This is a genomic window from Pseudomonas sp. PA-5-4B (assembly GCF_021606215.1).
Taxonomy (GTDB): Bacteria; Pseudomonadota; Gammaproteobacteria; order Pseudomonadales; family Pseudomonadaceae; genus Aquipseudomonas; species Aquipseudomonas edaphica.
Genome location: NZ_WKDB01000026.1, coordinates 1 through 81,687 on the forward strand (window position 1 = coordinate 1; position 81,687 = coordinate 81,687).

Consider the following 81,687-nt stretch of genomic DNA (forward strand, 5'->3'; position numbering starts at 1 on the left):
AGGTAGGCCCATAGCCCAAAGACCCAGCCGCTGGCACCGACGTGTACGCCGGTAAACCCGAACAGCCAGACCAGCGAACCGCCCAGCAGGATAATAATCGCGCTGACGGTTATGAAACGGTTGAGCCCTTCAGCCATGACCAGGGTGCCCAGCACTACAAACGCAATCAGGTTTGCGCCCAGGTGGGCAAAGGAGGCGTGCAGAAACGGTGAGGTGAGGATGCCGAACAGGCCCTGCACGGTCCTCGGGATCAGACCGAATGCCATGAGGCTGTAACCGGTGGCGACATTGAGCAGTTGCAGCGCGACCATGAACACGGCCAGGCCTGCGATTGTCTTGAAACCCTTCAGGGCGTCCATCCTGACCTCGACGTAAAAAGGGCACAGTCAATGCCCGCCCGCTTAGAAAGAACACGGTCACTGTGGCGAGGGAGCTTGCTCCCGCTGGGCTGCGCAGCGGCCCTAAAAATGGGACTGCTACGCAGTCCAGCGGGAGCAAGCTCCCTCGCCACGGGTCGGGCAGTGGAAGCGCTACTCGGCCGACTTTTGCTTCAGACGCTCCAGAATCGCATTAGCGCTGCCGGTGTCCGGGGTGATGCCGGCTTCGCGCAGTTTGCGTTCCAGGTCAGTACCGGTCGATGCCTCGGCCAGTTCATCCTGGGCTTGCAGCTCAGCGGCACGTTGCTGCTGCTTGGCTTGCAGGCGGTTAAGCGTACCCACCGCAGTCTCCAGCTTGCCGTTGGCGCCGCCGCTGGCGACGGACGCGCTGACCTGGGCCTTTTGCACGCTTTCGCGGGCCTTGGCCATGTCCACTTGCTGGCGCAGGCTTTTGATCCGGCTTTCGGCCTTGGTGATGTCCTTGCGCATGCTGTCGGCGTAGCCACCGAACTCGGCGGTCTGCTTTTGCTCGGCGTCGCGTTCGTTGGTCAGGGTCGAAATGGCTTCGGCCACTTCCAGGGCCAGGTCTTCACGGTTGGCCTGGATAGCGGCCATCGCCTTGGATTCCAGGTCTTTGATCTTGGCGTCGTACTCGCCTACGCGATCCGCTGCCAGCTTGTGCTTGGCCATGATGCTCACCAGCTCACGCTTGGCGTTGGCCAATGCTGTGTCGGCGTCGCGAATTTCTTGATCAAGGATGCGCAGGGCCTGTTGGTCGACGATCGATTCGCCGACTTCGCTGGCACCGCCACGCAGCGCGGTGAACAATTTGCTCCAGATGGACTGAGTCATTGGATACTCCCGAATACTTAATTGAAGAAACGTTCGAAGGCTTCGCTGGCGCGCTGCACGTTATCGACCAGGGTTTTCACCTCGGTCACGATGTTGGTCAGGCTGGAGTCGGAACTCAGCGCACCAAACATGTTGTAAACAACCTGCCCGTTCGGCATGGACTCGATACCGATCGACGACAACGGGAACATCTCCCGGCTGCGCAGCACGGCGTCATTGAAGGCGGTTACGTCGTTGATGGACTCGACGTCGACCAGCACGGTATCGACGATGATCTGCTCGCCCACCACCGCGATGTAAATCGGCAAGCCCCCGAAGTCGTTCATTTCCAGTTTGATGCTGGACTCGGAACCTTGAACCAGAGAAAGCGTAATGTCTTTGGCGACCACTTCGTCCAGGGCTTGCAGCGCGCTGAAGAGGCGGTCGATGTTCCAGTTGGTACCTGCGCTCATGAAATTCTCCGACATGAATGAGCCAGCCAGAATCGGTTGGCGAAGCTGTTTCTCCATTTGCTTGAGCAGGCTTCGGTTTTCGGGAAGCACCCAAGTCTCGTGTTTCACATAACCGGCGGCCGCCAGCCCCGCGCGCATCTGCTTCATGTAAAAGCTCGACGGCTTTTTAACCGGCGGTTTCAAGCGCTCTCCCTTGCGGCTTGCTGAATCGGTATCGGGCTCTGCGGGCGGGCTCGATGGAGAGCTGCTTTTCATGGTACTGGCCTCGTTGTGAAAATCTCACGCGTGAGAAAATCTACAGGCAATTTTTGCAATGCTCAATAGCTCACGCGTGAGATTTTTTGTCTCACTTTTTCCCGCACCACCCAGCAGCGCCCATCGCTCAAGGCTGAGGCTCGATTGTTCCAACCTGATGAACGGTTAAATGCCGTTGTTGGCGCGCCCACACTTGCCTCGCCACGCTCTAGCGCAAGCGCACCGTGCCCACCGGGCTTTTTTTCGGGCACGGGCCTTACTGCATAAATGTTCCGAAATCACCTTGGCGTTGTGAATTGTTGTGAAGGCGTTGCGAATCAGCCAAAACTCCGTGCTAAGTTCCGTAACGTAGTTCCGTGACGTTGCGATTCACAGCATTCATACACAGCGGCCACCCAACTAAGGCCGCCCTCTTGTTATCAAATAAACAGCCTCGGGTAGTTAACCAGGAAGTTGTACGGCCCTGCGCGCCTTAAAAATAGCCGGGCCACACTTACATCAGGAGAATAACCATGGTAGCGAAGGTAGAAACGACCCCAAAGGACGCCGCGGTCACTAATAAGAGCTCTGTCGCTGCCTGGGAAAAGTCCGTCAAAAAAGCCGCCGCCGCGCCCAAAGATGAGTTGGGCAAAGGCCAGAAACGCCCCGAAGGTGACACCCGCTCGGCCCAGCAAATCATCGATGACACGCCCCTGCTTGCCCAACTGGGCAATCAAAGCGGGGTGAAGGACAACCTTAAAAAACAGGTCGGTGATTTTGATAAAGATGCGGATGCCGCCTATCGCGCCTCCAAGGTGCTGGAGCACGTGGAATACATCGACGAAGACGGCAAGCTCACCGATGGCAAGGAGGTCGGCAACCACAGCATCGACGGTTTCACCAAGGACGGCGAAGCCCGGCATGGCACCGAGGCGGGCCGTTTGCAGGACTTTGGCAAGTATGGGTATTCGAGCCTGCGCGGCGAAGTGGTCAAGTCGGACCTGGGCGACAAGCAGAAACGCCCCGACGGTGACACGCGTTCGGCCAAGGAGATTATCGACGCCACGCCCCTGCTGAAAAACCTCGGCAACCAGAGCGATGTGAAGGACAACCTCAAGAAGCAAGTGGGCGACTTCGAGAACGACGCCGACGCCGCGTACCGCGCTACCCAAGTGCTGGAACATGTGGTCAGCATCGATGAAAACGGCAAGTTGCTGACCGGTTATGACGCGCGCAATAAAGACAACGACAGCATTGATGGCTTCACCAAAGACAAAGAGGCCCGGCACGGTACCGAGGCCGGCCGCTTGCAAGATTTCGGCAAGTACGGCTACTCAAGCCTCAAGGGCGACCTGATGCACGTCAAGGACGCGACCCATACCGACAAGGCCGCGCCACCCGATGAGCCACAGGACGTGCAGGCCCTGCGCGACAAATACAACATCCCCACCTTCGGCGCCGAAGGGCTGATGGACATGGAGCTGCCCAACGACAAAACCGTGGGCGGCCAGACGGCCGAGAACTTTGTGCAGGGCATCCGCGATGACATCAAGAGCGGCAAGCTGACCGAGGACTCGGATGAAGCCAAGATCGTCAAGCTGATGGACGCCCAGGCCGCACTCGACAGTGGCTATGACCTGTACGGCTACGCCGAGAGTATCAACCTGGGCAGCGGCACTTACCGTGAAACGGATAAGACCCCGACTAAGTTGAACGGCAAGGACGTCAAGGAGATGGTCGACGAGGACAAACTCGCCAAAGAAATCTCCACACTCATGGGCAAAGAAGGCATTAAAGACCGTTACGATTCAGAACTTAAGAAAAGTGTCGGCAGCTTGTCGGAAGATCGTTTGAATGAAGTTCGCGAGCAAGTGTTCCCGGCATTGTTCAAAGACGGCACGCGTGATGCCAACTTGAACTTCGAAGACTATGTAATTGCCATGAATGACTCGGGCGACCCAAAGAAATCCGAAATGGCCGAGTTAGACGTAGACCGTTATTTTGAATCGCTGCGCATCCTCGAACCGGACAGTTACACCGCACGCCGTCAGACATTTGACCAGAACATGATGACGCACCAGCTCAACACCTACATGGAGAACCCCGACAAGGTTTCGCCGGAAAATGCCGAAAGTGGGTTGAAAGCCTCGTTCACGATGATCAAGGGCGGTATCAACGCCGTCCTCGGTGGCCTGGACAAGGGCGACAAAACCTACGACATGTACAAAAAGATGAAGGATGAGATCGACATCCTCGACGGCCATATCAAAGGGCTGACGCCGGCCGAAAACAAACAGATCGCAGCGGCCATTCGTCTCGCAGCCGCCAGCGGCGACCCGAAAGCCATCGACAAGGTGGTCGACACCCAGTTGAAGGGCTTGGGCGACAAACGCGAGGCGGCCGCCGGCTCCCTGAAGACAGTGTTGCACACCGCCAGTTCCACCGGCGGGCTGAGTGCCATGGCGGGCACCATGAACCTGGTCAGCGGCGCCCTGCAGCTCGCCAATGGCGGCGGCAACATGACCGACGACCAGAAAATCGCCGCCGCCAAAGACCTGGTCGCCGGCTTGAGCTTTACTAACGACTTCCTCAAGTTCGGTTCGAACATTGTGGAAACCCTGGGAGGCACTAAACCCTATGAACCTGACGTGGATAAAGACGGCAAAGGCCCGGCAAAAATCAAAGCCACTGAATGGCTGGGGCTGATCGACGAGAACCTGCCGGATATCTGGGGCAAGAAAGCCACCGAAAAATCCGACGCACTGGCTGCCTCCATCAGCACCCAGGTTAAAGAGTCGTCCGAAACCCTCAAGAAACTCGACGTGGGCAACCTGTCGGCCGATGAGGTCAAGGAGTACGACAACGCCGCCAAGTCCCTTGGCGAACACATGGGCGTCAAGGACATTCCCGGCAAAGGTTCTCCGGCGTCAAAATCCGAGATTGCGATCGCCTCCGGGCGCTCGTTCCTGCGCTTTATGGGCGGTGCCGGCCTGGATTTGACCGGCGGGGTGATGGACATCGTTTCCGGCGCACGCAAACTCAAAAATGCCAAGACCGCACTGGAAAAAACCGACGCAGCCTTCACCCTGGGCGGGGGTGCATCCGGTACCGGTATGGCCATTGCCAATACCATCGCGATGTTCGCCCCCAAAGGCGCTCACCTGGCTGGCAAACTGGCCGGTGATGTTGCCGCCACCGTGGTACGCGGGCTCGCCATCGGCGCCCGTATTGCTGGCCCGGTTTTCGCCGTGGCCGGTGTGATCTTCGGGGTGGCAGGCACCTTGATCGCAGAGGCGGTCGAGCATGCCAAAATGCAAAAGCTCACCGACTCCCAAGGCAAGTTCTTCAAAGACCTCGCCGCTGCCGGCGTGACCAGGGACGACTGGGGCGACAAGCTCGAATACGCGCGTTATGCCACCTATATGTACGGCGGTCGCGACACGCCGGACGACAAATCGATGTTCGAGTACCAGTCGGACGAATGGAAACACTTCAAGGAAACCGAAGACAAAAAAGGCAGCTCCCTGACGCGGCTGGCGCCCTACCTGCACAAGGACAGCGACCCCGACAGCAAGAACTTGTGGGAAAAATTCCTGGCCGGCGGCACCAGCTCCAGCGGCCCCCATGGCAGTGAACGGCATACCGATGACTGGCGGCCCTGGGGTAGCACGGACATGGACGCGGGCAAGCAGGAAAGGGCCTGACTTTATCCATTCAACGGTTGCAGCCTGCCTGATCGGCAGGCTGTAACGGTTAAACGCACCTAACCCGCCAGCTCCCGCTCAATCTGCTCAATGCTTGGCAAACTGGTTTGTAGCTCTGCCGGTAAAGATTCCACCAACTGATACTCCGCCACGCCGATCGGCCGGTTGTTGTCGCGCAATGCGTATTCAGCCACCACTTCATTTTTGCTCTTGCACAACAACAGGCCGATGGTGGGCCCGTCCTGCGGGTGTTTAAGCTGAGCATCCACTGCCGACAGGTAAAAACTCAGCTTGCCGAGGTGTTCGGGCTTGAACTTGCCTGTCTTGAGTTCGATCACTACGTAGCAGCGCAGCTTCAGGTGATAGAACAACAGGTCGACGAAAAACTCATCACCGCCTACATCCAGCAACACCTGCTGCCCAACAAAGGCGAAGCCGGCGCCCAGTTCAAGCAGGAAGTCGGTGACGTGCTTGATTAACGCGTTTTCTATATCGCGCTCCTGCGCATCCAAAGCCAGGCTGAGGAAGTCGAAGCGATAAGGATCCTTGAGCGATTCGCGCGCCAGGTCGGATTGGGGCTTGGGCAAATGGTGTTCAAAATTGCTGACGGCCTTGCCACTGCGCTCCAGCAGGCGATGCTCGATTTGCATCACGAGCGTGCTACGTGACCAGTTGTGTTCAATTGCCTGGGCGATGTACCACCGGCGCGTTTCGGGGCCGGGTGGTTTGTCTAGAAGCACCACATTGTGGCCCCACGGCAATTGTGCAGCAGCCTGTTGCACAAATTCGGCATTCGGCCACGCCTCGGCAAAAGCGCGCATATATTTGAGGTTGCGCGGCGAAAAGCCCTTCATCTTGGGGAAGGCCGCGCGCAAGTCTTGGGCAAGGCGATCAACCACCTTGCTGCCCCAACCCTGCGCGGCCTGGCGGGTCAGAATATCGTGGCCGATCTGCCAGTAAAGCAGCACCAGTTCGCGGTTCACCGCCAGCGTTGCTCGCTGCTGGGCCGTATGGATGCGCAGTTTAAGGTCGCTCAACCAGTCGCTGTAGCCCACAGGAGGCGTGATCAAGCCGATGGAGGTTTCGCTCATGCCCGTTTCACTCTTGACTGGAGAGGCACAGGCTAGTCAGTGGTTTTTACCGTCACAAGGGGCCGCGAGCGCTTCAGGAAGGGCCTTGCACAGATCACAGAAACGTCCTGCTGGCCTTTGCAAATCGACGCATTGCTGGGCCGTGCCTTGACTCTCCCCTATACAGCACACCCTACCCTGAAAGGCCCACTTTCAGGCTTCGGCACCATGACTCAGCGCATCCTGCTCATTCTCGGCCACCCCTCCAGCACCAGTTTCTGCTCAGCCGTCGCTGATACCTACATCCACGCGGCTACAATCGCCGGCCACGAGGTACGCGTCCTACGGCTAGGCGAACTGGCTTTCGACCCGGTCCTGCATAACGGCTATGCCCTGCCCCAAGCCTTGGAACCCGATTTGCTCAGCGCCCAAGCCGATATCCTCTGGGCGACTCATCTGGCGTGGGTTTTCCCGATCTGGTGGGGCGGCATCCCGGCATTGATGAAAGGCTTCATCGACCGTATTTTCCTACCCGGCTTTGCCTTCAAATACCGTAAGGGCAAGGCTTTCCCGGATAAGCTGCTGCAGGGCCGCACCGCCCATTTGTTGGTGACCCTGGACACGCCGCCGTGGTATTACCGCTGGGTCTATCGCATGCCGGGCATTCATCAGATGCGCAGCACGACCCTGGCCTTTTGCGGCATCAAGCCGACCAAGACGCTGATGTTCGGACCTGTACTGGGATCAACCGCAACGCAGCGCGACACGTGGCTCAAACAGGTCGGCGCACTATTTGAAAAAAGGAGTTTTCATGTACATCGGCAAAGCCGCGCAGTTGTCGGGCACGACCATCAAGGCGATTCGTCATTATGAAGCGATTGACCTGCTGCCAGCGCCACAGCGTGCAGGGCGTTATCGGGTTTACTCGGCGCAGAGTGTCGAGTTGCTGACGCTGATCAAATGCGCCCAGCAGTTGGGGTTCAAGCTCAAGGAGTTGCAGGGGATTTTGCACGGGCACGAGGGCGATGCGTTGCCTTGGGAAAGGGCAGACCAGGCCATCGCCAGCAAGAAGTGCGAACTGGCCGGGCAGATTGCCGGGCTGCAGAAAATGCAGGCCGGGTTGATGGCATTTGAAGCGCAGCTCAAGGACGCACAGGGGCAATACTGCGGTATGCGCTGAGCCGAATAAAATGCCTAATCGGCTCACGAAATGAGCCGAATAAGCATTTTATTCGGCTCAACGGCAGACCAGTGACAGCCCCGCTCATTTGCCCAGAATCCCCATGTCTGCTAGTGTCGCGCCGGTTTACCGTCTACCGGATTAGCCGCCATGGCCCGCAAAAAAGTTGCACTCGATTTCGAACAATCCCTCGCCGACCTGCAAACCCTGGTTGAGCGTCTGGAGAACGGCGAGTTGTCGCTGGAAGACTCGTTGACGGCGTTTGAGCAAGGCATCGGCCTGACGCGCGACTGCCAGAGCGCGTTGGCGCAGGCAGAGCAGAAGGTGCAGGTGTTGCTGGAGCGCGACGGGGAGTTGGCCGAAGAACCTTTCGATGCGGAACAGCCCGAATGATCGATGCGTATCAGGCCAGCAGCCAGGCCCGGGTCAATGCGGCGCTCGAACCTTTGTTCGTAGCGCCAGGCCCGGAGATGAAGCGCTTGTATGAAGCCATGCGCTACAGCGTGATGAACGGCGGCAAACGTGTGCGCCCGCTGCTGGCGTATGCGGCCTGTGAAGCCCTGGGTGCGCCGGCCGAGCACGCCAATGGCGCGGCGTGTGCGGTTGAGCTGATTCATGCCTATTCCCTGGTGCATGACGATTTACCGGCCATGGACGATGACGATCTGCGCCGCGGCCAGCCCACCACCCATAAAGCCTTTGACGAAGCCTACGCGATCCTCGCCGGTGACGGCTTGCAGAGCCTGGCGTTCAGCGCCTTGCTGGACCCGCGCCTGAACAGCGTGAATGCCGAGATCAGCCTGCGCATGGTCACGGCCCTGGCCTTGGCCGCAGGCCCGGCCGGTATGGTCGGCGGGCAGGCCATCGACATGGGTTCGGTCAGCCTCAAGCTCGACCAAAAAGCCCTCGAACATATGCACCGTCACAAGACCGGCGCGCTGATCGAAGCCGCCGTACACTTGGGCGCCCTGGCCAGTGGCCGCGCCGAAGCTGCGCAATTGGCGGCCCTGCAGACTTACTCCCGGGCCATCGGCCTGGCGTTTCAGGTGCAGGACGACATTCTCGACGTGGAAAGTGACACTGCCACCCTGGGCAAACGCCAAGGCGCGGATATCGCCCGGGACAAACCGACTTATCCAGCATTGCTGGGCCTTGATGCCGCCAAGGCTTACGCCCTGGAACTGCGCGACCAGGCCCTGGACGCCCTGCGACCTTTCGACGCGGCGGCCGAGCCACTGCGCGACCTGGCGCGGTATATCGTCGAACGCCGCCACTGATAACCGCGGCCTTTCGCGCCGCATATCGGCCAAGTTCGGCGCCCTGCGTGGGCAGTTTGCACCGCTTGAGGTAAACTGCCGCCTCTTCTATACCTATAACGATTCGCCTGATGCCCACGACGTTTCAAGAGATTCCCCGCAAGCGCCCGTCCACGCCCCTGCTCGACCGTGCTGTCACGCCGGTTGGCCTGCGTCGACTGGGTGAAGCCGAGCTGGAAACCCTGGCCGATGAGTTGCGCCTGGAATTGCTCTACACGGTCGGCCAGACCGGTGGGCATTTCGGTGCCGGGCTGGGCGTCATCGAGCTGACCATCGCCCTGCACTACGTGTTCGACACCCCGGACGACCGGCTGGTGTGGGACGTGGGCCATCAGGCGTATCCGCATAAAATCCTAACAGGCCGCCGCGAGCGCATGGGCAGCCTGCGCCAGAAGGACGGCCTGGCCGCCTTCCCGCGCCGCTCCGAAAGCGAGTACGACACCTTTGGCGTCGGCCACTCCAGCACCTCCATCAGCGCCGCGCTGGGCATGGCAATTGCCGCCCGCCTGCAAGGCAGCGATCGCAAGGCGATTGCGGTGATTGGTGATGGCGCGCTGACCGCCGGCATGGCCTTTGAAGCACTGAACCACGCGCCGGAAGTGGACGCCAACATGTTGGTGATCCTCAACGACAACGACATGTCGATTTCGCGCAATGTGGGTGGCCTGTCCAATTACCTGGCAAAAATCCTTTCGAGCCGCACCTACGCCAGCATGCGCGAAGGCAGCAAGAAGGTGCTCTCGCGCCTGCCCGGCGCGTGGGAAATTGCCCGGCGTACCGAAGAATATGCCAAGGGCATGCTGGTGCCCGGCACCCTGTTTGAAGAGCTGGGCTGGAATTACATCGGCCCGATCGACGGCCATGACCTGCCGACCCTGATCGCCACGCTGCGCAATATGCGTGACCTCAAGGGCCCGCAGTTCCTGCATATCGTCACCAAAAAAGGCAAAGGCTTCGCTCCGGCAGAAGTCGACCCGATTGGTTACCACGCCATCACCAAGCTCGAACCCCTGGATGCGCCCGCCGCTGCGCCGAAAAAAGCCAGCGGGCCGAAGTATTCCGGCGTGTTTGGCGAATGGCTGTGCGACATGGCCGCCGCCGACCCGCGCCTGGTGGGCATCACCCCAGCGATGAAGGAAGGCTCCGACCTGGTGGCATTCAGCGAGCGTTTCCCGCTGCGCTACTTCGATGTGGCAATTGCCGAGCAACACGCGGTGACCTTCGCCGCCGGCATGGCCTGTGAAGGCGCCAAGCCGGTGGTCGCGATCTACTCCACCTTCCTGCAACGCGGCTATGACCAACTTGTTCACGATGTGGCGGTGCAGAACCTCGACGTGCTGTTCGCCATCGACCGCGCAGGTTTGGTCGGCGAAGACGGCCCGACTCACGCCGGCAGCTTCGACTTGTCCTACCTGCGCTGCATCCCCGGCATGCTGGTGATGACCCCGAGCGACGAAAACGAACTGCGCAAGATGCTCAGCACCGGCCACCTGTACAACGGCCCGGCTGCCGTGCGCTACCCGCGCGGCAACGGCCCGAATGCGGTAATCGAGAAAAACCTCGAGCCGATCGAGATTGGCAAAGGCATCGTGCGCCGCCAGGGCAGCAAGGTCGCGTTTCTGGTGTTCGGCGTGCAAGTGGCCGAAGCCCTGAAGGTCGCCGAGAAAATCGACGCCACCGTGGTCGACATGCGCTTCGTCAAACCGCTGGATGAGACCTTAGTGCGTGAAATCGCCGCCAGCCATGAACTGCTGGTGACCGTCGAAGAAAACGCCATCATGGGTGGCGCCGGTGCGGCAGTCAGTGAGTTCCTGGCGCGGGAGAACATCCTCAAGTCGGTGCTGCACCTGGGCTTGCCGGATGTGTATGTGGAACACGCCAAACCGGCGCAGATGCTGGCCGAATGTGGCCTGGATGAGGCCGGGATCGAGGCTTCGGTGCGCGCGCGCATGGCGCTGCTGGGCCTGTAAAACACTCATAACATGTGGGAGCTGGCTTGCCAGCGATAGCATCACCTCGGTCTTACTGAAAAACCGTGGTGACCGCATCGCAGGCAAGCCAGCTCCCACATTGTTTTTGTATTGCTGCTCAATGCTATGGACAGCCCATGAATCGCCTTCGCTTTGCCCTGCCCCTGCTGTTGCTCCCCGCCACTGCCGTGCTGGCCGACAGCTTCGAGCGCGACGACGCCCTCAAACTCCCCAACGTGGTGATCAGCGCCAACCGCCAGGTGCAGGCGCGTAACGACAGCAGCGCCGCCAACAGCGTGTTTACCCGCGACGACATCGACCGCTTGCAGCCCACCAGCGTGAGCGACTTGCTCAGCCGTGTGCCCGGTGTGCAGGTGGCGCAAAGTGGTGGCCGTGGCAGCGTGACCAACGTGTATGTGCGCGGCACGTCCACCGCCCAGAGCCTGGTGTTGGTGGATGGCCAGCGCATCAGCAGCTCCACCACCGGCACCAGCAACCTGCAATACCTCAACATCGACCAGATCGAACGCGTAGAAGTGCTGCGCGGCTCGCGCTCGGCGATCTACGGCAGCGATGCGATTGGCGGGGTGATTCAGATCTTCACCCGGCGCAACACCGAGTCGGGCCTGCAACCGCGCCTGCACGTGGGCTTTGGCAGCAATCAGACGTGGGAGCGCAGCCTGGGACTGTCCGGCGGCGACCAGCAAACCCGCTTCAGCCTTGGCGCCAGCCTGGATGACACGGCGGGGATCAACCGCACACGCACGTCGTACCCGAGCGATGGCGACCACGATGCTTATCGCAACAAAGCCATCAGTTTCAGCCTGAGCCATGCCTTCACCGATGACATCGACGCTGGCGTGAATGTGCTGGATAACCGTGGCAAAAGCGAATTCGACAACCCTTTTGGTCGCTATGACTCGCTCACCTACCAGAGCTTCCAGCAAAAACCCTATACAGACTTCACCGTCAGCAGCGTCAGCAGCTATGTCGACGCGCGCATCAACGATGCGTGGAAGTCTCGCCTGGAGCTGGGTCACAGCGAAAACCGCGAAAAAACCCTGGATAAACTCAGCGACGACCGCAGTGTGTTCAACACCTACCGCGACTCGCTGACCTGGCAGAACGACTTGACCCTCAATGATCAGAACAGCCTGATCCTGGGCGGCGACTGGTACGAAGACCGGGTCAACAGCAGTACGGTGCTCGCCGAAGACAGCCGCTGGAACCGCGCCGCGTTTATCCAGCACCGCTTTGAAACACAGTATTTTTCCACCGAGCTGGGCCTGCGCCGCGACCAGAACCAGCAATTCGGCGGTCACACCAGCTGGAGCGGCACCCTGACCCTGCCGGTGAACCCGGATAACGACCTGTTGTTCAGTTACAGCGAAGGCTTCCGCGCACCGACCTTCAACGACCTTTATTACCCGGACGAATACGGCTTCAAAAACGCCAACCCAAACCTGAAACCCGAAACCTCCAAAAGCTATGAACTGCAATGGCGCAGCCAGCTCAGCGACACCAGCCGCCTGGAGGCGTCGCTGTACCGCACCGATATTCAGGACGCCATCGTGTTCGGCAGCGACGGCCCACAAAACGTCAGCTCGGCCCGCATCAATGGCTTCGAAGCAGCGCTCAAGCAAGAACTGTTCGGCTGGCAAGGCAGCCTTGGGCTGGCGATGATTGACCCACACGACCGCGACACTGGCCGCACATTGGCCCGCCGCGCCAGACGCACGGTGAGCCTGGACCTGGATCGCCAATTCGATCAGTTTGGCGTCGGCGCCAGCTGGCAAGCGGTAAGCAGCAGCTACGATGATCCGAAAAACCAGCAACGGTTGGGTGGTTACGGGTTGCTGGGGCTTCGCGCCAGTTGGGCGGTGAACCGTGAAGTAACATTGAACATGAAGGTCGATAACCTGCTGAACAAAGACTACAGCCGGGCGCTGTATCAGTATCAAGGCCAACAATACGGCTACCGGGAAGAAGGCCGGGCGCTGTTGTTCGGAGTGACCTGGACGCCGGAACTGTAACGCCAGCGCGCACTATCAATGGTCAGTACTGCCTCTTGATCCGCTCGTTAGACGTCAGGCCGCCTGCTGCCACCTGCTTGCTGCACGTTGAGTAGCCCCAGGCATTTGCCCAACCCTGGGAGGTGAACGAGACGAAATAGTCGGCTCTTTTACCATCGCGCTCCAACGCGTAATCAAAGCACTGGGAGGTGCCGCCACGGATCGAGGTGATTTTCGCAGGTTTCTGGATAGTGAGGAGGTCTTGCTGGGTGCTGTCCACCGTTGCGGTCCTGTCCACCACAGGGTGATTACCAAAGGTCCTCAGTTCGGAAATTCTTTGGGAAATATCGCACCCGCTTATAAGCGCCAATGCGAAAGCGGCGCCGGCCATCGCCAATAGATAACGCATGATGTGTCCTTGATCAGCTCGAATGGGAGAGCCGCGAAACTAGCACTCCTAGGCGGGTAGATCGCCAGGCAAAATCCGATGGTTTTGACAGACTAATCGCACCGCAGCAGACGAAAACACAGCGACTCTCAGCGCTGGGCAGCCATTGCCTGACAGAGCTTCGCGATGGCCTCAACCATCTGCCCGCTGGGCCGCTCCAGCCCCTTGTCGGGCACGACCTGCAAACGACCTTCAGCCACCGCCGCGATCTGAGGCCAGGCCTTCCACTCGTCGAGTTGCGCCTGATCACCCGCCAGGATCAGCTGGGGATTGCGCTGCAACACTGACTCGACGCTGACCTGCGGCGCGGGCAGCTTGAGGTCGGCAAACACGTTGCGTGCGCCACATACCTCCAAGGCATCACTGATGATCTGCCCGCCGCCCACGGTGTACAGCGGCTGGTTCCACACCTGGTAAAACACGCGCAACGGTTCGGCGCGCTGATAGCGTTGGCGCAGTTCGGCCAAGCGTTGGCGTAACTGCGCGGCCAGCGTGCGCCCCGCCGCTTCGCGGCCCAATTGTTGAGCGATGGCTTGTACCTGGGCCGTCAGCTGTTCAAGGCTATGGGGTTCAGCCACATAAACCGGGATATTCAGGCACTGCAATTGCTCGCGCTGGGCCGGGCCAACACTGCCGGGCCAGAGCAGAATGAGGTCGGGCTTGAGGCTGAGCAAGCGCTCCATATTCAGTTGGCCGTATTGCCCAACCGACGGCACTTGGGCCAATGCCGCCGGGCGCTCGCCGCCATCGAGCACGCCCACCAGCAGGTCGGCGGCGCCCAGTTCAACCACGATTTCGGAGAGAGACGGCGCCAGGCTGACGACGCGTTCAACCGCAATCGCCTGGGCACTGAATGCCAGCACCAGAAGCGACAGCCAAACACGCATCATCCCAGCTGACGCGGGATGCGATAGAGATAGAACAGCACCAGTGTCGACAGCGCCAGCAGGCACAGCGGCACCGCTTCCAGGCCGACGAACACGGCCAACGCGCCGATCCAGGCCGGCAGTGCGGCGACCAACAAAGCCGCACGCCGACGGGCCGCGAGGGTAATCCACGCAGCCGGTTCTTCGGGCGTATCGAGAGCTTTGGAAGTGGCGATCAGTGCGTGTTTATAGCCATGAAAATAACGCAGGCTCAGAAACATCGAGGCCACGCCGGCAATAAAGAGCGGCATGGCCAACACAGGAAGCAGGGATTGGGCTTGCCCGAACACCAGGTTAAGCACGAACAGCGGGAGCACTGCCAGGGCCAGGTACTGCCACCAGTTGAAGGACAGTCGGCGTTTTACCTGGCCACGGGTCACGCGCGGTCGACCTCGCCTTGATGCTCGTTACCCATCATGTGGTCGAGCTTGCTGGCTTTGGTGGCCAGGTAGAGCTTGTTGTGCGGGTTTTGCCCGGTGTGCAGCGGCACGCGCTCGGCCACGGTGATGCCCATCTCGGTCAAGGCTTTGACTTTGCGCGGGTTGTTGGTCATCAGGCGCAGGGATTTGACGCCCAAATGCTCCAGCATCGGCAGGCAGATCGCGTAGTCGCGCTGGTCGGCGGCAAAACCCAGGCGCTCGTTGGCTTCGACGGTATCGGCGCCACCATCTTGCAGCTCGTAGGCGCGAATCTTGTTCATCAGGCCAATGCCACGGCCTTCCTGGCGCAAGTACAGCAGCACACCACGGCCTTCACGGGCAATGGCGCGCATGGCCGCTTCCAGTTGCGAGCCGCAGTCGCAGCGCTGGCTGAACAAGGCGTCGCCGGTCAGGCATTCGGAATGCACGCGGCCGAGCACCGGCGCGCCGTCGGCGATGTCACCCAGGCTGAGCACGACGTGCTCGCGGCCAGTGGCCTCTTCGAGAAAGCCGTTCATGGTGAACGTGGCAAAAGGGGTAGGCAGCTTGGAAGCGGCGACGAAAACGACGGGCACCGTGTGCTCCTGATTTCAGATTTCACAGAGGGCGTCATTGTAACAGCAGGTTCCTACAGACGCTTAAGCTGAATTATCGCTGATAAAGATCAATAGGTTCGATTGGCCTTCGTCCTGGTTCTATGCAGGTCAGAACGGGTACGGTTGTTTCCAGTGCTCGAAAATCGCTTTCAACTCGCCGCTCTTCACCAGCGTGGCCATGCGTTGCTCATAAACCCCCATCAATGCCCGCCCACGCTCGGTGTCGGCAAAGCCTATGTAGAGCGGCAGTTCGGCTATATGAGTGAGCTTGAATTGCGCCGGGTCATCCGACTGGCTGAGCACGTATTTGGCTTCAGTGAGGGCATCAATATAGAAGTCGGCGCGGCCGTGTTGCAGCATCGGCAGGATGCCACTCCGACGTTCTATCGGGTTGAAGCGGCGCACATTCGGCAGGTATTCCTCGTACTTGTAGCCGCGCACCCAGGCCAAACGATAATTGCCCAACGTGGCGATGCTCGGTGCAGGTGTGGCTGCCAGCCCTAGGGCGTAGATGTGGTCGGAGTCGAAATTCCAGTGCGGGTACAACACGCCACTGGCTTCGTCGCGATAGGAACCGACCCAGCCATCCACCTCGCCACGCTGGGCCAAGCCGACCGAACGGGTATAGGGCACGCTGCGGGTTTGCACGGTAATGCCCACCGGCTCGAAGATCTTTCGCAACACATCCCAGGCCAGGCCGCTGCCATCTTTGTTGGTGTAGTCGTTCCACTGCTCACTGGCCAGCATGATCTTGCCAGGGACAGGTGCTTCATCGGCGAGAATCTGGGTTGCGAGAGCGCACAACACTATCAGCAGCCAACGGCGCACACCCATGGTGACTACCTCCTGTACAGGGATAACCGTATAGAGGGTAGCGCAGGTCTGTCGCTTAAGGCGTGTCGCGAAAATGCTGATAGCCGCGCACGGCTGGCGTGATGTCTTGCCCGGCGGCGTCAATCAGCGTCACGCCTTGCCCCGCCGCGACCCGGCCGATCACGTGAATCGGCCAGCCGTCCGCCAACAGCGGCGCCAGCTCGGCCGGTGGCAGGGTGAACGCCAACACATAGTCGTCGCCCCCGCTCAACGCGGCCACACGGGCATCGTCATCGCCAACAAACGCCAGCAACGCCTGGGATAACGGCAGTTTCTCACGCTCAATGACCAGCCTGACAGCCGATGCCTTGGCGATATGCCCACAATCGGCCAGCAGGCCGTCGGAGATGTCCATCGCAGACGTGGCCTTACCCCGAAGCGCGAGGCCCAGCGCCAACTGCGGTTGCGGCGACCAGTAATGGGCGAGCAGCGGATCAGCGATAGCTGCGTCCGCCGTGCGTTGCCCCAATACCAGCGGCAAAGCGCCGGCAGCGTTACCCAGCTCACCACCCACACACAGCAAATCACCCGGCTGCGCACCGCTGCGAACCAACGCCTGCCCGGCCGGCACACGGCCAAACACGGTCAGGGTCAGGCTCAGCGGCCCGCGCGTGGTATCGCCGCCCACCAACCCCACGCCGCAGCTTTGCGCCATGGCGTTCAAACCCTGGGCGTAGCGTTGCAGCCAATCGGCATCGACGGTGGGTGTGGTGAGAGCGAGGGTGAAGGCCAGAGGATGGGCGCCCATGGCGGCCAGGTCGCTGACTGCCACGGCCAACGAGCGCTGGCCGAGCAGGAACGGGTCACAGGGGTCGGCGAAGTGCACGCCAGCCACCAGCGTATCGGTGGAGATTGCCAACTGCTCCCCGGCAGGGAGCGCCAGCAGGGCGCAGTCGTCGCCGATCCCCAAGGCAATGCCTTCACCGCCCTGCGCACAAGGCGCGGCAGCGAAGTAATTGCGGATCAGCTCGAACTCACCCATTCAGGACTCAAGCGACTTAGCGCTTGTGTTCCTTCACTTCAGCTTCGCGCAGGCGCGGGGCCAGCTTGTCGAGCACGCCGTTGACGAACTTGTGGCCGTCGGTCGAGCCGTAGACTTTCGCCAGCTCGATACCTTCGTTGATCACCACGCGGTAAGGCACGTCGACGCGCTTGAGCAACTCCCAGGTGGACAGGCGCATCACGCACAGTTCAACCGGGTCGAGTTCTTCAATGGTCAGGTCCAGGCATGGCGCCAGAGCCGTGTCGATCTCGGTCAGGTTGGCATGTACACCGTGCAGGATATCGTGGAAGTAGCTCTGGTCGGCAAACGTGAAGTCGTTGTCGACGCGAAACTGCGCTTCGATTTCGTTCAGCGAGGCTCCGGCCATCAGGCGCTGGTACAGCGCCTGGGTCGCGAGTTGACGCGCCTTACGGCGCTTCTCGCTTTTGGATGGCTTGCCGGCATCGGCTGGACGCGGATCCTGTGGGTTGAACTGATCGCTCTCGTCGGAAATCACTTGGCCTCCAACTGCGACAGCAGGCTAACCATTTCCAGTGCGGACAAGGCAGCTTCTGCGCCCTTGTTACCGGCCTTGGTGCCGGAGCGCTCGATGGCTTGCTCGATGGAATCTACGGTCAGTACGCCGAAAGCGACTGGCACGCCGAACTCCATGGACACCTGGGCCAGGCCCTTGGTGCATTCGCCAGCCACGTATTCGAAGTGCGGAGTACCGCCCCGAATGACCGCGCCCAGGGCGATGATCGCCGCGTATTCACCCTGCTGTGCAACTTTTTGCGCAACCAGTGGAATTTCGAAGGCGCCAGGGGCGCGGATGATAGTGATGTCGCTCTCGCTCACACCGTGGCGAACCAGGGCATCCACGGCACCGCTTACCAGGCTTTCAACCACGAAGCTGTTGAAGCGGCCAACCACCAGGGCATAGCGGCCTTTGGGGGCGATGAAGGTACCTTCGATGGTCTTCAGGGTCATTCGACAAATCTCTTAAAGAGCCGGGACGCGAAAAGTGCGTCCCTCAGTGATGATTTAACCGCGAACAAGGGGCAGAAAACGCCAGCCTTTATTCGGAGGGCACGTATTCTACAACTTCCAGGTCGAATCCGGATATCGCATTAAATTTCATCGGTGCGCTCATCAGGCGCATTTTGCGCACACCGAGGTCACGCAGAATCTGCGAACCGGCACCGACGATGCTGTAGGTGGTCGGTGTTTTGACCTGGGTGTGCTCGGCGGTTTCACGAATATGCGCGAGCAATACGTCGCCATCCACCGGGTTGCCCAGCAGCAGCACCACACCGCTGCCTGCCTCGGAAACCGCGGCCATGGCGGCGCGCAGGCTCCAGCGGCCCGGCTGCTTGACCATCAGCAGGTCGCGCAGCGGGTCCATGTTATGCACGCGCACCAGGGTCGGTTCTTCAGCGCAAATGCTCCCCAAGGTGAGGGCCATGTGCACATCGCCTTCGACTGAATCACGGTAGGTCACCAGGTTGAACTGGCCCAGTTCGCTGTCCAGCGGCTGCTCGGCAATCCGCTGAACGGTACGTTCGTGGATCATGCGGTAGTGAATCAGGTCGGCAATGGTGCCGATCTTGATGCCGTGTTCGGCAGCAAACGCCTCAAGTTCGGCGCGACGGGCCATGGTGCCGTCGTCGTTCATCACTTCGCAGATCACGCCGCTTGGCTCGAAACCGGCCATGCGCGCCAGGTCACAGGCCGCCTCGGTGTGGCCGGCGCGAGCGAGGGTGCCGCCCGGTTGGGCCATCAGCGGGAAAATGTGGCCAGGGCTCACAATGTCTTCGGCCTTGGCGTCTTTGGCCGCAGCGGCTTGCACCGTGCGGGCGCGGTCGGCGGCGGAAATGCCGGTGGTGACGCCGGTGGTCGCTTCAATCGATACGGTGAACTTGGTACCAAAACCCGAGCCATTGCGCGGCGCCATCAACGGCAGCTTGAGCAGCTCGCAGCGCTCGCGACTCATGGGCATGCAGATCAGCCCACGGGCGTGCTTGGCCATAAAGTTGATGTGCTCGGGCTTGCACGCCTCGGCGGCCATGATGATATCGCCTTCGTTCTCGCGATCTTCGTCATCCATCAGGATGACCATCTTGCCTTGGCGGATGTCTTCAACCAGTTCTTCGATGCTATTGAGCGCCACGCGGCACCCCCTTGGTCAGGATTTCAGGTAGCCGTTAGCGGCCAGAAAGCTTTCAGTGATGTTCCCGGATGCTGGCTCTGCGGCCTTATCGCCCATCAGCAGGCGCTCCAGGTAACGGGCAAGCAAGTCGACTTCCAGGTTCACCCGGCGACCTGGCTGGTACGACGCCATGATGGTTTCGCTCAGGGTGTGCGGGATGATGGTCAGTTCGAATTCGGCGCCATTCACGGCGTTCACGGTCAGGCTGGTGCCGTCGACGGTGATCGAGCCTTTGTGGGCGATGTACTTGGCCAGCTCTTTCGGCGCGCGGATACGGAATTCCACGGCGCGCGCGTTTTCGCTGCGTGCAACCACCTCGCCGACGCCGTCGACGTGGCCGCTGACCAGGTGGCCGCCCAAACGGGTGGTCGGGGTCAGGGCTTTTTCCAGGTTGACCGGGCTGCCGGCTTTGAGGTCATTCATCGCGGTGCAGTCCAGGGTTTCCCGGCTGACGTCGGCGGCAAAGCCGTTACCCGGCAACTCGATGACGGTCAGGCACACGCCGCTGACAGCGATGCTGTCGCCCAGCTTGACGTCGCCGAGGTCGAGCTTGCCGGTTTCAACCAGCAGGCGTACGTCGCCGCCCTTTGGGGTCATGGCGCGGATGCTGCCGATGGATTCGATAATGCCGGTGAACATGGCCTTCTCCTGGAAAACGGGACGGGCGCTGGAGCGCCCGGTCGGAATTATACGCTCGCTGGTGGTAGCGGGATGGCAGTGACTCGCCAGTCGTCGCCTACAGCGCGCATTTCAGTGATCTTGAGTTGGGGGGCGTCGGCCAGTTTCTCAAGCGGCCAGTCGAGCAAAGGCCGGGCGGCGGAGCCCAGGAACTTGCCGGCGACGAAAATCACGTATTCGTCGACCAGGCCTTGCTGGGCAAACGCGCCCGCCAGGCTTGGGCCGGCTTCCACCAGCACTTCGTTGACGCCACGGGCTGCCAGCGCCAGTAGCGCCGAACGCAGGTCGACCTGACCTTCAACGCCCGGCACCACCAGGCATTCCGGGCCACGCGGGAACTGGTTTTCCGCGGTGACGCAGGTGATGACCAGCGCCGGGCCGGCCTTGAAGAACGGCGCGTTGAGCGGCACCCGCAGGCGACCGTCGATCAACACGCGCAATGGCGGGCGCGACATGGCCAGAGCGGTGGTTTCTTCGTCCAGACCAAGCTCAGCGGCGCGCACAGTAAGGCGCGCACCGTCGGCCAGCACCGTATCGGCGCCGGTCAGCACTACACTGGCCTCGGCGCGCAGGCGCTGCACGGCGGCGCGGGCAGCCGGCCCGGTAATCCATTGGCTTTCGCCGCTGGCCATCGCAGTACGGCCGTCCAGGCTCATCGCCAGCTTGACCCGCACAAACGGCAGGCCGTGTTCCATACGCTTGAGGAAGCCGGGGTTCAGCGCGCGCGCTTGTTGTTCGAGTACGCCGCTGTGGGTTTCGATGCCGGCTTGAGCCAAGCGCTGCAGGCCGCGCCCGGCCACTTCCGGGTTCGGGTCCTGCATCCCGGCCACTACGCGTGCCACACCGGCGGTCACCAGCGCATCGGCGCAAGGCGGCGTGCGCCCATGGTGGCTGCACGGCTCGAGGGTCACGTACACCGTGGCGCCACGGGCCTTGTCGCCGGCGGCGCGCAGGGCGTTCGGCTCGGCATGGGGCTCGCCGGTGCGCTCATGCCAGCCTTCGCCGACAATCTGCCCATCCCGCACAATCACGCAGCCCACTCGTGGGTTAGGGTGGGTGGTGTACAGGCCTTTGCGCGCCAATTCGAGGGCGCGGGCCATGTAATGGGCGTCGAGGACGGCTTGTTCGGCAGACGGTGGGTTCATTCTTTGGCAGGCTCACGGGCCAGGCGGTCGATCTCTTCGCGGAACTCATTGAGGTCCTGGAAGCGTCGATACACGGAGGCGAAACGGATATAGGCGACTTCGTCGAGCTTTTGCAGCTCGCCCATCACCAGTTCTCCAACCACCAGGCTCTTGACCTCGCGCTCGCCGGTGGCGCGCAGCTTGTGCTTGATATGCACCAGCGCCGCCTCCAGTCGCTCGACACTCACCGGGCGTTTTTCCAGGGCGCGCTGCATACCGGCGCGCAGTTTTTCTTCGTCGAAAGGCTGGCGGCTGCCGTCGGACTTGATCAGACGTGGCAACACCAGTTCGGCGGTTTCGAAGGTGGTGAAACGTTCACCGCAGCCAGAGGCCAGGCATTCGCGCCGGCGGCGTACTTGATCGCCCTCGGCGACCAGACGCGAGTCAATGACCTTGGTGTCGTTGGCACCGCAGAAGGGACAGTGCATGGTTGGCAGGCAACAAAAAATGGGAGGGCCATGGTAGCGCATCCCCGTGGCAAGACAAGCCATAGCCTTTACGGTATATAGGCTGACTATTATGTTTCATATTTTTTAAGCCACGGATTTTGTCCTTTCTGGAGCCGTACATGCAGTTACGACCACTTGTTTTACTCGCCCTGTTCAGTTTTCTGGTCGCCTGTAGCAGCGAAGCCCCAAAACCGTCGACACCACAACCCGCGCCTACCCAAGAGAAAAAAGTCCCCGGCATTGAAGACCTCGGCCCCTTGCCGGCTTACCAACGGGAAATCAACGGCACTCTGAATGGCGTGCCAGCCAATGCCGAAGTCGAACTGGCCCTGCTGGTAATCGATGAGCGCAACCGCCCGCAACAACTGCTCGCCAGCAGCGTACTCACCGGCAACGGCAAGCCCCTGGCCTTCCGCTTGCGTTTTAACCCAGAGGCTTTCCCAGCCGGTGCACGGGTTGAACTGCGCGGTCGCGCCAGCCAGTCCGGCCAGTTGATCCTGCACCTGCCTGCGGTGCGTATCACCCAGGCGATCACCCAGACCACCGGCCCTCTGCAACTCGTCCGGGCACCATGACGCCACCGCTGGGCCTGCAACGCGCCCTGAGCGAACTGATCGGCGACGCACAACTGGTGCCCTGCCCGCTGCCGGGCACCGAACTGTCGTTGTGGCTGCTGGACGCAGGCAACATGGACCGTGCCTTCAGCCAGGAAGAGACCCGGCGCATCCTGCATGAACCGCCGTACTGGAGTTTTTGCTGGGCCAGCGGTTTGGCACTGACGCGCTACCTGGCAGCGAATCCCGAGTGGGTGGCGGGCAAACGCGTGCTGGATTTTGGCGCAGGTTCCGGTGTGGCTGCGATTGCTGCGGTTAAAGCGGGCGCGCTGGAAGTGGTGGCCTGCGACCTCGACCCGCTGGCTTTGGCCGCTTGCCGGGCAAACGCCGAACTCAATGGTGTAGCGCTGAGTTATTCAGCCGACTTTTTTGCCGAGGCCGACCGCTTCGACCTGATCCTGGTGGCCGACGTGCTCTACGACCGCGCCAACCTGCCGCTGCTCGACCACTTCCTGACGCGTGGCCATGAAGCGCTGGTGGCCGACTCCCGGGTGCGCGACTTCCAGCACCCGGCGTATCAGCGCCTGGACATCCTCGATGCGCTGACGCTGCCGGACCTGGCCGAGCCTTGGGAGTTTCGCAAAGTGAGCCTGTACCATTCGCGGCGCGCTTGAGGCCATCGCGGCATAGGTATCTACACAACCGGTTAACACGAAGTCTGTTGTAAGTGGGCTGTTGTGGCGAGCAGGCTTGTCGAATCGTCGCACCGCCTGCGTTGGGCTGCGAAGCGGCCCCAGTAAAGGCACTGCATTTTTCCTGAAAGTACTCAGCGACTGGGTTTGGGGCTGCTTCGCAGCCCAACGCAGGGCAAGCCTGCTCGCCACAGTGGAGCGCATTCTCCAGTAGGGGCTGGCTTGAACTCATCATGCTTTCAGCCAACCTCGCCAGCCCTTATAGTTGCCCCATTCCCGCTTTATTCGAGACGCCCCATGAGTGAGCCCACGCCGTACATCTTCGACGCCACCACTGCTACGTTCGACCAGGCAGTGATTCAGAACTCATTCGAAAAACCCGTGCTGGTGGATTTCTGGGCCGAGTGGTGCGCGCCGTGCAAGGCATTGATGCCGATGCTGGCGAAAATCGCCGAGAGTTATCAGGGCGAGTTGCTGCTGGCCAAGGTCGATTGCGAGGCCGAGCAGGACATCGTCGCGCGTTTTGGCATTCAAAGCCTGCCCACGGTGGTGCTGTTCAAGGACGGCCAGCCGGTGGACGGGTTTGCCGGGGCACAACCGGAGTCAGCCGTGCGAGCGATGCTGGAACCCCACGTAAAGATGCCGCCACCGAAGGCGGCTGACCCGCTGGAACAGGCCCAGGCGTTGTTTGCCGAAGGCCGTATCAGCGATGCAGAGGCCGTGCTGATGGCGCTGCTGGGCGAGGACAACACCAACGCCGCCGCGCTGATTCTGTATGCACGTTGCCTGGCCGAACGCGGTGAATTGGGCGAAGCTCAGGCTGTACTCGACGCGGTGAAAAGCGACGATCACAAAGCCGCCCTCGCCGGCGCCAAGGCGCAAATCACCTTCCTGCGCCAGGCCGCCGACCTGCCGGATGCCGCCGACTTGAAAAGCCGCCTGGCGCAAGACCCGCAGGACGATGAAGCAGCCTATCAACTGGCGATTCAGCAACTGGCGCGCCAGCAATACGACGCCGCGCTGGAAGGCCTGCTCAAGCTGTTTATCCGCAACCGCAGCTACAGCGAAGGCCTGCCGCACAAGACGTTGCTGCAGGTGTTCGAACTGCTGGGCAATGACCACCCGCTGGTCACGGTGTACCGTCGCAAGTTGTTCGCCGCGCTGTATTAATCGCCGATCCAGCTGTACAGCGGCGTATCCCCGCCGCTGGCCACTTTCACACTGGCACTGTGGCGCAGCCGTACCAGCAGGCGTTTGCCTGAGGCTGCATCACCGGCCAAGCCTTCAAGCTGATCAAGCAACTCAAGCCCATTAAGTTGCCCGGCCTTGCGCAACAGATCCTGGGCGTTCTGCCACAAATCATCGTTGTGTTTGACCGGCGCAACAGCCGGCGCGCTCGGCGCCGGTGTTGCCTGCAAGTGCTCGCCCAGGCGCGCCCAATCGCCGTCATCGAGTTCCAGGGTCAAATCCACCGGCAAGTCACCGACGGTTCCACGAATTCGCAACATCGCTCTTACTCCCGCAGTTTTCCGACCCGCATGCTCCCACGCGACTTGCGCAACGCCAAGCGGGCGTTCAAACTGGCGCGAATATTGTTATAAGATCACATAACAAAACTTTCATCTTATGGAGCTTTCTCATGCGCCGTCTGCTGCTTGCCTTGCCGTTTGCCCTGCTGCCCCTGGCCATCGCCCACGCCGCCGATGAACACGATCATGAGCATGAACACGGCAGCCTCGGTGCCCACGAACATGGTGTCGGCCGCCTCAATGCGGTACTCGACGGCCAGGCGCTTGAGCTGGAATTCGACAGCCCGGCCATGAACCTTGTGGGCTTTGAACATAAGGCCACCACGCCTGCCGACAAAGCCAAGGTCGCCGCCGCACGCAAGCAGCTGGAAAACCCACAGGCGCTGTTCAAGCTGCCCAAATCTGCCGGTTGTGTGATCAGCACCCAGGAACTCAACAGCCCGTTGTTTGGCGATAAGCCTGAAGCCGACCATGATGAGGACGATGACGACCACGCCACCGACGGCAAAGGCGCTGCCGCCCACGAACATCATCACGACCACAGCGAAATCCACGCGCACTACCAGTTCACCTGCGCCACGCCGACCGCGCTGAGCAACCTCGACCTGACCCAAGTGTTCAAGACCTTCCCTGCCACCCAGAAGATTCAGGTACAACTGATCGGCCCAAGCGGCCAGCAAGGTGTTGAAGCGACGGCCACGACCGCCACTCTTAAATTCTGATTTGAAACACGGTCAATGTGGGAGCTGGCTTGCCTGCGATAGCGGTATAACAGACACATCGATATTGAATGTGCCGCCGTCATCGCAGGCAAGCCAGCTCCCACATTGGATCGGCGCCACGCTCTACAACCAGGCGATATTGATTTCACATGACCCAAGCACTGATCGAACTGTCTGACCTGGGCTTCAACTGGCCCGGCCACCCGCAGTTGCTGGATATCCCCGCGTTCCGCCTGGAAGCGGGGGAAACTTTGTTTCTCAAAGGCCCGAGCGGCAGTGGCAAAACCACCTTGCTCGGGCTGTTGGGCGGCGTACAGAAACCCAGCCGTGGCAGCATTCGCCTGCTCGGCCAGGAGCTGACCGAACTCTCGGCCGGTGCCCGCGACCGCTTCCGCGTCGATCACACCGGCTATATTTTTCAGCAATTCAACCTGCTGCCGTTTCTCTCAGTGCGCGAGAACGTCGAACTGCCGTGTCACTTTTCCAAACTGCGTGCGCAGCGGGCAACTCAGCGTCACGGCAGCGTCGACCAGGCCGCCGCGACCTTGCTGGCGCATTTGGGCTTGAAGGACAAAGACCTGCTGGAACGCCGTGCCGACTCGCTGTCCATCGGCCAGCAACAACGCGTTGCCGCCGCCCGCGCCTTGATCGGCCAACCGGAACTGGTGATCGCCGACGAACCCACCTCAGCCCTCGATTACGACGCCCGCGAAGCGTTCATTCAGCTGCTGTTCGCCGAATGCCGCGAAGCAGGCGCCAGTCTGTTATTCGTCAGCCATGACCAGAGCCTCGCGCCGCTGTTCGACCGCCACCTGTCGCTGGCCGAACTCAATCGCGCCGCCACGCCCGCAGAGGTTTGAGATGTATTTGTTCCGTCTAGCCATGGCCAGCCTGGCTAACCGCCGCTTTACCGCGATCCTCACCGCCTTCGCCATCGCGCTTTCGGTGTGCCTGTTGCTCGCCGTGGAACGCGTGCGTGTGGAAGCGCGCAACAGTTTCGCCAGCACCATCAGCGGCACTGACCTGATCGTCGGCGCCCGTTCCGGCTCGGTCAACTTGCTGCTGTACTCGGTATTCCGCATCGGCAACGCCACCAATAACATCCGTTGGGACAGCTTCGAGCACTTCGCCGCCAGCCCGCAGGTGAAATGGGCGATCCCGATTTCCCTCGGCGACTCGCACCGTGGCTATCGGGTGATGGGCACCAACGCGTCCTACTTCGAGCATTACCAATATGGCCGCAAGCAGAACCTCGAACTGGCCAGCGGCCGTGCTTTCGCCACTGACCCATTCGAAGTGGTGCTCGGCGCCGAAGTGGCGGATGCGCTGCACTACAAGCTCGGCGACAAGCTGGTGCTGGCCCACGGTGTAGCAGTGGTTAGCCTGGTCAAACACGACGATAAACCGTTTACCGTGGTCGGCATTCTCAAGCGCACCGGCACGCCGGTGGACCGCACGCTGCACATCAGCCTCGGCGGTATGGAGGCGATCCATATCGACTGGCACAACGGCGTGCCGGCCCAGGGCAAAGGCCGTATCAGTGCCGACCAGGCACGCAACATGGACCTCACGCCGCAAGCGATCACTGCGTTTATGCTCGGCCTGAACAACAAGATTTCCACCTTCGCGCTGCAACGCGAGATCAATGAATTCCGAGGCGAGCCGATGCTGGCGATCCTGCCGGGCGTGGCGCTGCAAGAGCTGTGGAGCATGATGGGCACCGCCGAAAAAGCGCTGTTCGTGATCTCGCTGTTCGTGGTACTGACGGGCTTGATCGGTATGCTTACGGCGATCCTCACCAGCCTCAATGAACGCCGCCGCGAGATGGCGATTTTGCGCTCGGTGGGCGCACGGCCGTGGCACATTGCGACACTGCTGATCTTCGAAGCCTTCGCGCTGGCTTTGTCGGGCGTCGTGGCGGGCGTGGGTCTGCTGTACGTGTGCATCGCCGCGTCGCGCGGGTATTTGCAGGCCAACTACGGCCTGGACCTGCCGATGTCGTGGCCGAGTGAATATGAATGGACCTTGCTCGCCGGTATCCTGGCCGCCGCGCTGTTGATGGGCAGCGTGCCCGCGTGGCGCGCCTATCGGCAATCGTTGGCCGATGGCCTGTCCATACGTTTATGAGGAAGCAGTCGATGCGTCGTGCCCTGTTTGCGCTGTTGCTGCTGGTGGTGGTGCCCGCCTGGGCCGACGAGCAGCCCAAGGACCTGTCGTGGCAGGAAATGATTCCACCGGACGCGCCGCCGGAAATCCCCAATATGAAACCGCTGCACGACCTGTCGAACATGGCTGATGCGCTCTCGGTGGAAGCGGCGCCTGCGGCCAAACAGGAACTGCCCAACGCGCCGGTGGTGCAGAGCCTGAACGGCAAGCACATCCGTTTGCCGGGCTATATCGTGCCGCTGGAAGTCAGCGAAGAAGGCCGCACCACCGAGTTTTTGCTGGTGCCGTATTTCGGCGCGTGCATCCACGTACCGCCGCCGCCGTCGAACCAGATCGTGCATGTAAAAAGCGAAGTCGGCGTGAAGCTTGATGAGCTGTATCAGCCGTATTGGATCGAAGGTGCGATGCAGGTCAAGCCGTCTTCCAGTGAGCTGGCCGACGCCGGTTACCAGATGGATGCCGAGAAGATTTACGTCTACGAACTGCAGGAGTAACGCTGATCGAGCTTTCATTGAGCTGAGTCAAAAGATCGAACGGAACGATCTTTACCATTGGACGTACAACTTTTAAACGTCCTTTTGGAGCTCCCATGAACAAGTCTCTGCTCGGCGCGTCCCTCTTCGCGCTTGCCCTCGCCGCCCCTGTCGCACACGCTCACGAAGCGGGTGACATTCTGATTCGTGCCGGTGCAATCACCGTGAACCCGAAAGCAGACAGTGGCCATGTGAAGGTTGACCAGGGGCCATTGGCCGGCACCAACCTGGGCGGCAAGGCGACCATGAGCAGCGACACCCAACTGGGCCTCAACTTCGCCTACATGATCACCAACCACATCGGTATCGAACTGCTGGCCGCCACGCCGTTCGAGCATGACGTGAAGATCAAGAACACCGCCCTGGGCGCCGCCAACGGCAAGCTCGGTACGCTCAAGCACCTGCCGCCGACCTTGAGCGTCGTGTACTACCCGCTGGACAACAAGTCCGCGTTCCAGCCGTATGTAGGCGCCGGTATCAACTACACCTGGATCTACGACGAGCACGTTGGCAGCCGCGCCGAACAAGCTGGCTTCAGCAACTTCAAGGCTGAAAACTCCTGGGGCTGGGCCGCGCAGATCGGCGCCGACTACATGATCAACGACAAGTGGATGATCAACGCCCAGGCGCGTTACATCGACATCAGCACCAAGGCGACTGTGGATAACAATGCGCTGGGCCAAGGCACACGCGCCAAGGTCAATGTGGATGTTGACCCGATGGTTTACATGGTGGGTATTGGTTACAAGTTCTAAACAACACGGCATATGCCAATGTGGGAGCTGGGCTTGTGTGGGAGTCGGGCTTGCCCGCGATACAGGCACCTCGGTGTATCAGTGATACCGCGGTGATGCTATCGCAGGCAAGCCAGCTCCCACACAAGCCCAGCTCCCACATTTTTTTGTGTTGCCTTCAGCTATGTCGGTAGAACCGATCCAGCAACGCCGGCAACCCCGCCCGCCACGCCCGTGGCTTGATGCCGAAGGTGTGGAGGATTTTCTTGCAGGCCAGCACCGCGTGCTGCGGCTCGTCCGCCGCATCCGGCCGGGCCGCGTGGGCCTGGGCGGTGGGCGACTCGATCGCCAGCGGATGAAAATTGCGCGCTTCAGTAAGGATCGCCTGCCCCAGCGCCAACGGCGTGGTCGCTTCGTGGCCGGCGTAATGATAGGTGCCCCACAGCGGCGCCGCGCAATCGAGCTGTTTAAGCACTGAAATGATCACCCGCGCCGCATCGTCCACCGGCGTCGGGTTGCCGCGCCGGTCATCGGCCATCAGCAATTCATCCGGCTTTTCGGCACGGGCCAGGAAGCGCCCGAGGGTGCCATCGACACTGTCATCCAGCAGCCAGCCAAAGCGCAGCAGCACATGTTGCGGGCAGGTGGCGCGCACGCTCTGCTCGATCCGCCATAACGCCTGGCCGCGCAAGCCCAGGGGCACCGGTTCGTCTTTTTCGCTGTAGGCGGTGGCACGAGAGCCATCGAACACGCGGTAGCTGGACGGTTGCAGCAAGGTGATGTTGTGGTGCTGGCACAGTTCGGCCAGGCGTTCGATGGCGAACTCCTGCGCGGCCAAACGCGTTTCGCTGACCGCTTCGGCCTGGAACCAGTCGAAATAGTAGGCGAGGTTGATCAGCGCATCGGGACGGGTGTCGTCGAGCAATTGGGTGAGGCTCGCGGCATCCCAGCCGTCTTGGGGCGGTTTAGGTGCGAGGAAACCGATGTCTTCCTCTGCACCGAGGCGAATCAGCGCCTGCCCGAGGGCATTCCCGCCGCCCAGTAACATAAGGCGCATTCGCATAGATTGAGCAGGCCCGGTCTGTTTGGAACGATGGTTATTATCGGCAGGCGTGTGCGCCTTGCCGTAGGTTGTTGCCAGAATCGTTGCATTTTGCGGGTTTGTAGCGCAACCGTCACGGACAAAGTACCTGATTGCAACTTGTTGGCATGGGCAGTATCAATCAATAGATGAACCTTCCTGAATCAACCGACACGGTATTGGACGGCTTCCACCCCGCCGTCAGTGCCTGGTTTGGCAACACCTTTCCCTCGGTGACCGGCGCCCAGGCCCAGGCGTGGCCGCTGATCCGTCAACGCCGCTCAACCTTGATCGCCGCGCCCACAGGCTCCGGCAAGACCCTGACTGCGTTCCTGGCGGTGCTCGATGACCTGGTGCATCAAGGCTTGGCCAACGGTGGGCAACTGCCGGACGAAACGCTGGTGGTGTACGTGTCGCCGCTCAAGGCGCTGTCCAACGATATCCAGATCAACCTGCAAAACCCGCTGGCCGGCATCACCGCGCAATTACAGGCGCAGGGCTTGCCGCCGCTGACTATTCGCACCGCCGTGCGCACCGGCGACACCCCGCAAAAAGACCGCGCACAAATGCGCAAACGGCCGCCGCATATCCTCGTCACCACGCCGGAATCGCTCTACGTGCTGCTGGGCTCGGACTCCGGTCGGCAGATGCTGGCCAGCACGCGCACGGTGATCGTCGACGAAATCCACGCCATCGCCGCCGGCAAGCGCGGCAGCCACCTGGCCCTGAGCCTGGAGCGCCTGCAAGGGTTATGCAGCGAGCCGTTGACCCGCGTCGGCCTGTCGGCCACGCAAAAGCCTATCGAGGCGGTGTCACGCTTTTTGGTCGGCAGCGGGCGTGAGTGCGCCATCGTCGATATCGGCCACGCACGCCCCCGCGACCTGGATATCGAAGTACCACCGGTGCCGCTCTCGGCGGTGATGGCCAACGATGTGTGGGAATTGGTCTACGACCGCCTCGCCACGCTGGCCCGCAAGCACCGCACTACGCTGGTGTTCGTCAACACCCGGCGCCTGGCCGAACGCTTGGCCCGGCACTTGAGCGAGCGTTTGGGCAAGACCGCTGTGGCCGCGCACCACGGCAGCCTGGCCAAAGAGCTGCGCCTGGACGCCGAGCAACGGCTCAAGGCCGGTGAACTGCAAGTGCTGATCGCCACCGCGTCGCTGGAGTTGGGGATTGATATCGGTGAGGTCGACCTGGTGTGCCAGATCGGCTCGCCCGGCTCCATCAACGGTTTTCTGCAAAGGGTCGGGCGTTCCGGTCACCAGGTCGGCGGCACGCCCAAGGGGCGACTGTTCGCCACCACCCGTGATGATTTGATCGAATGCGCCGCCCTGCTCGACTGCGTGCGGCGCGGCGAACTGGACACCTTGCACATCCCCATCGCCCCGCTGGACGTGCTGGCCCAACAAATCATCGCCGAAGTCAGCGCCCGCGAATGGCCGGAACAGGCATTGCTGGACCTCATCCGTCGCGCCTCGCCCTACGCCGCACTCGATGAACGCCACTACCAGGCACTGCTGCACATGCTCGCCGACGGCTATAACGGCCGCCAGGGCATCCGCAGTGCCTACCTGCACCGTGACGCCGTGACCCACACCCTGCGCGCCCGCCGTGGCGCCAAACTCACCGCCGTGACCAGCGGTGGCACCATCCCCGACAACGCCGACTACAGCGTATTGCTGGAGCCTCAGAGCCTGAACATCGGCAGCGTCAACGAAGACTTCGCGGTGGAGAGCATCGCCGGGGATATCTTCCAGCTCGGTAATACGTCCTACAGAATCCTGCGGGTAGAAAGCGGCAAGGTACGTGTCGAAGATGCCCACGGCCAGCCGCCGACCATCCCCTTCTGGCTGGGTGAAGCACCGGGGCGCAGCAACGAGTTGTCGTCGGCAGTCGCACGTTTTCAGGGGCAGTTGGACGCTCTGCTCAGCACCACGCCCGGTGACCTGCAACCCGCGCAAGACTGGCTCACCGCCAGCCTTGGCCTGAACCGCGCCAGCGCCGAGCAGATCCTTGATTACCTGGCCCGTGCGCGCCTGGCGCTGAGCGCATTACCGTCCCAGGACACATTGATCATGGAACGGTTTTTCGATGAGTCCGGCGGCACTCAGTTGATCATCCACACGCCGTTCGGCAGCCGCATCAACCGTGCGTGGGGCCTGGCGCTGCGCAAGCGTTTTTGCCGCACGTTCAACTTTGAATTGCAGGCAGCCGCCAGTGAGAATGCAATCGTGCTGTCGCTGTCCACCAGCCACAGTTTTGAGCTGGATGAAGTGTGGCGCTATGTGAACAGCAACAGCGCCGAACACCTGCTGATTCAGGCCGTATTGGATGCACCGCTGTTTGGCGTGCGCTGGCGCTGGAATGCCGGTGTGGCCCTGGCGTTGCCGCGCTACACCGGCGGGCGCAAGGTGGCGCCGCAGATCCAGCGCATGAAAAGCGAAGACCTGATCGCCAGCGTGTTTCCCGACCAGATTGCCTGCCTGGAAAACCTCGCCGGCGAGCGCGAAGTCCCCGAACACCCGCTGGTTGAGCAAACCCTCGACGACTGCCTGCACGAAGCCATGGACAGCGAAGGTTGGCTGACGCTGTTGCGGCGCATGGAGCGCGGCGAAGTGCGCCTGATCAGCCGCGACCTGCCTGCGCCCTCGCCCATGGCCGCCGAAATTCTCAGCGCGCGGCCCTACACTTTTCTCGACGACGCACCGCTGGAGGAACGCCGCACCCAGGCCGTGCTCAACCGTCGCTGGAGCGACCCTCGCAGTACCGACGACCTCGGCGCGCTGGACGCCGAGGCCATTGCCGGCGTGCGTGAAGAAGCCTGGCCCGCGCCCAATGGCCTGGATGAAATGCATGAAGCGCTGATGAGCCTGGCCTGTATCGCCGACAACGAAGTCACGCCGCAATGGGCCGAGTGGTTGCATGCCTTGGCCAAGGGCGGGCGCGCCCATCAACTGGACAATGGCCTGTGGGTAGCGGTAGAGCGCTTGAGTTGCCTGCAAGCGATCTATCCGAATGACTTGCCGTTGTTGCCGGGCTTCGATGAGCCCTGGACCTTTGACGATGCACTGGCCGAAGTGCTGCGCGCGCGCCTCGGCGGTTTCGGCCCATTGAGTCTGGTCGAGATCGCCACGCCGTTGGCGCTGCCGGTCGCGGATATCAGCCAGGCACTTGCGCGCCTGGAGCAGGAAGGCTATGTGCTGCGCGGCCGTTTCAGCCCCGGCGCCACCCAGGAACAATGGTGCGAGCGGCATTTGCTCGCGCGTATCCATCGCTACACAGTCAAGCGCCTGCGCCGGGAAATCGAGCCGGTGGCGCTGCAGGATTTCATGCGCTTTCTGTTCGATTGGCAGCACCTGTCCGACGGTACTCGCGGCCAGGGCAGCGCAATGTTGCCGCAGATTGTCGGGCAGTTCGAAGGTTACGCCGCCGCCACCTCGGCCTGGGACAGCGACTTGCTCAGTGCGCGGCTCAAGGACTATTCCTCCACCTGGCTCGACGACCTGTGCCGCAGCGGCAAACTGGTATGGACGCGCCTGAGCCACAAGGCCGGCGCCCTGGCACTGCGCAGTACGCCGGTGGTGTTGCTGCCGCGCAGCCAAGTGCCGTTGTGGAGCGGGCTGACCGAACCGACCGACAGCACCACGCTGTCGCCCAAGGCGCAAAAAGTCCACCTGGCGCTGCGTGAACACGGCGCGCTGTTTTTCGACGAACTGGTGCATGAAGCCCACCTGCTGCGCAGCGAACTGGAAACCGCCTTGCAGGAACTGGTGGGCGCGGGGCTGGTGAATGCCGACAGCTTTGCCGGGCTGCGGGCCTTGACCACGCCCGCCAGCAAACGCCAGGCACGCAGCAGCCGGCGTGGGCGCGGGGCGTTTATTGGCGGCATGGACGACGCCGGGCGCTGGGCCTTGTTGCGCCGCTCGCCCAGCGCCGCCGGCCCGCATTCGGCCGAGACCCTGGAGCATGTGGCGATGACCCTGCTGCGCCGTTATGGCGTGGTGTTCTGGCGGTTGCTGGAGCGGGAGGCCGACTGGCTGCCAAGCTGGCGCGAATTGCTGCGCACCTTCCATCGCCTGGAAGCGCGGGGTGAGATTCGCGGCGGGCGGTTTGTGAGTGGTTTGGCCGGGGAACAGTTTGCGCTGCCGGAAGCGATTCCACTGTTACGCGAGGTACGCCGTCGCCCACATGACGGCAGTTTGATCGCGGTGTGCGGGGCGGACCCATTGAACCTGGTGGGCACCTTGTTGCCAGGCAGCAAAGTGCCGGCGGTGAGCGGCAATCGGATTGTGTATCGCGATGGCTTGCCGGCGGCGGTGATGGTCGCGGGTAAGCAGCAGGTGTTGCTGGAGGAGGACTTGCAGGCGGTGCAGGAGAGGTTGATCAGGCGCTGATACCTGTATGGACCTTGCCGGCCTCATCGCGGGCAAGCCCGGCTCCCACAGGGGAATGCATTCCAACGGTGGGAGCTGGCTTGCCTGCGATGAGGCCGGAACAGTCATTACATCATTGAGGCCTGTGCTGCTCGGTCACCACCACCGCACCCGGCACCTCCTCACCCGCCTCATCCACATGCGCCGAACGCTTGGGCAGCCAAACCTGCTGTGGATAAGTTTGCGCGAAGTGCACCTCATCACAGTTATCCACAAGTTTTTTCAGGCGCTGGTTAAACGCCCGGCTCACAGCATATTGCCCGCCCGACACGGTACGGAACTGCGCCGTCAGCACCACGCCGTTGAGGTCCATCTTGTCGACCCCAAACACTTCCAGCGGACCTTGCAGGTTGTACTTGAGGAACACATCGTCGCGGATCGACTGCCCCGCCTCACGGATCAGCTCCACAGCCTTGTCCACGTCGGTGTCGTAGGTGAACTGCACCGAGAAGAACGCATAGGCAAACTGCCGCGACTGGTTGGTGACCGCCTTGATCTGCCCGAACGGCACCGAGTGCACAAACCCCTTGCCGTCTCGCAGGCGCAGGGTGCGGATGGTCAGGCCTTCCACGGTGCCGGCATGGCCGGAGTCGAGCACTACCCAATCGCCGATCGACAGCGTGTCTTCAATGATGATGAACAGGCCGGTGATCACGTCCTGCACCAACTGCTGGGAGCCAAAACCGATGGCCAGGCCGACCACACCGGCACCGGCCAGCAGAGGTGCGACATTGATGCCCAGGTTAGCCATGGTGGTGATCGCGCAGATCACCACCAGCACGATCTTCACCGCATTGCGCAACAACGGCAGGATGGTTTTGACCCGTGTACTCGGCTGGCGACTGGAGCGCTTGTTGACCGGCGGCTTCAAGGCTTCCTGGATCGCCGTGTCGAGCACCACCCAGAACAGCCAGGTCACCAGTAGGATCAGGCCGATGCTACTGAGAGAATCGCTGATCGCCCGGCCTACCGAGTTACGCTGGGCAAATTCGAACAGCGACACCCCCCAGATACGCCCAAGGACTTCGATAAACGCGATGGCCATGGCGATGCGCAGTATTGCGTGCAGCAGGCTGAGGAAGCGCTCTTTGTAGGCGCTGCTGCGCTGGATCGCCACCTGGCTGCGGGACTTGAACAGGTGTTGCAACACCGTGCTGAGAAACACTGTGCCGATCAACAGAATCGTGGTGAACAGCGCGCAACGCAAAGCTTTCTGGTTATCGTCGCCGGCGCCGATCAGGTTGATCGCCGAGACCAGCACCATCAACAGAATCGGCCAATACCACAGCCCGGAAAACACTCGCAGCGATTGCTGCAGCGCCGGGTGTTTGAGGCGCTGGGCCAGCGGCCGATTGCGGATCAGGTGCGCGACCGGACGGCGCAGGCGCACCACCAGCACGCCGAAAATCACCGCTGCAAACAGGCCGGTAAACACTGCGATGCTGCTGGTGATATTGCCGCCCAACTGGCGCGCGATCTGCGGGCTGGTCAGGGCATCGCTGAGAGCGGCGAGAAAGCCGATCAGGAACAGCGGCTTGGGGCAATAGTTGCGAATAATCTGCACAGCCGGGCGTTTGTGGCCGACGTTGAACATGACGATGACGCACAACAGCATCGACGTGGAGAAGATGCCGCTGCTGGTGGCATAGGCAAAACACAGCGCCAGCGCACGGCCTATGGAGCTGGGTAAAAAGTGGCTGACGTAAAGCGTCAGCGGCAGGCAGATCAGGGCTGGAATCGTGTAGGGCACCACGTAGCCAAGAACGCCCTGCAGACGCTCGCGCTGTGCAACGAAACGCCGCCGACCGAGGCGTTGCACGCTAAAGCGCCCGAGCAGCGTGAGTGCCGCAAAGGCGCCGACCCACACCCCGGACAGCAGCAGGAAGTCACCGGCCACGCTCCACGGCGAGCGTTGGGCGGTTTGATCGACCAGCCGCCCGACTTCATCCGCCGCACGGTCGGCGCGCAGGCGCCAGGCGTCGATGAGGTTCTGGTTGAGGTCGAGTTTGTCTTGCACATCGTCAATGCTGGAGCTGATGGCGCCGAGCAGGCCACCTTCGACCAGCAACTCCGGCTTGGCTGGAGCCTCAGCTGCCGCAGGGGCCGCGGCCGCGGCTTGCAGCGCGCCATTGCCACACACCAACAGCGCGACGAGCAGTAATGCAGTCTTTAGATTCAGCAAAACACCGGGCTCCTTCAGCAGGGTCTGTAAGGAACTGACGGGTTTGAGCGCTGATCGTTCCCACGCTCTGCGTCCATGGGACGCGGAGCGTCCCGGGCTGCGTTACCACGCGGGGCGTGGGAACGATCGGTTAACAGCACCGCCTGTAGGTCACTCGAAACTTTCCGTCAACACCCGCAGTCAGCCAATAACATCAGCCAATAACACAGGCTTCACCCTTTACTTATCCACAGGAGCGATCATGGCTGCGATTGCCGACTGGGTGCCCGTTACGCCCAGCACCGCCATCACCCGCTTCACCGTGCTGACGGTGAATATCCATAAGGGTTTCACCGCGTTGAACCGACGCTTCATCCTGCCCGAGTTGCGTGAGGCGGTGCGCAGCGTGGGCGCCGACATGGTGTTCCTGCAGGAAATCCACGGCACCCATGAGCGGCACCCGCAGCGTTACAGCGACTGGCCGAAGATGCCGCAGTATGAGTTCCTCGCCGACAGCATCTGGCCGCAGTTCGCCTACGGCCGCAACGCGGTCTACCCGCATGGCGACCACGGCAACGCGCTGCTGTCCAAATTCCAGATCATCCGCTACGACAACCTCGACATCTCCCAGAGCGGCCATGAAAGCCGTGGCCTGCTGCATTGCGTGCTGCGCTTGCCGGGCAGCGGCCAAGAGGTGCATGCGATCTGCATGCACCTGGGCCTGCGCGAGGTGCATCGCCAGCAGCAATTGCGTTTGCTGGAGCAGCGCATTGCCGAGATTCCGGCTGACGCGGCGCTGATCGTCGCCGGTGATTTCAATGACTGGCGCCACAAGGCCGACCTGAGCCAAAGCGGGCTCAGGGAAGTGTTTATCGAAGCCCATGGCAAACCGGCGCGCACCTTTCCGGCGCGCCTGCCATTGCTGCCTTTGGATCGCATCTATGTGCGTAACCTGAAGGTGCATAACCCCAGGGCGCTGACGACGCGGCCCTGGTCTCACCTGTCAGACCACGTGCCGCTGTCGGTGGAGATCGAACTATGAATGTCGCCGTGGAACACATTGCCACCGACCAGCCACCGGATGATGCCAAGGCCCGCGACCTGGATTACGGCTGGCAACCGGGCAACCGCATTGAGCTGCTGGAGAACGGCGAGGCGTACTTTCCCGCCGTCTTCGAGGCCATGCGCCGGGCGCAGCGGGAGATCTTGCTGGAGACCTTTATTCTGTTCGAAGACAAGGTTGGCCATGAGCTGCAAGGCATCCTGATTGAGGCGGCGCAGCGTGGCGTAAAGGTCATCGTCAGCCTCGACGGCTTTGGCTGCGGCGAACTGAGCCCTGCCTTTCTCGGTGAGCTGGCCGAGGCCGGGGTGACGGTGCAAATGTTTGACCCGGCAGCGAAGATAGTGGGCATTCGCACCAACTGGTTCCGTCGCCTGCACCGCAAGATTGTGGTGGTGGACGCCGCCGTGGCGTTTATCGGCGGGATCAATTTTTCTGCCGACCACTTGGGTGATTTCGGCCCCGAAGCCAAGCAGGATTATGCCGTGCAGGTAAGCGGCCCGGCCGTGGCGGACCTGCATCATTTCGCCCTCGCCCAAAGTGGCCGCCAGGTGCGCACGCGACGCGGCTGGCGACGGCGCCAGCAACGGCCATCGCTGTGGCCGACGCACACCGACGACGGCCTGGTGCGCCTGATTTATCGCGATAACCTGCAACACCGTGATGATATCGAAGAGGCCTATATACACGCCTTGAGCAAGGCGCAAAAACGCGTGGTGATTGCCAACGCCTACTTCTTCCCAGGCTATCGCCTGCTGCGTGAAATCCGCAATGCCGCGCGACGTGGCGTACAGGTGCAACTGATTATGCAGGGCCAACCCGATGTGCTGCTGGCCAAGCTTGCCGCGCGCATGCTGTATGACTATTTGCTCAAGGATGGCGTAGTGATTCACGAGTATTGCCAACGCCCGTTGCATGGCAAAGTGGCCTTGATGGATGACGACTGGAGCACTGTGGGTTCGAGCAACCTGGACCCATTGAGCCTGTCGCTGAACCTGGAAGCCAACGTGCTGATTCGTGATCGCGCGTTCAATCAACAGCTGTACGAAAGCCTGGAAACACTGGCGCGCAATCATTGCCGGACCATGCCGGAAAAGCGCAAGCCGCGCCTGTGGTTATGGCGATTGACCGTGGGCTTTTTGGTGTTCCATGTCATGCGGCACTTCCCCGCGCTGACGGGCTGGCTGCCAGCACACAAACCGCGCCTCAAGCCTTTCGAGAGCCACACCCATGAGCACTGAAAGCGGCGGCTCGCGGTTCAAGCGCTGGAAGAAACCGCTGACGATCGCGTTTTTTCTGCTGCTGATTGTGCTGTTCACCCTGCTCGCGCGGCGCATCGACTGGAGCGAAGTGCTGCAAACGCTGGCGGCCTTCAAGCTGCGCACGCTGCTGATCGCCGGTGGGCTGACGCTCTGCAGCTTTCTTGTCTACGCCAGCTTCGACCTGATCGGCCGCACCTACATTCGCCAGGATTTGCGTTGGAAGCAGATCCTGCCGGTCGGGATCATCAGCTACGCCTTCAACCTCAACTTGAGCGCGTGGGTCGGCGGCATTGCCATGCGCTATCGGCTGTATTCGCGGCTCGGGGTGAGCACCAGCAATATCGCCAAGATTCTTGGGCTGAGCCTGGCCACCAACTGGTTTGGCTATATGGCCGTGGCCGGAGGGGTATTCAGCAGTGGGCTGGTGACAATGCCGCCGGGCTGGAAGGTCAGCAGCGACGCGTTGCAAGGCATTGGCGTGCTGCTGGTGCTGGCCAGCCTGGGTTACTTGGCGGCGTGCCAGTTTGCAAAGAAACGCGCGTGGTCGATCAAGGGCATCGAGATCAACTTGCCGTCGTTGCGCATGGCCTGTTTGCAACTGGCACTCGGTGCGTTGAATTGGTCGTTGATGGCGGCGGTGATCTTTACGTTGCTGCCCGCCAAGCTGGACTACCCGCTGGTATTGGGCGTGCTGCTTATCAGCGCGATTGCCGGGGTGATCACCCATATCCCGGCCGGGCTCGGTGTGCTGGAAGCAGTGTTTATCGGGCTGATGCAGCATGAGGCGTCGCGGGGCAGTTTGCTTGCAGGGCTGATTGCCTACCGGGCGATCTATTTTATTTTGCCGCTGTTGGTGGCGGTGGTGATGTACCTGGCGGTGGAGGCCAAGGCCAAGGCGTTGCGGGTCAAGAAAACACCGGCGTGAACGGTGTCGGCAGTTCGATCGCAATCGCGGGCAAGCCCGCTCCCACACTTGGTATGCATTCCAACCTGTGGGAGCGGGCTTGCCCGCGATGAGGCCCTAAAGGGCACCCCACTATCGTGACTGAATAATGCTCAACCGCTCCCCCACCACCATCTCGGTAATCCAGTCCACCAGGATCGAGGTGTAGGCCTGCTGCGACACCGGGTCGCTCAACGAATGATCGGCGCCATCGATGATCCGATGGGTCAGCGAATGGGTGTTCTGGCAGGCCGCGCGGTAACTCATGATGGTGGCATGGGGCACGTGGTCGTCGGTTTCCGACTCGACGATCAACACATCACCGCTGAACTTGGCGCAGGCATGCAGGGCGCGATTGGTCTCGGCGTGTACCAGGGTGCTGCGGTAATCCATCAGGTCGGCCTTATCCAGGTCGCGCTTGGGCTTGAGCCACTCCTGGTCGCGGTACAGCGCCGGCACGCGCAGCGCCAACCAGCGTACCGGCCGCAATGAAGTGAGAATCGCCGCCAGATAGCCGCCATAACTGGTGCCCACCACGGCCACGGCCGAGGTGTCGATGGCGGGGTGTGAGAGCAGCCGATCATAGGCCGCCAGCAAATCGCACAGGTTGTCTTCACGGGTGACGCGGGACAAGGGAATGCCGGTGCCGGCGTGGCCGCGCAGGTCGAAAGTCAGGCACACGCAGCCTAAGCCCGCGATGCCTTTGGCGCGCTCCAGGTCGCGTTCCTGGCTGCCGCCCCAGCCGTGCACAAACAAAACGCCGGGGACTTTGGATTTTGGGCTCAGGAAGGTGCCGCTCATCTGTTCGTCGTCAATATCGATCGCAATGCTTTCGCTTCTAGCCGTCATAAGATTTAACCGTCACATACTTGAGAAGAAAGTCGCTGTTTTCGGCCGGGCCGCGATACACCTCAATAGCGTGCGCCGGCAGCGGTTGGTCCACATAGGTCTCTACCGAGGACACATGAATCGCCCGCAGGCCGGGGTTATTGATTAAGCTTTGCAGCGCCGCGACTTCCGCGCTGCTGGCCCCACCCATGCGCCAGGATTGTTCGAGCACGCCACTACGGCGTTGGCCGTCACTGTCCAGGCCTTGGGCAATGTCGTAATTGCGCCGCGAGGCATAGAAACCAGGGTAGGCCTCATCGGCGGCACTGTCGAAGACCTGGGCTTGTTGGATGGCTTCGCGCACATCGTCGGGCAAATCGAGCTCAAGCAGATCTTCATAGCCACCGGGCACCACCAGCAAGGTCGAGCCGCCGTAAACCTCTTCGCCGTGCCCGTCCTGGGTGAGAAATTGCTCGCCGCAGTAGCTGATCACGTGATCGCCGATAAAGCTCTGGCCCACACTGTGGGTGGTGACGTCGTGCAGATCCTGCTCCAGCACTACGCCGTCGTTGAACAGCTGCGCCGCTTCGGGTCGCGCCAGCAAAGCCTCGAATGCGTCGAGGCTGTGGATAACTTCCTGGCCGCGTCCGGCACAGGCATGCACCGGTTTCATGCGAATCGGCCCGCTGTAGAGCAAGCGCGTGGCGGCAGGCAATGCGTCTTCAAGGGCAAACACGCTGAGCCCGTCGAGAACAACCGTGCGCACACGCTCACAGAACGCTGGCGACCAGCCTTCAGGCGCCGTGGCGTCAGGACTTAGCAGGCCGTGGGTGATCGCTTTGGTACAGATGAATGCGTGATCGACATAACCGCCCCACAGATCTTCCGGCCCTCTGATATTAAGCGGTCGCGCTTGAGCGGGGCCGACCAGGGTTTGGGTGGGTAACACATACAAGTCGAGACCGGCGTGTAACTGCGGGTCATAGCTGCCGCCGAATTTAAGCCCAAGGATCTGCGCCAGCCAGCGCGCGAGGGCGCGATTGGTTTCGACTTCATGCTGCGGCGCCCCTTCTCTTGTGGAGTGGGCGACTACGCGTTTTTTGCGTTGAATCGGGGTCATGCGTCCCCCTTGGCGATCCTGCCATGTGTGTGCGAGGAAGGTTGCATGGATCACGCCAAGGCAAGGCTGGGGAGGATGGCCGTTAAATCAAACAGTTACTGACACAGCGATGGCACTAGGCCTGTTTTATTCTGCACGACAGGGGTTTAAACGGACGGTGTTCTGCACGACGCCTCCATCAAAGCAGCTGCGTGGATGGCGACGGGCCAGCTAAGATGCAAGGCACTGCCAACCATCATAAGGACACCCATGGCCAAGCAAGCGCTCATCCTCATCGATATCCAGAACGATTACTTCCCCGAGGGCAAGTGGCCGCTCGATGGCGTGGAAGCCGCGGCGGACAAGGCCGCGCAGGTGCTGCAGGCGTTTCGCCAGGCGGGCAACGCCGTTGTCCATGTGCGCCATGAGTTCACCAGCGAAGACGCGCCCTTCTTCACGCCAGGCTCCGAGGGCGCGCACCTGCATGCCAAGGTACTCAACGAGGGTAATGAGCCGGTGGTACTTAAACACTTTGTGAACGCGTTTCGCGGGACAAACCTGCGCACCGTGCTGGAACAACGCGCCATCACTGACGTGGTGGTGGTCGGCAACATGAGCCATATGTGCATCGACGCCGTGGTGCGGGCTGCGGCAGACCTGGGCTACCAGGTCACGCTGATTCATGACGCCTGCGCGACCCGCGACCAGGTATTCAATGGCCAGGTGATTGCGGCGGCGCAGGTGCATGGCGCTTATATGGCATCGCTGGCCTTTGGGTACGCCAGCGTGGTGTCGACGGATGAATACTTGAAGGCGCAAGCGGCGGCGCAATGACCACCGCTTGTTTGCGGCCCTCAGCGGGTTGCGATGATGAACAGACGCGGAAAAGGCAGTAATACAGTGCCGTCAGCCAGAGCCGGGTAAGCCTGGGTAATACGCGCCTGGTATTGCTGTAGGAATGCGGCTTTTTCGCTATCGGTCAACGGTGCAAGAAACGGCCGCAATGCAGAAGCCTTGAACCACTCCACCACCGCCCCGTGATCGGCCAGCGGGTGTTGATAGGTGGTGCGCCACACGTCGACGGTGCTGCAATGTTTGCTCAGCAGCTCGTAGTAGTAACTGGCGGTGTGCCGCTCATTGTGTTTGACCGCTCCGATCTTTGCCGCCCACGGGCCATCTGCCGCCACTTCGCGGGCCAGCCGGTGGGCAGGTTCGTCGAGGTTGTCCGGGGTTTGTACGGCGAGGGTGCCGCCGGGTGTCAGTTGGTCGAGCAGATGCGGATAAAGCGTGGCGTGGTCAGGTAACCATTGCAGGGACGCGTTGGCGAGGATCACATCGAACTTCTGGCCTGGGCTCCAGGCGCCGATGTCTGCCAGCTCGAAATTCAGTTGCGGCAGGCGCTTGCGGGCGTCGACCAGCATGTCGTCGGAGCTGTCCATGCCCGTAACGTGCGCCTGCGGGAAACGCTCGGCCAACACTTCAGTGGAATTGCCAGGGCCGCACCCCAGGTCGACGGCGCTACGCACATCGGTATTGGGAATGGCCGCGACCAAGTCACGGACCGGGCGGGTGCGTTGCTGTTCAAACATCGTGTATTGCTTGGCAGACCAGGTCATCGCGGCTTTCCTTCTTTGTTAGCGGTGACCACAGCCTAAGTCTTGTGAGCCATGAGAACAAATGCCAGGATTGGCAAACTCCCATACCTTGAAAGTATCCTTATGTTGGAGCTTCGCCAGCTTAAAGCCTTCGTGGCTATTGCCGAGGAAGGCTACATCACCCGCGCCGCAGAACGCCTGGGCATGCAGCAACCGCCGTTGACACGCTTGCTGCAGAGTCTTGAAACGCAATTGGGTGTGGTGTTGATGGAGCGCCTGCCCCGCGGCGTGCGCCCAACCACTGCCGGCCTCGCGTTGCTGGACGAGGCGCGTGACATCCTGGCGCGGGCCGAGGGTGTGGCCGACGTGGTGCGCCGTGCCGCCCGGGGTGAACGGGGCCGACTCGCTATCGGCTTTACCAGCTCGGCGGCGTTGCACCCGTTTGTGCCCAGCGTGCTGCGGCGGTTTCGCGAGGCCTTTGTGGGGGTCTCGGTGGTACTGGAGGAAGCGGGAACCGGCGAACTGCTGGACGCGGTGGTGCAGGAAAAACTGGATGCCGCGTTTATCCGCTCACCGCTCAGTGGCACGCAACAGTTGCAGGACGAACCGATCCTGGTGGAGCCGATGCTGCTGGCGCTGCCGACCGATCACCCGCTGGCACTCGACGCTGGAGGCCCCCTACCCTTGGCGGCGCTGGCGGATGAAGCCTTCGTGCTCTATCGCCGTCGCGTGGGGCTGGGTTTGTATGACGCCATTCTGGTGGCCTGCCGTGAAGCGGGGTTCAGCCCGCAAGTGGTGCAGGAGGCGCCACGCATGACAGCGACCTTGAGCCTTGTGGCTGCGGGGCTTGGCGTCTCCATCGTGCCCGCCTCCATGCAGCGGCTGCGCGGCGATGGCATTATTTATCGCGAGCTGATCGAGTGCCAGAGCCTGGTGGCGCCGTTGCATTTGGCCACGCGTATTGGCGACAGCTCAGCGGTATTGCGCAGGTTCAAGGAGATGGTGGTCACAGCGGCCGCGACAGAGGCTTGATCACAGGCATTAAAAAACCCCCGAGACTTTCGCCTGCGGGGGTTTTGCACGTTCCGGGCCTGGGACCTTAGAACGGGATATCGTCATCAAAGCTGTCGAAATCCGGAGCCGGCTGTGGCGCGGCCTGCTGTGGAGGCGGTGCCTGGCGCGACTGTTGCGGAGCCGACTGCTGCGGGCGCGGAGCCTGCTGGCGTGGGGTCGGAGCGGACTGCTGGTAGTTATTGCCCCCGCCCTGTTGATCGCCCTGCTGTGGACGGCCGCCCAGCAGTTGCATGGTGCCTTGCATGTCCACCACGATTTCGGTGGTGTAACGCTTGATGCCGTCTTTTTCCCACTCGCGGGTTTGCAGTTTGCCTTCGATGTAGACCTGCGAACCTTTGCGCAGGTATTCACCGGCGATTTCTGCCACCTTGCCGAACATCGACACACGGTGCCATTCGGTTTTCTCGACCTTCTGGCCAGTCTGCTTGTCGGTCCACTGTTCGCTGGTCGCCAGACTCAAGTTGGTCACGGCGTTACCGTTAGGCAAGTAGCGAACTTCGGGATCCTGGCCGCATGTACCGACCAATATGACTTTGTTAACCCCACGGGCCATAACGTTCTCCTAGGCTGGGCGCGCTGTCGGCACTGGGTTGACCAGTTGCTCGAGCGTCGCGCGATCCAATAATTCGGTGTCTAATTTGATGTAGATGGCGGCTTCTTCTGCAATAACCACGGCATCTGTAACCCCGGTAACGGCCTTGAGGCGCTCAACCAGACCGGCTTCGCGGATCGCTTCTGGCGATAACGGCAAACGCAGGCTCGTCACATAGGGAGGTTCGCGCATGGTAACAGCAAAGGCCAACCAAAGTGCAGCCAGCCCGGCGCATCCGAGGAACACAACCGACAAACCGCCATGCTGGAACATCCAGCCGCCCATGATGCCGCCAAGCGCGGAGCCGAGGAACTGGCTGGTGGAATACACCCCCATCGCCGTGCCCTTGCCACCGGCCGGTGAAACTTTACTGATCAGCGAAGGCAGCGAAGCCTCCAGCAGGTTGAACGCGGTGAAGAACACCACCGTGCCGATTACCAGCGCCCGCAGGCTGTCGCCGAACTTCCAGAAGAATAGCTCAGTGAGCATCAGCGTCGCGACGGCGCCGAGCAAAACTCGTTTCATTTTGCGTTTCTTCTCGCCGTAGATGATGAACGGGATCATGGCGAAGAACGAAATCAGCAGTGCGGTGAGGTACACCCACCAGTGCTGTTCCTTGGGCAAACCGGCTTTTTCGACCAGGGCCAAGGGCAAAGCAACGAAGCTGCACATCAGCATTGCGTGCAACACGAAGATACCTAAATCCAGACGCAGCAGGTCCGGGTGCTTGAGCGTCGGCAACAATGCCTTGCGTGCGACGCCGGACTCACGGTGCTGCAAGGTGCCGGTGGAGCGCGGCACCATGAAGGCCACGATCACGATGCCGAACAACGCCATGCCGCCGGTGGCGAGGAACAGCCCGTGCAAACCGAAGGCACGGGTCAGCAAGGGGCCGACGACCATCGCAACGGCGAATGAAAGGCCGATGGTCATGCCGATCATGGCCATGGCCTTGGTGCGGTGTTGTTCGCGGGTCAGGTCCGAGAGCAGCGCCATCACCGCCGCGGAAATCGCCCCGGCGCCCTGTAGGACGCGCCCGGCAATCACCCCCCAAATAGAATCGGATTGGGCCGCGACCACACTGCCGAGGGCGAACACGATCAGCCCCAGGTAGATGATGGGACGACGGCCGATACGGTCGGAAATGATCCCGAACGGGATCTGAAAAAGCGCCTGGGTCAGGCCATAGGCGCCAATCGCCAGGCCGATCAGTGCGGGGGTCGCTCCTGCGAGATCCATTCCATAGGTCGCCAGCACCGGCAACACCATAAACATGCCTAGCATACGGAACGCGAACACCAGGGCCAGACCGCTTGCTGCTCGGGTCTCGCCGCTACTCATGCGTTCGCTGTGGGGATCGTGCATGGAAAAACCTCGTGTGAACCGGCGGCGATTCTACCAGTCCCATCGATTGAGAGGGTATATGCGGCGCTTTGCCGCGCAGCTTTCATGTAAGGCTGCACCCGGCACTTTGGCAGTGTATATTCATCCAGTCTTTAGCCGTATACTCCTGCATTATTTACGCCCGCCGTGCGAGGCCATCTTGGACAAGATCCTGATTCGTGGGGCTAGAACCCACAACCTGAAGAACATCGACCTGACCCTGCCCCGGGACAAACTGATCGTCATCACCGGCTTGTCCGGCTCGGGCAAATCGTCACTGGCGTTTGACACGCTGTATGCCGAGGGCCAGCGCCGCTATGTGGAATCGCTGTCGGCCTATGCGCGACAGTTCCTGTCAATGATGGAAAAACCCGACGTCGACACCATTGAAGGCCTGTCGCCGGCGATTTCCATCGAACAGAAGTCGACCTCCCATAACCCGCGTTCCACCGTGGGCACCATCACTGAAATCTACGACTACCTGCGCCTGCTGTATGCGCGCGTAGGTATTCCACGTTGCCCGGACCACGACATTCCGCTGGAAGCCCAGACCGTCAGCCAGATGGTCGACCTGGTGCTGGCCCAGCCGGAAGGCGCCAAGCTGATGCTGCTGGCGCCGGTGATTCGCGAGCGCAAGGGTGAGCACCTGTCGGTGTTCGAAGAGCTGCGTGCCCAGGGCTTTGTGCGGGCGCGCATCAACGGCAAGCTGTATGAGCTGGACGAAGCGCCGAAGCTCGACAAGCAGAAGAAGCATTCGATTGATGTGGTCGTCGACCGCTTCAAGGTACGCGCCGACTTGCAGCAGCGTTTGGCGGAATCGTTCGAGACCGCGCTGAAGCTGGCCGATGGTATTGCCCTGGTCGCACCGATGGATGACGAACCGGGCGAAGAGATCATCTTCTCCGCACGTTTTGCCTGCCCGATCTGCGGCCATGCGATCAGCGAGCTGGAACCCAAGCTGTTTTCCTTCAACAACCCGGCCGGGGCCTGCCCGACGTGCGATGGCCTGGGGGTGAAGCAGTTCTTCGACATCAAGCGCCTGGTCAACGGTGACCTGACCTTGGCGGAAGGTGCCATACGCGGCTGGGACAGGCGCAACGTCTATTACTTCCAGATGCTGGGGTCGCTGGCGTCGCACTATAAATTCAGCCTGGAAGTGCCGTTCAACCAACTGCCAGCCGAGCAGCAGAAAGTCATCCTGCACGGTAGCGGCTCGCAGAATGTCGATTTCAAATACCTGAACGACCGCGGCGATATCGTCAAACGCTCGCACCCGTTTGAGGGCATCGTACCCAACCTGGAGCGGCGCTACCGCGAGACCGAATCGGCGAGCGTACGCGAAGAGCTGGCGAAATTCCTCAGCACCCAACCGTGCCCCGACTGCCGCGGCACGCGCCTGCGTCGTGAGGCGCGGCACGTATGGGTAGGCGAGAAGACGTTGCCGGCAGTAACCAACCTGCCGATCGGCGATGCCTGTGAATACTTCGGTGTACTCAAGCTGACCGGCCGCCGTGGGGAAATTGCCGACAAGATTCTCAAGGAAATTCGCGAGCGCTTGCAGTTCCTGGTCAACGTCGGCCTGGACTACCTGTCGCTGGATCGCAGCGCGGATACCTTGTCCGGTGGTGAGGCCCAGCGGATTCGCCTGGCCAGCCAGATTGGTGCCGGCCTGGTGGGCGTTCTGTACATCCTCGACGAGCCGTCGATCGGCCTGCACCAACGTGACAATGATCGCCTGCTGGGTACGCTGAAACACCTGCGCGATATCGGCAACACGGTGATCGTGGTTGAGCACGACGAAGACGCGATTCGCCTGGCCGATTATGTGGTCGACATTGGTCCTGGTGCGGGTGTGCATGGCGGGCATATTGTCGCCGAGGGCACGCCTGCCGAAGTGATGGCTCACCCGGACTCGTTGACCGGCAAGTACCTGTCCGGTCGCGTGAAAATCGAAGTGCCAGCCAAGCGCACGCCGCGTAACAAAAAAATGGCGCTGCACCTCAAGGGCGCGCGCGGAAATAACCTGCGCAATGTCGACCTGGAGATTCCGCTGGGCTTGCTGACCTGCGTGACCGGTGTTTCCGGCTCGGGCAAATCGACGCTGATCAACAACACGCTGTTCCCACTGAGCGCCACCGCCCTGAACGGCGCGACTACCCTGGAAGCAGCTGCACACGACAGCATCAAGGGCCTGGAGCACTTGGACAAGGTGGTCGATATCGACCAAAGCCCGATTGGCCGCACACCCCGCTCGAACCCTGCGACCTATACCGGGTTGTTCACGCCGATACGCGAACTGTTTGCCGGCGTGCCAGAGTCGCGCTCACGGGGCTATGGGCCTGGCCGGTTCTCGTTCAACGTCAAGGGTGGCCGCTGCGAAGCTTGCCAGGGCGATGGCCTGATCAAAGTGGAAATGCACTTCCTGCCGGACATCTACGTGCCGTGCGATGTGTGCAAGAGCAAGCGCTACAACCGCGAAACCCTGGAGATCAAGTACAAGGGCAAGAGCATCCACGAAACCCTCGAGATGACCATCGAGGAAGCGCGGGTGTTCTTCGACGCAGTTCCAGCATTGGCGCGCAAGCTGCAGACGCTGATGGATGTGGGCCTGTCGTACATCAAGCTGGGGCAGTCAGCGACCACGCTGTCGGGTGGCGAGGCGCAACGGGTGAAGTTGTCTCGTGAGCTGTCCAAACGCGACACGGGCAAGACCCTGTATATCCTCGATGAGCCAACCACGGGCCTGCACTTCGCGGACATTCAGCAATTGCTCGACGTTTTGCACCGCTTGCGCGACCACGGCAACACGGTGGTAGTCATCGAACACAACCTGGATGTGATCAAAACGGCCGACTGGCTGGTGGACCTCGGACCGGAAGGCGGTTCCAAGGGTGGCCAGATCATTGCGGTGGGCACGCCGGAGCAGGTCTCCGAGATGCCACAGTCGCATACTGGTTACTACTTGAAGCCACTGCTGGCACGCGACAGAGCCTGATTTATCGGGCTCATGAAAAAGCCCCTGTCACTTTGCGGTGACAGGGGCTTTTTTGCAGCCGCAAATCAGAACTGCGATTGCAGGTAATTCTCCAGACCGACCAACTTGATCAGCCCCAACTGCTTTTCAAGCCAGTAGGTGTGATCTTCTTCGGTGTCATTCAACTGCACGCGCAGAATTTCGCGAGTGACATAGTCGTTGTGCTGTTCACAGAGCTCGATGCCCTTGCAGAGCGCGGCACGCACCTTGTACTCGAGGCGAAGGTCGGCAGCGAGCATGTCAGGTACCGTGGTGCCCACGTCCAGGTCGTCGGGACGCATGCGCGGCGTGCCTTCGAGCATCAGGATACGGCGCATCAGCGCGTCGGCGTGCTGTGCCTCTTCTTCCATTTCGTGGTTGATACGCTCGTAGAGCTCGGTAAAGCCCCAGTCTTCGTACATACGCGAATGGATGAAATATTGGTCACGAGCTGCCAGTTCGCCCGTCAGCAACGTGTTGAGGTAATCGATTACGTCGGGGTGACCTTGCATCGCCCTACATCTCCCTGCTTGAAAGTCTGTAGTTTGAACCATGCTGACTCGAAGGTCACGGGACAAACGGCAGAAAAGCGAAGATATTCAGAGAAAAGTGGCGGAAATAACGCAAAAACCGCCCGAATGAGGGCGGTTCTGCTTCTCGTTTAGAGTCAGCTAAGCGTTACGCCCAATGCAGTTGCAATGCCCTGGCCGTAAGCTGGGTCAGCCTTGAAAAAGTGCTGAAGCTGGCGCTGAACCACATCACTGCTGACGCCAGCCATCGCGCCGGCGATGTTGTTAATCAGCAGCGCTTTCTGAGCGTCGTCTTGCAGGCGGAACAACGCACCGGCATGGCTGTAGTAGTCCGTGTCTTCACGTTGATCATAACGGTCAGCAGCACCGTTCAGCGCCAGAGGCGGCTCAGCGTACTGTGGCGCCTGCTTTGGTGTATCCGCCACGCTGTTGGGCTCATAGTTAGGAGACGCACCACCGTAACCAAAGGACATGGAACCATCGCGCTGGTTGTTATTGACCGGACTCAATGGGGAGTTGATCGGCAACTGCTGATGGTTGGTGCCGACGCGATAGCGGTGGGCGTCCGCATAAGCGAAAACACGGCCTTGAAGCATACGGTCTGGCGACAGACCAACACCCGGAACCATATTGCTTGGGCCGAAGCATGCCTGCTCGACTTCAGCAAAGTAATTCACTGGATTACGGTTCAGCTCCAGCTCACCCACCTCGATCAACGGAAACTCCTGCTGCGACCAGGTCTTAGTCACGTCGAACGGGTTTTCATAGTGAGCAGCGGCCTGAGCCTCGGTCATGATCTGGATGTTGACGCTCCACTTCGGAAAGTCACCGCGCTCAATCGCATCAAACAGGTCACGCTGCGCGTAATCAGGATCGGTACCGGCGATACGTGTCGCCTCCTCGGGTGTCAGGTTTTTGATCCCTTGCTTGGTTTTATAGTGCCACTTGACCCAATGGCGCTCGCCTTTAGCGTTGATAAGGCTGTAGGTATGGCTCCCGAAGCCGTGCATGTGACGATAGCCGTCTGGAGTGCCACGATCCGAGAACAGAATGGTGATCTGGTGCAGCGCCTCTGGGGACAATGACCAGAAGTCCCAGACCATCTGTGCACTTTTGAGGTTGGTTTGCGGCAACCGTTTCTGGGTGTGGATAAAATCTGGAAACTTGAGCGGGTCGCGAATGAAGAACACCGGGGTGTTGTTACCAACGATGTCCCAGTTACCTTCCTCGGTGTAAAACTTCAAGGCAAAGCCGCGCGGGTCACGCGCAGTATCTGCCGAGCCACGCTCACCACCCACCGTGGAAAAACGCAGAAACGTTGGAGTCTGCTTGCCTACCGACTCAAACAGCTTGGCGCGGGTGTATTGGGTGATGTCCCGAGTGACGGTAAACGTACCGTGTGCACCTGAGCCTTTGGCGTGCACCCGACGCTCAGGAATGTTCTCACGGTTGAAGTGCGCAAGCTTCTCGATGAGATGAAAATCATCGAGGAGCAGTGGCCCACGCGAGCCGGCAGTGCGGGAGTTCTGGTTATCTGCGACGGGAGCGCCGCTGGCGGTGGTCAGAATTGTACTCATGCTCAATCTTCCTCAGGTCAGGCTTAGAACTGCCGGCTAATCGGCTGGAGGGAGTATTGACCATCAAGATGACACCATCAAATGCATTAAATTATGGACTTTGATAGAAAATAACTAATAACCCGTCAGGGCGAATAGAGTTTGGATTAATAAGGGAACCGGCAGCGACTTGAGGAATATAGACGACTTTCCTATCGCCCACAAAAAACCGGGCACTAGGCCCGGTTCTTCGTTGCAGCGTGTCGTCTTACTCGGCGCTTACAGCTTCGCCGGCAGTAGCACGATCAACCAACTCGACATACGCCATAGGCGCGTTGTCGCCAGTGCGGAAGCCGCACTTGAGGATGCGCAGGTAGCCACCCTCACGGGTAGCGTAACGCTTGCCCAGGTCGTTGAAGAGCTTACCAACGATAGCTTTCGAACGAGTACGGTCGAAAACCAAACGGCGGTTAGCCAGGCTGTCTGTCTTGGCCAAAGTGATCAGCGGCTCAGCAACGCGACGCAGTTCTTTAGCTTTCGGCAGGGTAGTTTTGATCAGCTCGTGCTCGAACAGCGACACCGCCATGTTTTGAAACATGGCCTTGCGGTGCGAGCTGGTACGGCTCAGGTGACGACCACTTTTACGATGACGCATGGTTCATTCCTTACCAAACTCACGTTCGGTGATTACGACGATCAGGCAGTCGCCTTGTCGTCCTTCTTAAGACTTGCAGGCGGCCAGTTGTCGAGGCGCATGCCGAGGGACAGACCGCGGGAGGCCAGAACGTCCTTGATTTCAGTCAAGGATTTCTTGCCCAGGTTCGGAGTCTTCAACAGTTCTACTTCGGTACGCTGAATCAGGTCGCCGATGTAGTAAATGTTTTCCGCCTTAAGGCAGTTAGCCGAACGTACAGTCAGTTCCAGATCGTCAACCGGGCGAAGCAGGATCGGATCGATCTCGTCTTCCTGCTCGATTACCACTGGTTCGCTGTCACCTTTGAGGTCGACGAACGCAGCCAACTGCTGTTGCAGAATGGTTGCAGCGCGGCGGATAGCCTCTTCAGGATCCAGAGTACCGTTGGTTTCCAGATCAATAACCAGCTTGTCCAGGTTAGTACGCTGCTCGACACGGGCGTTTTCCACCACGTATGCGATACGGCGAACCGGGCTGAACGAAGAGTCAAGCTGCAAGCGACCAATGCTGCGGCTTTCGTCTTCATCGCTCTGACGCGAGTCGGCCGGTTCATAACCACGACCACGAGCTACAGTGAGCTTCATGTTCAGGGCGCCGTTAGACGCCAGGTTAGCGATTACGTGATCGGGATTAACGATCTCGACATCATGATCCAGCTGAATATCGGCAGCGGTAACCACCCCCGAACCCTTCTTCGACAAGGTCAGCGTAACTTCGTCACGGCCGTGCAGCTTGATAGCCAGACCTTTAAGGTTCAACAGGATTTCAATTACGTCTTCCTGTACACCTTCGATGGCGCTGTACTCGTGGAGCACACCGTCAATCTCGGCCTCGACTACTGCACAGCCGGGCATTGAGGACAACAGGATGCGGCGCAGCGCGTTGCCCAGGGTGTGGCCAAAACCACGCTCGAGAGGCTCGAGAGTGATCTTGGCGCGGGTTGGACTGACAACCTGCACATCAATGTGGCGGGGTGTCAGGAACTCATTTACCGAAATCTGCATGGATGCACCTATTTTCTAGCCCTTACTTGGAGTAGAGCTCGACAATCAGGCTTTCGTTGATGTCGGCGGACAGATCACTGCGAGCAGGAACGTTCTTGAAAACGCCCGACTTCTTCTCAGTGTCTACTTCTACCCATTCTACGCGGCCACGTTGGGCACACAGATCGAGAGCTTGGACAATGCGAAGTTGGTTTTTTGCTTTCTCGCGAATCGCGACCACGTCACCAGCACGAACCTGGTAGGACGGAACGTTAACGGTTTGGCCGTTTACGCTGACGGATTTGTGCGATACCAGCTGACGGGATTCGGCACGAGTCGAACCAAAGCCCATACGGTATACAACGTTGTCCAGACGGCATTCGAGCAGTTGCAGCAGGTTTTCACCGGTTGCACCTTTCTTGCCAGCAGCTTCTTTGTAGTAGCCGCTGAACTGACGCTCGAGAACGCCGTAAATACGACGGACCTTCTGCTTTTCACGCAGTTGGGTGCCGTAATCGGACTGGCGACCGCGGCGTTGGCCGTGGATACCAGGTGCTGCTTCAATGTTGCACTTCGATTCGATCGCGCGCACGCCGCTCTTCAAGAAGAGATCGGTGCCTTCGCGACGAGCGAGTTTGCATTTTGGACCAATGTAACGAGCCATTCTTTACAATCTCCTGGATTACACGCGGCGCTTCTTCGGCGGACGGCACCCGTTGTGCGGGATTGGCGTCACGTCGGTGATGCTGGCGATCTTATAGCCACAGCCGTTCAAAGCACGGACAGCAGACTCACGACCTGGACCTGGACCTTTGACGTTAACGTCGAGGTTTTTCAGGCCGTATTCCAGCGCAGCTTGACCAGCACGTTCAGCAGCTACTTGAGCAGCAAACGGGGTGGACTTGCGGGAACCGCGGAAACCCGAACCACCAGAGGTAGCCCAAGACAGCGCGTTACCTTGACGGTCGGTGATGGTCACGATGGTGTTGTTAAAAGATGCATGGATGTGGGCGATGCCATCAACCACTGTCTTTTTAACTTTTTTACGAGGACGAGCAGCAGGTTTTGCCATGATAATTTTCCTGTCGATTCGCGTGGGCGATTACTTGCGGATCGGCTTACGCGGACCTTTACGGGTACGCGCGTTAGTCTTGGTACGCTGACCGCGTACTGGAAGACCACGACGATGACGCAGACCACGGTAGCAACCGAGGTCCATCAAACGCTTGATTTTCATGTTGATTTCGCGACGCAGGTCACCTTCAGTGGTGAACTTCGCCACTTCGCCACGCAACAGCTCAATCTGCTCGTCGCTCAGATCTTTGATCTTTGCGGCTGGGTTTACCCCAGTGTCTGCGCAAATTTTCTGCGCAGTAGTGCGACCAACACCATAGATGTAGGTCAGCGAGATAACAGTGTGCTTGTTATCTGGAATGTTAACGCCTGCAATACGGGCCATTCAGTGGGACTCCAATTGACAGCTACCTACGCCCCGGAAGCCAAGAAATAGGGCGCGAGATAATATCGCTGTAATAACAAATAATCAACCCGGCAGCGCACTAGCTGCCGGGCTTCAAGCGGATCACACTCAGCCTTGGCGCTGTTTGTGACGCGGTTCCGCGCTGCAAATTACTCGAACAACACCTTCGCGGCGAATAATCTTGCAGTTACGGCACAGCTTTTTCACCGATGCACGAACTTTCATCACCAACTCCTCGAACCTTATGGGGTACTCAGCGCAACATGCCGCTGCCGTAGCCCTTCAGGTTGGCTTTCTTCATCAGGGATTCGTACTGGTGCGAAACGAGGTGCGATTGTACTTGGGACATGAAGTCCATCACAACCACGACCACGATCAGCAACGAGGTCCCGCCAAGGTAGAACGGAACGTTTGCTGCAACCACCAGGAACTGGGGAAGCAAGCACACGGCCGTCATATATAGAGCACCGAACAGGGTCAAACGAGTCAGAACGCCATCAATGTAGCGTGCCGACTGCTCACCTGGACGGATACCCGGAATAAAGGCACCGGACTTCTTCAGGTTTTCCGCTACGTCTTTCGGATTGAACATCAACGCCGTATAGAAGAAGCAGAAGAAAATAATCCCTGCACTAAACAGCAGAATATTCAACGGCTGACCAGGAGCGATCGACTGAGAGAGGTCCTGCAGCCAGCCCATATTTTCAGACTGACCAAACCAGGTACCCAACGAAGCCGGAAACAGCAAAATGCTGCTCGCGAAAATTGCCGGAATAACACCGGCCATATTCACTTTCAGCGGCAAGTGGCTGGTCTGCGCAGCAAAGACCTTACGGCCCTGCTGACGCTTGGCGTAGTGAACAGCAATACGACGCTGGCCACGCTCAATGAACACCACAAAACCGATAATCGCTACTGCCAGCACACCGATGGCAACCAGGGCGAAGATATTGATATCACCCTGACGTGCAGACTCGAAAGACTGCCCGATTGCTCTCGGAAGACCGGCGACGATACCTGCGAAAATCAACATCGAGATACCGTTGCCAACACCACGCTCAGTAATCTGCTCACCCAGCCACATCATGAACATCGCGCCAGCCACAAACGTGGATACCGCGACGAAATAGAAGCCAAAGTCACCAGTGAACGCAACGCCCTGCCCCGCCAGGCCAACGGACATGCCGATAGCTTGAACCAGGGCGAGAACGACAGTGCCGTAGCGGGTGTACTGGCTAATCTTGCGACGGCCAGCTTCACCTTCCTTCTTCAACTGCTCCAGCTGCGGGCTCACGGCGGTCATCAACTGCATGATGATCGATGCCGAAATGTACGGCATGATCCCCAATGCAAAGATGCTCATCCGCTCCAGCGCGCCGCCGGAAAACATGTTGAACAAGCTAAGAATGGTCCCCTCATTCTGTCGAAACAGGTCTGCGAGTCGGTCCGGGTTGATACCTGGAACCGGGATGTGTGCGCCTATTCGGTAGACGATAATCGCCAGGAACAGAAAACGCAGACGAGCCCAAAGTTCAGACATACCGCCTTTGCCGAGCGCTGAGAGAGCACCTTGCTTAGCCATTTATTCCTCGAACTTGCCGCCAGCTGCTTCGATAGCCGAACGCGCACCTTTGGTGGCGCCGATTCCCTTGCCGATAGTGACAGCGCGAGTCACTTCACCGGACAACATGATTTTCACACGTTGTACGTTGACGTTGATCACGTTGGCATCTTTCAGGGTCTGCACAGTAACGATGTCGCCTTCCACTTTAGCCAGCTCGGACAGACGCACTTCTGCGCGATCCATGGCTTTCAGGGATACGAAACCGAACTTAGGCAGGCGACGATGCAGCGGCTGTTGACCGCCTTCAAAGCCAGGAGCAATGGTGCCACCGGAGCGGGAGGTTTGACCTTTGTGGCCACGGCCACCAGTCTTACCCAAACCGCTACCGATACCACGGCCCGGACGATGCTTTTCGCGACGGGAACCCGGCGCTGGACTCAGATCATTGAGTTTCATCGATTAACCCTCTACACGCAGCATGTAGTAAGCCTTGTTGATCATCCCGCGATTCTCGGGAGTATCCTGGACTTCTACAGTGTGACCGATGCGACGCAGACCCAAACCTTTAACACACAGTTTGTGGTTAGGGATGCGGCCGGTCATGCTTTTGATCAGCGTTACTTTAACGGTAGCCATGATCAGAAGATCTCCTTGACAGTCAGACCACGCTTGGCAGCGATGGACTCAGGAGATTGCATAGCTTTCAAACCCTTGAAAGTGGCGTGAACCACGTTTACCGGGTTAGTCGAGCCGTAGCACTTGGCCAGAACGTTCTGAACGCCAGCAACCTCGAGGACAGCACGCATAGCGCCGCCAGCGATGATACCGGTACCTTCAGAAGCAGGCTGCATGTACACCTTCGAAGCGCCGTGAGCGGACTTCATTGCGTACTGCAGCGTGGTGCCGTTCAGATCAACTTGGATCATGTTGCGACGAGCAGCTTCCATTGCCTTCTGGATCGCGGCAGGCACTTCACGTGACTTGCCACGGCCGAAGCCAACACGCCCTTTACCATCACCTACCACCGTCAACGCGGTGAAAGTGAAGATACGGCCGCCTTTAACGGTTTTGGCTACGCGGTTAACTTGAACCAGCTTCTCAATGTAGCCTTCGTCGCGCTTTTGGTCGTTATTTGACATAACTTAGAACTCCAGCCCAGCTTCACGAGCAGCATCAGCCAGCGCTTTCACGCGACCGTGGTACTTGAAGCCAGAGCGGTCGAAAGCCACTTGCGAGACGCCCACGGCCTTAGCACGTGTAGCGACCAGCTGGCCAACCTTTGTGGCCGCGTCGATGTTGCCGGTGGCACCATCACGCAGTTCTTTATCCAAAGTCGAGGCGCTGGCCAGGACTTTGTTGCCGTCGGCCGAGATGACCTGGGCGTAGATGTGCTGCGACGAGCGGTACACGCAGAGACGCACGACTTCGAGTTCGTGCATTTTCAGGCGTGCTTTGCGAGCGCGACGCAGTCGAGTAACTTTTTTGTCGGTCATTTGCTATGCCCTACTTCTTCTTGGCTTCTTTACGACGGACGACTTCGTCCGCGTAGCGCACACCTTTGCCTTTGTACGGCTCTGGTGGACGGAAGTCGCGGATCTCAGCGGCCACCTGACCTACCAGCTGCTTATCAATACCCTTGATCAGGATATCGGTTTGGCTAGGGGTCTCAGCGGTGATGCCTTCCGGCAGTTCGTAATCCACTGGGTGCGAGAAGCCAAGGGCCAGGTTCAAAACCGTGCCTTTTGCTTGCGCTTTGTAACCAACACCGACCAGCTGGAGCTTACGCTCGAAGCCTTGGCTTACGCCTTGGACCATGTTGTTTACCAACGCACGCGTGGTACCGGCCATTGCGCGAGTTTGTTGATCGCCATTGCGAGCAGCGAAACGCAGCTCACCAGCTTCTTCAACGATCTCAACGGACGAATGGATGTTCAGTTCAAGAGTGCCCTTGGCACCCTTCACCGAAAGCTGTTGGCCTGCGAATTTTACTTCGACACCGGCTGGCAGCTTAACGGGGTTCTTAGCGACGCGAGACATGCTTATCCCCCCTTAGAACACAGTGCAAAGAACTTCGCCGCCGACACCGGCAGCGCGCGCAGCACGATCCGTCATCACACCTTTGTTGGTGGAGACGATAGACACGCCCAGACCGCCACGAACTTTCGGCAGATCTTCAGCGGACTTGTACTGACGCAGGCCTGGACGGCTAACGCGCTTCACTTCTTCAATGACCGAACGGCCTTCGAAGTACTTCAGCTCGATGGACAGCAGTGGCTTGGTTTCGCTGCTGATCTGATAACCCGCAATGTAGCCTTCGTCTTTCAGGACTTTGGCAACAGCTACCTTCAACTTGGAAGATGGCATGCTTACGACGGACTTTTCAGCCATCTGGGCATTACGGATACGAGTTAGCATGTCCGCTAACGGGTCCTGCATACTCATGGGCTAGACGCTCCTAATACAAAAAAATTAGCCTTGCGGCTACATATGTCGCCGAGAATCTCCGGCCATAAAAAACACGGGCTCAGGCGAGCCGCGTATTTTAGACATACTCCGGAAATGAAACAAGCCCCAAAAGGGGCTTGATCCAGATTCAAGGTCACCGGCGGTCAGTATCTTGCGATTCTGCCCACCTGGACGCTGAAAGTACTTACCAGCTGGCTTTAACCAGACCTGGTACGTCACCACGCATTGCCGCTTCACGCAGTTTGTTACGGCCGAGGCCGAACTTGCGGTAAACGCCGTGTGGACGACCGGTCAGGCGGCAGCGGTTACGCATGCGCGAAGCGCTTGCGTCACGTGGCTGCTTCTGCAGAGCAACTGTAGCTTCCCAGCGCGCTTCTGGACTTGCGTTCAGATCAACGATGATTGCTTTCAGTGCTGCACGCTTCTTGGCGTACTTGGCAACCGTGAGCTGACGCTTCAGCTCGCGGTTTTTCATGCTCATCTTGGCCATGGTCCTACTCCAATCAGTTGCGGAACGGGAATTTGAAAGCACGCAACAGGGCGCGACCTTCATCATCGTTCTTGGCAGTGGTGGTCAGGGTGATGTCCAGACCGCGGAGAGCATCGATCTTGTCGTAGTCGATTTCCGGGAAGATGATCTGCTCTTTCACGCCCATGCTGTAGTTACCACGACCATCGAAGGACTTGGCATTCAGGCCGCGGAAGTCGCGAACCCGAGGCAGGGAGATCGACAGCAGACGATCCAGGAATTCATACATACGCTCACGGCGCAGAGTCACTTTGACGCCGATCGGCCAACCTTCACGGACTTTAAAGCCAGCGATGGATTTCCGAGCGTAAGTCACAACGACTTTTTGACCGGTGATCTTTTCCAGGTCAGCAACAGCGTGCTCGATGACTTTTTTGTCACCGACCGCTTCGCCCAGACCCATGTTCAGGGTGATTTTGGTAACGCGTGGAACTTCCATCACGTTCGAAAGCTTAAGTTCTTCCTTAAGTTTCGGTGCGATTTCTTTCCAGTAAATCTCTTTTAGTCGTGCCATGGTCTTCTACCTAGCAGTGTTCAAGCATCAACCGCTTTTTGGGTCGACTTGAAGACACGAATTTTCTTGCCGTCTTCTACTTTGAAACCAACGCGGTCAGCCTTGTTGGTTTCGCCGTTGAAAATGGCGACGTTAGAAGCGTCCAGTGGAGCTTCTTTTTCGACGATACCGCCTTGTACGCCCGACATCGGGTTAGGCTTGGTATGACGCTTAACCAGGTTCAGACCGCCGATAACCAGACGGTTATTAGCGAGAACCTTAAGCACCTTACCGCGCTTACCTTTGTCTTTGCCGGCGATCACGATGATCTCGTCGTCACGACGAATCTTTTGCATGTCGGATCTCCTTACAGCACTTCTGGGGCGAGCGAGACGATCTTCATGAACTTCTCAGTACGAAGTTCACGGGTCACTGGCCCAAAGATACGGGTGCCGATCGGCTCTTGCTTGTTGTTCAGAAGAACAGCAGCGTTGCCATCAAAGCGGATAATGGAGCCATCAGCACGGCGTACGCCGTGACGAGTGCGGACTACAACAGCAGTCATCACTTGGCCTTTTTTCACTTTACCGCGAGGAATTGCTTCCTTCACGGTAACTTTGATGATGTCACCGATACCAGCGTAACGACGATGGGAGCCACCCAGCACCTTGATGCACATAACACGGCGAGCGCCGCTGTTATCGGCCACATCGAGCATGGATTGAGTCTGAATCATATAATTTCTCCGACCCCTAGTCCTTAGACTTCCACAGCGCGTTCGAGAACATCAACCAGTGCCCAAGACTTGGTCTTGGCCAGCGGACGAGTTTCACGAATAGTGACTTTGTCGCCGATGTGGCACTGGTTGGTTTCGTCGTGCGCGTGCAGCTTAGTCGAACGCTTAACATATTTACCGTAGATCGGGTGCTTAACGCGACGCTCGATCAGTACGGTGATGGTTTTGTCCATCTTGTCGCTGACAACACGGCCAGTCAGCGTACGGACAGTCTTTTCGGCTTCAGCCATGATCACTTACCTGCCTGCTGGTTGAGCACAGTCTTCACGCGAGCGATGTCACGCTTAACTTGCGAGAGCAGATGAGACTGCCCCAACTGGCCAGTTGCTTTCTGCATACGCAGATTGAACTGGTCGCGCAGCAGGCCGAGCAGTTGCTCGTTCAGCTGCTGTGCGGATTTTTCACGAAGTTCATTCGCTTTCATCACATCACCGTCCGTTTAACAAAGGCGGTGGCGAGCGGCAGCTTTGCAGCAGCCAGGGCAAAAGCCTCACGCGCCAGCTCTTCAGTTACACCCTCGATTTCATACAGGACTTTGCCTGGCTGAATCTGGGCTACCCAGTATTCCACGTTACCCTTACCTTTACCCATCCGAACCTCGAGAGGCTTTTTGGAGATCGGCTTGTCCGGGAATACACGGATCCAGATCTTGCCGCCACGTTTTACGTGACGGGTCAGTGCACGACGCGCTGACTCGATCTGACGAGCGGTGAGACGACCACGAGCTACAGACTTCAGCGCGAACTCGCCGAAGCTGACTTTGCTACCGCGCTGAGCCAGACCACGGTTGTGGCCTGTCATCTGCTTGCGGAACTTCGTACGCTTAGGTTGCAACATTTGGCGTACCCCTTACTTAGCAGCTTTTTTACGAGGCGCTGGTGCTTGTGGTTTCAGTTCTTCTTGGCGACCACCAATTACTTCGCCCTTGAAGATCCAAACCTTTACACCGATCACACCGTAAGTGGTGTGAGCTTCGTAGTTGGCATAGTCGATGTCGGCACGCAGGGTGTGCAGTGGCACACGACCTTCGCGATACCATTCAGTACGTGCGATTTCAGCACCGCCGAGACGACCGCTCACTTGGATTTTGATGCCTTTGGCACCAATGCGCATGGCGTTCTGTACAGCGCGCTTCATAGCGCGACGGAACATTACACGACGCTCCAGCTGCTGAGCTACGCTCTGCGCAACCAGCATACCGTCGAGCTCCGGCTTACGGATCTCTTCGATATTGATGTGCACAGGCACACCCATTTGCTTGGTCAGGTCCTGACGCAGTTTCTCAACATCTTCACCTTTCTTCCCGATAACGATACCTGGACGAGCGGTGTGGATGGTGATACGTGCAGTTTGTGCCGGACGATGGATATCGATACGGCTTACGGACGCGCTTTTTAGTTTGTCTTGGAGATACTCACGCACCTTCAGATCAGCGAACAAATAGTCCGCATAAGTCCGACCGTCTGCGTACCAGACGGAGGTGTGCTCCTTGACGATTCCCAGGCGAATGCCAATGGGATGTACTTTCTGACCCATCTCTTCGACTCCGTTACTTGTCAGCAACCTTGACAGTGATATGGCAAGACCGCTTGACGATGCGATCAGCACGGCCTTTGGCACGTGGCATGATGCGCTTCAGCGAACGCCCTTCGTTGACGAAAACGGTGCTGACCTTCAGGTCATCAACGTCTGCGCCTTCGTTATGCTCGGCGTTGGCTACGGCCGACTCCAGCACTTTCTTCATGATCTCGGCGGCTTTCTTACTGCTGAAAGCCAACAGGTTGAGCGCTTCGCCCACCTTCTTCCCGCGGATCTGGTCGGCGACCAAGCGGGCTTTCTGGGCGGAGATTCGAGCGCCCGACAACTTAGCGGCTACTTCCATTTCCTAACCCCTTAACGCTTGGCTTTCTTGTCTGCCACGTGCCCACGATAAGTGCGGGTACCGGCAAACTCGCCCAGTTTGTGGCCGACCATGTCTTCGTTAACGAGAACTGGGACGTGTTGGCGACCGTTGTGTACTGCGATGGTCAGACCGACCATTTGTGGCAGGATCATCGAACGACGCGACCAGGTCTTAACTGGTTTGCGATCGTTCTTTTCCGCCGCCACTTCGATCTTCTTCAGTAGGTGAAGATCAATAAAAGGACCTTTTTTCAGAGAACGTGGCACTGTCGTATCCCTCTATTTACTTGCGACGACGGACGATCATTTTGTCGGTACGCTTATTACCACGAGTCTTCGCGCCCTTAGTCGGGAAGCCCCATGGCGATACCGGATGACGACCACCAGAGGTACGACCTTCACCACCACCGTGTGGGTGGTCAACCGGGTTCATGGCAACACCACGAACGGTTGGGCGAACGCCACGCCAGCGTTTGGCACCAGCTTTACCCAGCGAACGCAGGCTGTGCTCGGAGTTCGAGACTTCGCCCAAGGTCGCGCGGCATTCAGCCAGCACTTTACGCATCTCACCAGAACGCAGACGCAGGGTCACGTAGACACCTTCACGAGCGATCAGCTGAGCCGAAGCACCAGCGGAACGAGCGATTTGCGCGCCTTTACCTGGCTTCAATTCGATGCCGTGTACGGTGCTACCAACTGGAATGTTACGCAGTTGCAGAGCGTTGCCCGGCTTGATCGGTGCCAAAGCACCTGCGATCAGCTGGTCACCAGCACTCACGCCTTTAGGGGCGATGATGTAGCGACGCTCGCCATCTGCGTACAGCAGCAGAGCGATGTGAGCAGTACGGTTTGGATCGTATTCGATACGCTCGACAGTGGCAGAGATGCCATCTTTGTCGTTGCGACGGAAATCGACCAGACGATAATGCTGCTTATGGCCACCACCGATGTGACGAGTGGTAATACGACCATTGTTGTTACGACCACCAGTCTTCGATTTTTTCTCGAGCAGCGGTGCGTGAGGAGCGCCTTTATGCAGCTCCTGGTTGACCACCTTGACCACAAAACGGCGGCCAGGGGAAGTCGGTTTGCATTTAACGATTGCCATGATGCACCCCTTCCTTACTCAGCACTGCTGCTGAAATCGAGATCTTGGCCTGGCTGAAGGGAGATAACTGCCTTCTTCCAGTCATTACGCTTGCCCAGACCGCGAGCAGTGCGCTTGCTCTTACCCAGAACATTCAGGGTAGTAACACGCTCTACTTTCACGCTGAACAGGCTTTCGACGGCCTTCTTGATTTCCAGCTTGGTTGCGTCAGTTGCAACCTTGAAAACGAACTGGCCTTTCTTGTCAGCCAGAACCGTAGCCTTTTCGGAAACGTGCGGGCCAAGCAGAACTTTAAATACGCGTTCCTGGTTCATCCCAGCAGCTCCTCGAATTTCTTCACGGCCGACACGGTGATCAACACCTTGTCGTATGCGATCAGACTAACTGGATCGGAACCTTGCACGTCACGTACATCAACGTGTGGCAGGTTGCGAGCAGCCAGGTACAGGTTCTGATCAACAGCTTCCGACACGATCAAAACGTCGGTCAGGCTCATGTTGTTCAGTTTGCCCAGCAGATCTTTGGTTTTTGGACTTTCAACAGCGAAGTCTTGAACCACGACCAGACGATCAGTACGCACGAGTTCAGCAAGGATGGAGCGCAGTGCTGCGCGATACATCTTCTTGTTGAGCTTCTGAGTGTGATCCTGTGGACGAGCTGCGAAAGTGGTACCGCCGCCACGCCAGATTGGGCTACGGATAGTACCGGCACGAGCACGGCCAGTACCTTTCTGACGCCAAGGGCGCTTACCGCCACCACGTACGTCGGAACGGGTCTTTTGCTGCTTGCTACCTTGACGGCCGCCGGCCATGTAGGCCACGACTGCTTGGTGAACCAGCGTCTCGTTGAATTCGCCGCCAAATGTCAGTTCGGAAACTTCGATCGCTTGAGCGTCATTTACATTTAATTGCATGTCAGCTTCCCCTTAACCGCGAGCCTTGGCCGCTGGACGTACAACCAGGTTGCCGCCAGTAGCGCCAGGAACAGCACCCTTGACCAACAACAGATTGCGTTCAGCGTCGACGCGCACTACTTCGAGGGACTGCACGGTCACGCGCTCAGCGCCCATATGACCGGACATTTTTTTGCCCTTGAATACACGACCAGGAGTCTGGCACTGGCCAATAGAGCCCGGGACGCGGTGGGAAACGGAGTTACCGTGAGTGTTGTCTTGGCCACGGAAATTCCAACGCTTGATCGTACCCTGGAAGCCTTTACCCTTGGACTGACCGGTTACATCAACCAGTTGACCAGCGGCGAAGATTTCAGCGTTGATCAGATCGCCAGCCTGGTAGTCGCCGTCTTCGAGACGGAACTCCATAACAGTGCGACCAGCTGCAACGTTTGCTTTAGCGAAGTGACCTGCTTGAGCAGCAGTCACGCGCGAAGCACGACGCTCGCCGACAGTGACTTGCACTGCACGATAGCCATCGGTTTCTTCAGTTTTGAACTGGGTGACGCGATTCGGCTCGATCTCAATGACCGTGACCGGAATGGAGACACCTTCTTCGGTGAAAATACGGGTCATACCGCATTTACGACCGACTACACCAATAGTCATGTTGTAAACCTCATGAGTGTACGGGGCTTTCACCCGCTATGGCCGCCCATTTCAGAGCGTTACACGACTAAGACCCAAGTCTTAGCCGAGGCTGATCTGTACTTCCACACCGGCCGCCAGATCAAGCTTCATAAGTGCATCAACGGTTTTATCCGTTGGCTGGACGATGTCCAGTACGCGCTTATGAGTACGGATCTCGTACTGGTCACGCGCGTCTTTGTTGACGTGCGGGGAGACCAGAACGGTGAACCGCTCTTTACGGGTAGGCAGTGGAATTGGACCACGCACTTGAGCACCAGTACGTTTCGCGGTTTCCACGATTTCCTGGGTGGATTGGTCGATCAGGCGATGGTCAAAAGCCTTCAACCTGATACGGATTTGCTGATTTTGCATTGGATTTCAGACTCCGGCTGCTATTCCCAGCGAGCGCAATACGCCCGTTAAAAGGAGGCGCAATTCTATAGACGGCCCTGATAGGTGTCAACCCAATAAAAAAGGCCCCCGCTGAGCGGGGGCCTTTTCAAAACATCAGAGCTATCTCAGAAGAGATAATTACTCGATGATTTTAGCTACAACGCCAGCACCAACGGTACGGCCGCCTTCACGGATTGCGAAACGCAGGCCGTCTTCCATAGCGATGGTTTTGATCAGGGTGACAACCATTTTGATGTTGTCGCCTGGCATTACCATTTCTACGCCTTCCGGCAGTTCGCAGTTACCGGTTACGTCGGTAGTACGGAAGTAGAACTGTGGACGGTAGCCTTTGAAGAACGGAGTGTGACGGCCGCCTTCTTCTTTGCTCAGCACGTACACTTCAGCTTCGAACTTGGTGTGCGGCTTAACCGAACCTGGCTTAACCAGAACCTGGCCACGCTCAACGTCGTCACGCTTGGTACCACGCAGCAGAACGCCGCAGTTCTCGCCAGCACGACCTTCGTCGAGCAGTTTACGGAACATTTCAACACCGGTGCAGGTGGTGACGGTAGTGTCACGCAGACCAACGATTTCCAGTGGATCTTGAACCTTGACGATACCGCGCTCGATACGACCAGTTACAACAGTACCGCGACCGGAGATCGAGAATACGTCTTCGATTGGCATCAGGAACGGCTTGTCGATAACACGAACTGGATCTGGGATGTAGCTGTCCAGAGTCTCAACCAGTTTACGAACGGACGTGGTGCCCATTTCGTTGTCGTCTTTGCCTTCCAGAGCCATACGAGCAGAACCGATGATGATCGGAGTGTCGTCGCCTGGGAAGTCGTAAGTGCTCAGCAGATCGCGCACTTCCATCTCAACCAGTTCCAGCAGCTCAGCGTCGTCTACCAGGTCGGCCTTGTTCAGGTAAACCACGATGTACGGAACGCCTACCTGACGGGACAGCAGGATGTGCTCACGGGTTTGTGGCATCGGACCATCAGCGGCCGAGCAAACCAGGATCGCGCCGTCCATCTGGGCAGCACCGGTGATCATGTTCTTCACATAGTCAGCGTGACCTGGGCAGTCAACGTGAGCGTAGTGACGGATCAGCGAGTTGTATTCAACGTGCGCGGTGTTGATGGTGATACCACGAGCTTTTTCTTCTGGCGCGCTGTCGATTTTATCGAAATCAACGATTGCGGAACCGAATACTTCGGAGCAAACGCGAGTCAGAGCAGCAGTCAGAGTGGTTTTACCGTGGTCAACGTGACCGATGGTGCCAACGTTGACGTGCGGTAGGGAACGATCAAATTTTTCTTTAGCCACGACAATTAACTCCTTGCCTAAAGGACTGAATCAGCCTTGTTTTTTGGATACAGTTTCAGCGATGTGCGCCGGAGCTGTGTTGTATTTTTTGAATTCCATAGAGTAGCTTGCGCGACCCTGGGACATGGAGCGAACGTCGGTCGCATAACCGAACATCTCACCCAACGGAACCTCGGCGCGAATCACTTTGCCGGAAACCGTGTCTTCCATACCCAAGATCATGCCGCGACGACGGTTAAGGTCGCCCATGACATCACCCATATAGTCTTCAGGTGTAACAACTTCTACCGCCATGATTGGCTCAAGCAACTCACCACCGCCCTTCTGGGCCAGTTGCTTGGTTGCCATGGAAGCAGCCACCTTAAACGCCATCTCGTTGGAGTCGACGTCGTGGTAAGAACCGTCAAAAACGGTTGCTTTCAGGCCGATCAGCGGATAGCCGGCAACAACACCGTTCTTCATCTGCTCTTCGATACCCTTCTGGATAGCAGGGATGTATTCCTTAGGAACAACACCACCCACTACTTCGTTCACGAATTGCAGACCTTCCTGACCTTCGTCAGCAGGAGCAAAACGGATCCAGCAGTGACCGAACTGACCACGACCGCCGGACTGACGAACGAACTTGCCTTCGATTTCACAGTTCTTCGTGATGCGCTCACGATAGGAAACCTGAGGCTTACCGATGTTGGCTTCGACGTTGAACTCACGGCGCATCCGGTCAACCAGGATGTCCAGGTGCAGCTCGCCCATGCCGGAGATGATCGTTTGACCAGTCTCTTCATCAGTCTTGACGCGGAAAGATGGATCTTCCTGAGCAAGTTTGCCCAAAGCGATACCCATTTTTTCCTGGTCATCCTTGGTCTTAGGCTCTACGGCAACCGAAATAACCGGCTCCGGGAAGTCCATGCGAACCAGGATGATTGGCTTGGCAGCGTCGCACAAAGTCTCACCAGTGGTGACGTCCTTCATGCCGATCAGGGCCGCGATGTCACCAGCGCGTACTTCCTTGATCTCTTCACGGGCGTTTGCGTGCATTTGCACCATACGACCCACGCGCTCTTTCTTGCCTTTAACCGAGTTGATCACGCCGTCGCCGGATGCCAACACGCCCGAGTAAACACGGACGAAGGTCAAAGTACCCACGAATGGGTCGGTAGCGATCTTGAACGCCAGGGCCGAGAACGGCTCGCTGTCGTCTGCATGACGCTCCATTTCTTCTTCCTCGTTATCAGGGTTGGTACCCTTGATAGCAGGAATATCGGTTGGAGCAGGCAGGTAGTCGATCACAGCATCGAGAACCAGGGGAACGCCCTTGTTCTTGAACGAGGAACCGCAAACAGCCAAGACGATCTCACCAGCGATAGTACGCTGACGCAGAGCGGCCTTGATTTCCACGTTGGTGAGTTCTTCACCCTCGAGGTACTTGTTCATCAGCTCTTCGCTGGCTTCGGCCGCAGCCTCAACCATGTTGTTGCGCCACTCGTCAGCCAGTTCCTGCAGTTCTGCAGGGATAGGCTTACGAACAGGAACCATACCTTTGTCGGAGTCATTCCAGTAAACAGCTTCCATGTTGATCAGATCGATCTGACCCTGGAAGTTGTCTTCGGAACCGATTGCCAATTGAATTGGCACCGGAGTGTGACCCAGGCGCTGTTTGATCTGACCGATCACGCGCAGGAAGTTGGCACCAGCACGGTCCATCTTGTTTACGTAAACAAGACGTGGAACGCCGTACTTGTTGGCTTGACGCCATACGGTTTCCGACTGAGGCTCAACACCCGAGGTACCGCAGAACACAACGACAGCGCCGTCGAGTACGCGCAGGGAACGCTCAACTTCAATGGTGAAGTCTACGTGGCCTGGTGTATCGATTACGTTGAAGCGATGCTCGTCTTTGTACTGCTTCTCGGAACCCTTCCAGAAGGCGGTAATAGCAGCAGAAGTAATGGTAATACCACGCTCCTGCTCCTGAACCATCCAGTCTGTGGTCGCGGCGCCGTCATGCACCTCGCCCATTTTGTGACTTTTGCCGGTGTAAAACAGTACGCGCTCGGTGGTGGTGGTTTTACCAGCATCCACGTGAGCAACGATACCGATGTTACGGTAGCGGCTAATCGGAGTAGTACGAGCCATAAAGCCCTCGCAAAATTAGTGAAGCTAAGATTAGAAGCGGTAGTGCGAGAAAGCTTTGTTAGCTTCAGCCATACGGTGCACGTCTTCACGCTTCTTAACAGCAGCACCTTTACCTTCAGCGGCGTCCAACAGCTCGCCGGCCAAACGCAGAGCCATAGACTTCTCGCCGCGCTTACGGGCGAAGTCTACCAACCAGCGCATTGCCAGAGCGTTACGACGGGACGGACGAACTTCGACCGGAACCTGGTAAGTAGCACCGCCTACACGGCGCGACTTCACTTCGACCAGCGGAGCGATGGCGTCGAGAGCTTTCTCGAAGATTTCCAGGGGGTCGCTGTTCTTGCGTTCTTTAACCTTTTCCAGCGCGCCATAAACGATACGCTCGGCAACGGCTTTCTTGCCGCTTTCCATCACGTGGTTCATGAACTTGGCCAGAATTTGGCTTCCGTATTTTGGATCGTCAAGCACTTCGCGCTTGGCTGCTACGCGTCTTCTTGGCATGGATAAGCCCTCAAACGGTCTTCAGGTTCGCTCGGAATCGGTGCCCTTTCGGGACGCCTCCGACCTTACTCTTATCGACTCAGAAAATAAGATGATTCAGTTTTACAAAAAGCCGCTACTACTTAGGCTTCTTGGTACCGTACTTCGAACGACCCTGGTTACGACCTTTAACGCCGGAAGTATCCAAGGAGCCGCGTACGGTGTGGTAACGAACACCTGGCAAGTCTTTTACACGACCGCCGCGGATCAGTACCACGCTGTGCTCTTGCAGGTTGTGGCCTTCACCGCCGATGTACGAGGAAACCTCGAAACCGTTGGTCAGACGCACACGGCATACTTTACGCAGTGCCGAGTTAGGTTTTTTCGGCGTGGTGGTATACACACGAGTGCATACGCCACGACGTTGCGGGCAGTTCTGCAGCGCAGGTACGTCGGATTTCTCGACGATACGCTTACGCGGCTGACGTACCAGCTGGTTGATAGTTGCCATCTACTAGCTCCACTGTTGTCTTGCGACGCTATTGTCTTGCAAGAAAAGCAAAATGGCAGGAACGAATTCCCGCCAAATTTAGGGGTACAAGAGTCTAAAGAGGATCTTGCCCCCAGTCAAGGCAAGGCCCCGACCTCCCCTCTCATCGAACCGGGACAAAAATGCCTCGATCCGACGAATGGGGCTGCCAGGGCCCAGACTTATTTATCGCAGAACTCAGTTACCGCTTGAGTTCAGCGCTTCGGTCAGTGCAGCTTCCACTTCACTGGCGCTTACGCGCAGCGGTTTGTCAGCATCACGGCGGCGCTTGCGCTCGCTGTGGTAAGCCAAACCGGTACCTGCCGGGATCAAACGACCCACGACTACGTTTTCTTTCAGGCCGCGCAGGTAATCGCGCTTGCCGGTCACCGCTGCTTCGGTCAGTACGCGAGTGGTCTCCTGGAAGGAGGCCGCCGAGATGAACGACTCAGTGGACAACGACGCCTTGGTGATACCCAGCAACACACGAGTGAACTTGGAGACAAATTTGTCTTCCGCGCCCAGACGTTCGTTTTCTACCAGTACGTGAGTCAGTTCCATCTGGTCGCCCTTGATGAAACTGGAATCGCCGGATTCAGCGATTTCAACTTTACGCAGCATCTGACGCAGGATGGTCTCGATGTGCTTATCGTTGATCTTCACGCCTTGCAGACGGTAAACGTCCTGGATCTCGTTAACGATGTACTTGGCCAGCGCACTCACACCCAGCAGACGCAGGATGTCGTGTGGATCGCTCGGGCCGTCGGAGATAACTTCGCCGCGGTTTACCTGTTCGCCTTCGAAGACGTTCAGGTGACGCCACTTCGGAATCAGCTCTTCGTACGGATCAGTACCATCGTTCGGGGTAATGACCAGACGGCGCTTGCCTTTGGTCTCTTTACCGAACGCGATGGTGCCGCTGACTTCAGCCAGAATCGACGCTTCTTTCGGACGACGAGCTTCGAACAAGTCGGCAACACGCGGCAGACCACCGGTGATGTCGCGAGTCTTCGAAGTTTCTTGCGGGATACGCGCGATAACATCACCGATCGCGATCTTCGCACCATCCGCTACACCGACCAGGGCGTTGGCTGGCAGGAAGTACTGAGCAATTACGTCAGTGCCTGGCAGCAACAAGTCCTTGCCGTTATCGTCAACCATCTTAACGGCAGGACGGATGTCTTTACCGGCAGCTGGACGATCTTTCGCGTCGAGTACTTCAATGTTGGTCATACCGGTCAATTCGTCAGTCTGACGCTTGATCGTGATGCCTTCTTCCATGCCCACGTAGGTCACGGTACCTTTCATTTCGGTAACGATTGGGTGAGTGTGCGGATCCCACTTGGCCACGATTGCGCCAGCGTCGACCTTGTCACCTTCTTTAACCGAGATCACAGCACCGTACGGCAGCTTGTAACGCTCGCGCTCACGACCGTAGTCATCAGCGATTGCCAGCTCACCGGAACGGGACACAGCAACCAGGCAACCATCCACTCGCTCAACGTGTTTCAGGTTGTGCAGACGGACAGTACCGCCGTTCTTCACCTGAACGCTGTCAGCTGCGGAGGTCCGGCTTGCCGCACCACCGATGTGGAACGTACGCATGGTCAGCTGGGTACCCGGCTCACCGATGGACTGGGCAGCAATTACGCCAACCGCTTCACCGATGTTCACCTGGTGACCACGAGCCAAGTCACGGCCGTAGCACTTGGCGCAAATGCCGTAGCGGGTTTCGCAGCTGATCGGCGAGCGAACAATCACTTCGTCGATGCTGTTGAGTTCGATGAACTCGACCCACTTTTCATCCACCAGGGTGCCAGCAGGAACGATAACTTCCTCGGTACCTGGCTTGAATACGTCACGGGCAATTACTCGACCCAGTACGCGCTCACCCAACGGTTCTACAACGTCGCCGCCTTCGATGTGCGGAGTCATCAGCAGACCGTGTTCGGTGCCGCAGTCAACTTCAGTCACAACCAAGTCTTGCGCAACGTCTACCAGACGACGAGTCAGGTAACCGGAGTTAGCCGTTTTCAACGCGGTATCCGCAAGACCCTTACGAGCACCGTGAGTGGAGATGAAGTACTGAAGTACGCTCAAACCTTCACGGAAGTTCGCAGTAATCGGCGTTTCGATGATGGAGCCGTCCGGCTTGGCCATCAGGCCACGCATACCGGCGAGCTGACGGATCTGCGCAGCAGAACCCCGTGCGCCCGAGTCGGCCATCATGTACATCGAGTTGAACGACTCTTGATCGACTTCTACGCCATGACGGTCGATAACCTTCTCTTTCGAGAGGTTAGCCATCATCGCCTTCGACACTTCGTCGTTGGCCTTGGACCAAAGGTCGATCACTTTGTTGTACTTCTCGCCCTGGGTTACCAGGCCGGAGGCGTACTGGCTTTCGATTTCTTTCACTTCATCAGTTGCAGCATTGATGATCTGGGCTTTTTCATCCGGGATAACGAAGTCGTTAACACCGATGGAAACGCCGGAAATGGTCGAATAAGCAAAGCCGGTGTACATCAGCTGGTCAGCGAAGATCACGGTCTCTTTCAAACCAACCACGCGGTAGCACTGGTTGATCAGCTTGGAGATCGCCTTTTTCTTCATCGGCAAGTTGACGACGTCGTACGACAGGCCTTTTGGCACAACTTGATACAGCAAGGCACGGCCGACAGTGGTGTCGACAATACGGGTGCCGCTCACGCTGCCGCCATCACGGTCGTTGACGGTTTCGTTGATCCGCACTTTGACCTTGGCGTGCAGTGCGGCTTCGCCGGCACGGAACACACGGTCAACTTCTTGCAGGTCAGCGAACACACGACCTTCACCTTTGGCGTTGATCGCTTCACGAGTCATGTAGTACAGACCCAATACAACGTCCTGCGACGGAACGATGATTGGCTCACCGTTGGCTGGCGACAGAATGTTGTTGGTCGACATCATCAACGCGCGCGCTTCCAACTGGGCTTCCAGTGTCAGCGGTACGTGCACGGCCATTTGGTCGCCGTCGAAGTCGGCGTTGTACGCAGCACAGACCAGAGGGTGCAGCTGGATAGCCTTACCTTCGATCAGTACTGGTTCAAACGCCTGGATACCCAGACGGTGAAGGGTCGGTGCACGGTTGAGGAGAACCGGGTGTTCGCGAATCACTTCAGCGAGAACGTCCCAAACCTCTGGCAGTTCGCGCTCGACCATTTTCTTGGCCGCTTTGATGGTGGTCGCGAGACCGCGCATTTCCAGCTTGCCGAAGATGAATGGCTTGAACAGCTCAAGTGCCATCTTCTTGGGCAGACCGCACTGGTGCAGACGCAGGGTCGGGCCTACGGTAATTACCGAACGACCGGAGTAGTCAACACGCTTACCGAGCAAGTTCTGACGGAAACGACCTTGCTTACCCTTGATCATGTCAGCCAGGGATTTCAGAGGACGCTTGTTGGAACCGGTGATAGCGCGGCCACGACGGCCGTTGTCGAGCAAGGCATCGACAGCTTCTTGCAACATACGCTTTTCGTTGCGCACGATGATGTCCGGAGCGGACAGATCGAGCAGGCGCTTCAAGCGGTTGTTACGGTTGATCACGCGGCGGTACAGGTCGTTGAGGTCGGACGTCGCGAAACGACCACCGTCCAACGGTACCAGCGGACGCAGGTCTGGCGGCAGAACCGGCAGAACGGTCAGCACCATCCACTCTGGCAAGTTGCCGGAACCCTGGAAGGCTTCCATCAACTTCAGACGCTTGGACAGCTTCTTGATCTTGGTTTCGGAGTTGGTTTGCGGAATTTCTTCGCGCAGACGGCCAATCTCGTGCTCCAGGTCGATAGCGTGCAGCAGCTCGCGGACAGCCTCGGCACCCATACGGGCATCAAAGTCGTCGCCGAATTCTTCCAGCGCTTCGAAGTACTGCTCGTCGTTCAGCAGCTGACCTTTTTCAAGGGTGGTCATGCCTGGATCGATAACGACATAGCTCTCGAAGTAGAGAACGCGCTCGATATCACGCAGGGTCATGTCCATCAGCAAGCCGATACGGGACGGCAGCGATTTCAGGAACCAGATGTGGGCAACCGGCGAAGCCAGTTCGATGTGCGCCATGCGCTCACGACGAACCTTGGCCAGTGCAACTTCAACGCCGCACTTCTCGCAGATCACACCACGGTGCTTCAAGCGCTTGTACTTACCGCACAGGCACTCGTAATCCTTTACCGGGCCAAAGATCTTGGCGCAGAACAGGCCGTCACGCTCAGGTTTGAACGTACGGTAGTTGATGGTTTCCGGCTTTTTAACTTCACCGAACGACCACGAACGGATCATCTCAGGCGATGCCAACCCAATACGGATGGCGTCGAACTCTTCGACTTGACCCTGGTTTTTCAGCAAATTCAGTAGGTCTTTCAAGGCCTTTCCTCCTGGCGGAGCAGAGAGCGGGCTAAACAACCCCGCTCTCGATTCGCGTCACGTGTTATTCGGTTTCCAGATCGATATCGATGCCGAGGGAACGAATTTCTTTGATCAACACGTTGAAGGACTCGGGCATGCCCGGCTCCATACGGTGATCGCCGTCCACGATGTTTTTGTACATCTTGGTCCGACCGTTCACATCGTCCGACTTCACTGTGAGCATTTCTTGCAGAGTGTATGCAGCACCGTATGCTTCCAGTGCCCAGACCTCCATCTCCCCGAAACGCTGACCACCGAACTGAGCCTTACCACCCAGCGGCTGCTGGGTAACCAGGCTGTACGAACCGGTAGAACGAGCGTGCATCTTGTCGTCTACCAAGTGGTTCAGCTTCAGCATGTACATGTAGCCAACAGTAACCGGGCGCTCAAACTTGTTGCCGGTACGGCCGTCGAACAGCTGCATCTGGCCGCTTTCTGGCAGGTCTGCCAGTTTCAGCATGGCCTTGATTTCGCTTTCCTTGGCACCGTCGAACACCGGGGTAGCCATTGGAACGCCGCCGCGCAGGTTCTTCGCCAGGTCCAGGATTTCCTGGTCGGAGAAGGTGTCCAGCTCTTCGTTGCGACCGCCGATCTCGTTGTAGATCTCGTGCAGGAACTTACGCAGGTCAGCAACCTTGCGCTGCTCTTCGATCATACGGTTGATCTTCTCGCCCAGACCTTTGGCCGCGAGGCCCAGGTGGGTTTCGAGGATCTGACCAACGTTCATACGCGAAGGTACGCCCAACGGGTTGAGGACGACGTCGACCGGGGTGCCATTGGCATCGTGCGGCATGTCTTCAACCGGCATGATCACGGAGACCACACCTTTGTTACCGTGACGACCGGCCATCTTGTCGCCCGGCTGGATGCGGCGACGGATTGCCAGGTAAACCTTGACGATTTTCAGCACGCCTGGAGCCAGGTCATCGCCCTGCTGCAGTTTGCGCTTCTTGTCTTCGAACTTGTCGTCCAGCAGACGGCGGCGATCAACGATGTAGGCCTGGGCCTTCTCGAGCTGCTCGTTCAGAGCATCTTCAGCCATGCGCAGTTTGAACCACTGGCCGTGCTCAAGACCGTCGAGTACTTCGTCGGTGATGTCCTGACCTTTCTTCAGACCTGCGCCGCCTTCAGCCTTGTGGCCTACCAGAGCGGAACGCAGACGTTCGAAGGTCGCGCCTTCAACGATACGGAACTCTTCGTTCAGGTCCTTGCGGATCTCGTCGAGTTGAGTCTTCTCGATGGACAGTGCACGAGCATCACGCTCAACGCCGTCACGGGTGAAGACCTGTACGTCGATAACAGTACCCTTGGTACCGGTAGGTACACGCAGGGAGGTGTCTTTAACGTCGCTGGCTTTTTCACCGAAGATGGCACGCAGCAGCTTCTCTTCCGGAGTCAGTTGGGTCTCGCCTTTCGGAGTGACCTTACCTACCAGGATGTCGCCTGCGCCAACTTCAGCACCTACGTAAACGATACCGGCTTCGTCCAGCTTGTTCAGTGCAGCTTCACCCACGTTAGGGATGTCTGCAGTGATTTCCTCTGGCCCAAGCTTGGTATCACGTGCCACACAGGTCAGTTCCTGAATGTGGATCGTGGTGAAACGGTCTTCTTGAACAACACGCTCGGACAGGCAGATGGAGTCTTCGAAGTTGAAGCCGTTCCATGCCATGAACGCGATGCGCATGTTCTGACCCAGAGCCAGTTCACCCATGTCGGTGGACGGGCCGTCGGCCATGATGTCGCTACGCTGAACGCGGTCACCCTTGCTCACCAGCGGACGCTGGTTGATGCAGGTGTTCTGGTTCGAGCGGGTGTATTTGGTCAGGTTGTAGATGTCGACACCGGCTTCGCCAGTTTCAACTTCATCATCGGCAACACGAACCACGATACGGCTGGCATCAACGGAGTCGATCACGCCGCCACGACGGGCTACGACGCAAACGCCGGAGTCACGGGCTACGTTACGCTCCATGCCGGTACCTACCAGCGGCTTGTCAGCGCGCAGGGTTGGTACAGCTTGACGCTGCATGTTGGAACCCATCAACGCACGGTTGGCGTCATCGTGTTCCAGGAACGGGATCAGCGACGCTGCAACCGAAACTACCTGCTTCGGCGAAACGTCCATCAAGGTGACGTCTTCCGGCGCCTTGACGGTGAACTCGTTCAAGTGACGAACAGCTACCAGCTCGTCGATCAGGACTTTCTTGTCGTTCATCGTGGCCGAAGCCTGAGCGATCACGTGATCAGCTTCTTCGATGGCGGACAGGAATACGATCTCGTCGGTGACCAGAGCGTCTTTCACCACGCGGTACGGGCTCTCGAGGAAGCCGTACTGGTTGGTGCGCGCATAAGCGGCCAGGGAGTTGATCAGACCGATGTTCGGACCTTCCGGCGTTTCGATCGGGCAAACACGACCGTAGTGCGTCGGGTGTACGTCACGAACTTCAAAGCCAGCACGCTCACGGGTCAGACCGCCCGGGCCCAGTGCAGAAACACGGCGCTTGTGGGTGATCTCGGAGAGCGGGTTGTTCTGGTCCATGAACTGGGAAAGCTGGCTGGAACCGAAGAACTCTTTCACTGCCGCAGCCACTGGCTTGGCGTTGATCAGGTCTTGCGGCATCAGGCCTTCGCTTTCAGCCATCGACAGACGCTCTTTGACCGCACGTTCAACACGCACAAGGCCAACGCGGAACTGGTTTTCGGCCATTTCGCCTACGCAGCGAACACGACGGTTACCCAGGTGGTCGATGTCATCGACGATGCCTTTACCGTTACGGATGTCGACCAGAGTCTTCAGTACCGCGACGATATCTTCCTTGCACAGCACGCCCGAACCTTCGATCTCGGTACGACCGATACGACGGTTGAACTTCATCCGGCCGACCGCAGACAGGTCATAACGCTCAGGGCTGAAGAACAGGTTGTTGAACAGGGTCTCGGCAGCGTCTTTGGTCGGTGGCTCACCAGGACGCATCATGCGATAGATCTCGACCAGCGCTTCCAATTGGTTGCTGGTGGAGTCGATCTTCAGTGTGTCGGAGATGAACGGACCGCAGTCGATGTCGTTGGTGTACAGGGTCTCGATGCGAACAACCTGGGCCTTGGCGATTTTTGCCAGGATTTCGGTGTTCAGCTCGGTGTTGCACTCAGCCAGGATTTCGCCTGTAGCCGGGTGAACGATAACCTTGGCGGTGGTGCGACCCAGGACGTAGTCCAGAGGCACTTCCAGCGACTTGATGCCGGCTTTTTCGATCTGGTTGATGTGGCGCGCAGTAATACGACGACCCGCTTCAACGATCACTTTGCCGTTTTCGTCCTGAATGTCCAGAACGGCAATTTCACCACGCAGACGCGAAGCAATCAGCTCCAGGCTGAGGGTTTCATCCTTCAGGCTGAATACGTTGGTGGTGTAGAAAGCGTCCAGCACCTGCTCAGTGGTGTAACCGAGCGCGCGCAGCAGTACCGAGGCCGGCAGCTTGCGACGACGGTCGATACGCACGAACACGCAGTCTTTCGGGTCGAACTCGAAGTCCAACCACGAACCGCGGTACGGAATGATCCGCGCGGAGTACAGGAGTTTACCGGAGCTGTGCGTCTTGCCGCGGTCGTGGTCGAAGAACACGCCCGGGGAACGGTGCAGCTGGGAAACAATAACACGCTCGGTACCGTTGATTACGAAGGTACCGTTTTCAGTCATCAGTGGGATTTCGCCCATGTAGACTTCTTGCTCTTTGATGTCCTTGATCGCTTTGTTCGACGATTCTTTGTCGAAAATGATCAGGCGGACTTTTACCCGCAAAGGTACGGCGTACGTAACACCGCGCAACACGCATTCTTTGACATCAAATGCCGGTTCGCCCAGGCGATAACCCACGTACTCCAGCGCAGCATTGCCGGAGTAGCTGATGATCGGGAAAACGGATTTGAAGGCCGCATGCAGGCCCACGTCGCGGAACTGATCTTTGGTCGCTCCCGCCTGCAAGAATTCACGATACGAATCCAGCTGGATAGCCAGAAGGTACGGGACATCCATGACGTCCGGCAACTTGCTAAAGTCCTTGCGGATACGTTTTTTCTCAGTATATGAGTAAGCCATCAGCGTTCCCCAGCTTGGTCACCTGCTTGTTTGGCCCCTCCGACGGGAGCAGCCAGAAAATCTTGCAAACCCCATGGTTTGCACCACCGCATCGGGTGGTTACAGCGCGTAATTGGCGGCGACCGAGTCGACAGCCAAGAACGGAAAAAGGCCGGTGGCAAGAGCCACCAGCCATCAGCCTTCAGCTTAACGCTTGGGCTGGAGACGCAAGGTCGATGCTTACTTCAGCTCGACTTTAGCGCCTGCTTCTTCCAGCACTGCTTTAGCTTTGTCAGCGGCGTCTTTCGACACTGCTTCCAGAACCTGGGCAGGAGCGCCGTCAACTACAGCCTTGGCTTCTTTCAGGCCCAGACCGGTCAGTTCACGAACTGCCTTGATCACGTTTACTTTCTTCTCGCCAGCTTCCAGCAGCATGACGTTGAATTCGGTTTGCTCTTCAGCAGCAACAGCAGCAACAGCTGGGCCAGCGGAAGCAGCGGCAGCGGAAACGCCGAATTTTTCTTCGAAAGCTTTGATCAGCTCAACAACCTGCAGAACCGACATTTCAGCTACGGCGTTGAGGATATCTTCTTGGGAGATAGACATTACTGTATTTCCTGAATTGGGGGACGGCCTACGCGGCCATCGAAATAAACAAAAATACGCGAAAGGAGGTGCTCAGCCTTAGGCTGCGGCAGCTTCTTTTTGCTCGCGAACTGCGGCCAGAGTACGAGCCAACTTGCTGGTAGCGCCTTGAATCACGCTCATCAGCTGAGAAATAGCTTCGTTACGGGTCGGCAGTGTTGCCAGTACGTCGATTTGGTTAGCTGCGAGGAACTTGCCCTCGAACGCAGCTGCCTTGATCTCGAACTTATCCTGACTCTTGGCGAATTCCTTGAACAAACGGGCAGCAGCACCCGGGTGATCTTTGGAGAACGCGATCAGAGTCGGGCCGGTGAACACGTCATTGAGAACACTGTATTCAGTGTCAGCAACAGCGCGCTTGAGCAGGGTGTTACGTACAACACGTACGTATACGCCAGCTTCACGAGCCTCTTTACGGAGTCCGGTCATAGCGCCTACTGTCACACCACGGGCATCAGCCACGACAGCGGACAGAGCAGCTTTGGCAGCCTCGTTGACTTCAGCGACGATGGCCTTCTTGTCTTCGAGATTAATTGCCACGGGTTTAACTCCTGCTTGTTACCGTTTCATCTGGCCGAAGCCGGATGTCGTTTTGGTGTCTGATTCGGTAAGGAACCGGGAGCACCATCTGCGTAGGCTTGAGGTTTAAGGCTTGCGCCGCCTACGGTCTTGGATAGCCCCCGCCAGGCAGGGACCCCAATTTTTTCAATTGGCGCGATCTCTCGCACCAACGTATTTCTTATACGTCCAGCGAGCCTTGGTCGATGACCAGACCTGGGCCCATAGTGGTGCTCAGGGTAACGCGCTTGACGTAGATACCTTTCGAAGAAGCTGGCTTGATACGCTTCAGATCAGCGATCAGGGCTTCAACGTTTTCCTTCAGCTTGACGGCATCGAAGCCGACTTTGCCAACGGAGGTGTGAATGATGCCGTTTTTGTCGGTGCGATAACGAACCTGACCAGCCTTGGCGTTTTTAACCGCGGTAGCTACGTCTGGCGTTACGGTGCCGACTTTAGGGTTAGGCATCAGACCACGTGGACCGAGGATCTGACCCAACTGACCTACAACGCGCATTGCATCCGGGGAAGCAATAACTACGTCGTAGTTCAGGTCGCCGCCTTTCATTTCGGCAGCCAGGTCGTCCATGCCAACGCGATCAGCGCCGGCGGCCAGAGCAGCTTCAGCTGCCGGGCCTTGGGTGAAGACAGCAACACGTACAGTCTTGCCAGTACCGTGTGGCAGCACAGTAGCGCTACGAACGACCTGGTCGGATTTACGTGGGTCAACACCCAGGTTTACAGCAACGTCAACGGACTCGCTGAACTTGACAGTCGACAGCTCGGTCAGCAGGGCAGCGGCGTCTACAAAGTTGTAGGCCTTGCCTGCTTCGATTTTGCCGGCGATAGCCTTTTGGCGCTTGGTCAGCTTAGCCATTACACACCCTCCACGTTAAGGCCCATGCTACGAGCAGAACCGGCGATGGTACGCACGGCTGCATCCATATCAGCTGCAGTCAGATCCGCGTTTTTGGTTTTCGCGATTTCTTCCAGCTGAGCACGAGTTACGGTGCCAACCTTAACGGTGTTAGGACGAGCGGAACCGCTAGTCAGACCAGCAGCTTTCTTCAGCAAAACCGAAGCCGGGGTCGACTTGGTTTCGAAAGTGAAGCTACGGTCGCTGTATACAGTGATGATCACTGGAGTCGGCAGACCTGGCTCAAGACCCTGAGTACGGGCGTTGAAGGCCTTGCAGAATTCCATGATGTTCACGCCGTGCTGACCCAGAGCCGGGCCGACAGGTGGACTTGGGTTGGCCTGAGCGGCCTTCACTTGCAGCTTGATGTAAGCGGTAATCTTCTTGGCCATGAGGCACTCCAATTACGGGTTCAAACGCCTCGAAAGGCTCCCCGGTTACTTGCGCGTTTATCCCAGTGACGACAAAACCCCACAGCCTAAGGCTGCGGGGTTGGGATGCTTGCTCAGCTAGACCTTCTCGACCTGGCTGAACTCCAACTCTACCGGAGTAGAGCGACCGAAAATGAGCACTGCCACTTGGATCCGGCTCTTTTCGTAGTTAACTTCTTCGACGGTGCCGTTGAAATCAGCAAACGGACCATCTGTGACACGAACAACCTCACCCGGCTCGAACAACGTCTTCGGCTTAGGCTTGTCGCTACCGTCAGCAACGCGACGCAGAATTGCTTCCGCCTCTTTGTCGGTGATCGGAGCAGGCTTATCAGCAGTACCGCCGATGAAACCCATGACACGAGGAGTGTCCTTGACCAAGTGCCAAGTACCTTCATTCATGTCCATCTGAACCAGCACGTAGCCAGGGAAGAACTTGCGTTCGCTTTTGCGCTTCTGACCATTCCGCATTTCAACCACTTCTTCAGTGGGAACCAGAATTTCGCCGAAGCCATCTTCCATGCCTGCAAGCTTTACGCGCTCTAGCAAAGAGCGCATAACATGCTTCTCGTAACCCGAGTAAGCATGCACAACGTACCAACGCTTAGCCACGGGACACCCTTAGCCAACAATCAAGGAAACAAGCCAGCCGAGCAGGGAATCAAGCCCCCACAACAGCAA

87 protein-coding genes are annotated in these 81,687 nt (G+C 58.8%); 22 read left to right on the forward strand and 65 right to left on the reverse strand.

The genetic code is table 11. The annotated features are described in order from the left end of the window. The 3 genes from GIW28_RS14650 to GIW28_RS14660 form a co-directional block, all read right to left on the reverse strand. The coding region (locus GIW28_RS14650; protein WP_236490400.1) for a rhomboid family intramembrane serine protease at positions 1–359 on the reverse strand (359 nt) is incomplete at its 3' end. 171 nt (positions 360–530) lie between these two features. Beyond that, positions 531–1,229 (reverse strand): PspA/IM30 family protein, encoded by a 699-nt coding sequence (locus GIW28_RS14655; protein WP_017136010.1) that lies wholly within the window; start codon positions 1,227–1,229, stop codon positions 531–533. 17 nt (positions 1,230–1,246) lie between these two features. Next, positions 1,247–1,828, reverse strand: coding sequence for a YjfI family protein (locus GIW28_RS14660; protein ID WP_032865490.1), 582 nt, complete (start codon positions 1,826–1,828; stop codon positions 1,247–1,249). Positions 1,829–2,448: 620 nt separating this feature from the next. Here GIW28_RS14660 and GIW28_RS14665 point away from each other — a divergent pair. Continuing rightward, a complete protein-coding gene (locus GIW28_RS14665; protein ID WP_236446736.1) occupies positions 2,449–5,619 on the forward strand; it encodes a hypothetical protein in 3,171 nt (1,056 codons plus the stop codon). A 59-nt stretch (positions 5,620–5,678) separates the two neighbouring features. Here the strand turns inward: GIW28_RS14665 and GIW28_RS14670 are convergent, their stop codons facing one another. Further along, the gene (locus tag GIW28_RS14670; protein ID WP_236446734.1) at positions 5,679–6,710 is read right to left on the reverse strand and encodes a PDDEXK nuclease domain-containing protein; all 1,032 of its coding nucleotides are present in this window, start codon (positions 6,708–6,710) and stop codon (positions 5,679–5,681) included. Positions 6,711–6,917: 207 nt separating this feature from the next. Here GIW28_RS14670 and GIW28_RS14675 point away from each other — a divergent pair, with 207 nt between their 5' ends. The 6 genes from GIW28_RS14675 to GIW28_RS14700 all read left to right on the forward strand — a co-directional run bounded on the left by GIW28_RS14675 (position 6,918) and on the right by GIW28_RS14700 (position 13,188). After that, complete coding sequence (locus GIW28_RS14675; RefSeq protein WP_099547562.1) at positions 6,918–7,562, forward strand: NAD(P)H-dependent oxidoreductase; 645 nt, start codon at positions 6,918–6,920, stop codon at positions 7,560–7,562. Next, positions 7,501–7,869: a MerR family transcriptional regulator gene (locus tag GIW28_RS14680; RefSeq protein ID WP_236446732.1), complete on the forward strand. Its 369-nt coding sequence runs from the start codon at positions 7,501–7,503 to the stop codon at positions 7,867–7,869. The genes GIW28_RS14675 and GIW28_RS14680 overlap by 62 nt, the downstream gene beginning before the upstream one ends. A 150-nt stretch (positions 7,870–8,019) precedes the next feature. Continuing rightward, positions 8,020–8,262: an exodeoxyribonuclease VII small subunit gene (locus tag GIW28_RS14685; RefSeq protein ID WP_003176346.1), complete on the forward strand. Its 243-nt coding sequence runs from the start codon at positions 8,020–8,022 to the stop codon at positions 8,260–8,262. Beyond that, complete coding sequence (locus tag GIW28_RS14690) at positions 8,259–9,146, forward strand: polyprenyl synthetase family protein (RefSeq protein ID WP_170038034.1); 888 nt, start codon at positions 8,259–8,261, stop codon at positions 9,144–9,146. The genes GIW28_RS14685 and GIW28_RS14690 overlap by 4 nt, the downstream gene beginning before the upstream one ends. Before the next feature lie 110 nt (positions 9,147–9,256). Beyond that, positions 9,257–11,155 carry a 1-deoxy-D-xylulose-5-phosphate synthase gene (dxs, locus tag GIW28_RS14695; RefSeq protein ID WP_186617116.1) on the forward strand — a complete coding sequence of 633 codons (1,899 nt, stop codon included), beginning with the start codon at positions 9,257–9,259 and terminating at the stop codon, positions 11,153–11,155. A gap of 137 nt (positions 11,156–11,292) precedes the next feature. Next, on the forward strand, positions 11,293–13,188 hold the full coding sequence (locus tag GIW28_RS14700; protein ID WP_236446730.1) for a TonB-dependent receptor domain-containing protein: 1,896 nt from the start codon (positions 11,293–11,295) through the stop codon (positions 13,186–13,188). A 22-nt stretch (positions 13,189–13,210) separates the two neighbouring features. Here GIW28_RS14700 and GIW28_RS14705 read toward each other — a convergent pair whose 3' ends face one another. The 12 genes from GIW28_RS14705 to nrdR all read right to left on the reverse strand — a co-directional run bounded on the left by GIW28_RS14705 (position 13,211) and on the right by nrdR (position 21,910). Next, entirely contained in the window at positions 13,211–13,576 is a 366-nt protein-coding gene (locus GIW28_RS14705; protein WP_017136002.1) for a hypothetical protein, read from the reverse strand. Between the two features lie 128 nt (positions 13,577–13,704). After that, the gene (locus GIW28_RS14710; RefSeq protein WP_236446728.1) at positions 13,705–14,505 is read right to left on the reverse strand and encodes a cobalamin-binding protein; all 801 of its coding nucleotides are present in this window, start codon (positions 14,503–14,505) and stop codon (positions 13,705–13,707) included. Then, on the reverse strand, positions 14,502–14,921 hold the full coding sequence (locus GIW28_RS14715; protein WP_236446726.1) for a nuclear fragile X mental retardation-interacting protein 1: 420 nt from the start codon (positions 14,919–14,921) through the stop codon (positions 14,502–14,504). The genes GIW28_RS14710 and GIW28_RS14715 overlap by 4 nt, the downstream gene beginning before the upstream one ends. Then, the gene (ribA, locus tag GIW28_RS14720) at positions 14,918–15,535 is read right to left on the reverse strand and encodes a GTP cyclohydrolase II (RefSeq protein WP_017135999.1); all 618 of its coding nucleotides are present in this window, start codon (positions 15,533–15,535) and stop codon (positions 14,918–14,920) included. The genes GIW28_RS14715 and ribA overlap by 4 nt, the downstream gene beginning before the upstream one ends. Before the next feature lie 129 nt (positions 15,536–15,664). After that, positions 15,665–16,390: a substrate-binding periplasmic protein gene (locus GIW28_RS14725; protein WP_099547555.1), complete on the reverse strand. Its 726-nt coding sequence runs from the start codon at positions 16,388–16,390 to the stop codon at positions 15,665–15,667. Between the two features lie 55 nt (positions 16,391–16,445). Then, positions 16,446–17,411 carry a thiamine-phosphate kinase gene (thiL, locus tag GIW28_RS14730; RefSeq protein ID WP_017135997.1) on the reverse strand — a complete coding sequence of 322 codons (966 nt, stop codon included), beginning with the start codon at positions 17,409–17,411 and terminating at the stop codon, positions 16,446–16,448. Positions 17,412–17,427: 16 nt separating this feature from the next. Beyond that, the gene (gene nusB / locus GIW28_RS14735) at positions 17,428–17,928 is read right to left on the reverse strand and encodes a transcription antitermination factor NusB (RefSeq protein ID WP_017135996.1); all 501 of its coding nucleotides are present in this window, start codon (positions 17,926–17,928) and stop codon (positions 17,428–17,430) included. Further along, the gene (gene ribH / locus GIW28_RS14740; protein WP_003176356.1) at positions 17,925–18,401 is read right to left on the reverse strand and encodes a 6,7-dimethyl-8-ribityllumazine synthase; all 477 of its coding nucleotides are present in this window, start codon (positions 18,399–18,401) and stop codon (positions 17,925–17,927) included. Before ribH ends, nusB begins: the two co-directional genes overlap by 4 nt. A gap of 88 nt (positions 18,402–18,489) precedes the next feature. Further along, positions 18,490–19,581, reverse strand: a complete 1,092-nt coding sequence (ribBA, locus tag GIW28_RS14745) for a bifunctional 3,4-dihydroxy-2-butanone-4-phosphate synthase/GTP cyclohydrolase II (RefSeq protein WP_017135995.1) — start codon at positions 19,579–19,581, stop codon at positions 18,490–18,492. A 15-nt stretch (positions 19,582–19,596) separates the two neighbouring features. After that, positions 19,597–20,259, reverse strand: coding sequence for a riboflavin synthase (locus tag GIW28_RS14750; RefSeq protein WP_017135994.1), 663 nt, complete (start codon positions 20,257–20,259; stop codon positions 19,597–19,599). Positions 20,260–20,306: 47 nt separating this feature from the next. Further along, a complete protein-coding gene (gene ribD, locus GIW28_RS14755; RefSeq protein ID WP_236446724.1) occupies positions 20,307–21,443 on the reverse strand; it encodes a bifunctional diaminohydroxyphosphoribosylaminopyrimidine deaminase/5-amino-6-(5-phosphoribosylamino)uracil reductase RibD in 1,137 nt (378 codons plus the stop codon). Beyond that, positions 21,440–21,910, reverse strand: coding sequence for a transcriptional regulator NrdR (nrdR, locus tag GIW28_RS14760; protein ID WP_015886108.1), 471 nt, complete (start codon positions 21,908–21,910; stop codon positions 21,440–21,442). The genes ribD and nrdR overlap by 4 nt, the downstream gene beginning before the upstream one ends. 140 nt (positions 21,911–22,050) lie before the next feature. Here nrdR and GIW28_RS14765 point away from each other — a divergent pair, with 140 nt between their 5' ends. The 3 genes from GIW28_RS14765 (at position 22,051) to trxA (ending at position 24,347) form a co-directional block, all read left to right on the forward strand. Continuing rightward, a complete protein-coding gene (locus GIW28_RS14765) occupies positions 22,051–22,506 on the forward strand; it encodes a YbaY family lipoprotein (protein WP_099547553.1) in 456 nt (151 codons plus the stop codon). Further along, positions 22,503–23,159: a class I SAM-dependent methyltransferase gene (locus GIW28_RS14770; RefSeq protein WP_236446722.1), complete on the forward strand. Its 657-nt coding sequence runs from the start codon at positions 22,503–22,505 to the stop codon at positions 23,157–23,159. Before GIW28_RS14765 ends, GIW28_RS14770 begins: the two co-directional genes overlap by 4 nt. Positions 23,160–23,474: 315 nt before the next feature. Beyond that, positions 23,475–24,347 carry a thioredoxin gene (gene trxA, locus GIW28_RS14775; RefSeq protein WP_236446720.1) on the forward strand — a complete coding sequence of 291 codons (873 nt, stop codon included), beginning with the start codon at positions 23,475–23,477 and terminating at the stop codon, positions 24,345–24,347. On the opposite strand, the gene GIW28_RS14780 is transcribed toward trxA, so the two are convergent. Continuing rightward, positions 24,344–24,685 (reverse strand): hypothetical protein, encoded by a 342-nt coding sequence (locus GIW28_RS14780; protein ID WP_017135988.1) that lies wholly within the window; start codon positions 24,683–24,685, stop codon positions 24,344–24,346. The genes trxA and GIW28_RS14780 overlap by 4 nt on opposite strands. 131 nt (positions 24,686–24,816) lie before the next feature. Here GIW28_RS14780 and GIW28_RS14785 point away from each other — a divergent pair, with 131 nt between their 5' ends. From GIW28_RS14785 to GIW28_RS14805, 5 genes are all read left to right on the forward strand, one after another. Further along, complete coding sequence (locus tag GIW28_RS14785; RefSeq protein WP_236446719.1) at positions 24,817–25,428, forward strand: DUF2796 domain-containing protein; 612 nt, start codon at positions 24,817–24,819, stop codon at positions 25,426–25,428. Positions 25,429–25,577: 149 nt separating this feature from the next. After that, positions 25,578–26,288 (forward strand): ABC transporter ATP-binding protein, encoded by a 711-nt coding sequence (locus tag GIW28_RS14790; RefSeq protein WP_236446717.1) that lies wholly within the window; start codon positions 25,578–25,580, stop codon positions 26,286–26,288. Position 26,289: 1 nt separating this feature from the next. Further along, entirely contained in the window at positions 26,290–27,555 is a 1,266-nt protein-coding gene (locus tag GIW28_RS14795) for an ABC transporter permease (RefSeq protein WP_056861908.1), read from the forward strand. 11 nt (positions 27,556–27,566) lie between these two features. After that, entirely contained in the window at positions 27,567–28,088 is a 522-nt protein-coding gene (locus GIW28_RS14800; protein WP_056861907.1) for a DUF3299 domain-containing protein, read from the forward strand. 95 nt (positions 28,089–28,183) lie between these two features. Then, on the forward strand, positions 28,184–28,882 hold the full coding sequence (locus GIW28_RS14805; protein WP_017135983.1) for an OmpW/AlkL family protein: 699 nt from the start codon (positions 28,184–28,186) through the stop codon (positions 28,880–28,882). Between the two features lie 157 nt (positions 28,883–29,039). Here GIW28_RS14805 and GIW28_RS14810 read toward each other — a convergent pair whose 3' ends face one another. After that, on the reverse strand, positions 29,040–29,924 hold the full coding sequence (locus GIW28_RS14810; protein ID WP_017135982.1) for a sugar nucleotide-binding protein: 885 nt from the start codon (positions 29,922–29,924) through the stop codon (positions 29,040–29,042). A gap of 167 nt (positions 29,925–30,091) precedes the next feature. Here GIW28_RS14810 and GIW28_RS14815 point away from each other — a divergent pair, with 167 nt between their 5' ends. Next, complete coding sequence (locus GIW28_RS14815; RefSeq protein WP_236445963.1) at positions 30,092–34,339, forward strand: Lhr family helicase; 4,248 nt, start codon at positions 30,092–30,094, stop codon at positions 34,337–34,339. Positions 34,340–34,451: 112 nt separating this feature from the next. Here the strand turns inward: GIW28_RS14815 and GIW28_RS14820 are convergent, their stop codons facing one another. Next, positions 34,452–36,560 carry a mechanosensitive ion channel family protein gene (locus tag GIW28_RS14820; protein ID WP_236445965.1) on the reverse strand — a complete coding sequence of 703 codons (2,109 nt, stop codon included), beginning with the start codon at positions 36,558–36,560 and terminating at the stop codon, positions 34,452–34,454. A 241-nt stretch (positions 36,561–36,801) separates the two neighbouring features. Between GIW28_RS14820 and GIW28_RS14825 the strand changes: the two genes are divergently transcribed. The 3 genes from GIW28_RS14825 to GIW28_RS14835 are packed head-to-tail and all read left to right on the forward strand — an operon-like array spanning position 36,802 to position 39,786. After that, positions 36,802–37,581 carry an endonuclease/exonuclease/phosphatase family protein gene (locus tag GIW28_RS14825; RefSeq protein WP_138449343.1) on the forward strand — a complete coding sequence of 260 codons (780 nt, stop codon included), beginning with the start codon at positions 36,802–36,804 and terminating at the stop codon, positions 37,579–37,581. Further along, a complete protein-coding gene (clsB, locus tag GIW28_RS14830; RefSeq protein ID WP_236445968.1) occupies positions 37,578–38,840 on the forward strand; it encodes a cardiolipin synthase ClsB in 1,263 nt (420 codons plus the stop codon). Before GIW28_RS14825 ends, clsB begins: the two co-directional genes overlap by 4 nt. Further along, entirely contained in the window at positions 38,830–39,786 is a 957-nt protein-coding gene (locus tag GIW28_RS14835) for a lysylphosphatidylglycerol synthase domain-containing protein (protein WP_177033899.1), read from the forward strand. Before clsB ends, GIW28_RS14835 begins: the two co-directional genes overlap by 11 nt. Positions 39,787–39,897: 111 nt before the next feature. Here the strand turns inward: GIW28_RS14835 and GIW28_RS14840 are convergent, their stop codons facing one another. Then, on the reverse strand, positions 39,898–40,653 hold the full coding sequence (locus GIW28_RS14840; protein ID WP_236445970.1) for an alpha/beta hydrolase family protein: 756 nt from the start codon (positions 40,651–40,653) through the stop codon (positions 39,898–39,900). After that, positions 40,643–41,752: a DUF3182 family protein gene (locus tag GIW28_RS14845; RefSeq protein ID WP_017135975.1), complete on the reverse strand. Its 1,110-nt coding sequence runs from the start codon at positions 41,750–41,752 to the stop codon at positions 40,643–40,645. The genes GIW28_RS14840 and GIW28_RS14845 overlap by 11 nt, the downstream gene beginning before the upstream one ends. Before the next feature lie 249 nt (positions 41,753–42,001). Between GIW28_RS14845 and GIW28_RS14850 the strand changes: the two genes are divergently transcribed. Beyond that, positions 42,002–42,565, forward strand: coding sequence for a cysteine hydrolase family protein (locus tag GIW28_RS14850; RefSeq protein ID WP_099547544.1), 564 nt, complete (start codon positions 42,002–42,004; stop codon positions 42,563–42,565). Positions 42,566–42,585: 20 nt separating this feature from the next. On the opposite strand, the gene tam is transcribed toward GIW28_RS14850, so the two are convergent. Continuing rightward, positions 42,586–43,347, reverse strand: a complete 762-nt coding sequence (gene tam, locus GIW28_RS14855; protein WP_236445972.1) for a trans-aconitate 2-methyltransferase — start codon at positions 43,345–43,347, stop codon at positions 42,586–42,588. A 102-nt stretch (positions 43,348–43,449) separates the two neighbouring features. Here tam and GIW28_RS14860 point away from each other — a divergent pair, with 102 nt between their 5' ends. Then, positions 43,450–44,358: a LysR family transcriptional regulator gene (locus tag GIW28_RS14860; protein WP_236445974.1), complete on the forward strand. Its 909-nt coding sequence runs from the start codon at positions 43,450–43,452 to the stop codon at positions 44,356–44,358. 67 nt (positions 44,359–44,425) lie between these two features. On the opposite strand, the gene GIW28_RS14865 is transcribed toward GIW28_RS14860, so the two are convergent. Both GIW28_RS14865 and GIW28_RS14870 read right to left on the reverse strand, forming a co-directional pair. Next, positions 44,426–44,953: a single-stranded DNA-binding protein gene (locus tag GIW28_RS14865; protein ID WP_017135971.1), complete on the reverse strand. Its 528-nt coding sequence runs from the start codon at positions 44,951–44,953 to the stop codon at positions 44,426–44,428. Positions 44,954–44,962: 9 nt separating this feature from the next. Next, positions 44,963–46,357: an MFS transporter gene (locus tag GIW28_RS14870; protein ID WP_236445976.1), complete on the reverse strand. Its 1,395-nt coding sequence runs from the start codon at positions 46,355–46,357 to the stop codon at positions 44,963–44,965. Positions 46,358–46,535: 178 nt separating this feature from the next. Between GIW28_RS14870 and uvrA the strand changes: the two genes are divergently transcribed. Beyond that, positions 46,536–49,370, forward strand: a complete 2,835-nt coding sequence (gene uvrA, locus GIW28_RS14875) for an excinuclease ABC subunit UvrA (protein ID WP_026013597.1) — start codon at positions 46,536–46,538, stop codon at positions 49,368–49,370. Between the two features lie 65 nt (positions 49,371–49,435). Here the strand turns inward: uvrA and bfr are convergent, their stop codons facing one another. The 41 genes from bfr to nusG all read right to left on the reverse strand — a co-directional run bounded on the left by bfr (position 49,436) and on the right by nusG (position 81,618). Further along, positions 49,436–49,900 (reverse strand): bacterioferritin, encoded by a 465-nt coding sequence (bfr, locus tag GIW28_RS14880; RefSeq protein WP_015886133.1) that lies wholly within the window; start codon positions 49,898–49,900, stop codon positions 49,436–49,438. 155 nt (positions 49,901–50,055) lie between these two features. Continuing rightward, positions 50,056–51,495, reverse strand: coding sequence for a catalase (locus GIW28_RS14885; protein ID WP_442963222.1), 1,440 nt, complete (start codon positions 51,493–51,495; stop codon positions 50,056–50,058). A gap of 247 nt (positions 51,496–51,742) precedes the next feature. Further along, entirely contained in the window at positions 51,743–52,129 is a 387-nt protein-coding gene (rplQ, locus tag GIW28_RS14890; protein ID WP_017135967.1) for a 50S ribosomal protein L17, read from the reverse strand. A 41-nt stretch (positions 52,130–52,170) separates the two neighbouring features. Further along, positions 52,171–53,172, reverse strand: a complete 1,002-nt coding sequence (locus tag GIW28_RS14895) for a DNA-directed RNA polymerase subunit alpha (RefSeq protein WP_003176403.1) — start codon at positions 53,170–53,172, stop codon at positions 52,171–52,173. Between the two features lie 22 nt (positions 53,173–53,194). Further along, complete coding sequence (gene rpsD, locus GIW28_RS14900; protein WP_003210056.1) at positions 53,195–53,815, reverse strand: 30S ribosomal protein S4; 621 nt, start codon at positions 53,813–53,815, stop codon at positions 53,195–53,197. A gap of 18 nt (positions 53,816–53,833) precedes the next feature. Further along, positions 53,834–54,223: a 30S ribosomal protein S11 gene (rpsK, locus tag GIW28_RS14905; protein ID WP_002555466.1), complete on the reverse strand. Its 390-nt coding sequence runs from the start codon at positions 54,221–54,223 to the stop codon at positions 53,834–53,836. Positions 54,224–54,253: 30 nt separating this feature from the next. Continuing rightward, the gene (gene rpsM, locus GIW28_RS14910; protein WP_003210063.1) at positions 54,254–54,610 is read right to left on the reverse strand and encodes a 30S ribosomal protein S13; all 357 of its coding nucleotides are present in this window, start codon (positions 54,608–54,610) and stop codon (positions 54,254–54,256) included. Between the two features lie 129 nt (positions 54,611–54,739). Beyond that, positions 54,740–54,856: a 50S ribosomal protein L36 gene (gene rpmJ / locus GIW28_RS14915; protein WP_002555468.1), complete on the reverse strand. Its 117-nt coding sequence runs from the start codon at positions 54,854–54,856 to the stop codon at positions 54,740–54,742. Between the two features lie 28 nt (positions 54,857–54,884). Beyond that, positions 54,885–56,213, reverse strand: a complete 1,329-nt coding sequence (gene secY / locus GIW28_RS14920; RefSeq protein WP_017135965.1) for a preprotein translocase subunit SecY — start codon at positions 56,211–56,213, stop codon at positions 54,885–54,887. Continuing rightward, positions 56,214–56,651 carry a 50S ribosomal protein L15 gene (gene rplO, locus GIW28_RS14925; RefSeq protein ID WP_003176407.1) on the reverse strand — a complete coding sequence of 146 codons (438 nt, stop codon included), beginning with the start codon at positions 56,649–56,651 and terminating at the stop codon, positions 56,214–56,216. Positions 56,652–56,654: 3 nt separating this feature from the next. Beyond that, positions 56,655–56,831 (reverse strand): 50S ribosomal protein L30, encoded by a 177-nt coding sequence (gene rpmD, locus GIW28_RS14930; protein WP_003176408.1) that lies wholly within the window; start codon positions 56,829–56,831, stop codon positions 56,655–56,657. 2 nt (positions 56,832–56,833) lie between these two features. Continuing rightward, entirely contained in the window at positions 56,834–57,334 is a 501-nt protein-coding gene (gene rpsE, locus GIW28_RS14935; RefSeq protein ID WP_003176409.1) for a 30S ribosomal protein S5, read from the reverse strand. A 3-nt stretch (positions 57,335–57,337) separates the two neighbouring features. Next, the gene (rplR, locus tag GIW28_RS14940; protein WP_017135964.1) at positions 57,338–57,688 is read right to left on the reverse strand and encodes a 50S ribosomal protein L18; all 351 of its coding nucleotides are present in this window, start codon (positions 57,686–57,688) and stop codon (positions 57,338–57,340) included. 10 nt (positions 57,689–57,698) lie between these two features. After that, complete coding sequence (rplF, locus tag GIW28_RS14945; protein WP_003176412.1) at positions 57,699–58,232, reverse strand: 50S ribosomal protein L6; 534 nt, start codon at positions 58,230–58,232, stop codon at positions 57,699–57,701. 12 nt (positions 58,233–58,244) lie between these two features. Then, positions 58,245–58,637 (reverse strand): 30S ribosomal protein S8, encoded by a 393-nt coding sequence (gene rpsH / locus GIW28_RS14950; RefSeq protein WP_010566853.1) that lies wholly within the window; start codon positions 58,635–58,637, stop codon positions 58,245–58,247. A 208-nt stretch (positions 58,638–58,845) separates the two neighbouring features. Then, positions 58,846–59,151, reverse strand: coding sequence for a 30S ribosomal protein S14 (gene rpsN, locus GIW28_RS14955; RefSeq protein ID WP_003176414.1), 306 nt, complete (start codon positions 59,149–59,151; stop codon positions 58,846–58,848). A 13-nt stretch (positions 59,152–59,164) separates the two neighbouring features. Further along, complete coding sequence (rplE, locus tag GIW28_RS14960) at positions 59,165–59,704, reverse strand: 50S ribosomal protein L5 (protein ID WP_003176415.1); 540 nt, start codon at positions 59,702–59,704, stop codon at positions 59,165–59,167. A 20-nt stretch (positions 59,705–59,724) separates the two neighbouring features. Further along, a complete protein-coding gene (gene rplX, locus GIW28_RS14965; protein WP_003176416.1) occupies positions 59,725–60,039 on the reverse strand; it encodes a 50S ribosomal protein L24 in 315 nt (104 codons plus the stop codon). Between the two features lie 11 nt (positions 60,040–60,050). Next, complete coding sequence (rplN, locus tag GIW28_RS14970; protein ID WP_002555479.1) at positions 60,051–60,419, reverse strand: 50S ribosomal protein L14; 369 nt, start codon at positions 60,417–60,419, stop codon at positions 60,051–60,053. A gap of 23 nt (positions 60,420–60,442) precedes the next feature. Beyond that, positions 60,443–60,709 carry a 30S ribosomal protein S17 gene (gene rpsQ, locus GIW28_RS14975; RefSeq protein ID WP_003176419.1) on the reverse strand — a complete coding sequence of 89 codons (267 nt, stop codon included), beginning with the start codon at positions 60,707–60,709 and terminating at the stop codon, positions 60,443–60,445. Positions 60,710–60,711: 2 nt separating this feature from the next. Continuing rightward, a complete protein-coding gene (gene rpmC, locus GIW28_RS14980; RefSeq protein WP_002555481.1) occupies positions 60,712–60,903 on the reverse strand; it encodes a 50S ribosomal protein L29 in 192 nt (63 codons plus the stop codon). After that, positions 60,903–61,316, reverse strand: a complete 414-nt coding sequence (gene rplP, locus GIW28_RS14985; RefSeq protein WP_003232424.1) for a 50S ribosomal protein L16 — start codon at positions 61,314–61,316, stop codon at positions 60,903–60,905. Before rplP ends, rpmC begins: the two co-directional genes overlap by 1 nt. Positions 61,317–61,328: 12 nt before the next feature. After that, complete coding sequence (rpsC, locus tag GIW28_RS14990; RefSeq protein WP_003176422.1) at positions 61,329–62,015, reverse strand: 30S ribosomal protein S3; 687 nt, start codon at positions 62,013–62,015, stop codon at positions 61,329–61,331. Between the two features lie 13 nt (positions 62,016–62,028). Next, entirely contained in the window at positions 62,029–62,361 is a 333-nt protein-coding gene (rplV, locus tag GIW28_RS14995; RefSeq protein WP_003103908.1) for a 50S ribosomal protein L22, read from the reverse strand. 11 nt (positions 62,362–62,372) lie between these two features. Then, positions 62,373–62,648, reverse strand: a complete 276-nt coding sequence (rpsS, locus tag GIW28_RS15000; RefSeq protein WP_002555486.1) for a 30S ribosomal protein S19 — start codon at positions 62,646–62,648, stop codon at positions 62,373–62,375. Between the two features lie 16 nt (positions 62,649–62,664). Beyond that, positions 62,665–63,489, reverse strand: a complete 825-nt coding sequence (rplB, locus tag GIW28_RS15005) for a 50S ribosomal protein L2 (protein ID WP_003176423.1) — start codon at positions 63,487–63,489, stop codon at positions 62,665–62,667. A 14-nt stretch (positions 63,490–63,503) separates the two neighbouring features. Further along, complete coding sequence (gene rplW, locus GIW28_RS15010; RefSeq protein WP_002555488.1) at positions 63,504–63,803, reverse strand: 50S ribosomal protein L23; 300 nt, start codon at positions 63,801–63,803, stop codon at positions 63,504–63,506. After that, on the reverse strand, positions 63,800–64,402 hold the full coding sequence (rplD, locus tag GIW28_RS15015) for a 50S ribosomal protein L4 (RefSeq protein WP_017135963.1): 603 nt from the start codon (positions 64,400–64,402) through the stop codon (positions 63,800–63,802). Before rplD ends, rplW begins: the two co-directional genes overlap by 4 nt. Before the next feature lie 12 nt (positions 64,403–64,414). Further along, on the reverse strand, positions 64,415–65,050 hold the full coding sequence (gene rplC / locus GIW28_RS15020; RefSeq protein ID WP_003194649.1) for a 50S ribosomal protein L3: 636 nt from the start codon (positions 65,048–65,050) through the stop codon (positions 64,415–64,417). 81 nt (positions 65,051–65,131) lie between these two features. Then, positions 65,132–65,443, reverse strand: coding sequence for a 30S ribosomal protein S10 (gene rpsJ, locus GIW28_RS15025; RefSeq protein ID WP_003186070.1), 312 nt, complete (start codon positions 65,441–65,443; stop codon positions 65,132–65,134). Positions 65,444–65,602: 159 nt separating this feature from the next. After that, positions 65,603–66,796 carry an elongation factor Tu gene (tuf, locus tag GIW28_RS15030; protein ID WP_003176426.1) on the reverse strand — a complete coding sequence of 398 codons (1,194 nt, stop codon included), beginning with the start codon at positions 66,794–66,796 and terminating at the stop codon, positions 65,603–65,605. 30 nt (positions 66,797–66,826) lie between these two features. Continuing rightward, positions 66,827–68,932, reverse strand: coding sequence for an elongation factor G (gene fusA / locus GIW28_RS15035; RefSeq protein WP_010206921.1), 2,106 nt, complete (start codon positions 68,930–68,932; stop codon positions 66,827–66,829). A 30-nt stretch (positions 68,933–68,962) separates the two neighbouring features. After that, on the reverse strand, positions 68,963–69,433 hold the full coding sequence (gene rpsG, locus GIW28_RS15040; RefSeq protein WP_002555493.1) for a 30S ribosomal protein S7: 471 nt from the start codon (positions 69,431–69,433) through the stop codon (positions 68,963–68,965). Between the two features lie 118 nt (positions 69,434–69,551). Beyond that, positions 69,552–69,923 carry a 30S ribosomal protein S12 gene (gene rpsL / locus GIW28_RS15045; RefSeq protein WP_002555494.1) on the reverse strand — a complete coding sequence of 124 codons (372 nt, stop codon included), beginning with the start codon at positions 69,921–69,923 and terminating at the stop codon, positions 69,552–69,554. A gap of 216 nt (positions 69,924–70,139) precedes the next feature. Next, complete coding sequence (gene rpoC, locus GIW28_RS15050; RefSeq protein WP_017135962.1) at positions 70,140–74,339, reverse strand: DNA-directed RNA polymerase subunit beta'; 4,200 nt, start codon at positions 74,337–74,339, stop codon at positions 70,140–70,142. Positions 74,340–74,403: 64 nt separating this feature from the next. Further along, positions 74,404–78,477: a DNA-directed RNA polymerase subunit beta gene (gene rpoB, locus GIW28_RS15055; protein WP_017135961.1), complete on the reverse strand. Its 4,074-nt coding sequence runs from the start codon at positions 78,475–78,477 to the stop codon at positions 74,404–74,406. A gap of 219 nt (positions 78,478–78,696) precedes the next feature. Continuing rightward, entirely contained in the window at positions 78,697–79,062 is a 366-nt protein-coding gene (gene rplL / locus GIW28_RS15060) for a 50S ribosomal protein L7/L12 (protein WP_010566858.1), read from the reverse strand. A gap of 78 nt (positions 79,063–79,140) precedes the next feature. Further along, the gene (gene rplJ / locus GIW28_RS15065) at positions 79,141–79,641 is read right to left on the reverse strand and encodes a 50S ribosomal protein L10 (RefSeq protein ID WP_003176433.1); all 501 of its coding nucleotides are present in this window, start codon (positions 79,639–79,641) and stop codon (positions 79,141–79,143) included. Between the two features lie 199 nt (positions 79,642–79,840). After that, positions 79,841–80,536 (reverse strand): 50S ribosomal protein L1, encoded by a 696-nt coding sequence (rplA, locus tag GIW28_RS15070; RefSeq protein WP_003232403.1) that lies wholly within the window; start codon positions 80,534–80,536, stop codon positions 79,841–79,843. Further along, a complete protein-coding gene (gene rplK / locus GIW28_RS15075) occupies positions 80,536–80,967 on the reverse strand; it encodes a 50S ribosomal protein L11 (protein ID WP_003176435.1) in 432 nt (143 codons plus the stop codon). Before rplK ends, rplA begins: the two co-directional genes overlap by 1 nt. A gap of 117 nt (positions 80,968–81,084) precedes the next feature. Further along, positions 81,085–81,618, reverse strand: coding sequence for a transcription termination/antitermination protein NusG (gene nusG, locus GIW28_RS15080; RefSeq protein WP_003176436.1), 534 nt, complete (start codon positions 81,616–81,618; stop codon positions 81,085–81,087). Between the last annotated feature and the right edge of the window lie 69 nt (positions 81,619–81,687).

Bases quoted from the DNA above. Each gene is read 5' to 3' on its own strand.
- rplN (WP_002555479.1), bottom strand. From the start codon at position 60,419: ATGATTCAGACTCAATCCATGCTCGATGTGGCCGATAACAGCGGCGCT.
- rpsK (WP_002555466.1), bottom strand. From the start codon at position 54,223: ATGGCAAAACCTGCTGCTCGTCCTCGTAAAAAAGTTAAAAAGACAGTG.
- rplK (WP_003176435.1), bottom strand. From the start codon at position 80,967: ATGGCCAAGAAGATTACCGCTTACATCAAGCTGCAAGTGAAGGCCGCT.
- rplP (WP_003232424.1), bottom strand. From the start codon at position 61,316: ATGTTGCAACCTAAGCGTACGAAGTTCCGCAAGCAGATGACAGGCCAC.
- rpsJ (WP_003186070.1), bottom strand. From the start codon at position 65,443: ATGCAAAATCAGCAAATCCGTATCAGGTTGAAGGCTTTTGACCATCGC.
- rpsD (WP_003210056.1), bottom strand. From the start codon at position 53,815: ATGGCTCGTTACATTGGTCCAAAATGCAAACTCGCTCGTCGCGAAGGC.
- GIW28_RS14725 (WP_099547555.1), bottom strand. From the start codon at position 16,390: ATGGGTGTGCGCCGTTGGCTGCTGATAGTGTTGTGCGCTCTCGCAACC.
- GIW28_RS14780 (WP_017135988.1), bottom strand. From the start codon at position 24,685: ATGTTGCGAATTCGTGGAACCGTCGGTGACTTGCCGGTGGATTTGACC.
- secY (WP_017135965.1), bottom strand. From the start codon at position 56,213: ATGGCTAAGCAAGGTGCTCTCTCAGCGCTCGGCAAAGGCGGTATGTCT.
- tam (WP_236445972.1), bottom strand. From the start codon at position 43,347: ATGACCTGGTCTGCCAAGCAATACACGATGTTTGAACAGCAACGCACC.
- rpsE (WP_003176409.1), bottom strand. From the start codon at position 57,334: ATGTCAAATAACGACCAAAAGCGCGACGAAGGCTACATTGAGAAGCTG.
- rpmD (WP_003176408.1), bottom strand. From the start codon at position 56,831: ATGGCTACCGTTAAAGTAACGCTGATCAAAAGCATGACCGGCCGCATC.
- GIW28_RS14690 (WP_170038034.1), top strand. From the start codon at position 8,259: ATGATCGATGCGTATCAGGCCAGCAGCCAGGCCCGGGTCAATGCGGCG.
- rplO (WP_003176407.1), bottom strand. From the start codon at position 56,651: ATGAAACTCAATGATCTGAGTCCAGCGCCGGGTTCCCGTCGCGAAAAG.
- GIW28_RS14870 (WP_236445976.1), bottom strand. From the start codon at position 46,357: ATGCACGATCCCCACAGCGAACGCATGAGTAGCGGCGAGACCCGAGCA.
- nrdR (WP_015886108.1), bottom strand. From the start codon at position 21,910: ATGCACTGTCCCTTCTGCGGTGCCAACGACACCAAGGTCATTGACTCG.
- rpsN (WP_003176414.1), bottom strand. From the start codon at position 59,151: ATGGCCAAGATGAGCATGAAAAACCGCGAGCTGAAGCGTCAGCTCACG.
- rplV (WP_003103908.1), bottom strand. From the start codon at position 62,361: ATGGAAGTAGCCGCTAAGTTGTCGGGCGCTCGAATCTCCGCCCAGAAA.
- GIW28_RS14765 (WP_099547553.1), top strand. From the start codon at position 22,051: ATGCAGTTACGACCACTTGTTTTACTCGCCCTGTTCAGTTTTCTGGTC.
- rpsL (WP_002555494.1), bottom strand. From the start codon at position 69,923: ATGGCAACTATCAACCAGCTGGTACGTCAGCCGCGTAAGCGTATCGTC.
- GIW28_RS14660 (WP_032865490.1), bottom strand. From the start codon at position 1,828: ATGAAGCAGATGCGCGCGGGGCTGGCGGCCGCCGGTTATGTGAAACAC.
- GIW28_RS14770 (WP_236446722.1), top strand. From the start codon at position 22,503: ATGACGCCACCGCTGGGCCTGCAACGCGCCCTGAGCGAACTGATCGGC.
- GIW28_RS14665 (WP_236446736.1), top strand. From the start codon at position 2,449: ATGGTAGCGAAGGTAGAAACGACCCCAAAGGACGCCGCGGTCACTAAT.
- thiL (WP_017135997.1), bottom strand. From the start codon at position 17,411: ATGGGTGAGTTCGAGCTGATCCGCAATTACTTCGCTGCCGCGCCTTGT.
- rplC (WP_003194649.1), bottom strand. From the start codon at position 65,050: ATGACTATTGGTGTAGTCGGTCGTAAATGCGGTATGACCCGTATTTTC.
- GIW28_RS14825 (WP_138449343.1), top strand. From the start codon at position 36,802: ATGGCTGCGATTGCCGACTGGGTGCCCGTTACGCCCAGCACCGCCATC.
- GIW28_RS14705 (WP_017136002.1), bottom strand. From the start codon at position 13,576: ATGCGTTATCTATTGGCGATGGCCGGCGCCGCTTTCGCATTGGCGCTT.
- GIW28_RS14795 (WP_056861908.1), top strand. From the start codon at position 26,290: ATGTATTTGTTCCGTCTAGCCATGGCCAGCCTGGCTAACCGCCGCTTT.
- rpsG (WP_002555493.1), bottom strand. From the start codon at position 69,433: ATGCCAAGAAGACGCGTAGCAGCCAAGCGCGAAGTGCTTGACGATCCA.
- GIW28_RS14860 (WP_236445974.1), top strand. From the start codon at position 43,450: ATGTTGGAGCTTCGCCAGCTTAAAGCCTTCGTGGCTATTGCCGAGGAA.
- GIW28_RS14675 (WP_099547562.1), top strand. From the start codon at position 6,918: ATGACTCAGCGCATCCTGCTCATTCTCGGCCACCCCTCCAGCACCAGT.
- rplE (WP_003176415.1), bottom strand. From the start codon at position 59,704: ATGGCACGACTAAAAGAGATTTACTGGAAAGAAATCGCACCGAAACTT.
- GIW28_RS14840 (WP_236445970.1), bottom strand. From the start codon at position 40,653: ATGACGGCTAGAAGCGAAAGCATTGCGATCGATATTGACGACGAACAG.
- clsB (WP_236445968.1), top strand. From the start codon at position 37,578: ATGAATGTCGCCGTGGAACACATTGCCACCGACCAGCCACCGGATGAT.
- GIW28_RS14805 (WP_017135983.1), top strand. From the start codon at position 28,184: ATGAACAAGTCTCTGCTCGGCGCGTCCCTCTTCGCGCTTGCCCTCGCC.
- GIW28_RS14655 (WP_017136010.1), bottom strand. From the start codon at position 1,229: ATGACTCAGTCCATCTGGAGCAAATTGTTCACCGCGCTGCGTGGCGGT.
- GIW28_RS14700 (WP_236446730.1), top strand. From the start codon at position 11,293: ATGAATCGCCTTCGCTTTGCCCTGCCCCTGCTGTTGCTCCCCGCCACT.
- GIW28_RS14685 (WP_003176346.1), top strand. From the start codon at position 8,020: ATGGCCCGCAAAAAAGTTGCACTCGATTTCGAACAATCCCTCGCCGAC.
- bfr (WP_015886133.1), bottom strand. From the start codon at position 49,900: ATGCAAGGTCACCCCGACGTAATCGATTACCTCAACACGTTGCTGACG.
- GIW28_RS14800 (WP_056861907.1), top strand. From the start codon at position 27,567: ATGCGTCGTGCCCTGTTTGCGCTGTTGCTGCTGGTGGTGGTGCCCGCC.
- rplB (WP_003176423.1), bottom strand. From the start codon at position 63,489: ATGGCAATCGTTAAATGCAAACCGACTTCCCCTGGCCGCCGTTTTGTG.
- rpsH (WP_010566853.1), bottom strand. From the start codon at position 58,637: ATGAGTATGCAGGACCCGTTAGCGGACATGCTAACTCGTATCCGTAAT.
- GIW28_RS14785 (WP_236446719.1), top strand. From the start codon at position 24,817: ATGCGCCGTCTGCTGCTTGCCTTGCCGTTTGCCCTGCTGCCCCTGGCC.
- rpmC (WP_002555481.1), bottom strand. From the start codon at position 60,903: ATGAAAGCGAATGAACTTCGTGAAAAATCCGCACAGCAGCTGAACGAG.
- rpsQ (WP_003176419.1), bottom strand. From the start codon at position 60,709: ATGGCTGAAGCCGAAAAGACTGTCCGTACGCTGACTGGCCGTGTTGTC.
- rplQ (WP_017135967.1), bottom strand. From the start codon at position 52,129: ATGCGTCATCGTAAAAGTGGTCGTCACCTGAGCCGTACCAGCTCGCAC.
- GIW28_RS14885 (WP_442963222.1), bottom strand. From the start codon at position 51,495: ATGAGTACAATTCTGACCACCGCCAGCGGCGCTCCCGTCGCAGATAAC.
- rplA (WP_003232403.1), bottom strand. From the start codon at position 80,536: ATGGCTAAGCTGACCAAGCGCCAAAAGGCTATCGCCGGCAAAATCGAA.
- rpmJ (WP_002555468.1), bottom strand. From the start codon at position 54,856: ATGAAAGTTCGTGCATCGGTGAAAAAGCTGTGCCGTAACTGCAAGATT.
- fusA (WP_010206921.1), bottom strand. From the start codon at position 68,932: ATGGCTCGTACTACTCCGATTAGCCGCTACCGTAACATCGGTATCGTT.
- GIW28_RS14670 (WP_236446734.1), bottom strand. From the start codon at position 6,710: ATGAGCGAAACCTCCATCGGCTTGATCACGCCTCCTGTGGGCTACAGC.
- GIW28_RS14865 (WP_017135971.1), bottom strand. From the start codon at position 44,953: ATGGCCCGTGGGGTTAACAAAGTCATATTGGTCGGTACATGCGGCCAG.
- GIW28_RS14895 (WP_003176403.1), bottom strand. From the start codon at position 53,172: ATGCAGATTTCGGTAAATGAGTTCCTGACACCCCGCCACATTGATGTG.
- GIW28_RS14790 (WP_236446717.1), top strand. From the start codon at position 25,578: ATGACCCAAGCACTGATCGAACTGTCTGACCTGGGCTTCAACTGGCCC.
- rplD (WP_017135963.1), bottom strand. From the start codon at position 64,402: ATGCAATTAAATGTAAATGACGCTCAAGCGATCGAAGTTTCCGAACTG.
- rplX (WP_003176416.1), bottom strand. From the start codon at position 60,039: ATGCAAAAGATTCGTCGTGACGACGAGATCATCGTGATCGCCGGCAAA.
- rplF (WP_003176412.1), bottom strand. From the start codon at position 58,232: ATGTCTCGCGTCGCTAAGAACCCCGTTAAGCTGCCAGCCGGTGTCGAA.
- rplR (WP_017135964.1), bottom strand. From the start codon at position 57,688: ATGACCGACAAAAAAGTTACTCGACTGCGTCGCGCTCGCAAAGCACGC.
- rplW (WP_002555488.1), bottom strand. From the start codon at position 63,803: ATGAACCAGGAACGCGTATTTAAAGTTCTGCTTGGCCCGCACGTTTCC.
- GIW28_RS14810 (WP_017135982.1), bottom strand. From the start codon at position 29,924: ATGCGAATGCGCCTTATGTTACTGGGCGGCGGGAATGCCCTCGGGCAG.
- rpsM (WP_003210063.1), bottom strand. From the start codon at position 54,610: ATGGCCCGTATTGCAGGCGTTAACATTCCAGATAACAAGCACACTGTT.
- ribH (WP_003176356.1), bottom strand. From the start codon at position 18,401: ATGACCCTGAAGACCATCGAAGGTACCTTCATCGCCCCCAAAGGCCGC.
- ribD (WP_236446724.1), bottom strand. From the start codon at position 21,443: ATGAACCCACCGTCTGCCGAACAAGCCGTCCTCGACGCCCATTACATG.
- GIW28_RS14680 (WP_236446732.1), top strand. From the start codon at position 7,501: ATGTACATCGGCAAAGCCGCGCAGTTGTCGGGCACGACCATCAAGGCG.
- rpsC (WP_003176422.1), bottom strand. From the start codon at position 62,015: ATGGGTCAGAAAGTACATCCCATTGGCATTCGCCTGGGAATCGTCAAG.
- rpoB (WP_017135961.1), bottom strand. From the start codon at position 78,477: ATGGCTTACTCATATACTGAGAAAAAACGTATCCGCAAGGACTTTAGC.
- dxs (WP_186617116.1), top strand. From the start codon at position 9,257: ATGCCCACGACGTTTCAAGAGATTCCCCGCAAGCGCCCGTCCACGCCC.
- GIW28_RS14815 (WP_236445963.1), top strand. From the start codon at position 30,092: ATGAACCTTCCTGAATCAACCGACACGGTATTGGACGGCTTCCACCCC.
- GIW28_RS14710 (WP_236446728.1), bottom strand. From the start codon at position 14,505: ATGATGCGTGTTTGGCTGTCGCTTCTGGTGCTGGCATTCAGTGCCCAG.
- GIW28_RS14750 (WP_017135994.1), bottom strand. From the start codon at position 20,259: ATGTTCACCGGCATTATCGAATCCATCGGCAGCATCCGCGCCATGACC.
- GIW28_RS14835 (WP_177033899.1), top strand. From the start codon at position 38,830: ATGAGCACTGAAAGCGGCGGCTCGCGGTTCAAGCGCTGGAAGAAACCG.
- trxA (WP_236446720.1), top strand. From the start codon at position 23,475: ATGAGTGAGCCCACGCCGTACATCTTCGACGCCACCACTGCTACGTTC.
- GIW28_RS14850 (WP_099547544.1), top strand. From the start codon at position 42,002: ATGGCCAAGCAAGCGCTCATCCTCATCGATATCCAGAACGATTACTTC.
- GIW28_RS14845 (WP_017135975.1), bottom strand. From the start codon at position 41,752: ATGACCCCGATTCAACGCAAAAAACGCGTAGTCGCCCACTCCACAAGA.
- rplL (WP_010566858.1), bottom strand. From the start codon at position 79,062: ATGTCTATCTCCCAAGAAGATATCCTCAACGCCGTAGCTGAAATGTCG.